A 115,343-nucleotide genomic window follows, 5' to 3' on the forward strand; every position below is an offset into this window, starting at 1 on the left:
GTAACTTCCTGTTGTAAATCTTACAGAATTCTGGAATTTTCCGGTTGGTTTTTTAGTCACAACATTATAAAAACCAGCAGGATCTCCCATTGATCCCATAAAACCGGCAGGTCCTTTTACAAATTCTATTCTGTCGATAATTGATGCATCTGGATTGATTGGTCCCCAGGTTGAAGAAACATTCATCCCGTTCATATAAGTTGCAATACTTGCACCTCTCATGAATACGTTAGAATATACGTTATCCCAATGTTCTACTTTTCTGGCACCACTTACGTTTCTTACAATACCCTCAGACATGTTTAGTGTAATCTGATCTGCCAGTACTTGTGAGCTGATCGATTGTACGTTCTGTGGCAGCTCCATAATTGGAGTTTGTAGTCTTAAAGAACCTGAAACTTCGTTCAGTTTATATTTTTGATAATATTTTCCGTTTACTACAACTTCTTCGATATTATTAGATTTAATGCTGTCTTTTTCCTGAGCAAATGTTAGCATTGTTGTAAGTAATGCGGCTCCTACTGTTATCTTTTTCATAGTTTATAAAATGAATTAAGATTAGAATTTATAAGCAATTGTTCCTAGGAAGTTTGCCAGTTTTTGTGGATTCGCCGTGGAATATCCTGTCCAATAATGTTCATTGGTGAAGTTATCCACCTTAACTCCGATTCTGAATTTCTTGGCATCGTAAAATGCATTGGCATTCAAAACGAAATATTTTGGTAAAATGAAATCTCCTGTTACATTATTGTCACTGGCATAGTTTCCGCCAAATCCGAATCCCAGGCCTTTTACTTTTCCATCGACAAATTGATATGCCAGGTTGAAGTTTGCATTCCAGAAAGAACCTGCTGTTGTTGGTCTTGTTTTAGTAGCTTCATCAACAGTATCGTTGTAAGCCAAACCTCCTACTAAAGAGAAGCCTTTTACAAGATATGCGTTAACTTCCAACTCGAAACCTTTGCTAAGGGTAGAAGCGGCTTGTTTCTGAACTGATCCTCCATTCGTGGCGAGTTCTCCGGTGTAAAGCAATTGGTTTTTCACATGGATATTGTAGTAAGAAACCGTTGCATTGAATCTGTTTTTAAATAAACTTGTTTTAAAACCTCCTTCAAACTGATTTCCTCTTTCAGGGTCTGATAAAGTAGTATTTCCGGCTACATCAGAAGTATAATATCCGTTGGACTTGAAAGAGTTTTGGTAATTTCCGAAAACCGAGAATTTATCTTTCACAATTTCATAAACAATTCCGGCTTTTGGGGAAAGCGCAGATTGGTTGAATGCTTCTTCAGGTTTTGCTCCTATTGCTGGTCCTACAAGTCCTCCCAAGTAATCATTATTTTCATAACGAAGCCCTGCCATAATATGCAAGTTGGCAATCGGAGTAAATAAGTTGGAAATATATCCAGAGTATGTATTTTGATCTCTCAAATAATCCCAAGTTGAAAATTTATTTGTATCCGCATACAGTGCAGACAAAGCAGCGGCATTCATTCCTGAATAATCTGCTCCTGAAGCTGCTACAGTATCAAAATCACCGTTCAGATATTTGTATTTCAATCTTTCTGTTGTTCTCATATAATCAAAACCGACAACTGTTTTGTTTTTCATGCCGTTGGAGAAATCATAATTGAAGTTGAAGTTTTGCTGAACCTGAAACAAAGATTTTTTACTGTCGTTTGTAGATTGGTCGGCTCTGTTAACCAAATATTGTCCTCCTGTGTAAGAAATTGAAAAATATGGATTGTAACCGTCTGAATAAGAATCAGAATTATTGATATAAGTATTTGAGGTGATGTTATTGTTGATTTTCCATTTCACGTTTCCGAAAACATTGGAATTTCTTGCCGTCATATACAAATCATTTCCGGTGTAAGATTCTTTATAATCCAGGCCTGCCGCTTTTTCCAAATCTTTCATATTGTTGATTTGGTTCAAAGATTTCGGAGTAAGATAGAAGAAATAAGGATTTGCCGCTACTCGGTTGTCGAATAATTCATAATCTACATTCAATTGTAGCTTGTCGGAAACATTCCATGTCAAACTCGGAGCGAATGTGGTATATTGATTTTTAGCATCGGTTTTTGTAAAATTTCCTTCGTTTGTGTAAGCTGTATTGATACGGAAAAGTAAGTCTTTTGTAATCGGAGCATTAATATCCGCAGTGGCTCTATACGTATTATAGCTTCCCGCAGAAGCTGAAACTGCACCAAAGAAATTTTGCTGAGGCTTTTTGGTGACTCTATTAATCAGACCTCCGTAAGATGCTACTGTACTTCCGTAAAGTGTTCCTACTGGACCTTTCAGAAATTCCAATGTTTCCACATTTATGGCATCAATGGTGGAAGTAACGGGAGCAACTACACCGTTTCTTGTAGAAGCTTGCGAAGGAAAGCCTCTCAAAACGAAGAAAGAACCACCATCTCCGGCTCTTCCTGTCGGGTTCCACATTTTCTGCAAACCGGTTACGTTTCTATAAGCATCATCAACAGTGAAAATGTTTTCATTTTCCAAAATCCCTTTATCAATAGAAGAATAGACTTGTGGATTTTCAATGAATTTCACTGGCATTTTGTTGGAGGATTCGGTATCAAGTTTTTTCACCATTCTATTGATGATAACCTCTTCTATACTTTTAGTATTTGCAGAATCTTTTTTCTCTTGCGCAAATGTTAGCATAGAACCCAACAAAGAGGCACAGATCAGTACATTTTTCATGAAAGTCAAATTTTTTGCAAATATATTGTTTTTAATTATTCTAAATAAATTACTGGATTGATATTTATCATACAAATGGTATACAATGAATAACAAAAAGCCGCTCCAATGAGTATTGAAGCGGCTTTTGTAGTATAATTAATTATTTCTTAAGCAGGAATTTCTCCTTTGTATAGGAAAGAAATAATTTCTTTGTTTAATTTGTCGATCATTTCGCTGAATAAGTGGAAAGATTCCTGTTTGTAAATTACAAGAGGGTCTTTCTGCTCGTAAACAGCTCCCTGAGAAGATCTTCTTAAGTCATCCATCTCACGAAGGTGAAGTTTCCAGTTTTCATCGATAATCGATAAAGTGATATTCTTTTCAAAATCGTTAACCAAACTTTCACATTTCGTATCAAAAGCTTCTTTTAAATCAGCTACGATTGTCATTGTTTTATGACCATCTGTGAAAGGAACCTGAATCATTTTAAACATTGAACCCTGGTTTTGATATACATTCTCAATGATTGGGAATGATTTTTCTTTCAATAGGTTCAATTTCATCTGATAATCTTCCTGAGCAGCTTTAAACAAGATGTTTGTCAATTCCGGAATTTGTTTGTTTCCAAAGTCACTTTCTGAAACCGGAGATTCCATGGTGAAAGTTTTGATAATCTCGTATTCAAAATCCTTATAACTTCCGTTTGCTTTTCCTTTCGTAACGATAGAATTGGCAACATCAAAAATCATATTGGTGATATCATATTTCAGGTGATCTCCGAATAAAGCATTCTTTCTTCTCTTGTAGATTACATCACGCTGTTTGTTCATTACGTCATCATACTCAAGAAGTCTTTTTCTTGTTCCGAAGTTGTTTTCTTCTACTTTTTTCTGTGCTCTTTCAATAGACTTGCTGATCATAGAGTGCTGAATAACTTCCCCTTCTTTATGACCCATTCTGTCCATCATCTTAGCAATTCTTTCAGAACCGAATAGACGCATCAGATTATCTTCCAAAGACACATAGAACTGAGAACTTCCCGGATCTCCCTGACGTCCTGCTCTACCTCTCAACTGTCTGTCAACACGTCTTGAATCGTGTCTTTCTGTACCGATGATGGCCAAACCTCCGGCTTCTTTTACTTCCTTAGAAAGCTTAATGTCGGTACCACGACCCGCCATGTTGGTTGCGATAGTCACAACTCCCGGCTGTCCTGCTCCGGCTACAATTTCAGCTTCCTTCTTGTGAAGTTTAGCATTCAATACCTGGTGAGGGATTTTTCTTAATTGAAGTGCTTTAGAAAGTAACTGAGAGATTTCAACAGAAGTCGTACCCACCAAAACAGGTCTTTTTGCTGCTGTTAATCTTTCGATTTCTTCAATTACAGCGTTATATTTTTCTCGGTTAGTTTTGAAAACTAAATCTTGTTTGTCGTCTCTTAAAATAACACGGTTTGTAGGAATTACCACAACATCTAATTTGTAGATTTCCCAAAGCTCACCCGCTTCCGTTTCTGCAGTACCGGTCATCCCTGCAAGCTTGTTGTACATACGGAAATAATTCTGTAGTGTAACAGTTGCAAAAGTTTGGGTTGCAGCTTCGATTTTTACGTTTTCTTTAGCTTCAATCGCCTGGTGAAGACCATCTGAGTAACGTCTTCCTTCCATAATACGACCTGTCTGCTCATCAACGATTTTTACTTCACCGTCAATTACCACATATTCATCATCTTTTTCGAATAAGGTGTAAGCTTTAAGCAATTGGCTCATCGTGTGAACACGCTCAGATTTTTCAGCAAATTCAGCGAAAAGTTTTTCTTTAGCTTCGAACTCTTCTTCTTTAGATAAGTTTTTAGCTTCAACTTCCGCGATTTCTGTTCCGATATCCGGAAGAACAAAGAAATTGTTGTCTTCATTTCCTTGAGACATGTATTCAACACCTTTGTCTGTCAGATCAACCTGATTGTTTTTCTCTTCGATAACGAAGTAAAGATCTTTATCTACAATCGGCATATCACGGTTGTTGTCCTGCATGTATTGAGCTTCAACTTTCTGAAGCAATGCGCGGTTTCCGCTTTCCGATAAGAATTTTATTAATTGTCTGTTTTTCGGAAGACCTCTGTAAGCCTGAAGCAATTTAAATCCTCCTTCTTTTGTATTTCCTGCAGCGATTAATTTTTTAGCTTCATTAAAAATTGCAGAAACAGTTTTTCTCTGTACCTCAACGATTCTGTCGATAGAAGGCTTCAGAACATCGAATTCCTGTCTGTCTCCCTGAGGAACCGGACCAGAAATAATCAAAGGTGTTCTCGCATCATCTACCAAAACAGAGTCAACCTCATCCACGATAGCAAAGTTCAATTCTCTTTGTACCAGTTCTGAAGGTGAAGTTACCATGTTATCTCTCAAATAATCGAAACCGAATTCGTTATTTGTTCCGTAAGTGATATCTGAATTGTATGCTTTTCTTCTTCCGTCTGAGTTCGGTTGGTGATTATCGATACAGTCGATACTCATTCCGTGGAATTGGTACAATGGTCCCATCCACGCCGAGTCTCTTTTTGCAAGATAGTCATTCACTGTTACCACGTGAACTCCTCTTGCCGGAAGTGCATTTAAGAAAATAGGAAGCGTACCTACCAAAGTTTTACCTTCACCGGTTGCCATTTCGGCAATTTTACCGCTGTGAAGAATAACCCCTCCGATAAACTGCACATCATAATGTACCATGTCCCAGTTTACAGGTGTTCCGGCAGCGTCCCATGAGTTTTTCCAAACAGCTTGATCTCCCTGAATTTCTACGAAATCTTTCCCGATACCAGCCAGTTGTCTGTCCCAGTCCGATGCTTTTACACGGATTTCTCCGTTTTGAGCCCATCTTCTTGCTGTTTCTTTTACGAGTGCAAAAACTTCAGGAAGAATTTGAAGAAGAACTTTTTCTTCAATTTCGTATGATTCTTTTTTTAGAGTCTCAATTTTTGAAAAAAGAGCTTCTTTTTCATCTACGTTGGTAGAGTTTTTTATCTGCTCTTTAATCTGTTCTATTTGAGCTGTGATTTTGCTGGTTGCAGATTTAATATTTTCTTTAAACTCAGCAGTTTTCTCTCTTAAACCATCATCAGACAATTGCTGAATGTTTGGTTCAACAGCTTTGATTTTTGTTACAACTTTTTTTACTTCTTTTAGGTCCTGCGCTTTCTTGTCTCCCAAAAACCCCTTAAGAACTTTGTTTAAAAAACTCATAAATTTTTTACTTTATGCCTAAAGCGATATACTTTAAGCGTTTTTAATAACACTTAACGTGCAAAATTGATATTTAAAAAGGGCAAAAAAGCTCTAAGCTATTGCTTAAAGCTTAATGCTTTAATTAATATTCGTCTTCGTTCCAAAGATAATCTTCGTCCGTAGGATAGTCACTCCAAATCTCATCAATTGCATCATAGATTTCTCCTTCATCTTCGATCGCCTGAAGATTTTCTACCACTTCCATTGGTGCACCAGTTCTGATTGCATAGTCGATAAGCTCTGCTTTTGTCATTGGCCAAGGTGCGTCACTTAGGTATGAAGCTAATTCTAATGTCCAGTACATAATTTTCTAATTTTTTGCAAAAGTATAAAAATAGCTTATATTATATGCTTTTTTATACTTGATTTTCAACTCTTTTTATTAAATTTTGTTCATTATGGGTTATAAAAAGCCTTGCGGCAGTGTTCTATAACACACTTGATGTCATTTTCTCAAAAACCATTCCACAAATTTTTTTATGCCATTTTGGAAGTTTGTGTCAGGTTTGTAGCCAATTAATGTCTTAGCTTTTGTAATATCTGCATTGGTTTTCTGGACATCTCCGGGTTGTAGTGGCAGATTTTTTCGGATGGCAGATTTTCCCAATGTGTTTTCAATGGTCGAAAGCATTTCATTTAAAGTAATGACTTGGCTTTCTCCCAAATTAATAATTTCATACACATCAGAATTATTTTCCAGATAGGTGATGGATTTTGTGATTCCGTCGATGATATCGTCAACATATGTGTAATCTCTGGCTGTCGTTCCGTCACCATAAAAAGGGATTTCCTGATCTTCGGAAATCAATTTTGTGAATTTGTGAATAGCCAGATCCGGTCTTTGTCTCGGTCCGTAGACGGTGAAGAATCTCAGCTGGATCATATCAATAGCATATAGCTGATGATAGACATGGCCTAAAATCTCACCACATTTTTTTGTTGCAGCATAAGGTGAGATAGGATTGTCAACATTGTCGGTTTCTGCAAAAGGAACTTTTTCATTGTTCCCATAAACGCTTGAGGAAGATGCACAAACGAATTTTTTAATATTGAATTGATGACAAAGCTCCCAAAGGTTCATTGTGCCCCGGATATTCACTTCTTCGTATTCCAGAGGTCTTTCGATAGAAGGGCGAACTCCGGCTAAAGCAGCCAGGTGAATCACCAAATCGATTTTATGATTTTTAAAAATTTCTTCAAGCCCTTTTTTATCACGGATATCCTGATGATAAAGAGTATAATTAATTGATTTTGATAGCAAAACAAGTTTTTGAATGTCATTCCCCTTATCAGAATACTCAAAATCCGAATTTACATCAATAGATTCTAATGTATTTTTGATTTTGATCTGATAACTGTAGAAATTATCAAAATTGTCAATGTTAATGACAGAATGTCCATTTTTTAATAATTGTTCAACTAAATGGGAACCAATAAAACCGCTTCCGCCGGTCACAAGATAATTCATCTGTATTTTTTTCTTAGTACAAAAATATAAATTTACTTTTTGAAAAATATAATCATTAAATTTACTTAAAAAAGTAATACAAAATTAATATGCAGTTTCAAGGGCAAATTTTAAAGATGATCAGTTTCGATGATCAACCTATTCAGTATTATCTTAATCTTTCCGGAGATCTGATTCATATGAACGAATTGTTTGGAAAAGAATTAACGGTAAAGCATACAGGGTTTCAGTGTGTGAATTGCGGGGAGGAAAAACCTATTTACAGAATGGGATTTTGTAAAAGCTGCTTTTTTGAAAGTCCATATGCCAGTGACACCATCATTCGCCCTGAGCTTTCCACAGCACATTTGGGAGTTGCAGAACGTAATCTGGAAGTTGAAAAAGAAATACAGCTTCAGCCGCATACGGTTTATTTGGCCTACACAGGGGAGGTAAAAGTGGGTGTGACAAGAAATACTCAGATCCCTACACGATGGATCGATCAGGGGGCGACTTTCGCTTTACCAATTGCCAGAACCGAAAACCGTTATGAAGCAGGAATGATAGAAGTTGCTTTAAAACAGCATGTTCCGGATAAAACAAACTGGAGAAAAATGCTTCAGGATGATTTTGAAAATGAAATTGATTTGATTGATTTTCAGCAAAAAATAAAAGAATATTTTCCTGAAGATTTCCAAAAATTTTACAGCGAGGGTGAAGATGTATGGAAATTTGATTTCCCTTATGAAAAACCTGAGAAGATAACGTCATTTACTTTGGATAAAAAGCCTGAATTTACAGGTAAATTAGTCGGGATAAAAGGTCAGTATCTTAGTTTCGAAGGTGGAAATTTTATGAATGTGAGAGGACATGAAGGGTACGTGATTGAGTTGCATGTGAAAAATTAATCCTATATTTAGGTGTATAATAAGAAACCAAATCACAAAAATGAAAAAATGGGTTAAAAAGCTTCTGATAAGTCTGGGGATTTTGTTTGTCATTGTATTGATGGCAAACTTTGGACTTAATATATGGCTTAAAACTCAGCTTCCTGATTATATAAAGAAAAATACAGATTATAAGGTTTCTTACAAATTGTTGGAGGTAGATCTGATGTCCGGAAATATTCTTTCAACCGGAATTACAGTAAATAGTAAAAATCCTCAAAATACTAACGTAATTGGACTTCAGGGAACTATTGATGCCTTGAAGATCAGTCGTTTTGGGATTTATGATGCTGTTTTTAATAAACAGATCAGCTCGTCTGATCTATTACTGTCAAAACCCAATCTGAATGTTGTTCTTGCCAAACCGATTGATCAGAAGACAGGAAAAAAAAGAAATCCTGTTTTGTTTGAAAATATCAGGATTAGTAAAGGTTCAATCAGCATTTTCAGGCATACCAAGCAAAAATTACTGTCGGTTCAGGAACTCGATTTATTTGTTGAGAATTTACAGATGACAGAAGAGTCTGTAGAAAATAAATTGCCCGTTGTTTTTGATAAATATGATATTAAAGGACAGAATTTCTTCTTTCGTCCGGATCCTGTTTATGCCTTAACCATCAATAAAATATCAACGAAAAATGGTCAGATGCTTGTTGAGGATTTCAAACTGATTCCTCTGCTGAATATCGATCAGCTTAAAAGATTTTATCCAAAGAAAACAAAGCTTTTTCAGTTTGATATACCAAGAATGGAATTTAAAGATATTGTTCTGAATAAAAATAAGGTTTCTCTTGCCAATGTTAATTTTCAACGTCCTAATCTTTTAATTTACAATACCAATGCTGTTCCCGTGAAATCCGGAAAGCCCCTGGATTTTGAAGCTGATCTGGATGATATTAAATTAAATAATGCAACGGTGCAGATTGTAAAACCTGATGGAAATAAGCTTCTGTATGCAAAGAGTCTTACATTAAATATTAATCAGCTAAAGTTTGATAAGCAAACAAGAGATCAGGTTATTCCGGTTGGATATAAAAGTTTTCAGTTTTCAGGAAAAGATATTTTATACTCCAATCATCAGAATTTTACGATTGGAAGTATTGCATTGAATCAGAAAAGTGGAGAGCTGAGAAATATATCTGTAGTTCCCAACACGGCTGATCCCGGAAAAAGATCAATGGATTTAAAAACAAATCTCGTTGCATTTAATATCAATAAAATAGAGCTTATTGATAAAAAACTGAATCTTGATATCAAGGATGTTTTAGTTGATAACGTGCATGGGATTGTAAAAGCAATAGAGCGTAAAGGAAAAAAAGTACCCAGGGAGAATAAAATAAATTCTATTCTGGTGAGAAAAATATCGGTTAAAAACTCAAATATTATTTATGATAAAGAGAATGAGCCTCTTGTTTTTAATGATTTGAATGCGACGGTTAATGACCTTCAGTTTACAGCCAGGCCTAACAACCATGGGCATACGGTTAAAGTCAGAGACTATTCGTTAACGACCCGAAATTTTGCTTACAAAACGCAGTTTTATAATATGAGCGTAGGACTTCTTGCATTAAGTAAAAATAAAGTTCAGATTACTGATTTTGCTATGAAGCCTCTTGTTTCGAGAGCTCAGTTTATAAAAATGATTCCTGTAGAACGGGATTTGTACGATATAAAAGCCCATCAGATCACCGCAGAAGGAAACTGGGACTTATTTTCGGCAAATAAATCCATCAGTGCTACTCATGTGACCGTGCAGGGAGCAGATGCTAATATTTTCAGAAGTAAAATTCCTAATGACGACCCGAAAGAAAAACCATTGTATTCCAGAATGCTGCGTTCAATAAAAATTCCGATGTTTATTAATAATCTGGATCTGAAAAATTCTATTCTGGTGTATGAAGAAGATACTCCTGAGAGTGCAGGCCCTGGGAAACTGACATTCGGTAACTTCAATATGAATGTTAAAAATCTGAACTCAGCAAAAATGAAGGGAAAACCTACACGTGTGGATATTAAGATCAATTGTTCTTTTATGAATCTGGCACCGTTGTCGGTCAACTGGAGTTTTGATGTTGCAGACCAGCGCGATTTATTTGCTATCTCCGGACGGGCTTCCAATCTTCCGGCGCAGGGAATCAACCCATTTATTCGTCCTTATCTTCATGTAACAGCTACCGGAACGATCAATGAAATGCTCTTTAATTTTAAAGGAAACCCTGCCGGTTTAAACGGGACATTTAATCTTAAGCATAGGGATCTTAAAATAACAATTCTTGATAAAAATAACCGTGAAAAGAAAGGCTTTCTGACGGCTATTGCTAATTTAGTCGTGAAATCGGATTCCGGGAGTCTACCGGAATCGGTAATGGTGGAAGGAGTTGAGCGCGATCCTACGAAATCTTTTTTCAATTTATTCTGGAAGGGAATTCAGGATGGATTAAAGAAAACATTAATCGGGATCAATGTTAAAAAAACGGAGAAGGCGGTGAAAAATACCGTTTCTGCAGTGAAAGATATGAAACAGTCTGTAAAGGAACTGAAACAGGAAATAAAAGGTCCGGATACCAAAAAAGAACAGCCACAACCTAAAGAAGAAAAGAAGGGATTCTTAAAAGGTATTTTCAAGAAAAAAGAAAAGTCCGAAACTGAATAATTTCGAACTGAATATATATATGTTTTTCACTTTAAAAATTGAATTCTTCACTTTCCTGAACCGGAATGTCTCTTAAAAATTTATCAAATTCTTCGCCGGGATAATTACTGTCTGCCCCGTAAGAGTCGATAATCATTCCTATATTTCCTGAAGTATCTTTTAAAACGTACAATACAGCGTTGTCATCAGGGTTGCTGTCACCTTCAAAACGATATGTTTTTAAGATGGTCAATTCATCAGGATGATAGTTTTTTTCAGAATTTTCAAACTTCATTTCGCAATGCTCATTCATTCTGAATTCCCTGTGTATGCCTCTTTCTGCTAGTTTTGACATGACTTGGCTTAAGGTGGTCATTCTGTCAAGATTATCTGTATTTTCCATAATAATATTTTTCTTAGTTACAACAATAATTAAACCATTACCATTAAAAACAGGGCATTTTGATTAATAATATTGACCCTAAAAAGATTTTCAATGTTAACAAAAATTATAATGTTAAAAAATAAATTGGGTATACTTTTTGCAATAGACAAATTATTAAATCGGACAAAATATGAAAAAAGAAGTTGGCGTTTTACTGGCAGGAGGAGTTGGTCTTTTGGCAGTATTAAGTATCATCGGAATCAAGAAAATATTACACAAAAAGGATAAAAAATATAGTGATGCCTATTCGGATTATCACAGACACTTTGATGATAAAAATCACGACGATGAATATCACGGAGTAGAATTTTACGCACTGAAGTAGTAAAAAAATATATTCAATTATGTTTGAATCCGGCACTATCACAGTGTTGGATTTTTTTGTGGAAAACTTTAATGTTAAAACTCATTATTTTATAAAAAATCCGTTCTAATTTTACATTATTATGCAGAACGAAAATATCATAAAAGGTCAGGGTGCTCAGCGAAATGTTATCAACCGTTTCGATAAGTATGCGTACGAGCCTGAAGATGAGGATTTCGAAACTGTAAAAACGACTTTCACTGAAGTTTTTCCGAAAACAATTGTCAATCAGGTGAAAAGTGAGGATTTGCCTATGGAATATTCAATGAATCCGTATCAGGGTTGTGAGCATGGATGTTCTTATTGTTTTGCAAGACCCACTCATGAATATTGGGGATACAGTGCCGGAATTGATTTCGAAAGAAAAATTATGGTGAAAAAAAATGCCCCTGAGCTTTTAGAGAAATTTTTTCAGAAAAGAGGCTATCAGCCGGCTTCTATTTTGCTTTCCGGAAATACAGATTGTTATCAGCCGGCAGAACGGCAATTTGAAATTACAAGAAAACTGCTGCAGGTTTGTCTTGATTACAGACATCCTGTCAATATTCTCACGAAAAATGCAATGGTTCTAAGAGATGTCGATATTCTTAAACCCATGGCGGAGCAGAATCTGGTTTCTGTATCATTAAGTATTCCCACTATTAATGAAGATTTGAGACGAAAAATGGAGCCTCGGACAAGCTCTGCAAAAAACAAGTTAAAAGCTATAGAAATACTCTCTGAAAATAAAATTCCCGTACACGTAATGGTAGCACCGATCATTCCGGGATTAAATAGTGATGAGCCATTATCTATTTTGAAAGAGATTTCAGATGCGGGGGCAAAAAGTTTTGGGTATACGCTGGTAAGGTTAAACGATACGGTAGAACCTGTTTTTGTAAAATGGATTGAAAACAGCTTTCCGGACAGGGCACAGAAAGTCTTAAACCTGATCCGGTCAATGAGAGGCGGGAAGTTAGGTGAAAAAAGGTATTTTGACAGGCAAAAAGGGGAAGGGAATATCGCGGAAATGATTCATAATACATTCAAAATAGGAAGAAAGAAATTTTTTGAAGGAAAAGAGTTTCCGAAATTGTCTACCGCTAATTTTACAGGGGCCAAAGATCAGCAATTGAGATTGTTTGATTGATTCTACTCTGCTGAGTTGCCTGGTTTTCAAAGGTGTTAGTGAAAAATATTTTACAGTTTGAAAATTTTAATTAAATAAAAAACCGTCTTTTCAGGACGGTTTTTTATATAGGTATTTTTAATTTTCAATTACATTGAATCATCCGGACATTTGAAATCGTCACTGCAGGCTGCACAGATTACAACTCCGTTACATGCGTACATGCAAAATTCCGGCTCCGGAAGTTTTACACCTCCTGCTCCTTTAATGCTTTTTAACTGGCCTTTGTTTAGTTTTTTTAGATTTTTCATATTGTTTTAATTAAAATTTTGATAGTATGGTAAATATAATTAAAATTTTATTCACTCAATTGATTGTGGTATTTATTTGTGAAAATTATTTTTTAAAGGTTGAAATTTTGTTTTAATGTCAAATTTAAAATCGTTTTATTAAGGATAAAATTATATAAAAGTTTGATTGTTAATTGAAAATGAATTATTTTTAAATACTAAAAAATACCAAAAAAACAAAAAACTATGAAAAACATCAGAAAATTATCAAGAGAAGAAAAGAAGGGAATTGCTGCTGGAGATTTGTCTCCTGCTTTCTGTATTGAGGGTGGAGGTCCCGGAACAGGAGGGTGCTCAGTCAATCATATTTGTTCCGGAGGAAGATGTATTCCATATGTTGATCCGGGAAATGGAGGGGGTGGAAGTGGAGGCGGAGGAGATACATATACCTGTATCTGCCCTTGGGGAACATTTACCCAATCTACTCCGTGTCCGGAATTTTATTGTATTACAGGATAAAAGAAGAGAATATTATTTAGCTTAAAACAAATAATGACATTATTCAGACATTACAAAAATGTAAAACAAAACGGGAGGGTATTGATTGTTCTCCTGTTTTCATGTTTTTATCCGGGCCAAAATATTACAGTTGATAATGAAAATGATTATCCGGTTATTGTTAAATATTCTCAGAAGAAAGCAGAAATTGGGGCTGGTCAAAAGAAAGAAATTAAGGAAAACGGATTGAAAAGTATTTCAGTACTTAATAAAAAAGATGAAAAACTGATAAAAGATATTCCCGTGTTTTTGAACCTTAGAGAATCCCTGGCAATAAGTATAGATAATAATACAATTAAATTTAAAGGAGATAAAGATCTGCTTCATCATTATGTCTATCAAGAGGTTGGGTCTTATCTTAGGCTTAAGATTGGAGAGTATCAAAAATATGATCAAAAAAATGATCCTCAGGGCTTTATTCGCACATCGGAAATGTATTTGGGTGATGTTCTCACAAAGGTTGAAAAATTGAATAATTCTCCGCAGGCAAGACAGGATATTCACTATAAAGAAATTGAAAAGCTTGTAAAAGAAGACTGGCTTTTTACCGTTTTCTCCAGTTTTGGAAGTGTAAAGTTGGGGAATACCGAAAAAAGCTTAATGCTTTATTATTTTGAAAAGTATTTTAAAAAAGATATTGATAACTATTCATGTAGTTCATGGGTTGACTATGATATTATTCGGAGATATGCGCTACACCAAAAAGTTTTAGGACTCAGTCTTCCAAAATATGAAATTGTAGAGCATTCTGACGATGACGATGTCAACCAATACTTGCCTTCAAAATGTCAGGAGCAATATTTCAGAAACTCGTATAAATTTTTGATTGGAAAAAAAGACCCGGTGAGAGCGGAAAAGTATAAAAAGATTTTAACAGAAAAGTTTCACGTGAAACTATGATACTAAATAAAAAACCGGGCAATGTACCCGGTTTTCACTTATTTTATTTCTTGATTAATCCTAATTCAATCAATCTTTCATGTAAAAATTCTCCTGCTGTTGTGTCGTCATACAATTTAGGATTGTTTTCATCTACACAATTTTCAAGAGCGTTTAAAGACATTCCGCTTACCGGGTGCATAAAGAAAGGAATTGAATACCTTGAAGTTCCCCATAATTCTCTTGGAGGGTTTACCACTCGGTGAATTGTAGATTTCAGTTTGTTATTGGTATGTCTCGAAAGCATATCTCCAACATTAATCATTAATTCATCCGGTTCTGCAATGGCATCAATCCAGTCTCCATTGTGATTCTGTACCTGGAGACCTTTTCCCTGAGAGCCCATTAAAAGGGTAATCAGGTTAATGTCGCCATGAGCTGCTGCTCTTACTGCATCATTCGGTTCTTCTGTGATTGGCGGATAATGAATAGGTCTTAAAATAGAATTTCCTTCTGCAATTTTATCATCAAAATAAAATTCATCAAGACCTAAATAAATAGCTAATGCTCTTAAAACATACTGTCCTGTTTTTTCAAGCATCTGGTAAGCTTCCTTACCTACTTCGTTGAATTTTGGAAGTTCATCAACGATTACGTTGTCCGGATACTCACTTTTGTATTGGGAATCATCAGACACATACTGTCCGAAATGCCAAAACTCTTTCAAGTCTCCTTTTTTGAAACCTTTTGCAGTCTCTTTACCGAATCCTACATACCCTCTTTGGCCTCCAATTCCGGGAATCTCATACTTCTGTTTCGTTTCCGTTGGAAGTTCAAAAAAGTTTTTTACCTCTCCATACAATTCACTCACCAGCTTATCATCAAGGAAATGGCCTTTTAAGGCTACAAATCCGATTTCTTCGTAAGCTTTTCCGATTTCATTTACAAATTTCTGTTTGCGTTCCGGGTCACCCGAAAGGAAATCACGCAGGTCTACACTAGGTATTTTATCCATTTTTAGAAATTTAACGTGGCTGCAAAATTACATTTTTTTTAAATTAAATGTTTTTAGAATTAAGGATTTATAAACTAAATTTGTCATATGAAAAAATATTCTTCTAAGAGAAGTATTCAAATACTTGCACATCTTCTCCAGCAGTACGGGATTTCAGATATTATTATTTCACCGGGATCCAGAAATGCTCCTTTGGCAATCCATTTTTCAGAAATGGCAGGTGTTTTTAATTCTTTTAGTATTGTAGACGAGAGAAGTGCGGCTTTTGTAGGAATGGGAATGGCGCTTAGTGAGAAAAAACCGGTTGCGATTACTTGTACCAGTGGCTCTGCAGCGGCGAATTATTATCCTGCTGTTACAGAAGCATTTTATCAGAATATTCCTCTTTTGATTTTGACGGCAGACCGACCTATGGACTATGTAGATCTTTTTGACGGACAAACGATCAGACAGAATAATATTTTTCATCAGCATTCTTACGGAGATTTCCAACTTTTGGAAGATAGCAAAGAAAATGCGGAAGACATTAATTTTGAGACGATAAAAAAAGCAATAGAACTTTGTTTTGAAAAGCAGGGTCCTGTGCATATTAATATTCCTTTGGAAGAGCCTCTTTATGAGCTGGTTTCAGAACTTCCCACTTTTCCGACCGTTGAAAAAACGATCAAGCATAAAGAATATGAAATTCCGTCCAACCTTGTGGCTGACTGGAATACATCTCAGAGAATTATGATTCTTGTCGGAACAAAAGACTACAGCCCTGAGCTTGAAAATCAATTGACGCAATTGGTTAAAAATCATTCTGTAGTTGTTTTAAGTGAAGCGAACTCAAATCTGTATCACGAGAAGTTTTTTAAACATATTGACCGTTATATTTATAATTTCACAGAAGAAGATTATAAAACCTATGCTCCGGATTTATTAATTACCGTTGGGCAGAATGTCGTTTCAAAAAAAGTAAAACAGTTTTTAAGAAAGGCACATCCAAAGCAGCATTGGCACCTTGATGAAGTTTGGCAGCCTGATACTTATTTTGCATTAACAGAGAAAATCGAGATCAAGCCGGAGGTTTTCTTTTCTAAGCTTCTGAAATTTGTAACTCTTGAGCCAAAGCCTTATTTTAATCTGTGGGATGTTTTACGAGACAAAAAAGATGCAAAACACGAGCTGTTTTTGAATACAATAGAGTTTTCTGACTTTTATTTTTTCAATAAAGCGGCACAGACAATACCGGAAAATTATAATATCCATTTCAGTAATAGCTCAGCGATTCGATATGCTCAGCTTTTTGACTTTGGAAAAAATAGAATCTACTGCAACAGAGGGACGAGCGGAATTGACGGTGCAACCTCCACAGCAATGGGGTTCGCAATTAAAAATGCGCATCCTACCTTGTTGATTACCGGGGATTTAAGCTTCCTTTATGATATCAACGGACTTTGGAATCAATATATTCCTCCATTTGTAAGAATTATCATTTTTAATAATGGAGAAGGGAATATTTTTAAAATTATTCCGGGACCCGGAAATGCCAATCCAAATACACTGGATGAATTTATCGCGACAAAACACCGCAAAAATGCAGAGCATTTAGCGAAACATTTTGGATTCTCTTATATAAAAGTAGAAGATGAACCTACTCTTGACAGGGTTATGGAAAACTTCTATAAACCGGATGTTCAGCCTAAAATATTAGAGGTGAATACTTACGGGAAAAATAGTGCTGACGTATTGAAAGCCTATTTTGAATTTATGAAAGAGAACTAAAGGTCTAAATATTCATCACTTCCCGGCAAATTAATAATTTTGGCAATAGGATAAATAAAGTTTTCATCAAAGTCATTTAAAGAGTTAATGAGTTGAAAATGAGAAAATTGCTTTATGTTTTGTAAAGTGATTTCAGTTTCTTTAATCTCTTTTTCCTTTAAAAGGCTTTGTCTTTGAACTCCATTCAGAAGATAGGTAGATGGGGTATACCATTCTTTCCCTTTTAAAAATAAAAGATTGGAGAAAGAGGTATCCGTAATGTGATTGTTTTTTACAATGATGATTTCTTCCGACTTGGACTTCATCTTCATTTTTTCAAGCTCTTTGCGGTCTTCAAACTTAAAAGAGTAATCAAAACTGTTGTTTTCAACCAACTGGAAGTCCACAATTTCAGGAATAGCATACGGAATCATCTGCGTGCGGAATTTTTTGTCCAGATCATAGACAATTCTTAATTTGAAAAGACCATCTTCGTCATGTTCTAAGTTTTTATAGATTTTGGCCAGATCTATAGAGCCTTCTTTTCCAAAATGGGCAAAAGTCTGATTAACTCGTTTTTGATGATATTCTATCAAGAAAACTTCCTGATCTTCTACTTTAATACTTTCAATGAATTGGGACATAAATTTTATTTTTCATTTCCTGATATTCGTCTTCTAACTTACTCATGTGTGTGATTCCGCCACCGCTTTTGAAATAAAGCTCATCGCCCTCTTTTTCAATAAAACGGATCATAACGCAGCTGTCTAGATTTTCACCGTCAAACCAACCGCAGACTCCGGTGTAATATCCTCGGTCGTACCCTTCTGCTTCAAGAATAATCTCTAGGGTCTTGGGTTTGGGAGCCCCTAAAATAGATCCGGCAGGAAGCAGTTTTTTCATGATGCTTCCCACTTTTCCATCAAATTCAGGTTTTAAAATCCCTGATATTTCGGAACTCATGGCATACAAATCCTTTTGCTGTGTTTTGATGAAATCAATATGCTGAAATTTATCAACTTTCACATCGTCTGCAACCATGCTAAGATCATTTCGGAGTAAATCTACCACCGTGTAATGTTCGGCTTTTTCTTTCTTATCATTTTTCAGGATTTCCGCGGCATTATCTAGCGATGCATCAATCGTTCCTTTCATCGGATAGGTCAAAATTTTACCGTCGATGATCTTTACAAAAGTTTCAGGAGAAAAAAATACGAAAAAATCTTTATAAAAAACTTTATATTTTGCAGTAGAATGATAAAAAATTTCTTCAAGGGAGAGATTGGTCTCTATTTTCGTTTTTCGGGTATAATTGACCAGATAAGAGTTTCCAAGGTGAATGTTTTTCTGAACTTTATCGAAGCCTGTTTTAAAATTTTCTAATGTTTCAGGAAATGATTTCCATTCTGTTTTTTTTGTGAGTTCTTGTGTGTGTGTGTTCGTTGAAAAGTTTTGAAAATCAATATGTAAACCTGATTTTTCAATCTCGTTTTGTCTGAAGATTTCAACATTTTCTGTAAGGAAGTCGATAATAAAGAAAAAGGGAACCTTCTGAAGAGAAAGTTCGTCCATTTCCATAAATTTTTGATGATTCATTGAAAACATTCGACAAAAGTAATTATTGATGTTTACTTTTGCACAAAATATTTTTTCAAAATGCAGAATAATTATCCACAGAAGCCGGGAATAAATTTAATGCTGAAGCAGGCGTTTTTCTATTGGAATAAAACATTGCTCTTCCAATTGATGTTTTCCATCGTCTATTTCGGAGTTTTTTTTACATCGATCTTTTTCTTCGCTTCAAAATACGGAATCTGGGATCAGCAGCAGGAATTGATGGAGGCCCTTAAGGTAAGTACGGAAGCCTATGTTCAGAAAGCCACGGAGCTGGGACAGACAGAGAATTCCCGTTATTTCAGTTATGCATTTTTGGGAACTATGGTTTTTTTATACCCATTGAATCTGGGATTTTTTCAAATTTTCAGAAAGGTAGATCTAAATGAAAAAATTGAACTCGGAGATCTTTTTGTAGGGTATAACGGATTCAATTTTTTTAAATATATCGGGTATGCATTGTTTTGGTTCTTGGTATATATGATGATTTTCAGAACGGTGCTATTGCCTGTTGTCTGGGTTATGGTAACCGTTTTTGTTGCTCCGTTGATGTTTTTCATGGATAAAAGAATCTTCGAAGCTATTTCATTAAACTTTAAAGCTTTGAGGATGTTTTTTATTGAAATATTTGTCTGTGTAATGGTGGCTTTCTTATTTAAATATTTGGGATTTGCTCTTTTTTTAATCGGAGGGCTGTTTACTTTCCCTTTTTGGAATGCGATTATTTATTCTATGTACAAAACTATTTTTTCTGAGAAAAATTAAATTTATGGATGTTTTAATGCTTTTTCTGCCAAAAAAAGTTAATTTTGGTAGTAACATTAAAAAATAAACACCATGTCAGAATTTAATGAATTTGACCAACAAGGGTCAGTCCCGAGTAAAGATACGGGATCTATCATTTCTCATGCCTTTGAAATGTATAAAGGAGTTTTCCTTTACGCGATCGTAGCTATGATCGTTTACCTTGTAGGAGGTTTCGTAATCCAGTCTCTAAGTGGCTTTAATTCTGCGGAGATGGCAGAAGAAATGCGAGGAGGTAACTATGATTATAATATTTGGGGAGCTCCCGGATTTACAGCGTATATGTCTTTATCGTGGCTTTTCGGGCTTTTGCTTGCACCTTTATATGTAGGATTAATCTACATTGTCAATAAATACAACACGAAAAACACTGTTGAGTTTTCAGATTTGTTTATTGGGTACCGACAGAATTTTGTAAATATTTTGATTTACAGTATTCTTTCCGGGATTATTTCTACTGTTGCGGCAGCACTTTGTTTCTTCCCTTTCTTCTTCGTATATCCATTGTTAATGTTGGGGTATCCTATCTTGCTTTTCGAAAATGCTTCTGCAACGGAGGCTTTAGGAAAGTCTTTTAATGTAGCTAAAGAGAATTATGGTACATTTTTAGGTGTAACGTTGCTAGGATTTATAATTTCTGTTGCAGGAGTTATCCTTTGCGGTATTGGGATTATCCTTACGGCTCCATTTATCATGATTGTAATGTACTCTTTGTATTGCGCTTTTTTAGGAAAACCAAGACAAATACTATTGAATAAATAATGAATAAAGATAAGCAGATAAGCAGTGTGGCAATAAAGCAGGTTTCTTTACTTGCGATTATTTTGGTGTTGACGGGATTGATCTGTTTTAACCTGGCGCTGTTTATACCTTCAGTATTAGGAGCGATTACCATTTATGTCGTGTGTAGAAGGTATAACTTTTACCTTCAGGAAGAAAAAAAATGGAAACCCTGGTTGTCATCACTGGTGCTGATGCTTGCGAGTCTTATTATTCTTATTCTACCTATTTATTTCATTGGAGATCTTTTAATTGCGAAGCTCGGAAATGCACAGGCCTATATGGCTAAGTTTAATGTATTTCTGGAAAAGATTCATACCTATATTTATTCAAAAACCGGATTTGATATCTTGAGTAAAGAAAATATGGACAAGCTTAAGAGTTCTGTGGGGCAGTTTTCGACGAAAGCGCTTAGCAGTACATTCAATACGCTTACTGTGATTATGTCCATGTATTTTATTCTTTACTTCATGCTGAATCAGCCAAGACTTTTTGAAAGAATTCTTGCTTCTTCAGCTCCATTAAAAAGATCGAATGTTTCTTTAATTGGAGAGAAGATGCGAAAGCTGATCATGGCCAATGCGATAGGAATCCCTGTTGTAGCTTTAGGTCAGGGGTTGGTAGGCTTGGTCGGATATTTTATTTTCGGAGCTCCGAGTCCTGTTTTGCTGTTTGCTCTTACAGCAGCGGCTTCTATGATTCCAGTGGTGGGTGCAGCGATTGTTTATATTCCGGTTTGTGTTTTTATGATTGCAGAAGGAGATACTGGTCACGGGCTTGGTCTGGCGGCTTATTGCTTGGTTGTAGTCGGATTAACGGATAATTTGCTTCGTTTTACACTTTTAAAAAAGCTGGAAGATATTCATCCTCTGAATACGGTCTTCGGAATTATTATGGGAATGAATTTATTTGGTTTTATGGGGTTGATCTTCGGGCCGATTTTGATTTCTCTTACCCTTCTGTTAATTCAGGTGTACAGAAATGAATTTTCAGATGAAGATACTCCGGAACTGATGCTGCCGGATAATAAAGATGATGCAGAAAGTAAAACTGATTTAATTGTATAAAATGGAAGGGATAAATCCGGAAATATTAAAAGAAATTTGTGTAGTAAAGATGCCGTTCGGTAAATATAAAGATACCATTCTGGCTGATTTACCAATAAGTTACCTGGAGTGGTTTCATAGAAAAGGAATGCCTCCCGGAAAACTGGGTATGCAACTCTCAACAATCTATGAAATCAAACTGAACGGTTTAATGGACCTTTTAGCTCCGATTCGGTCAGGGGTAGTAAGTTATGAAAAGCCTAAAACAAAAATATATAAGTTTTAATAAAAAGTTTCGGCGATCTCGTATTAACGAGATCGCCGAAACTTTTTTATCTGATAAGGTTAAAGAATTATTTAGGTTCCCAAAGCTCAACTTTGTTTCCTTCAAGATCAAGAATATGAATGAACTTTCCGAAATCATAGACTGCTATTTCATCCAGAATTTCAACATTTTCTTTTTTTAATTCTTCAACCAGTGCTTCCAGATTATCTACTGTATAGTTAATCATGAATTCTCTGGCAGAGGGTTCAAAATATTTTGTTGTTTCAGGAGAAGGGCTCCATGTTAAAGATCCTTTCGCATTGGATTCAGCGACTGCTTTCCATTCGAATGTTGCTCCATATTCATTAACATCGATGCCCAGATGTGTTTTATACCATTCTTTCAATGCTTTAGGGTCTTTGCATTTAAAGAAAATTCCTCCGATGCCGGTTACTTTTTTCATTTGTCGTTCCGTTTTTATTTGTTGATGTTTTAAAAAATAATTATTCTTTTAAAGCCGCAATTTCATCTCTCAGTTTGGCTGCTTTAATAAAGTCAAGGTTCTTTGCAGCAGCTTCCATTTCTTTTTGTTTTTGAGCGACGACTTTTTCTATGTCTTCATTGCTGTAGCTTGCTTTTGTTTCTGCCACTTTCTGCAGAATCTCTTTCTGGGTGTATCTTTCATCCGGAAAGTCCTTGCTTCTTCCAACCAGGTTTTCAGATATTTTTTTATTTAATGCTTGAGGCACCTGTCCGTGTTCTTCATTATATTGCATCTGTTTGGCACGACGGTACTCAGTCTCGTCTAAAGTTGCCTGCATGGATTTTGTAATCTTATCGGCATACATGATTGCTTTTCCGTTAATGTTTCTTGCGGCACGGCCGACCGTTTGAATCATAGATCGTCGGCTTCTAAGCATTCCTTCTTTATCAGCGTCAAGGATGGCAACCAGCGAAACTTCAGGTAAATCCAGACCCTCTCTTAAAAGGTTTACCCCGATTAAAACATCAAAAAGGCCAAGACGCAAATCCTGCATGATCTGAATACGTTCCAGGGTTTCAACATCAGAGTGAATATATCTCGTTCTGATGCCGAATTTGGTGAAATATTTGGTTAGCTCTTCTGCCATCTTTTTCGTCAGGGTTGTTACCAGAACTCTTTCATCGACATCGGATCTTTTCTGAATTTCCTCCATTAAATCATCGATCTGATTTAAAGACGGTCTTACCTCAATAATAGGATCCAGAAGTCCGGTCGGACGGATAATCTGTTCAATATAGGCACCGCCTGTTTTTTCCAGTTCATAGTCAGCTGGAGTTGCAGAGACATAAATTACCTGATTCTGAATGCTTTCAAACTCCTCAAACTTCAAAGGTCTGTTGTCCATAGCTGCAGGAAGTCTGAATCCATATTCTACCAAAGATTCTTTTCTGCTTCGGTCACCTCCGTACATCGCATGAACCTGAGGTACTGTAACGTGACTTTCATCAATAACCATTAAAAAATCTTTTGGAAAATAATCCAGCAGACAGAAAGGTCTTGAGCCCGGAAGTCTGCCGTCGAGATATCTTGAATAGTTTTCAATTCCGGAGCAGTAACCGAGCTCTTTGATCATTTCAAGGTCAAGTTCGGTTCTTTCCTGTAGTCTTTTCGCTTCTAAAGGTTTTCCGACTTCGCTGAAGAAATCCACCTGTTTTACCATGTCATCCTGAATGTTTTTAATGGCTCCGTTCAGGGTTTCTTTAGATGTAACAAAAAGATTGGCTGGATAGATCTGAATCTGTTCAAAGCTCGATGTAACGTTTCCGCTTACAGGATCAAAACTTTGGATTTTTTCAATTTCATCACCAAAAAACTGAATTCGGACAGCATTATCGGCATAAGCAGGAAATACATCAATAACATCTCCTTTTACACGAAACGTTCCTCTTTGAAATTCACTCAGTGTTCTTGAATAAAGAGCATTAACTAATGAATGGAGAAGTGCCGTTCGCGTAACTTTTTCGCCAATGGCAATTGAAATTAATGATTTATGAAACTCTGTAGGGTTTCCAATACCATAGATACAGGAAACAGATGCCACGATCAGCACATCCCTCCTTCCGGAAAGTAAGCTTGCTGTGGCAGAAAGACGGAGTTTTTCTACTTCCTCGTTGATACTCAGGTCTTTTTCAATATATGTTCCGGTAGTGGCAATATAAGCTTCCGGCTGATAGTAATCATAGTAACTTACAAAATATTCTACGGCATTTTCAGGAAAAAATTCCTTAAATTCCATAAAAAGCTGAGCCGCCAATGTTTTATTATGAGCTAAAACTAAGGTCGGTTTCTGAACATTCTGAACAACATTGGCTACCGTAAATGTTTTACCGGAACCTGTTACCCCCAATAAAGTCTGATACTTTTCGCCGATTTCCACTCCTTCGGTGAGTTTTTCGATGGCTTTTGGCTGGTCACCGGTAGGTTTATATTCTGATTGAAGTTTGAATTGCATAAGAAAATGATGTTGTATAACAAAAGTACAAAAGAAATGACAGACATCAGAAGTATTTGATGTCGCAAAACGGAGATTAAATATTTTATCTGTTAATCAATGAACTGCAGAGTGTTTTTCTTTTATTGTTTGAATTTGATAAAATAGATTGTTAAATTTTTCTTATTTTGTTTATTTTGTAATAATAGTGGTTTTTTAAAGGTTTATTTATAATGTATTATTCTTAATTTTGGATTATATTTGTTTTTAAATCAATAAAATTAATAATGAAACAAAATTTACTCTATCTTTTTCTAGTGTGCTTTTTTGGAACTTTTTATGGTAAGGATTCAGAATTGCCATTGCCTCCAAGCACAATTTTAATGTATGATGAAGCTGTTTTTTATGATATGTATGCCACTACGGTTAATCAGCCGTTACCAGCAGGAGCTACCCGACTTAGCAACAGCACATATACAAAAAAAATGACAGATGCTCAATTGGATTCTTTTGGAAATCAGGTTACTATGAACATTACGATTGGCGCTTTGTGTGATAATTATGACCGACTTGCCCATGTTTTTCTGGCATTTGCACCTAAAGGAGCAACAGCATATGACACAAATACGGTTACAAAAATAGAATTAGGGAGGTTTATTACTCCTTTTATGAACAAAAATATTTCCCCGACAAGCGTACCCTATATTTTTCAGATTGATAATGCGGGGGCGATTTTTAAAGATGCTTCATTGAGAAGCCAATATGATTTTTGGATAGAATTTACCGTATTAGGAGTTCCTTATGCTGCGCAGACCCAGGTTTCGGGGTGTGCCTCAAGAATTGATACATTTAAAGGTTCTTTAAGTTTTGTGACGGATAACAACACTTCTATTCCTGCTGTAAACAATTTGTTGATTCCTATGGCGGCGATTAAAAGTCTGAATAATTATGCCGCAACAGATGAGCCTGGGCAGACCATCAGAATTTTATCTTTTGCTTTAAATAGTACACTTAATAACGCAACGTTTAATTTGATAACTTCTAACCACGGAGCCAATTCCGGAGGGGAAGAATATGTTAGGAGACAGCATTATATTTATCTTAATGATCAGCAGATTTTCACCTATAAACCTGGAGGGGTTTCGTGTGAACCTTACAGACAGTATAATACTCAGGGAAACGGAATTTATGGAGCAAGTCCTCAGTCGGCTGCATGGTGGGCGTCCTGGAATAATTGGTGTCCCGGTAGCGCTATTCCGATCAGAAAAATAAGCGTGGGAACACTGCTTCCCGGAAACCATGCTTTTATGATCAGTGTTCCGGATGCTCAGTTTGTAGGGCAGCAGGGGGATTTTCCTTTGTCGGTTTATTTACAGGGTGATGCCGTAAATGTTTTAGGGGTAAAAGATGTTTCCGTAGCAGAAGTAAAAGTGTACCCAAATCCTGTGGTAAATGTTGTTAAGATATCAAGTTCTAAGAAAATCCGGGAAACTGAAATATATTCTATAGACGGAAGGTTTATAAAGAAATTTAATGGGAACGAAGCTGATGTGAGTGATCTTTTATCTGGAACCTATATTTTAAAAGTATCATTTGAAGATGGGGTTTCATTTAAACATAAGATTATTAAAAAATAATATACAAAGCACTATAATATCTATGGTGCTTTTTTTATGGCATTATTTTTCCATTCATATTTTTAACCTCAAATCCTATTTACTATGAAATTTAATCACTACTATGTTCCGTTTCTAAGCTTATTTTTAGTTTTAACATCTTGTAAAAAGAACAATGCGCAGGCTCAGCAGGTGGGCAAAGATGGAAGTGTCGAAACAGAAAAGCCCAATTCTCCGGAGTATAAACCAGCTTTTGCAGGGCAGACAAGGATTAAAGCTGCAAAAACAACGACGCCTTATAATGTTGAAATTCTAAGTAAAGATCTGGGAAAACCATGGGGAATTATCAATCTACCGGATGGCCAATTTTTAATTACAGATAAAAGAGGTCATATGAATGTAGTCTCTGCAGACGGAAAGCAGATTTCCAAAATTGAAGGTTTTCCAAAAGTTGATGCAAAAGGACAGGGAGGAATGCTCGATGTAGCGCTGGATCCTGATTTTAAAGCCAATAATATTATTTATTTCAGTTTTTCAGAGCCTTTTGGTAAAGGAAACCTTACTTCTGTTGCCAAGGGAAAACTTTCGGCAGATTTAAAAAATATTTCAGAGGTTAAAGTTATTTTCCGTGCAGAGCCTTCTTACGATGGTGATAAGCATTACGGAAGCAGATTGTCCTTTGATAAAGACGGAAATCTCTTTGTAAGTACGGGGGAAAGATCTGATAAAGAAACCAGGGTATACGCCCAGAGAACAGATAATTTTCTGGGGAAAATATTAAAAATCACAAAAGAAGGGAAACCTGCTCCGGGAAATCCATTCATTGGAAAAGCTGGATTTAAGCCGGAGATTTATGCCTATGGAATCAGAAATCCTCAAGGAATGGCCATTGATCCGAACGGCACACTCTGGGATGTTGAAATGGGCCCGCGTGGAGGGGATGAAATCAATTTAATTCAGCCCGGAAAAAATTACGGATGGGGTGATGTAACCTATGGAATTGAATATTCCGGAGATAAAATTAATAACGGAACGACCCAGAAAGCAGGAACAGAACAACCTGTTTACTATTGGGATCCTGTGATCTCTCCGAGTGGAGTGACATTCTACACTGGAAGTATAGAAGAATGGAAAGGAAATTTGATGATCGGATGTCTGAGTGGTGAGCACATTAACCGAATTGTGATGAAAGATAACAAAGTGATAGGGGAGGAGCGTCTTTTGGCTGATCAGAAAGAAAGATTCAGGGATGTTCTTAATGGTTCGGATGGAAATCTTTACGCTGTCACAGATAGTGGAAAATTGTATAAAGTCTCAAAAAAATAAGTCTTTTTTATATATCAAGGCTCGGGCTCAAAACAACGTTTTGAGCCCGAGCCGCTTTTAAATGTTGTTCAAGTAATTTTTTTTAAAATCGAAAATTAAACCTTGCAAAAGCCTGCCTTCCTGCAAAACCCATCTGAACGGGATCAAAAATACCTCCACTTTCTGTATTACCGTCAGATACAGCGCTCTTTTGTAAGGTAGGATATCTGTTAAACAAATTTTTGCTTCCGAGTGTCAGGCTGATGTTTTTGGTGAATTCATATCCGAATGACAGGTCGGTCGTCACTTTAGGATTATACGTCTGATAGTCGTCAGGTCCGTTATAGCCAATCAAAGTGATTTTGTCAAATCTTACAAGCTGTATATTGGCATTGAACTTATTGATTTTATAATTTAAGTTTAAATTAATCTTGGTTTTCGGAGCTGATGCCAAAATAAAAGCTCTCTCTCGTGGGCTTAAATAAACATCTTCTTTTCCTTTTAATTTTTCGGACGTATTCACTTTTGTGATTTCCATTTCGTTGTAGTTTCCTGCCAATGTTGCTGTAAGCTTTCCTTTTCCGATGTTTTCATTATAACTTAAGATCACATCAATGCCTTTCGTTCTGGTATCCATAGCATTAGTGAAAAACTGTGCCTGATCAATATGATTATCTATTAAAATCTGTCCGATAGCATCGTCATCCTGTGAAAAATTTCCGGTTAACACAATCCGGTCTTTCACTTTGATGTAGTACCCGTCAACAGTGGCTGTGAATTTTCCGGTATTAAAGGTAAATCCCGCGCTTCCATTGACAGAAGTTTCCTGCTTTAGCTGAGGGATTCCCACTTCTTTTGCGAGATCACTGTCGTTAGAAGCGAGTTGTATGGTAACTAAATTTCCGCCCTGAAAATTGGTAAACTGTAAACTGTAATATTTCTGAGCCAGGGAAGGAGCTCTGAAGCCCGTTGATACCGACCCTCTGAAAGCTAATTGTGGCGTTATTTTATACCTTGTTGAGAATTTCCCGTTGATGGTACTTCCAAAATCATTATAATTTTCAAATCTTCCGGCAATGCTGATCATCCAGTTTTTGGTGATGTCCAGCTCTGTATCGATATAAGCTGCAAAATTATTCCTGCTTTTATTGACTTCTTGCGAATATCCTGGAAAACCCTGAGATCCGCCCGGTCTTATTTCTCCGCTTAACGGGTTGGTAACCAGTAAGCTTTGATCTGTATTCGCGGTTACGATATTTCCATTGATATCATACATGGCATAAGAAGCTTCCTCTCCTTTGATGATGTTGAATTTCTCATATCTGAATTCTGATCCGAATGCAACATTTAAGCCTTCCAGAATATTAAACTGTTTGGCGGCATTGAAACCTGTTGTATTTTGTAATAGAGAATGGCCTCCTGCGCTAAAACTTGTCGGAGAATTCATTCCTAAAGTTGCATTGATGGTATTGTCGATCTGGTAATTAAATCTGTTGCTTCCAAAAGCATTATAGAAATCGACATCCCAATCTGCAATTTTAAATTTTAAGCCATTGTCAAAGGTAAAATCTGTAATATTTGTATTTTGAACGGGATTGAATCCATTGGGATAAACTTCAGGAATGTTCCCGTCTGCATCTGCACTTCTTGTCCATGCGTAAGCGTCTGTTTTCCGCTGTGAAAACCCTTGTCTTGAATAAAATTTCAAATTATCTGTCAAAGGAACTTCAATATTTCCGAAGAAATAAAAATTCTGTGATTTTGCATCACCAAATCTTTGTCTCGGTGCATCATATTTTTCAGGATTGGCATTTCTGATAGCATATTCTTTGTTAATGAATTCTGCTGTAAAGTTTCCGAAGCCTCCTTTTGAGCCAATTTTTGTTCCGAAATTTCCGCTGAAATCAAATGTGTTTCCGTCTATTTTACGATCTGAAACCACATCTTTATTTCCCGGACTTTTAAAAAGATTCATCCCATAAAAGGCATTTCCTTCAAAACCTTTGTCGCGGTCATTCAGAATAACATTGATGACGCCTGCAATAGCATCTGAACCATATTGTGCAGCAGCTCCGTCCCGGAGAACTTCGACTCTTTTTATGGCTCCAATCGGAATGGTATTCATGTCGGAACCGGTGTTTCCTCTTCCTTTGGTTCCAAAAAGATTGATTAATGAAGATTGGTGATATCTTTTTCCGTTAAGTAAAAGTAAAGTCTGATCCGGCCCTAATCCTCTTAGTGTTGCTGGGTCCACGGCATCGGCACCATCTGATCCCGATTGCTTGTTTGAGTTGAACGAAGGGGCTGAAAACTGTAAAAGCTGATTAACATCTATCTGCCCCGTGGCCTGACTTACCTGTTTTATATCAATGACATCAATAGGTACGGGAGTATCGATGACTGTTCTTTTCTTGTTTCGGCTTCCGGTAATGGTGACTTCATCAATTTTTTTTTCTTTTGAAATCGTATCATTTATTTCCTGCGAATACAACATAGAGGTTGCGCCAAGAAAAGCAGCACTTAAATACTTTATTTTCATATCTATTGAATTTTGATTTGGGATTTAAATCAAAAATATTAAAATTTGATTTCAAATCAGTATAAAAATACTTGAATGTTTGAAAAGTATTATGCGGTATCCTTAAATATTTAAAGATTAGTAAATTTTGTATTGGTTATCTTGTATTTGTTAATTATTTTTTTGATAAGGATATGAATAAAAAAAACCGAGAACAAATCTCGGTTTAAGTTTTATGCTTCTTCCAGCTGAACAGTGAAGTGTCTCAACAAATCCGGTTCCCATGTAATTTTATAGCCTTTTGCAATTTCATCACGTCTTTCATATACGTTTTTGATCGCTGCAGCAATATAATCCATGTGGTTGTTTGTATACGTTCTTCTAGGAATCGCCAAACGTACCAATTCCAGTTTAGGATAACGGTTTTCTCTTGTCTCAGGATCTCTGTCTGCTAATAATGTCCCGATTTCAACGGTTCTTATTCCTGCTTCTTTATAAATCTCAAGACCTAAAGTCTGTGCAGGGTATTCTGAACGGTCAACTTTTGGCAAGAAATTCAAAGAATCAATGAAAACAGCGTGTCCTCCGATTGGCTTCTGAACAGGAATTCCATATTCAATTAATTTATGACCCAGATATTCAACCTGAGAAATTCTGCTTTCCAGATAAGCAAATTCAGTCGCTTCATCAAGACCTACTGCCAAAGCAGCCATATCTCTTCCCGCCATACCTCCGTAAGTAATGAAACCTTCGTAGATAATCGTAAAATTAGATGCCTTTCTGAACACTTCTTCACTGTTTAAAGCAATGAAACCTCCGATGTTTACCAGACCGTCTTTTTTAGAACTCATTGTCATTCCGTCTCCGTAAGAGAAAATTTCTTTACAGATATCTTTAATGGTTCTGTTTTCCTGTCCGGCTTCTCTTTTCTTAATGAAATATGCATTTTCAGCGAATCTTGCAGAATCGAAAAATACAGGAACTCCATATTTATCAGAAAGCTCTTTTACGGCTTTCATGTTTTCCAAAGAAACAGGCTGTCCTCCTGAAGAGTTACAAGTGATTGTAATTAAACAAAAAGGAATATTCTCTTTAGGATGGCTTTTATAAACTTCTTCCAGTTTTTCAAGGTTGATGTTTCCTTTGAATGGGTGAAGGTCATTAATGTCAAAAGCTTCATCGATAGTACAGTCGATTGCGTGCGCTTTTCTGAATTCGATGTGCCCTTTTGTAGTGTCGAAGTGAGAGTTCCCCGGAACTACATCACCCTCTTTTACTAAAACTGAAAATAATACGTTTTCAGCGGCTCTGCCCTGGTGTGTTGGCAGAAGATATTTGAATCCTGTAATATTCTGTACGGTTTGGTGCAGCTGCTCGAATGAACGGGAACCTGCATAGCTTTCGTCACCTGTCATTAAAGCGCCCCACTGTCTGTCAGACATTGCTCCGGTTCCGGAATCTGTTAACAGATCGATAAAAACCTGTGAAGATTTTAAGTTGAATAAGTTATAGTTTGCGTCTTTTAGCCACTGTTCTCTTTCTTCTCTTGTTGATTGACGGATCTCTTCAATCATTTTAATACGGAAAGGTTCCGCGTACGGTAAATTCATGATATTTATATTAGATTGTTTATAAAGAAAATTTTATTTGAAATAAATTCAAATTCATCAAGTATATTTAAAGGAGTAAGATGGTATTACTCAGGAGCTTTAAATATATTATCATCTGAATGGAAGCCTGCTACACCGCCGCTTACTGCAAATTTCATTGCCGAAGCTGCCGTCATTCCCACTACAGGTTTGATGTTTTTTTCTTCAGTAACAATTACCCAACCTGAAATAGCATAAGAATGAGGAAGGTAAACCGCAACATAATTGTGTTTATCCACATCCGCCATTTCTTTTTGAGTTAAAAAACCGATTCTCCAGATTTCCGGATTTGAGTTTGTTTTTACCCAAACAGGATCGTTGAATTTTTTCTTATCTCCAACAAATGATGACATAACGTCTTTGGTGGGAGTATAGATATGTTTTACGCCGGGTGTTTTTTCCAGTAAGCTGTCCATAGTATCGAAAAAGAATTTCCCGACCACGAACTTATTTCCCAGAAACCCTAAAAGTGCTGTAATTAAAATGGTAGAAATAAAAACCAACCCCGGAATTTCTTTTGCAACAGAAGGAATGATGTTATCAATGGATGTTACAACATACCAGATGACAAAAATAGTAAGCCCAATAGGCCCAATAATTACCAATCCCTGAAAGAAATTTTTCAGAAAGAAATTTGCAATATTTTCGAAAGTCAGTTTTTTCACTGTGTTTTTAAAGGTATTTTTTAACCGTGTATTGATTCTTTGTTTCCGTACGACTGAATGATTTTAGCTTCATATTCAAGCCATTCTTCCCAACGTTTGTTTACTTTTTCTTCGTCTCCCAATTGTCTTGCAAAACCGATGAATGTGGTGTAATGATTAGCTTCTGAAATCATTAATTCTCTATAGAAAATCTTAAGTTCTTCATCTTTAATGTTTTCGGTAAGAACTTTAAATCTTTCACAGCTTCTTGCTTCAATCATAGCAGCGAAAAGCATTTTGTCAACAATCAGATCGTCTCTGTTGCCTCCTTTTTGGATGAAATTCACAAGCTCATTCACGTAATCATCTTTTCTGGTACGTCCAAAAGTGTAGCCTCTTTTTTTAATAATCTCATGAACCTGATTGAAGTGATCAAGCTCCTCCTGCGCAATAGCAAGAAGCTCGGTCACGATTTCCGGATATTCAGGAAGCATGGTAATCAGTCCAATCGCATTGGTAGCTGCTTTCTGCTCGCACCACGCGTGATCCGTTAAAATTTCTCCAATGTTTTCCTCTGCAATATTTGCCCACCTTGGATCGGTAGGAAGTTTCAACTTAAACATAGTTTAAAAATTTTCTGTAAAATTAAAATAATTTGTGAGAAGATAGGTTATTTTGTTTTAAATTGATAATTATAAACTTAAGATGCTGTTTTTCTTCTCAAAAATTCTAAAATATTCCATCCCAGGGCATCTGTTTTTTTCAATCCGGCGGAGATCACAAATGCCAGTAAAATATTGACAGGATAAATGATGATCATTAAAACCCACCAAGGCATACTCTGTTTTAAAGGATCTACAAGAAAATAAACTAAAGAAGAGCTTATTCCCTGCCCGAAATAAAAAAATATGGCGTTCTTTCCAATGTAAGTGACGGCATTTTCTTTTGTAATTTTTAACCTGTTATAAAAAACAAATAACGTAACCAGTGAAAATAAAGTCCAAATGATATAAGGAATTTTAGGAGGGAATTTATTTTTATTGATTTTAAAGAAAATTTCACTGCCATAGTACCAAAACATCCAGCATAAAGCCACGGCAACAATTCCGTAAAGTACAGGAATCATTTTTGCAGGAATGGTTTTGCCGCGCATTCTGTTGGCAACTAAGAAAACAGCCATGTAAAAAGCAACGTACCCAACCTGACCTGAAGGATAAATTTCAGGAAAAATATTGAACAGAAGGGTGAGTGCAATGCATATCCCGATGAACCAATTGATATGTCTTGGGAAAAATCTTAAAATTAAAACACCGAAAACGGTTAATATAAAATATACTTTAAGATACCAGAAACTTCCCATTACAACAGGAAAAGTATCTGCATTCGTGTATTGATGCAGATACCAGTTTCCGAGGTTTTGCCATTCGGGAACTGTTGAAATACTTGTAGCCGCATATTTTGATCCGAATGTTAAATAAAAATTCTGAAGCCATTCTAATGAAAAGAAGGTGAGTCCAAAAACTTTAAAAAAGTAATCCAGGAAAAAAAGCAATGTTACAAAGATCATATAAGTGATCTGCAGTTTTAAAAGCCGGTAGAATGTTTTTTCAATGTTAGTGCCAGAAGTTATTCCGCTCAATGCATAAAATAAGGCCACATCAAATACAAGAGAAAAAACTCTTATTTCTGCCGGAATGTATAGCTGTCCCGACCAGAAAGCCGTGTGTATAAATATAATGGAAAGAGTGGCCAGCCCTTTTGCAAAGTCAATGTAGAGATCTCTGTTCATATATGATGCAATAAAGATCAAAAGTAAATAAACTTTGTGAATTTTGAACAAATGAAAAAAAGAGGTAAAACGTATCGCTTACCTCCTTTTTTTAAATATGCTAAAAATGAATGTTTATTTAAGCTGCTTAAATTCTTCTGCAGAAATTTCTCCAGTCTGAATTTGTCTTAATTCTTCCAGATATTGACTCATGTAAGCATCAATTTCAGGATATTTTGAATTTTTGTTCATTTTATAAGTTCCGTTCAGAACACCTTGATAATAATAGAAGAAATTATAATCAAAGTCTGCAGCGGAAAGACTATACTGACCCAAAAGGAAACCTAAACGAACGGCAGATCTTCTTTGTGGCGGGGTTCCGTGGTGTCCCGGGCTTGTTGTCTGATAGTCGCCAATGCTTTGTGCAAATTCATAAGCTGCTGCAATTTGTGCAAACGTTGTCTGATTGTAGCCGTTGGGTCTCCTCAGATAATATCCTGCGAAACCATCAGCTTCCAATTCATTTGGTCTTGCAGTAGACTCATTTACAGAAGGTAAATTGAAAATGTACTGTAGCTGGTGACCATATTCATGGGCAAGAATCATCGCATTTACAATATCTCCCCCTTTTGCTTTGGCATCATAATAAATTGCAAATCCGTAATAAATTTTTCCGGTGGAATACGAAATAGCATTGTAGGTTGAGTTGTAGTTTGAGGGATCGTTGACAAATCGCAGGGTAGGATTGCTTCTTCCCCACATACTCGCAATTTTTGTCATTTGAGTATTCATGAAATTGGTGTCGGTGGTGTTTTGAAGAGAAGTGGTGAGAACTGCTGTTGAGCTCCAGTACTGATCTACATACGCACAGATTTTTTCAATTTCACCCGGCTGTTCGATTTTTGCATTTTCGGTTTGCGGGTCTTGGGAAGTTGTTTCGAAGTTGTCGTCATTACAGGCTGTTAGGGAAAGCACAGCCATTGCTCCTGCTAGTAAGCAGAAATTAAAGTTTCTTTTCATATAAAATATTTTAGGTGTAAACGAAGGTATAAAATAAAATGTTACGTGTTATCACTTTTGTGTGAAAAATTATTCAAAACATAGTTAATTTTTTTATTGTAAAAAAAGATGGGTTTGATTGTAAGCTATTTAGAAATTTATTCTTATATTTGCACCTCGAAATAACTAAAAATTTATAAACAATGTTTGCAATTGTAGAAATAGCAGGGCTTCAATATAAAGTTGAGCAAGACCAGAAGTTGTTTGTAAACCGTTTAAAAGGAGATAAAGGAGGAAAAGTATCTTTTGATAAAGTACTTCTTACTGTAAACGGAGCAATCACTGTAGGCGCCCCAGCTGTAAACGGAATCACTGTAGAAGCAGAGATCCTAGACCACGTAAAAGCTGATAAAGTAATCGTTTTCAAAAAGAAAAGAAGAAAAGGTTACAAAGTAAAAAATGGTCACAGACAATCTTTAACTCAAATTCAGATCACTGGTATCACAGGTTTTGAAGGAGCACCAAAGAAAGCTGCTAAAAAAGAAACTGCTAAAGCAGAAGTTCTTTCTGACAACGCAACTGTTAACTTCAGCGAAGATCACGAGTTGAACTATCACTTGAAGAAAAACGGATTGTCTCAGTCTAAAGAAAACAGAGATGCTTTAATTCTTTTAGGAAAAGCAGTTAAAGTTGAACTAGAAAAAACTGTTCTTACTCACGAAGAAGTAGATGCTGCTATCGTTAAGAACATTGACACTTTCAAAGCATTAAACAAATAATAATAATCCACTAATAAAATGGCACACAAGAAAGGGGTTGGTAGCTCCAAGAACGGTAGAGAATCTCACTCTAAAAGATTAGGTGTGAAGATTTTCGGAGGACAAGACGCTATTGCCGGAAATATTATTGTTAGACAAAGAGGTACTCAACACCACCCAGGTGCAAACGTGGGAATCGGTAAAGACCACACTTTGTTTGCTCTAGTAGACGGTAAAGTAGTTTTTAGAAAAAAAGCAAATAACAGATCTTTCGTATCTGTAGAAGCAAACGCATAATTAAGCGTTTTATAAAAATTAAATCCTCGGCCCTGGCTGGGGATTTTTTTTGCGTTATGCTCTATTGTCGTTATGCTATTTTGTTTTTACTGGAAGCTTTTTCCTGCTTTCGATACTCACTATTTTTTATATTTCAGGCTGCGACATCGTCGCAGCCTGAAATATAAAATACACTTAAATATTCACCTTAATCGGGAATAGGGTTGTTGTTTTATTTCAATATTTGTAGACACCGATGGGGTTGTATTTTTATAAGAGTTTGATTATTAATTAATCTATATTGCTTTTCAATATTTTTTGCCGCTTATGTAAAGAATAATTTTCTTAAATTTCCAATGCTTAATCAAACATCAAACTAAAACTTAATCATTATGAAAAATTTAAAGAAAATCAATCGTGAAGAATTGAAAAACGTAATGGGAGGAGCACTTCCTCCGAAAGAATGTCTGCCTTGCGAAATCTACTGTAGTATCCCTGAAGGAGAAAGGCCTTCTTGCTTTCAAATCAATATTGTGGCTCACTGTAATAGCTGCAAAGATTATCCGTCAGAATCATAGTAAAATAAAAATCTCCTTTATCATAACAATAAAGGAGATTTGTTTTTTAAAACCCAACCTGGAATCCTGCTTTGACTCCGAAGGTTGAAATGTCGGGCCTGTCAAGATAATTTCCTCGCCAGTTGAAATCTACCCTGAAGATTCTAAGGTTTCCGAAGCCTATATTTTCGATTCCTACACCATATTCGTAATAAACATGTTCGCTGGGAGCAGAATATTTGAATCCTTCTACATTAATTGCTTTTGAAGCGTCGCTTAATGTTCCGTAAGCGGCTCTTAGGAATGCTATTTCTCTTAATTTTAGTTTTTTAATCAAAGGGATGTATGATAATATTTTCCCGTTAAAATGATGTTCTAAATGAAGTGTTGTATAGGTGTCTGCCACAAATTCATAATAATTAAGCTGGGCAAAGGTATTTTGCGCTAAACTGTAAGACTGGTTACCCGGAATCACATTCTGTAAAGCCAAAGGAACGGTGTCGAAGTTTTTTCCTGCTTCAAAATTGATAAGGGTTTTTCCCCAGCTTCCGATCAGCACGGGCTTATAAAACATGAACTGTAGTTTATTATAATTAAAATCTGATCCAAATATACCTTCAATACCTCTCGTATACTTTAAAACAATCGTTGGGGCTAATGTTCCGTGTTCGTATCTGTCGATACCGGTTTGTGAGAATTTCGCCCCGGGTCTAGCGATTAAACTCAATGTAAAATGAGAGTCATTGGTTGTTTTTCTTAAATCTCCGTTTTTATAATACATTAAATTAAATCCGTCAGGATTCGCAGATTTAATACTTTGCATTGTGCCGTCTAATCTGATCTGGAAGTTTTTCCATGGTTCAATGGATGTGAAAACATTGGTTTGATTAACAGAGCTTAATGATGCATTTTCTCCTCTTGCAAAAAGTGTTGAAGAAGCAAATGTACGGGCCATAATTCCGTCATCATTGGTCAGCTGAACTCCCAATTGCAAAACATCTCTTCTTGTTCCGGCACCTACAGTAAATCTGTTGACTCTGTTAAACATGAATCGTGCTTCAGCACCATATTTTAATTGTTGATCTTTAAATCCATAAGCAGTATAAAACTGAACTCTCCAGGGGTCGTTTCTTGTGAAATAAGTTCGTGCACCCAATCGTATTCTGTCACCTTCCACTTCATTCTTTCCGTAAATAGAGAATATCGGACCCAGATCAATGCCTTTTACAACATTGTAATATCCGGAACCCAGCGTTTCGTATAATTTTACCAATCGGTTGAACTTAGGGGTCTGCTGTAGCTTATCAAGCATATCATAGACTCCCTGTTCGGTTTTTGATAGAGAGTCGGGCCTTGCTTTTACCCAGAATGTGTCGTCTTTATCCACAAATTTATCATCATATTCTTCTTCCTGTCTTTTGAAAATTTTGTCTTCTAAAGGTTTATTGAATTGATAGTCAGAATAGTCAACGGATCTTCGTGCGATGATGCTTTTTGCTGTTTTCTTTTTCGAAAACGGCGTCATTTCAATCTCAGTGGCAAATTTTCTCGGAAGAAATGTGCTCTCATCAGGATTGTCGTATTCTAATTCGGTTGAAATTCCATTGATGAAATTAACATTAATTTTCTGTGTGGATTTTAGAGTAGCTCCAAGAACCGCATAAGTATCCGTGTCGATGTAAAGGTAGCCCTGAAATGCTAATACTTCTGTTCTTTTAGGCTGATAGCGAATTTTATAGGCGTTTTCTCCTCTTACCGAAACGGTGTCAATTAGATTATAATCATAGGTGCTGAACCCGGTATTGCCTACGGGACTTGGAAAACCAATATCAAAATAATTTAATGTGTTATCATAAATGTTAATATCACGATAAAGGTTTTTTGCCGTTAACGTAATAATCTGATTATCCTGAAATCCGGAGGTTTTTTGAGCTGTTAAAAGTCTTTTTGTTTTTTTATTCGGTCTGTTTTCTCCGTAGTTTTCGTAAATGGCTTCATTTAAAAAAATAGGCAGTGCCATTTTTCCGTTGGCTGTGGAGTCGGCGTAATCAAATATAAAGTCGAGCTTGTTGAATATCTTTTTTTTCATGAATGTGCTGTCAAGATTATTGGCATCAAACTGAATTTTTTCGTATTCTTTGTAAGTGTAGGTATCGAACTTGTCTAGACCATTGTTTCTTTTTCTCTTCCAGACCTCCTGCATAATGGCATAGGCGGGATTTTCTTTTTTGTTCTTATATTTTGGCTTTTCGTTATGGATGACTACCTCTTTGATTTCGTTTGTTTTCTCCTGGGTAAGATCTACCATAAGGTTACCTGTATTTTCAGGGGTAATATCAATGGTTTCGGAAGTATATGTTTTTTTTACAAATTTTAGTTTTGTAATAATACTGTCAGACTGAACAGAAAAAGTTCCTGTAGTAGTTGTTAAAACAGGCTTTTCGTTATCATTTACAAATATTGCGACCCCACTGATCTCTTTGTTTGTTTTTGCGTCAGTAATTTTACCGTTTACTGTATTTTGGGCGTAAATAATATTTGTAAAAAATAATAGAAAAAATAGAGGGTAATATTTAGAGTTGTTAATTAACATTTGTAGTTTCTTCAAGCTATTAGCATAAACAAAAAGTATGCACTTTTATTGTCAAAATTTAAATTTATTTAAACTTAAGTACAAAACTGCAAATGTAATGAAATAACACCATCAAAATGACGGTGTTATATATAAATATTTCATAAAATAATGATATTTTCTAAATAATTATTTCTGAAGTTCTGCAAAAATGTATCCTTGTGCTCCTGCTCCGGGTAAGCTGTCTCCGTCTGCAACATGAATATTGATTCGGTAAAACGTTTTATCCGTATAAGAAAAGTAATTAAACTGAGCGTGACCGTCCTGTACGCAGTTGACAGGAATGTTGGCAATATCAGCGAAGGCGGTCGTGATTGTGAGTGGGGCTGTAGGTATTAAAACATTGCTGGCCGCAGCTTGGGACGAAGTGCTTGTAGCATGCATGATCCCGATATTGTTTGCTCCTGTTGTTGATCTTATTTGTACAAATGTATTGGTGCTTGTGCAGGTTGTTGTATTGTATCTTAGCTGAATTCCGCCTATTGTTACCAAGGAATTTGTACCGGAATTTGTGTCTACATTAAAAGATTTAAAACTTGTAGTGAGAGAACTCTGTACTACCACATTTCCGCTGGCATCGATTCCTAAAGGAGATGTATTGGAGGTTGGGGGAGTTGTGCTGTTGATGTTGGTGAATTTTAAACCTGAAGCATTAGCGGTACCGGATGCTATTTCTAGCCTGGCTCCCGGTGCCGAAGTTCCGATGCCGACGTATCCGGTATCTGGTTTTATTCTTAAACGTTCAAACAGACTTCCTCCTGTAGAGTTGCCGACATAAAAATCTTCTTCAGACCCGTTAGTCGCTGTGGCGCCGGTTCTGATTGATCCTATTTGCCAGTTTGCGCCACCTGAAGTAGGTCCACTGTTTGTGAAACCTAAGAGAGAGTAGTTTCCTGTGGCTAGTGCTGAAGTATTTCTTAGAGCTATAATTGCGTATTGATTTGTTCCTGCGGTGGCATCAAAAAGATTATAGCGATTGGAGTTATTGGCATTGGCGACTACGTGTAGTCTTGTAGTGGGTGTAGCGGTTCCGATGCCGATATTTGCGGTAAGATTACCGATATCACTGCTTAAATTACTACCAAAAATAGCATTTCCGATATTCATCTGATTGTTGGCTGTAGAAGTCAAAAAAGCAGAATTAGATCCAATTAAAATATTTCTGCTTCCTGAGATAAGTGCGGTACCTCCTGTTCCAGATCCTGGGTTTCCTGTATTGTCCCCAATGGCGGTGTTAGCTGTACCTGTGGTAAGGGTTCCCAATGCGTCCGTACCCACTGCTACATTAAAGCCGGCTGTTCCTGTGAGAGCATCAAGAGAATTGTATCCAATAGCTACGTTATCGCTTCCATTGCTGGCTTTCAGAGTTCCGCTTCCAATAGCGGTTGTTCTTCCTCCTGTCGTATTGTTCTGTAATGATTGATAACCAAATGCAGCGTTTTGTGTACCGGTTGTGTTTGCTGTAAGTGATTGGTATCCAAATGCGGAATTGGCAATACTTCCTGCAGTGGAAGCTGCTAAGGCACCAGAGCCAAAAGCAGAGCTTAGTGCTGTTGCTGATGTGGATGGTAAAGAACCGGATCCAAAAGAAGTATTTATTGGACCTAGAACCCCGGAATCAACGTTATTTCTTTTGAAAACAAGATTTTGATTGTCTGTTGTTCCTATAAAATTGACAGCGGCATTGGTTCCTGTATTACCTTCAGTTCGCCAGTCGTTATTGTTGGGTGTAGTAACGATAGCGGTCCATTTTGAGCCGTCAAAATAATAAAAACCTGTTGATGTTACATTTTCTGTTGTTCCCGCAGCTGTTCCTGTGGATATATCATTTATATACACTAGTGTGGAAATCGGTGTTCCGGTCATAATTTGAGCTCTTGCCCGGTCGACTCTTGGGATGGTGATTCCGTCTACGGTAGTTTCTGTGCCGGTGGAATGCTTTGCGGTGATGTCTAAAGTAGAGGTGGGTGTTGGTGTGTTAATTCCTGTTTGAGCAGATAATGCTAAGGGAAGTAAACCAGAAAGTAAAAAAATCTTTTTCATATTAAAAATTTAAGAATAATTCCTAAATTTATGAAATAATTATGCAGAGTCAATGTTATTTTGTTGTAAAATAGATTGAATATGAATTAAATACGAAAAATTTTACGAAAAATTAAAAAGAATTACTTTGTAACAAGACCGCATAAAAAAAGACCTACATTTCTGTAAGTCTTTTTTGGCTCCTCCTGCTGGGCTCGAACCAGCGACCCTCTGATTAACAGTCAGATGCTCTAACCAACTGAGCTAAGGAGGAATGTCCTTCTTTTAAGGTGATGCAAATATAATATGAATATTAATAACAAGCAAGTTTTGTGAGTGATTATCGGCATTTTTTGATTAAAAAGATTGAATTTCAGCGAGAAAATTTTTGTTTTTTTTCTGAGTTTAATTTAGAAACTCAAATTTTAAAAAAAATTAGAGCCTAAAATCTTGAATTTATTCTCCTTTTTTTAAGCTGATTATTTAAATTTTCCTGAATTTCTTTTTATGTATATTTGATATGGGTAAAAAAAGGATGATATCATGATGTTTTAGTTAATTATTATTTAAGCCCACTTGTTTTTCAGATGGGTTTTTAAAATTAAAAAATAATAACCTAATTATAAATAAAATGAAAAGCAAATTACTTATGTGCGCGGTTTTCGCGATCAATCTTTCAATGAATGCTCAGCTTGGAATTAGTACAAGCAATCCTAAGGCAGTTCTTCATATAGATGGAGGTAAGAATAATGAAATAACAGGAAATGTGAGTGCTGCCAATCAGGTAGATGACGTGGTTGTGGATTCAAACGGCTTTGTAGGTATAGGAAACAATACTCCTGCTGTAAGTTTGGATATTAAAACTCAGGGAACTCAAGTTGCTCCTATTTCTGGAATTAAAGTTCAGGATGGTGCACAAAATGAAAATTACGTAATGACTTCTGATGCTAGTGGAAATGGCTTATGGAAACCAGTGGCATTAACATTGACAAGAGGAGTGAACGGAGCAGGTATAAATTTTCCTTGGGTACAGACCGGATTATTTACTTATACCGGGACGTATATAGATTTGACCCCCGGAAAATGGCTTGTGACTATTATTCAGCTTATTGCTCCGATTGGAACTGCTCTTACGGCTAATGACTGGATGTGGTTGAGAAGTTCATTTTCTGATGATGTGGGTCTTGCTGTTGGAGGGAATGGTACTATATCAACGGATATTTCTTCAGGACCTGGTCCTAGACTAATGAGTGCTTTGATTCAGGGGCCAACAAGTATGGTAGGAGCGAATTCCAGATATAGCATGACGACAGGCTATATTTATCTTAATAATACGTCTGGATCGACCAGGAGGTATAAATATATTGTAGGAAATACTTTGGTTGCGGGAACAACAACCGGAACAACAATTAATTCATATGGAGGAGGTTGGTCAGAAAATCTCATTTATGCTGTACCAACTAATTAAAAATAAAAAAGACTTACAAAATGTAAGTCTTTTTTTGGCTCCTCCTGCTGGGCTCGAACCAGCGACCCTCTGATTAACAGTCAGATGCTCTAACCAACTGAGCTAAGGAGGAATGTCCTTTGTTTTAAGTGGTGCAAATATAGGACGAATATTTATACCCTACAAATATTTTTATTAAAAAATTTAAAAAAAATTATAAACTCCCCGTGATTGCTTTAAAGATGTCGCTTCCGAAGATTAATAACATCAAGCCTAACAGGAAGATAACTCCCACCATCTGAGCATTCTCAAGAACTTTTTGAGGAACAGGTTTTCCGACAATCATCTCATATAATGTAAAAATTACGTGTCCGCCATCCAATCCCGGGATAGGAATTAGGTTCAAAAATGCTAACCAAACCGAGAACATTGCTGTGAAACTCCAGAAAGCAGTCCAGTTTATGGAAACGCTTCCGTCTTTTGCCTGATCTACCGGCATGTTTTTAATAATAGCAATCGGTCCGCCTACTTTTTTATAACCCTGAACTTTTTTATTGAAAATTAATTTAAATTGCTTAATCTGATATGTTAAACTCTCAATACTTCTCGTAAATCCTCTTCCGATAGATTCTCCAAAAGTGAAATGCTGAGTTTGTGCATATTTCTGTAACTGTTTGTATGAAGCGATACCAATAGTTCCTTCCTTAGAAACAGGAATACTTAAAGTTTGCAGGTTTCCGTTTCTCATTACTTCAAGAGCAAGAGGTTTTCCTGCGCTTTTTCCGACAGCTGTCTGAAATTCGTCATAATAATTGATCTTCTGACCATCTGCAGAAACTACCTGGTCTCCGATTTTCAAACCTGCTTCTGCTGTTTTAGGATTAATGATCGTATCGATTACAGCTGCATATCTCGGGGTAAGAAATGCTTTAGGGTTTTCATCTTTAAAAGCCAGTGCTTTACCGTCATCATTGGTATTGAAAGTAACTTCTTTTCCGTTTCTTAAAACAGTAATCTGATCACTTAAAAGGATGTCTAAAGATAACTTATCTAAATTATTCTGAACTTTTCCGTCTACTTTAAGGATTTTATCTCCATCTTCAAAACCCATCGCTTTTGCAATGTGAGTATAATGCATCGGAGCATTTACCTTTGTGGAATCAAAAGAAGTTTCACCATTAAAAAATGAAAGACATCCATAGATGATCCAGGCTAAGAAAAAGTTTACAGTAACACCTCCCAACATGATGATTAGTCGCTGCCAAGCCGGCTTAGCTCTGAATTCCCAAGGCTGGGCAGGTTGTTTCAGCTGCTCGGTATCCATACTTTCGTCTACCATACCGGCAATTTTCACATAACCTCCGAAAGGAAGCCACCCAATACCATATTCTGTCTCACCAATTTTCTTTTTGGCCAAAGAAAACCACGGATCAAAAAACAGATAGAATTTTTCTACTTTGGTTTTAAACCATTTTGCAGGTAAAAAGTGCCCAAGTTCATGAAGAACTACTAAAATAGAGATGCTTAATATAAACTGGAAAATCTTGATTGCTAATTCCATTAATAAAATTTAGATTTAATTTGCAAAGGTAACAATTATCAAAACTATGCCAAATAAAAAAGCCCCTCAAAATGAGAAGCTTTGTCATATATTATAGCATTGTTTACAAATTGAAAGACACACCAAGACTGCCATTGTTTCCAACTTCTGCAAAAACGCCGATTTTCTCTGTGAAAAAATATCTTGCCCCAATGTGAGCCCCAATTCCAAAGTCTTTTCCGATAACTCCTACATCAACCCCGGGATAAATATCTAATTTCTCCGGCAATTCTAAAGCATCTTTTAAATGAAAATTGAGCCTTCCGAAAACGAAAACCCTGTTGTCTTTATCATGATCTTTATATCCTCCGAAATAGGCATTCAAACCTGCTCCTACAGATATCAGTTTATTTAAACCATAGTCATAAGTTCCTGTCACTCCCGTTCCATATCCCCAAGCGCTTAATCCAAGCTGGATTTTCTGATCTCCTTTTCCGGTCCAGGCCTGAGCATTGGCTGCGGTTCCTATAAAAATCAACATGAACATAAAAACCAATTTCTTCATAAATTTTACATTTTTAGGGTTAATAATAGAAAATATCCGCATCAAAAATGAAACCGAAATCAATTAAAAATCTTATTTTTATGGAAGTTTTTGAATATAGAGTATGAAAATCGCAGGACTTAATTTAGATATTATCTGGAAAAATAAAAATGAAAATTTTCAATTAATTGAAAGTCATTTTAAGAATGTTGAAGCCGATATTTTTCTTTTGCCTGAAATGTTTTCAACGGGGTTTTGTATGGATGCAGCTGAAGTTTCGGATAGAAATGAAGAGTCTTTAATTTTTTTAAAAAAGCTCTCAAAAGAAAAAAATGCGGCAGTCTGCGGGAGTGCTCCTGTAGAGCAAGGAGGTCATTTTTATAATAGAATGTACTTTGTACAACCCGATTCCAACGTAAGTTTTTATGACAAAAGGCATTTATTTTCTTTCTCAGGAGAAGATAAAGTATATACTCCGGGAAAAGAAAGAGTGATTGTCAATTATAAGGGAATGAGAATTTTGCTGCAGGTTTGTTACGATCTTCGTTTTCCGGTTTTTGCAAGAAATAATGACGATTATGATGCAATCTTATATGTTGCCAACTGGCCTGAAAAAAGAGTAGGTGCCTGGGAACATCTGTTGAAAGCCAGAGCCATTGAAAATCTATCTTTTGTTTTTGGATTAAACAGAATCGGGACGGATGGGAATAATCTGTTTTATCAGGAAAGTTCACACTGCTTTTTTGCAGACGGAACCGAAATCTCTGAAAAGAAAGGAAATATTGTTTCTGCGGAGTTGAATTTAGAAGAATTAAAAGACTTCAGACATCATTTTCAGTTTTTAAATGATCGTGATTCTTATTCAATTCACCTTTAAAAGGTTGAGGTTAAGATTAAGGTTGAAAAACTTAGCCTTCATCTTAACCTTAAATTTTAAACATATTCTTTTAAAAGTTGGGTCAGTGTATTTACATCATGAACACCACTTTCTTTCCAAAGCATTTCTCCCTGTTTGAAAATGGCCAGTGTAGGAACGCCTCGAACGCCGTACTGGGCTGCCAAAGCAGGATACTGGTCAACGTCCACTTTTATAATTCTGGCCCCTTCACCTATATTTTCTTTTACAGTTGTTAAAACTGAGGACTGTACTTTGCAGGGTTGACACCATGTAGCAAAGAAATCAATTAAAACAGGTCGTTCGGATTCAATAATTTCCTGAAATTTTTGTGACATAGTTTTGTTTTTTTATGAAAAACACTTTAGTTTAAAAAGCTTATAACTTATTTAAAATCACTGAAAAGAAAAATCGAAATAGATCGAAACTTTGTGTTTTTTAAATAAGTCTATGAATGTTAAACTGAATAAACTAAAGTGTAATATTTTTAATTAATCGCTCTATCCTGAATGGCTTTTACATTTTGTAAACTGGTACCGTCATAAACATCAACACCTTTTTTCTTCAAAATCTTAAAAGCTTCATCTGCCTGTATACCTTTGTTACAGAAAACAACTACTTTTTTGCCTTTTAAAGACTCAGCTTTAGCCTGAATATCAGCTAAAGGAATGTTGATCGCATTATCTGCAGTTCCTTGTGAATACTGTTCCGGAGTTCTTACATCTACTAAAACCACATCTGAGCTGCTGATCGCTTTTTTGACATTAGTGTAAGACGTATCCGCAGTCGTTGATGTTTTGCATGCACTCAATACGAAAGTTGCAGCAAGAATAATTCCAAAAATTTTAGTTCTCATTATTTCTATCTTACAATGTTTTAGACTGGCATACAAAATCGGAAGTAGGGAATTTTTCTGTTTTTTTAATTCCGTTAAATCCGCCTTCTATTTCTGTAAAGTTTCTGATTCCGTGTGAATTAAGGATGCTTGCTGCGATCATACTTCTGTAACCGCCTGCACAGTGTAAGAAGAAATGTTCCGAATCATCAATTGTTTTTACCCAGTCGCTGATTAAATCCAATGGCTTATTGTAAGCGTTGTCTATATGTTCAGCAGAATACTCTGAAATTTTACGTACGTCAATTACTTTTGAAGATTCATTAAACTGCTCTGCAAACTCAGCAGGAGAAATTCTTTCAATTTCGTCGATTTCCTTACCTGAATTTTTCCAGGCTTCAAAACCTCCTTTCAGATATCCTAAAACATTATCAAACCCAACTCTGCTTAATCTTGTAATGGCTTCTTCTTCTGTTCCCTCATCAACGATTAAAAGCAGAGGGTGCTTTACATCAACGATCAAAGTTCCCACCCAAGGGGCAAAGTCTCCTTTGAGCCCGATATTGATAGAATTTGGGATAAATCCTTTATGAAACTCTACAGGACTTCTTGTGTCCAAAATTAAAGCTCCCGTATCTTCTGCATAAGCTTCAAAATCTTCTGCAGAAACCTTATTCAGACCCTTGTTCATTACAATATCTAAACTTTCATAACCTCCTTTGTTTAAAGCTACGTTCATTCCAAAATATTTTGGAGGAGCTGTAAGGCCATCCAGTACTTCTCTGATAAAAGATTCTTTATCCGGTTGATTCAGTGCGTAGTTAGTTCTCTTTTGATTCCCTAAAAGATCTACAGTTTCTTTCTGCATGTTTTTTCCACAGGCAGAACCAGCTCCATGGGCCGGATAAACCGTAATACTGTCATCTAGAGGTAAAATTTTAGCATGAAGACTTTCATATAAGATTCCGGCTAGATCTTCCTGAGTAAGATTCGTTGCTTTCTGAGCAAGATCAGGTCTTCCTACATCTCCTAAAAATAAGGTGTCTCCTGTAAAAATAGCTGTTTCAACTCCGTTTTCATCAATCAGAAGGTATGTTGTACTTTCCATGGTGTGCCCCGGAGTGTGAAGCGCTTTTATTTTAACTTTTCCAATTTCAAATATTTGGTTGTCTTCTGCAATAATTGCCTCAAAGTCAGGTTGTGCAGTTGGTCCGTATACAATCGGAGCCCCAGTTTTTTTGCTTAAATCCAAGTGTCCCGAGACAAAGTCTGCATGAAAATGCGTTTCAAAAATATATTTTAAAGTTACATTATCTTTCTCCAAACGATCCAGATAAGGCTTCACTTCCCTTAGCGGATCTATAATTACTGCTTCATTTTCTGATACGATGTAATAGGCGCCCTGTGCAAGACAGCCTGTATATATTTGTTCAACTTTCATTTCTTCTGTAACAGTTTGTTGTTATTTTAATATACAAAAATCGTGTTTATTTTTTTAAAACCGGCTAAAATATAAAATCTATACTAATAGAATAAATCAATAAAGTGTTTATTTATTCTAATTTATTAAAAATAATTTCAAAAATGTTAAAGACTATTATTGACGTTATTTTCAAACACTAATGTAAGGATATTTATAAAAATCTGATGGCTGAAATTAATCATGGCTTTTTTGATGGCCGAATATTTTATAAAAACTTTTATATTTATAAGTTAAAAAATATAGATGGCAGATAAAACACAATTTATTGAAGAGCTGAATACAAAGTATACTCCAAAAGGAGAACATATTATATTGGGGAAAGGAATGTTTAATGGAGAGGTGGTACCTGAAGTGAATGTTACGATTCCGTTAAAAACAATCAACCGTCACGGTCTTATTGCAGGAGCTACAGGAACAGGGAAAACAAAGACTCTGCAGGTTTTTGCAGAACAGCTTTCTCATAAGGGAATTCCTTCTTTGGTGCTGGATATCAAAGGAGATTTTTCAGGAATTGCAGAAGCGGGTGTGCAAAATGCTGTTATTGATGAAAGATATGCAAAAACACAGTTGCCTTATAATCCACAGCCATTTCCAGTTGAGTTAATGACTATTTCCGGTGAGAAAGGTGTGAAATTAAGAGCTACGGTCACTGAATTTGGCCCTGTGTTATTAAGCAAAATTCTTGAACTGAATGATACTCAGCAGAGTATTATGTCAATTGTTTTTAAATATTGTGATGATAAAGGACTTCCTTTGATTGATTTAAATGATCTGAAGAAGGTTTTACAATATGTCACCGAAAACGCACAGGGGAAAGCCGAGCTGTCAGCAAATTATGGATCTATAGCTTCTGCTTCTTTAGGGGCAATATTAAGATCTATTGTAGCTTTGGAGCAACAGGGAGCAGGAAGTTTTTTTGGTGAACTGAGTTTTGATGTTCAGGATTTACTTGAAACGAGAGACGGAAAAGGAGTGGTAAATATTTTAAGAGTAGCTGATATTCAAAATAAACCACAATTATTTTCAACATTTATGCTTTCTCTTTTTGCAGAAATCTATATGACCTTTCCTGAAGAAGGGGATAGTGGCAGACCAAAATTGGTTCTTTTCATTGATGAGGCCCATTTAATTTTCGACGAATCTTCGAAGGCATTGCTCTCCCAGATCGAAACCATGGTGAAATTAATTCGTTCAAAAGGGGTAGGAATTTATTTTATTACACAGATTCCTGGTGACGTTCCTGAAGCAGTTTTGTCTCAACTGGGGCTCAAAATTCAGCATGCATTGAGAGGGTTTACGGCAAAAGATAAAAAAGAGATCACCAAAGCGGTTGAGAATTATCCGACAACGGAGTATTACAATGCTTCAAGTTTAATTCAGAACTTAGGAATAGGAGAAGCTTTTGTGACGGCTTTGGACGAAAAAGGGATTCCGACACCGCTGGTTCATACCTATCTTATATCTCCGGAATCGAGAATGGATGTTCTAAATGATGCGGAAATTTCGGATTTGACAAGTAAATCAGCCTTAGTCGCTAAATATGAGAAGGTTGTGGATAACGAATCTGCCTACGAAATATTAGTCAAAAGAATGGAGCAGGCTGCGCAAAATCCGGTATCGAATCAAAAATCCAAGCCAGTTAAGGAAGAGCCTGGAATGTTCGAACAGGTGCTGCAAAGCAAGGCAGGAAGAACATTTACAAGCACTTTGATGCGGGAAGGAGCAAAAGCAATTCTGGGCATGCTGGGATTAGGAGGCAGAAAAAGATAAAATTTATATATTTTTTGCTATTTTAGCAGGATTACCTTTGTAAATTAACAAAATAGTAGTTAATCCTGTTGCTTTATGGCATAAGTTATGTAGTTGACTGATTGACACGATATTCAACTTTACGAAGAGTATCCAAAAATTAATTTAAAGCTAGTTGTAGAAATTTAAATGTATTCAATAATTGATATAGAAAGCAATGGTGCAGGTTACAGGAAAGAATGCATTATAGATATTGCCATTTACAGATATGATGGGCAAAAAATTGTCGATCAGTTTATTTCATTGGTCAATCCTGAAAGTGATATCACACCTTTCGTACAGAAACTGACCAATATTACCCCGAAAATGGTCAAAACAGCTCCGAAATTTCATGAAATAGCCAAAAGAGTGGTGGAAATTACTCAAAATACAACATTGGTAGGTCATAATATTGATTTTGATTACAGGATGCTTCGTCAGTCTTTTAATCGGCTTGGTTATGAGTTTACAATCAATACGTTAGATACCATTCCATTAGCAAAAAAATTGATTCCTGAAGAAGTAAGTTATTCGCTTGGGAAGTTGGTGAAATCGCTCGGAATTCCATTGACTAATCATCACAGGGCTGAAGGGGATGCCCGCGCAACATTAGAATTGTTTAAACTTTTAGTGTCGAAAGATACTGAAAATGAGATTATTCAAAAGCAGCATGATGAGACAAATGCTAAAACTTATATCAATAAAATAAAACAGTTAACACAGGATCTGCCTAACGAAAAAGGTTTTGTGTATTTTCAAAATGAGGCCGGAAAAATTATTTTTTCTGATTATGTTCAGGATATTAATAAGTTTTCTAAAAAAGTTTTTAACTCCAAATCCAAAAAATGGGAAGGAATTCAGAAAGCGGTGGAGCAAATCAATTTTGAGCTTACCGGAACTGATATTATTGCGAAACTTATTTTAAATTCTAAAAATGTAAAGAAAAGAGAAATTTTGCCTTTCGGTCTTTATTTTAGAAATGGTAAATATATTGTTGAAAAAAATACATTGAACAAAGTAGAAAAACCTATTCTGAAGTTCAGGTCTTTCACGCAAGGGTCAAAAGCAGTTCAGTTTATTGGAAATATTGAAGAATATAATGACCTCAATGCTTTCAAAAGTAAAATAGATTTCAGAAAAAGAAATGAGCTCTGGCTGGGACAGGGAAGAAAATTAGGTGAAAAATTATTTTTAATTATCGAAAACGGGAAGGTGGTTTCCTATGGCTTTTATGAGCTTTTTACGCAGATACAAACGATCAGTAAAATTTCAAAGTTAAAAATAGATCTTCTTTTTCAGTCAACGGATTTAAATAATGATTTACAGCTGGCACTTCTTCGAGGTGATTTCGAAACTTTGCCATTGCCAAAATGATTTAATATTCAATAGATTATGGGTTACTCAGATGGAAATTCAGCCCACTGGAAACTAGGGCTTTTTTATTTTAATAAGGAAGATAAAAGACTGTTTCCGCCAAAAAGATTTGGATTGGGATGGACCATAAATTTTGCCAATCCATGGTCTGTCTCTGCATTTTTACTGATATTAATTGCTTTTGGACTTATTTCGATGTGTTTTTGAGACTGAAATAAGAAAATGTTTTTACAAATTATCTTAATTATTAAGAAAACACTTTGTAAATCAATTTTCTCGAAATAAAAAAGAATTAGTATTTTTGCAAAAAATAAAACGAAGCAATGCAAAATTTTAAACAAAATAAAACTGGAAAAAAGGGAACTGTAAAGTTCTCTAAGGTTTGGAATATTTAAAAGAGCTGCCTTGCATAAAAATAATTATTGTGGCAGACTCTTTTCGAAGAATCTGCCCTTTTTATGCCAAAATAAAATTATGAATTCAAAAGAATTATTAAAGATTGCCAACGAATTTGGCACCCCGGTGTATGTTTACGATGCTGAATCTATTAAAACTCAATACGAAAAACTTACATCTTCTTTTTTAAAACACACAAGATTCTTCTATGCTGCTAAGGCATTGACAAACATTAATATCCTTAAGTATGTCAAGAACTTGGGTGCTTCTTTGGATTGTGTATCAATTAATGAGGTAAAACTTGGTCTGAAGGCCGGGTTTCCGAAAGAAAAAATATTATTTACTCCAAACTGTGTTGACTTGGCTGAAATCGAGGAAGCAATGACATTCGGAGTGCACATTAATATCGATAATATCTCTATTCTTGAGCAGTTCGGAAACAAATACGGAAATACTTATCCTATTTTAGTAAGGATTAATCCACACATTTTTGCAGGAGGAAACTATAAAATTTCAACAGGACATATCGACAGCAAATTCGGTATTTCTATTCACCAGGTTCGTCATATCGAAAGGGTGATGAAGTCTACAAATTTGAATGTGGAAGGTCTTCACATGCATACGGGAAGTGAGATCAAAGATCCGGACGTTTTCTTACAGGCTTTGGATATTATGCTGGAGCTTTCTGAGCATTTTCCAAACCTGAAATATCTTGATATGGGAAGTGGTTTCAAAATTCCTTATCAGGACAGCGAAGAGGAAACTGATGTAAAGACTTTGGGTAAGAAAGTAGAAAAAGTAATTGCAGAATTTACAAAATCAACAGGAAAAAAATTCGAACTTTGGTTTGAACCAGGGAAATTTCTGGTTGGAAAAAGTGGATATTTATTAGTGAAAGCTAACGTGATTAAACAGACGACAGCAACGGTTTTCGTAGGGGTGAATTCAGGATTTAACCATCTGATTCGTCCGATGTTCTATGATTCTTACCACACGATTGAAAACTTATCCAATCCAAAAGGAGCAGAGAGAATTTATACAGTCGTTGGAAATATTTGCGAAACAGATACTTTCGCTTGGGACAGAAAGCTTAATGAAGTACGTGAAGGTGATATTTTGGCTTTCCATAACGCTGGAGCTTATGGTTTTGAGATGAGTTCAAACTTTAATTCAAGACTGAAGCCGGCTGAGGTTCTTTTATTAGACGGAAAAGCTCACCTAATCAGAAAAAGAGATGAATTTGAAGATTTATTGAGAAATCAAATCGAAGTAATCAACTAAAATACAAGAACTCCGCAGAAAATAGCGGAGTTTTTTTATGGACTTAAGCTAATTTTAATACTAAAGAATCTTTGAAATATTTATTATTCCCTAAATTTGATAGAGGCTTAATCTTAATAAGAAGTCTTGTTAATCCATATTCACATCCGTTTTTTTCGAATACATATAACCACCAAAAATATTAATTATGGCTAAAAACATAGCTGAGCAAATTGTTGAAATGCTCGAAAACGCAAATGTGAAAAGAATTTATGCAGTAACCGGCGACAGTCTTAATCATTTAAATATTGCCGTAAAAAAAAGCAGTATCGAATGGATTCATGTAAGGCATGAAGAGGTAGGAGCTTATGCGGCGGCGGCAGAAGCAGAGCTTGATGGCTTTGCGGTTTGTGCAGGAAGCTGCGGACCGGGACACGTTCATTTGATTAACGGGGTATATGAGGCACATCGTTCTCATGTTCCAATGTTGGTAATTGCTTCTACAATTCCAAGCGAAGAAATGGGGATGGACTATTTCCAGGAAACAAATACCATCAAGTTATTTGACGACTGCAGTCATTATAACCAGATGATTACAAGACCGGAGCAGGTTCAAAGGACTTTGCAGACTGCGATTCAGCATGCTTTTTCTAAAAAGGGAGTTGCGGTAATCGGTCTTCCGGGAGATGTTTCTGAACTGGATGCTGAAGAAGCTACGACTTCGAATAAAATATTTAAAACAAATCCGGTTATTCGCCCTTCTGATGATGAATTGAATCAATTGGCGAATTTAATTAACGAAAGCGAAAAAGTAACCATCTACTGCGGAATTGGAGCGGAACATTCCAATGCTGAGGTGGTGGCGTTATCAAAATATTTAAAAGCTCCTATTGGATATTCTTTCCGTGGAAAAATGGCTATTCAGCCAAATAATCCTAATGAGGTGGGGTTAACGGGGCTTTTGGGACTTCCTTCAGCCTATCACGCAATGCATGAAGCCGATTTGCTGATTCTTCTGGGAACAGATTTTCCGTATCAGAAATTCATGCCTGTTAAAAATAAAATCGTTCAGATTGATGAAAGTCCTGAAAGATTAGGCAGAAGAGCTAAGCTCGAGTTGGGATTGACAGGTGATGTGAAAGAAACGATCAAAGCTTTATTGCCATTACTAAAAGAGAAAACAGAAATTCATTTCCTGAATCAACAATTGGAATTTTATGAAAAAGTAAAAGAAACCCAATTGACGTATGTGAAAGATTTCGGAAAAGAAAATGCTATCCAGCCGGAATTTGTGGCTCATACTTTAGATCAGTTGGCTAAGAAAGATGCGATTTTTACAGTAGATACAGGAATGTGCTGTGTATGGGGAGCAAGATATATTACAGGAACAGGAGAACGTAAAATGCTGGGTTCATTCAATCATGGATCCATGGCGAACGCAATGCCAATGGCAATTGGTGCTTCTCTGGCTCATCCGGACAAACAGGTAATTGCAATGTGTGGGGACGGTGGTTTATCAATGTTGCTGGGAGATATGGCGACGATTTTCCAATATAAACTGCCTATAAAGCTCATTGTTTTTAATAACAGAGCGTTGGGGATGGTAAAACTGGAAATGGAAGTCGGCGGGATGCCTGACAATGAAACGGATATGATCAACCCGGACTTTGGAATGATTGCTCAGGCAATGGGATACCCGGGCAAAAATGTTCATAAGCCTGAAGAAGTTGAAGCAGCGATCAAAGAGTGTCTGAATTATAACGGACCTTATTTATTAAACATTTTTACCAATCCGAATGCATTGGCCCTGCCTCCTAAAATTGAATTCGATCAGGTTGTCGGAATGACAAAATCTATGGCACAGCTGATGCTTGGAGGGAAAATGGAAGAAGCATTAGATACTGTAAAAACAAACTATAAACATATTAAAGGATTGCTATAATGAGTGCATCTTTGAAGAAATTCTATATCATAGCCTGGGTATTCGGGCTTGTTTTTTACTTTTTGGATTACGTCATCAGATCTGCTCCGGCAGTGATGATTCCTGAACTGGTAAGTAATTTTAACACGACTGAACTGAAGCTGATCAGCATGGTCGGAACCTATTATTATACCTATTCGACCTGCAGTCTGATTGCGGGAATTGCTCTGGACAAATTCGGAGGTAAAAAATCTCTTTTTGTAGGAACATTGATTTTAGGAATCGGATGTTTGTTATTTTTAATTTCAAGTCAGGTTGCTGGAGTTTCCGGAAGATTGTTACAAGGGGCGGGTTGCGCTTTTGCATTTCCCGGCTGTGTCTATCTGGCGAGTAAAGGTTTTTCTTCAAAGTCTTTGGCTACGGCAATCGGTTTTACGCAGTGTATCGGAATGTTGGGTGGAACTGCAGGTCAGTTTATTGTAGGTCCATGGGTGGAGCAAGGAGTAAATATTGATACTTTTTGGCTTTGGTCAGGAATAATAACGATTATTACGGCTTTTGCTTTATTTTTAGTTATTCCGAAAGAAAATAAATCTGAAGATTCAAAAGAAAATAAAACACATCATTTAGGATACTTAGAACCTTATAAGATTGTTTTTAAAAATCCTCAGTCATGGCTTTGCGGAATTATTTCCGGATTGTTATTTGCGCCTACCACAATATTTGCGATGACATGGGCGGTTGCATTTTTTCAGAAAGATAAGCAGTTTGTTTTTCATGAAGCGGCAATTACCAGTGCGATGGTTGCTTTTGGATGGGTTTTTGGATGTCCGCTGTTGGGATTTATTACCGATAAAATAGGACGGAGAAAGCCTGTTTTAGTTGCCGGCGCAGTATTAATGATCATCAGTTTGCTTCAGCTAATCTATCTTCCGGATTTATATCCTGCAAAAATAAGTATGTTTATTCTTGGATTGGGTTCAGGAGCAGCTATGATTCCTTATTCTGTTATTAAAGAGGCAAACCCTGATTTTGTGAAAGGAAGCGCAACAGGAGCAATTAATTTCATCACTTTTGGAGTGACAACTTTATTGAGTCCGGTTTTCAGCAGATGGTTTGGAAAAAGCCTGGATGTTTCAGCAGGAGCACTTCATTTTCAACATTCAATTTTATTTTGGATCGTAGGAATCGTTTTGGCAATTTTGGTTTCATTAATGTTGAAAGAAACAGGTAGTAAAGCTCAGCCGAGCCTTTAAACAGGACAATTATTAAATAAAATATTTCAATGAAACTTCACTTTTTAGTGGAGTTTTTTTTGTTTTTTGGCGTAATTTTGGATTTTGTAAACTTGAACAAAAAAATATACTATGAAAGCAATAGCATTATTTATAGGGCTTTTTGTGGCAAATTTTATATTTGCCCAAACAGATTTAGAAGACAGGGATGATTCTTTTATCATAGAGAACAATAAAAATCTTTTAAAAATAGATATTAAAGAGCCGTTTTTACAGGTTGCTGTAAAGGGGTGTAATGATTTTAAACCTGCGGCTTTTGAAGGTGGAGCAGCTGCCTATAAAGAACTGTTAAGAAAGTATATGTACACTTATCTTAATTCAGATTTTTATACGCTGACAGGAGATTTTACCTTTACCTTAACTATTGATGCTACAGGAAAAGTGATCGATATTGCGGGAGATCCAAAAGTTTTAAACAGTGATGTTTTTTTTGATGACATGCAATATGTGGTCAGAAGAATTAAGAAAAACTGGTCTCCGGCATCCTGCAATGGTCATCCTGTAAAATCTGAAATGAAAATGAAAATGAGTTTCTCTTCAATGTCTGCTGATATGTAATTTATGATAAAAACTATTTTAACCTTATGTATGTTCTTTATTGGTTTTAAAGGATATTCTCAAGAAAATCAAACTCAAAACGAACAGGTTTCCACATCTCAAAACGCGGAATTCCCTGGAGGAGATGATGCTTTTGCAAAAGAGTTCTTAAAAATGATTCATGCCTATATTGATATGAATAAATATGCTGCGAACGGACAGTTCGTTTTTGTGTTTGATATAGGTCCGAATGGTAAAATCGGAAATCTTGATGTGCTTCCAAAAGTAAAAAACAGTGAAATGTTCATCGAAGATATGGAGTTTGCCATTAAAAGAGTAAAGAAAAAATGGAAACCAGCTACCCAAAACGGGAAACCTGTCGTTTCTAAAAAAGTGATTAAAATTAATTTTACGTCAGACCATTTTGATCATGATTAAAAGGTTGTTGCTACTGTTTGGTTTTTTATTTGCTGGCTTTTTTAATGCACAGTTTTTAGATGCATATCCAGAAAAGCAGGATTTTTATGAAGGAGGTTTAGCTAATTTTTATCAAGAGGCGCATGATTATTTGACTAAAAATAATAGCAAAGAATGTGATGCTAAAGAAATTTACCAACCGAGATTTGTAATTGCAAAAGACTCATCTGTAAAATTGATTAAAGATTCTGATACAGCAAACATTTCAAAAAATAAATGTGCATATAATTTATCCATCGAAATTATCAAAAATCTTAAAAAATGGAAACCTGCAGAGGTGAAAGGTCTTAAAATTGGTGCTTTAACAGAGTTTATCTTTTACCCTAAAGATGTGATGGGCAATTATAAAATGGGATATAATGCAGAGAATTTTGTGACTTCTGCTCAGTATCCGAAGGGATATGATATATTTAGAAAGGATTTTTACAATGAATTTATGACTCTTTTTGATGATTATAGTATAAATGGAGATATAAATTTAGAATTTTATATTAATAAAGAAGGGCAAATTTCTAATCCAAGAATTTATCCTGAAATTAGCGACCAAAGGTTTAATATAGAATTTTTAAGAACCTTATCAAGGCTTAAAAAAGTTTGGAAGCCCGCATTATATAATAATATTCCAATTAAACAAAAAATTCTTTATCCTATGAATTTTTCAACAAGATACTATGAAAGATAATCTGCCATTCTGTCATAAGATTTTGTATCTTTGCAAATTCAACAAGTTCAAAGTTTAAAAAATTCAAAGTCGGAAAACCTTGAGCTTTAAATATTGAATTTTAAACAGACACTACAGTGCAAGAAAAATATATAGACGAAACAAAACAAGGAGAGGCATTTGCAATCGCTGAGAAAGACGGAAACTCTAAGAAATTATTCTTGGAGAGCTACGGTTGTCAGATGAACTTTTCTGATTCTGAAATCGTTGCATCAATCCTTAACGAACAAGGATACAATACCACTCTTAAAGTTGAAGAAGCAGATCTTATTCTTTTAAATACATGTTCAATCCGTGAAAAAGCTGAACAAACCGTAAGAATGCGACTTTCTCAGTTTAAAAATCTGAAAAAAGAAAGACCGAATATGACGGTGGGAGTTTTGGGCTGTATGGCTGAAAGGCTGAAAACCAAATTTCTAGAAGAAGAACAGTTGGTCGACCTAGTGGTTGGTCCTGATGCATATAGAGATTTGCCGAATCTTTTGAAAGAAACGGAAGACGGAAGAGATGCAATCAATGTAATCCTTTCAAAAGAAGAAACGTATGCAGATATTAATCCCGTTCGTTTAGGTGGAAATGGTGTTACTGCTTTTGTAACCATTACGAGAGGATGTGATAATATGTGTACATTCTGTGTAGTTCCTTTTACGAGAGGTAGAGAAAGAAGCCGTGATCCACACTCTATTTTGGAAGAATGTAAAAGCCTTTGGGAGAGTGGATATAAAGAAATTACTTTGCTGGGACAAAATGTAGATTCCTATCTCTGGTATGGAGGAGGTCCTAAAAAAGATTTTGCAAAAGCATCAGAAATGCAGAAAGCTACCGCAGTAGATTTTGCACAATTGCTTGATTTAGTGGCTAAGGCTATTCCTGAAATGAGAATCCGTTTCTCTACATCCAATCCTCAGGATATGAGTCTTGATGTATTCAGAATGATGGCTAAACATGATAATATCTGTAAATATGTGCACCTTCCGGTTCAGAGTGGAAGCAACAAGATGTTGGAAGCGATGAACAGGCAGCATACGCGAGAAGAGTATTTGGATTTAATTAAAAAAGCTAAAGAAATTGTTCCGGACATTTCTTTTTCTCAGGATATGATTATCGGTTTCTGCAACGAAACGGAGGAAGATCATCAGGATACCTTAAGTCTGATGAGAGAGGTTGAATATGACTACGGTTATATGTTTGCGTATTCAGAAAGGCCCGGCACTCCGGCACATAAGAAAATGGAAGATAATATTCCGGCAGATGTTAAACAGAGACGTTTGGCAGAAGTAATTGCGTTACAGGGAGAATTGTCCAGAAACCGAATGAAATCTTATGTCGGAAAAAACCACCAGATTCTGATTGAAGGGATATCAAAAAAGAATAAAAATCAGTGGAAAGGAAGAAACTCTCAAAATGCTGTTTGTGTATTTGATATGCTGGAAGGACAAAAAATAGGTGACATTGTGGACGTTTTTGTATTTGATAACACACAAGGCACACTTTTAGGGGAAACAGTAAAAAGCTAATTTGCCTGTATATATCCTGCTGCAAATTAATAAGTAATAAAAATGATCAATAATAACCTGTAAAAAGACAATGGAAAAGCTTCAGAAATATTGCCTCAGTGTTTTATTGGTGATCATATGCAGTAATGTTTCGGCACAGATCGGTCACGGATGTGTTGAAAACGAGGATTATAGGAGGCTTTATGAAGTTTATACTAAATTTTTAACCTCGCAGGGCTGTCAGGAAACTCAGGAAATTTCGCCTAAGAAAAAAATCAATCATTTTGCCATACACCAAAAGCAAAATGCTATTGATCTTATTGAAAATACCTTTCCAAATCGTCAGAATGACCATGGTTTTTATAAGCTTTGGCTAAACAATTTCAGCGAAGAAAGGCATAATCAGATTTTATCTAATTTTGAAAAACTAAGCAAAGAAAATCACTTTGCTGAAATGATATACTTTAAAAGTAAAGTTTCAAAAGTCAGAAACAAAGATTATTTAGAGGTAATTAGTTAATTTTTTAAACAAATTTTTAACTAATTAAAAGATCTTCAGTTTATTATGAGGATCAAATTCAAATCAATAATCTAAAATTTACTTATGAGTATCGAATTACAAAATATAAAAAACCGTTTCGGAATTATCGGAAACTTTCCGGCATTAAACCGTGCCCTGGAAAAATCTATTCAGGTTGCCCCGACAGATATTTCCGTTCTGGTAATCGGAGAAAGTGGGGTCGGGAAAGAATTTATTCCGAAAATCATCCATTCAGAATCTAAAAGAAAACATCAGCCTTATATCGTTGTCAATTGCGGAGCTATTCCAGAAGGAACTATCGATTCAGAATTATTCGGTCATGAAAAAGGTGCTTTTACTGGTGCTACAGCAACAAGAAAGGGATATTTTGAAGTGGCAGATGGCGGAACTATTTTTCTGGACGAGGTTGGAGAGCTCCCTTTGCAGACACAGGTTCGTCTGTTGAGAGTACTAGAGAGTGGTGAATTTATGAAAGTAGGTTCTTCACAGGTTCAAAAAACAAACGTAAGAATTGTAGCGGCTACTAATGTGAATATGATGAAGGCAATTCATGACGGAAGATTCCGTGAAGACTTGTACTATCGACTAAATACCGTGCAAATTGATATGCCTCCTTTGAGAGAAAGAAAAGGTGATATTCATTTGCTGTTCAGGAAGTTTGCTATAGATTTTGCAGAAAAATACAGAATGCCTGAGCTTGAACTTGATCCGAGCGCTGTGCATTATGTTGAAAATTATACATTTCCGGGAAATGTCAGACAACTGAGAAATCTGGTTGAGCAAATGACGGTTGTGGAGCGAAACAGACATGTCACGGTAGAAAAGCTGGCTGAATATATTCCTATGGAGACCCATCTGCCAATGGTGGTTAATCAGCCTAATAATTCGAAGCAGACAGATTTTGGGAGCGAAAGAGAAATTATGTATAAAATTCTCTTCGATATGAGAAACGATATTAATGATTTAAAATCATTAACTTCGGAATTAATTAAAAATCGCGGTGCGGGGGATCTTAGTAATCATGAAAAAAGCTTGATTAACAGGATTTATACTCCTGAGCCACAGCAAAATGCTGTCCCAAGTTCTTTAGTATATTTTGAAGAGAATCATCATCCGGCAGTGCAGACTCCCACTATTATTTCAAACCCTGAAGAAAGTTATGAGGATTTTGAAGATATTGAAATTGAGGAAAACAGACCCGAATCTTTGTCTCTTCAGAATAACGAGAAGGATTTGATTATCAAGGCGTTGGAAAAGCATAAGGGACGCAGGAATAAAGCTGCTGATGAGTTGGGGATTTCGCAACGAACATTATACAGAAAAATAAAACAATATAACTTAGAAGAATAAAAAACACATGGGGAACTTTGATTTAATTACAAACAAAAGATATAATTTTAACATAGGAAAGTATATTTCCGAAGGAATTGATCTGTTCAAAAAAGATATCGGAGGTTTTGTATTGGCGACCTTTTTGGCTGTTATTATGAGTATTATCCCTTTTTGCGGAATATTGGCAATGGGAAATTTTTATAAGATCTGTAAGAAAGCTGATGAAGGTAGACCGGTACAGGCGGGTGATATTTTTGATTTTACAGATTTCTGGGTGTACTTTAAATTTTTTGTATTACTTCTGGTTGTAGTTTTTGTATTAATGATCCCGGTGCAGATCACATTAATTCCATTATTTGCTGCCGCACAGTATGGAGATGATCCCAGCGATATAGGAACAGCCTTATTTGCAGGAGGATTGGGAATCTGGTTCTGCTTATTTATATTATTGATGTTTGCATTTTCTGTATCATTTTATTTTGTGCAGCCACTTATTTCAATTTACAGAATACAGAGTGTAAGACAGGCATATTCTCTATCATGGAAAATTGCTAAGAAAAATTTCTGGATGATTCTTATTTTTATGATTCTTGCAGGAATTATTTCAGAAATTGGAATATTTGCATGTGGTATTGGTATTTTTCTGACGGCTCCTTTGGGCCTGTGCATTAAATACATGAGTTTTAAAGACGTTTTAGAAACGCAAAATCAAAAGGTAGGTTTATGAATAAAATAAAAATAATTTTCGGATTTATTATTCTTACATTGTTTCATCAGTGTTATTCCTTTACGGGATCTTCTCTTACGGATGAAAAAACCGTGCAGATTAATGAATTTCCAAACAATGCTGCGTTGGTGAATCCTGCTTTATCTCAGCAGTTTTCAACGGATATTCAAAACCGATTTTTACAAAGAACAACCTTAAAAGGAACTAAAGAAAACCCTGATATTCTGGTTGAAGGAGAGATTACAGACTACTCAATTTCGCCGACAACGATCAGCTCGACAACGACCACGACTACAACGGGAGGAGTGATCAATGAGTCTCAGAATAAATTAACAATTACAGTGAAGGTGCATTATGAAAACAAAATTCATCCGGATTCCAGTTTCGACAGAACTTATTCCGATGAGGCGGTTTTCAACAATAACTTGTCTCAGACAGATATAGAAACTTCACAGGTAAAAATTGTAACAGATAGAATTATCAATAAGATTTTTAACGATATTGTAGCAAACTGGTAAAATGAATCCTAGAGTTTTAGAATTATTAAAGAACCCAAAAAATATTCAGTCAGAAGACCTCAATCTTTTGAAAGAAGAGATTGATTCTTTTCCTTTTATTCAAAATATCAGGGCATTGCATTTGTATGGTATTCACCTTTATGATAAAGCGAATTACCAAAAAGAGCTTTCCATAACTGCCGCTTACACAACAGATAAAAAAATACTTTATCAGTTGATCAATGGTAAAATTCAACAAAAACAGAAGCCTAAAGTAGAAATTGCTGTTGAAGAAAAAATACCTGAATTCCCTAAAAATACATTTAATTACACCTATAAAAGAAGTAATTTTCCTCTAAAAAGAGAGGATAAAGAAACTTCTGCTGAAAATATAATGATTCCCGTTCGACAGCCTGAATCTTCCATAAATCCGGAAAAGGAAATTATAGAAGAATCTGTAACGGAAAATAAATACGCAGAAGCATCATGTCTGGTTCAAAACAATACACCAGAAATCAAACATGTTTATGTAGATGGTGAAAGAAACAGGATTTTATTTGAAGGGGAAGAAAATTTCCTTAACGAAGAAAACTCTGAAACTATTGATCTGGAATCCACCTTAGAATCAGGATCTATTGTTACCCATAAACAGGATTTGGGACAGCTTCAAAATAGTACAGAGAAAGTTTCAGAAATCCCTGCCGAGCCTGAAATTACTGAAGAGTTGAATTCTGAAGTACCTATTGAATCTGAAAATATTTCGGATGAGAAAATTGCAGAGAGTAAGGAAAATGCAGCCATCAGTGAAGTAGAACCTTTTATGGAAGAGGTAAATATTCCTGCAAATGATATTCCGGAAGAAAATACGGAAGAAAGTGCTTCGATTGAAGGTTCAGAAATCCTTCAGGAAGAAGGTGTTGAGTTTACTCCTGAAACTATTATTAATGAGGATAAAATTTCCTCAGAAAAAATGGAGGATGAAGTTAAGGATGAGTCTGACATAAGCTTTCATGAAACACAGTCTTTCATGCCGGATGTGAATATTCCATCTGAAAAATTAGAAGCAACGGAAATTGCCTCCGAAAATAAAGAGTCTGCTGAAGGAAATTCTGATGTTGAATTAAATGACGTGCAGAAAGACCAGTTGAAAGCATCTGAGGATACTCAAAATGAGGAAGTTGCTGTGGCTGGATCCAATAAGCATGAAGATGAAATGAGACGTCTGATTGAGCGGGTTGAAAAGAAAATGAAAGAAAGCAAGAAAGTTTCTGATGATCAAAAAACAGAGGAGACTGATGCTGCCAACAATGATATCAGTTTTGCTGAAACTCAAAGTTTTGAGGTCATTTCTGCTGATGAAAAAACGGCTGAAGATAAACAAGAGGTATCTGACCCCACTGAAGAAGCTCAGGAAGTTGCAGAAGAACCTGTAGAAACCAATCAGGAATCTGAAACAGAGAAAGAAATTATAAAAGAATGGAAACCGATGAGTTTTGAGGCTCATGTTCCTGATTCTCTTATTAATAAAGAACAAAACAGTCCTCAGTCTGAAGCTGTCAGTAATGAAACTGAAATTTCAGAAAAAGAAAATACCTTACCGGAGCAAGAAGATGTTCAGGAAATCAAAGAAGATCAATCTTCAGAACCTGAAATAAATGATGAAGGTTCTGGAAAGCAGGAAATAACAATGATAGAAGAACAGAAAGATGATGAAGCGCCCGTAATGAATGTTTCTTTCTTTAGTTCTGATATTTCAAGCTGGTCTGCGGAAAAATCTCAACCTGTGTCTGAGCCGGATGCCAAAGAAGAAATGAAAGAGATTCCGGAAAAAGAAGTGAAAACTCAAAGCGATATAGACAGCAATGTTCCAGGATTTATCAACACTTGGCAAAGCTGGCTGAAAATTGACAGAGAAGAGGAAGAAGAGCCTGTAGAAGAAAAGAAAGAAATTATAGAGATTAAGAATAAAGTGATTGAAACCTTTATCGAAAATAACCCGAAAATTTCTCAACTTAAAGAAGAGTCTGCTTACGTTATAAAGGAAAGAAATGATGATATTTCACACTTAATGACCGAGACGTTGGCTACTTTATACTTCGAACAGAAATTGTATACAAAAGCGATCAAGGCATTTGAAATATTAATTAAAAAGACACCTGAAAAGAAAGCTTATTTTGAAGAGAAAATTCAGAACATAAAAGATTTTAGAAGTAAAAACTAAATCTATCTGGAAGACAAGCACTTTTGTGAGGGTATATAATAATGCTTTTCCTTTTGCATATGGAGTTTTATCAGCAAATATAATCGAGCATAAAAATAGCAAAAAAGACTGAGTGATAAACTTAGTCTTTTTTTATGTGTAATGAACTGGCTTTTTCCTGTTCCTTAATTTTTTCCATGCCTTTCTTCCCAGAATGACAATGCATACAATGGTTAAAATCGCGAGAATGACAGCAATTATAGGTGCAGCCATTGCCAAAATAGACATAATCCCTGCTCCGGCGGTTTCGGTTGTTCCTACCACAGAATTTCCTAATCCTCCTGTTGTTGCGGTAGAGGCAGCACGGATTCCTGCAAAACCGGAACTTATCGTAGCCGCAGTTCCGCCCCCTGCAATTAATGCCAGTCCCCATTGTGCAAATGATCCGATATCAGCAAACTGGCTCGCAAATAATACGGAACCGGCAATCGTTGCCAGCGGAACCGATAAGGTATCCAACAGATGATCAATAAATGGAATGTAATAGGCTAGGACTTCAACAACCATTGCTATTGCAGTCGTAATAAGAGTGGGAAGCCCGGCAAGCCATTCGAACTGTTCACTCATCGGGATCCAGTTAAAATAAGACGCTAGACTGACGGCAAATAAAGGTAGGAAAACCCTGAAACCTGTTGCTGCAGCCAAACCGATACCTATAAAGGCACTTAAGATATAGGGTAAATAGGGAATATTGTCTAACATATTAATTTTCAGATTATTTGTTTCCTTTAAAGTTACAAAAAATAATATTCTTAAAAATTAATCTGTAGAACTACCGGAAAATATCCACAATTGACCAGTGAAAACTTATATAATTAAAATAAAAATTAAGACTTTTTCTGGACCTGGCAAAGCTTAATAAACTGAGCCTCCACATCCTGAAACTTTTGAGGCAATTCCGGAGAAGCCCAAAAAAGCATTGCCATTGTTTTTTCTCCGAAGGCTTCTTTAAAAAGGTCCTTGTTCAGACGGTAACATTCACGTAGAAGTCTTTTTATACGATTTCTGTGAACTGCCTTTTTAAAATATCTTTTAGAAACTGAAACCGTAAATTTTGTAGATGCCACAGGAAAACGGGGCTTGTCTTTCAGTATAATTATTCTCAAATTTCCATGAGTTCTCCATTTACCTTTTTCAAAAAGTAAGGTGATTTCAGTTTTGGCTTTTAGCTTTTCTGCTCTGGGATATTTAGAATCTGTCATTTACGGGCTGTAAATATAGTATTTGTTTTTATGTTTTTCCCACAGGTTTCAAAAATCTATGACGAAAATATTCTCCGTCATTTGTGAAAACCTGTGAAATCTGTGGGAAAATTTTTAGTCTTTATTCAATAAATGATTAATAACTTCCGAAGCGGTGTACAGACCGAAAATTGCGGGCATATAACTTATGGTCCCGTAAAAAGATCTTTTATAATTGGTTCCGTCAGTCATTTTCAGACTTTCTTCATCCTGAATGTCATTGGCAAAAACACAACGTACTCCCTTATCGATTTTTTCTTTCTTCAATCTCTTTCTTACCTGTCTTGCAAGGTGGCAGTGTTCAGTCTTGCTGATGTCTCTTACCATTACCTTGCTGGGATCGGTTTTTCCACCAGCACCCATGGAGCTTACAATTTTTATTCTTCTTCTTTTGGCAGCGATAATAAGACAAAGCTTCGGCGTTACACTGTCAATACAATCCAGAACATAATCAAATTTTGCAGAATCCAATACTTCATCCATTCTTTCAGGATTTAGAAATTCATTGATTTTAACTAAATTAAGCGTTGGATTAATGTCTAAAAGTCTCTCTGCAACAACATCTACTTTGTGCTTTCCAACGGTGGAATGTAATGCAGGTAACTGCCTGTTAATGTTTGTGATGTCAACAGTATCTCCGTCCACAATTGTCATGTTGCCGACTCCGGCTCTTGCAAGAAATTCGGCTGCAAAAGAACCGACTCCACCTAAACCAACTACCAAGACGGTCGCCTTATTAAGTTTTTCCAATCCTTCTTCTTTTATCAGAAGCTCCGTTCTTTCCAACCAGTACTTATCCATTTTGTATTGTCTCTAAATTTTCTAAAATTTGTTCGTTTAACCTTTCCAAAGAAATTCCTTTGATTTCCGCAGCTTTCTGATACAGTTCTTCAATTATAAAATCATCATTATCTGTTTCCAAAAAGACTTTATCCAAAGGAGTCATTTTCAAAGTATTTTGCAAAGATAAATTATACAAAACTGCTTTTCCAAAACTCAGATAAAAATTATTTTTAAGTAAATCCTCTGCGATGCCCTGTTTTTTATTAAAACCATGAATAATCATAGCTTGTTCAGCGTATTTTTTAAAGGAAATGACCTCGTAAAATTTTCTTACGCAATGGATGATTAAGGGTTTTTTCACGTCATTAGATATTTTTATCTGTCTTAAAAAAACGTCTTCCTGGGTTTTTTGATCTACGTTGGAAAAAGAATCCAGCCCGCATTCTCCAATGGCAAAACATCGATCATTTATATTGGATTGCAGCCAGTGGAATTGAGAGTCCAGCATATCAATATTGATTTCTTTAGGATGAATTCCTACAGAAAACGCGAAATCAGGCGGAATGTTTTCCGGGTTTACATTATAAATTCCGTACCCGATATATTTCTTATGGTGATGAAAATCAAAAAAATCCATTTGTCAAAAATAAGATTATTTAGAATTAATGTAAAATTCTTAAACGAACGTTTATAAATTTGTTAAAAATTTCTTAACTTTACCTGAAAGCAACACTTCATGAAAAAAAAATTTACGGAAAAACAAATTCATATTTTAGACATTGCAGAAGAGCTTATCGCAAAAAAAGGCTATGAGGGAACATCGGTGAGAGATATCTGTTCCAAAGCCAATATCAATGTAGCGATGATCTCCTATTATTTCGGATCTAAGGAGAAAATGATGTCTTACCTTTACCAATACAGAGTTTTAAAAACCAGAGAAAATTTTTCTGAATTTGCAGATACCATTAAAGATGGTAAGCCCGAAATGCAGATGAAGGAAATTATAAAGTACATTGTTTCTCAGTTATTTAAATATAATTATTTCCACGGATTTGTGACTCAGGAACTTCGTCATACAGAAAATCTGAAAGATGAATTGTTGGATTTCTATCAGTTATTTGTCAAAAAACTGGATGAGGTGATTAAAAAAGGGGTCACATCAGGAGTTTTTACTTTTACTCCGAAACCTGAAGATATTCTGACCACGATTATCGGGTCTACTTTATTTGTTATCCGAAACAAAAATTTTTACGAATTATATGTTCCGAGCAAAAATGAGGAAACTTACTCCAAAGAAGCCGAAAAAAAGGTAAGAATGAATCTCTTACTCAGTGTTTTTGCAATTTTGGGATACGCTGCGGACTAAAATTACGTTAAATAATCATAAAAAAAAATCTATTGGCAAAAAAGTTATATTTTTGCAAATTAGTAAATCGGTGGTATAGTCCGAAAACTGTTGAATTTTTTATATGAAAAAATATATTTTAGGTCTTTTTGCTGTAGCAGTGGTAACATCATGCGTGAGTCAGCAGGAAAAAGCAATGAAAAGTGCTGATAAAAATTTCATTTTAAAAGCAGCGAATGACAACTTTGCTAAAAAGAAGTGGAAGAACGCTTTGGCTCTTTATGACAGGCTTGCCAATCTTGTTGCCGGTACTGATGATTTTCCGAATGTAGGTTTTAATACGGCCTATGCGAATTATTACGATAAAAACTTTAAACTCGCGGGGCATCAGTTCAAAAACTTTGCGGTAAGTTTTCCAAAAGATCCGAGAGCAGAAGAGGCGGCTTATATGTCGGCTTTATGTTACTATGAAGGATCTATGGATTATAACCTGGACCAGACAAGTACTGAATTGGCGATTAATGAGCTTCAGGATTTCCTGAACAATTATCCGAATTCCGAGAGATCTAAGAATATCACGACATTAATCGATGAACTGTCTTATAAGCTTGAATTTAAAGCATATGAAAATGCAAGACAGTATTTCAATATGGGAGATTATAAAGCGGCAAACGTTGCTTTAGAAAATGTATTGGAAGATTTCCCAAGTACAAAGCTTCGTCCGAAAATTTATGATTATATGATGAAGTCTCGCTACGAACTGGCTGCGAAATCTATTTATGATCTTAAAGACGAACGTATTGAAAGCGCATTGTCATTTACAAGACAGGTAGAAAAAGATCTTCCAAATACGGAATATTCTAAAGCTGCTTTGGACTTGAGACAGAAACTGGAAAAAGAGAAGAAGGATTTTGTTATTGTAAAAAAGAATACAGAAGCTAGAATTGCTGCATTAACGGCAAGACAGAAAAAAGAAGCAGATAAGCTGGCTACGCAGAATAAAACGGAGCAGCAAATGAAGGATCAGCTAGATGCACAGAAGAAAGCAATGCAGATCCAGAGGGATAGTGCGGCACTTCAGACACCTCCTCCCGCTGCGACTTTCAAAATTCAAAGATAATTCGTAAATTTGCCATCTTAAAATAATTTAATTTTCTCAAAATGAGTGTAAAAGATACAAAAGCAGAAGTAAATACTATCACTTACGATAAGGATAAGATTGAAGATAAAGTAGGTTCAATCTATGAAGCTATTGTTATCATGGGAAAGAGAGCAGAGCAGATCAATGCTGAAATTCGTACTGAGTTACACAACAAGTTAGACGAGTTTGCTGTTCACAATTCTACATTAGAAGAAGTTTTCGAAAACAGAGAACAGATTGAGATCTCTAAACATTACGAAAAACTTCCGAAACCAACTTCTATCGCTGTTGAAGAATGGCTGAATGAAGATATCTATTTCAGAAAAACAGAAGATAGAAAATAAACATTCGTGTTTTTTATATATGAAGGTCATAAGAGAATCATTTCTTTTATGACCTTTGTTGTTTAAGAAACGGGTTTGTGGGAAAAAATAAGTAATTTAGTATTTTAAAAATTTAAACTACATGAGTCTTTCCGGGAAAAAAATTCTCATTGCTGTTTCTGGAGGTATTGCAGCATACAAAATTCATTTTCTGATAAGAGATTTTGTCAAAAAAAATGCTGACGTACAGGTGATCATGACACCGGATGCAGAAAATTTTGTCACAAAATTAAGCCTGTCTACATTGTCTAAAAAACCTGTTTATTCAGATTTTTATAGTGATAACGGAACATGGAACAGTCATGTGGAATTGGGTTTATGGGCTGATGTACTTGTAGTGGCACCTTGTACGGCAAATACGCTGGCTAAAATGACTCATGGGATCTGTGATAATCTGGTTATAGCAACCTATATGTCTGCAAAGTGTCCTGTTTTTATCGCTCCTGCAATGGATCTGGACATGTATGCACATCCGTCGACAAAGAAAAATTTAGAATGGGCAGAAAGCTTCGGACATATGATCATTCCTGCAGAAAAGGGTGAACTGGCGAGCGGTCTGGTTGGTCAGGGAAGAATGGCAGAACCGGAAACCATTGCAAAGGCTGTAGAAGATTTTTTTGATAAAGAATATAAAAAAACACTGGAAGGAAAAGTCGTTTTAATTACCGCTGGACCTACTTATGAATCTATTGACCCTGTGAGATTTATAGGAAATCATTCCTCAGGGAAAATGGGGTTTTCTTTGGCTGAAGAAGCTTCAAAACGAGGGGCAAAAGTAATTCTGATTTCAGGACCTAGTGCTCAGGTTATCAATGACCAAAATGTAACCCTGCATAAAGTCACTTCTGCAAAAGAAATGCTGGCAAAAGTTTTTGAATTTTATGAAAATGTAGACATTGCTATTGCAAGTGCAGCCGTTGCTGATTATGCTCCGAAAGAAGTGGCGAAGGAAAAAATCAAAAAGAATGATGAGAATTTAACGATTGAGTTGGTTAAAAATCCGGATATTCTGAAAACGATGGGTGAGCAAAAAAATCACCAGTTTTTGGTTGGTTTTGCTTTGGAAACTCAAAATGAAGAGGAAAATGCAAAAGGAAAGCTTCAAAAGAAAAATCTTGATATGATTGTTCTGAACTCTCTCCGTGATGAAGGTGCCGGTTTTAAAAATGATACCAACAAAATAAAAATATTCACAAAAACGGAAAAGAAAGAATTTGATCTGAAATCAAAAGATGAAGTCGCAACAGATATTCTCAATTTCGTTGAGGATCAACTTTTAAAATAATTTTAATAAATTTCCGTTCTCAATTTTTAATCAATAATGAAAAAGATCATAAGTTTATTTTTACTGCTTTTCATATATACGACAAGTTTTTCTCAGGAATTACTGGCTACCGTGCAGGTAAATTCTCAACTGTTGGGTGGTAGTAACCAATCCGCTTATAAAGCATTGGAGAAAAGTCTGAGAGATTTTATTAACAATACAAGCTGGACCGGAAAGAAGCTTCAGAATTTTGAGAAGATAAAATGTGGTTTTGCCCTTGTTATTAAAGAAAGAGAAGGTAACCGATTCAGAGGTGAGATGGTGATTCAGGCGGTAAGACCTGTCTATAATTCATCATACGAATCTCCGTTGCTTAACGTTCAGGATAATAAAATTTCTTTTGATTATGTTGAAAATGAAAACCTTATTTTCAATGAAAGACAGTTTTCAGGTAAAAATTTAGTTGATATAGTAGGCTTTTATGTATATACCATTTTAGGATATGATGCAGATAGTTTTCAATCAATGGGAGGAACACAATGGTTTCAGAAAGCTCAGCAAATTGCTCAAAACGGAGAGTCTCAGAATACCTACGACGGCTGGAAACAGATTAATGAACCCAGAAGCCGTTCTATTTTAATTAAAGAAATTATGAGCCCGAACTGGAGCCAGACCCGCGCTACTGCTTACACCTATTATAGAGCCGGATTGGATAATTTATTTAATCAGGATCAGACACAGGCCAAAAGAGCGATTTATGATGCGCTTACCCAGTTGAAAAACTACGAAAATACTTTCCAGCAAAGCTATTTCTTCAATACATTTATGGATAATAAGAGTGATGAAATTTTTAATATTTTCAATTCAGGAAATAATGGAAATATTCCTATGACTGATCTTAAGCAGCTCATGAATACGATTTCACCGAAATATTCTGAAAAATGGAATAAGTGGAAATAAATTCATTCTTGAATTCTGACATCTAAAGTTCTATATTTGCCATAGCCAAATAATTTGCTATTATCCATGCTTTCGAGAATTTACATTAAAAATTTTGCCCTTATTGATACGCTTGAAGTATCGTTAAACAATGGTCTACAGGTGATCACTGGTGAAACCGGTGCCGGAAAATCTATCATCTTGGGTGCTCTTAGGTTGATCTTGGGAGAAAGAGCAGATGTAAAGTCAATTTCAAAAGCAGAAGAAAAAAGTGTTGTAGAAACTGAATTTGCATTAAATAACCAGTTCAAAAAATTCTTTATAGAAAATGATCTGGATTATGAGCACCAGACGATCATCAGACGGGAAATTTTGCCTTCCGGTAAATCGAGAGCCTTCATCAATGATGTTCCGGTAACATTGGATATTCTAAGAGAACTGTCTTCCAAACTTATTGATATTCATTCCCAGTTTGAAACTTCGAATTTATTTACATCAGAATATCAGTTTAAAATTATAGACGGACTTTCGGAAAATAAAAAACTGGTTGAAGACTATCAAAATGAGTTTTCAGATTTTCAAAGTTTAAAAACCCAGCTTAAAAAATATCAGACTCAGCTTTTAGAAAATAATAAAGAAAGTGATTACAAGCAGTTCCTGCTTAATGAGCTGGAAGAACTGCAGTTGGATGATGTAGATTATGAAGAGCTCCAAAATCAGCTCTCTATTCAGGAAAATGCCGAAATGATTTCTGAGAATCTTGCACAGGTGCTGTCGAGATTTCATCAGGAAGAAGTAGGGATTTTATCTTTCTTTAATGAGGCTAAAAATAAACTGTCCAAAATTGCAGAAGTTTCAACCAGTTTTGCAGAACTTGATGAAAGACTGGAAACATCTTTTGTGGATTTGAAAGATATTATCTCCGAACTTGAGAACGAATCTGAAAAAATTGAGATCAACCCGGCCAATCTGGCTTTACTCTCTGAGTTAAATAATAAAATTAACAGCTTACTGATTAAGCATAACGTTTCTGATGTTAATGAGCTAAAAGAAATCAGAGATCAGTTATCGGGAGATCAAAAAGAAGCTTCGGAATTGGAAGAGACAATTGCTGAAATTGAAGAAAACATTTCCGCGAAAGAAAAAATACTTCAGTCTCTTGCCGAAAAACTTTCAAAAAACAGAAAGAAAAGTATTCCCATTTTTATTAAAAAAGCCGAAAACTTACTAAAACAGTTAGGTCTGGAAAAAGCAAAAGTAGATATTGAGTTACAGGATTCATCAGAATTCAATCCTTTCGGAAAAGAAAATATTCAGCTTTTATTTCAGGCTAATTCAGGTTTTCCTTTAAAACCTATTCAGACCGCAATTTCAGGAGGTGAAAGGTCAAGAGTAATGTTGGCTGTTAAAAAGATTATTGCTGAAAGTGATGATCTTCCAACGCTTATTTTAGACGAAATTGATACCGGAGTTTCAGGAAAAGTAGCCGAAGAAATAGGAAATCTGATGCGCGAAATGTCAAAAGATATGCAGTTAATCGTTATTTCTCACCTGGCACAGGTCGCAGCAAAAGGAAACGACAATTATAAAGTGGTAAAACAGGATATCGCGGGCAAGACCCAATCTACTATTATTCCTTTAAGTGATCAGGAAAAGCTGAACGAAATTGCCCAATTACTTTCCGGAAGTAAAATTACGGAGGCGGCTTTGGCACAGGCTAAGGAGCTGATTGGCTAGAAAATTTCTCAATGGAATACGCGAAATTTTTGAAATCTATCGAAAGACTTCGAGAGCTTCAGTCTGGCAGGCTTAAATGATCCATCCGATCTCATTTAGTTTGATGAATATAATATTGTTATGAAATTAATTAGAATTTTTAATTAATGTTTTAAGTCTGTTCCTACATGATGTCATCAAAAGCTTGTTGAGGATTGATAAAACAAAAATTATCTTTTTTAGCTGGATTTTAATTAAAAATGTGTAACATACTTTGCTATATCCTTACTAATGTAAAAAAGATAACTATGTTTTTAAAATTCCTCAGATTAGAATTCAAAAGTTTTTTTCGGGGCAGCTCTTTAGGAATCAATCTGGCAATGAAGATTTTTCGGTTTATCGGGATTCTTTATTTCATGGGATGTTTGATTGCGGGTGCATTTATTGCATTTTTTTATATTCAGGAAGAGATGCACGAAAATCCTTTAAAAATTGTTTCTAAATTTTTAATTGCAGCCTGGGCAGTTGATCTGATTTTAAAATATATGTGGCAGGAAATGCCAACGCAGAATATTAAGCCATTTCTTACTTTAAACATACCTAAGAAAACATTGGTGAATTACATGCTGAGCAAGACTTTTCTGTCTGCTTTCAGCTGGCTGAATTCTCTGTTTTTTATTACTTTTTCGGGGATTGCGCTCTTTAACGGTTATGATCCTGTGGGGGTTATAACCTGGCTTATTGGTGTGTCTTTATTGTTTTATCTCAATAATTTTATCAATATACTTTTTAATGATAAAGAAACAGTAGCCATTGTTATTGGCTGTATTTTCGCTGTTGTTGCAGCACTTAACTATTACGAAATAGTGCCGGTACTGGAATATTCAGAAAGATTCTTCTTTAATTTTTATGAAAGACCTTACTTCGCAGTTATTTCGATCGTAGTGTTCGCGGGCTTGTGGAAGATTTGTTTTAACCATGTACGGAAGGTATTTTATCTTGATCAGGGTCTGGAAGCTAAGAAAACAGTTGGTAAAACAGAAAATATTGCTTTCCTGAATAAATATGGAGCAATAGGAACGTTCATCAATAACGATATCAAAATGTTGAAACGAAATAAAGTTACAAAAGGGATTTTATTGGGAAGTGTGTTGTTTTTGTTCTATGGGATGCTGATGTTTTCTTCTCCGATATATAAAACTCCTGCAATGACCATGTTTATGGGATTATTTGTGACGGGAGGATTTCAGTTTCTGTTTGGGCAGAGAGTTCCAGCATTCGACAGCTCGTATTATCCTTTGATGATGACGCTGAATGTTCCTTACAAAGAATATTTAAAAGCAAAATGGTGGCTGATGAATATTGTAACGGCAGCATCTATGGTTTTGGCGGTTTGTTATGCTTATTTTGGCTGGGAAATGTATGTGACTTTCTTTGCAGCGGGAATTTATAATATTGGAGTTAATTCTCAGTTTACATTGTGGTCCGGAGCTTTTAATAAAATGCAGATCGATTTAAATTCCAAGGAAAAAAGATTCGGGCAGAAAAATAGCTTTAACATAAAATCTTTATTGCTCCTGATCCCTAAAATGTTTTTACCAATGGGTGTTTTCGGGATTGTACAACATTTTTTTGGAATTACTGCCGGAGTTATAAGTGTCGCAATCATGGGATTGGTCGGGTTTTTATTAAGAGAAAGAATCTTCGATATCATCGTAAAGCATTATAAAGTAGAGAAATACAGTACACTGGAAGCATTCAAAAACAAAGACTAATATGATCACTATAAACAATTTATCAAAAACATACGGAACAGCGACTGTTCTCAATATCGAAAATCTTGAAATTCCGAACGGAGAAACTTTTGGACTGGTAGGAAACAATGGTGCCGGAAAAACAACGCTTTTTAGCTTGATGCTTGATCTTATTCAGCCAACAACAGGTTCGGTAAGTATTGAAGGAATAAAAGTAAATGAATCCGAAGACTGGAAAAAGAAAGTTTCGGCCTTTGTAGACGATACTTTTTTAATAGGATATCTTACTCCGGAAGAATATTTTTATTTCATCGGAGAGTTGAGAGGTCAGAATAAAGCTTCTGTGGATGAATTTTTAAAGCAGTTTCATGATCTTTTTAATGGAGAAATTTTAAATTCGGGAAAATATGTTAGAGATCTTTCAAAAGGAAATCAGAAAAAAGTAGGCATCGTTGGAGCAATTATCGGAAATCCTGAAATTATTATTCTGGATGAACCTTTTGCTAATCTGGACCCTTCTACTCAGATTAAACTGAAGAATTTAATTAAAGAACTGTCAAAACATGATGGCGTGACTTTTTTGATCTCCAGCCATGATCTTTCGCATACAACAGAAGTTTGCAACAGAATTGTAGTCGTGAATAAAGGCCTGCTCGTAAAAGATATCCAAACCAATCCGGAAACATTGAAAGATCTGGAACAATATTTTGCGGATCAGGTTTCTAAGCCAGCAGAAACTGCAGATATGGGTGAATTGAAATAATTGATTAAAAAAAATTAAACCTGTAAGGTTTGGATATTACACTTTAATTTAAAAACGAATAATGATGAATATAGAATCCCAAAATGTCACCGATTATCCTAACAGCAATACCATTTTTATGGTTTGGAGACTGATGGATGATCTGAAGTTGAAGGAGACCTTTCAACAATTGTGCGCTTTGGTATTGAATCTCAATAACTCAGCTTTTAATAGATTTCCAGACAGCAGATCAAGCTGTGTAATGGGAATCGGATATGAAGCCTGGAAAAAACTGGAACTTCCCGAGCCTCTTCCCAAAGAGCTGGTTAATTTTGAGGAGATTAAGGGTGAGAAACATACTGCCGTGTCTACGCCAGGAGATCTGCATTTTCATCTGAGAGCCGATGATAAAAGTATTATTTTCGACATGGCTGTTGAAATTTCAAAATTATTAGCTCCTGTTGCAGAAAGCGTTCTGGAAATTCATGGCTTTAAATATTGGGATGACCGTTCAATTCTCGGGTTTGTAGACGGAACGGAGAATCCGCACAATGAAGACCGTGATTTTTTCGCTAAAATTGGTGATGAAGATGAGGTTTATAAAGGAGGAAGTTATCTTTTTACTCAAAAATACCTTCACAATATGAATGCGTGGCGAAGTCTGTCCACGGAGGATCAGGAAAAAGTAATCGGAAGATCAAAAGAAAATGATATTGAAATGTCTGATGATGTAAAACCATCAAATTCTCATATCGCATTAGCCAATATCGAAGGTGAAAATGGCGAAGAATTAAAAATTGTAAGAGATAATATGCCTTTTGGAAGTCCTTCAGCAGGAGAATTTGGAACCTATTTTATTTCTTACGCAAATACATTTTCCACAACAAAAAAGATGCTGACGAATATGTTCATTGGTAATCCTGTCGGAAATTATGATCGGATTTTAGATTTCAGTACAGCAGTTACAGGAAGTCTTTTCTTTGTCCCGACCAGAAATATGCTGGATGATTTTTCAGGATAAAATATAAAGACAGAAATTTTTCTGTCTTTTTTAATGTAAATGAAAAGTTTTTAACATCATGTTTGTTATACTATAGGGATTGAAATTTATTTTATTTAAAATGAGTGTGTTATATTTCTATTAGACGACAACAGGAATGTTGAATTTTAAACAGATAAGCAATATAAATTGCTTTTTTTTCTAAAAAATATTTTTTTGTGTAACCTTTTTCAATTTTTGTTGTCTTTACAATAGAAACAGTTTTAAGAATGAAAATTTTGTTCGGAAATAAAAAAGAAGATTTGATAAGCCGTCTTAAGAAACAGGACCCGGCCGCTCAGAAAATTTTTTATGAGCAGAACGTTAAGAAATTTCTGAGTGTAGGGAAGAGCTACATCAGTGATCTGTATCAGGCTGAAGACTGCGTTATCAAAGCTTTCTGTAAAATTTTCAAGCATGTCGAAAGTTTTCGTGGTGAAGGTAATTTTGAAGGCTGGGCAAGAAGAATCGTAGTGAATGAATGTCTGAATTTTATAAAGACGCATAAGACTGTTTTTTATATCGATGACATCAATCCGTCTTTTATGGTGGAGGTTCAGGAGGAAGAAATTGTCTATGATTTTAATGCTCAGGAACTTTTGGATCAGCTTCCGGATGCTTACAGAATGGTTTTTAACCTTTATGTTTTGGAAGGCTATTCACACCAGGAAATTTCCGATACGCTGCAAATTTCGACGGCGGTAAGCAAAACGCAGCTGTTTCGTGCAAAAGAGAAGTTAAGAGTGCTTTATCTTCAACAACAAAAAACAATGAAAAATGAACACGCTCAAAGATAATTTAGAAGACAAGATCAGACAGCAGATTGAAGAAAGAGAGATTGCTCCTTCACGAGATCTTTGGTCTGAAATAGAATTGCAGAAAGAGACTGCAAATTCCAAGTCAAATAGAAGCTGGCTTTTGGCTGCAGCGTGTGTTGTTCTGGCTTTCGGATTGTGGGTTATCCTTTTTTCAAATTCTTCGGAAAAGAATACGACTCAGAATGTAGAGATTGCTGAAGTTAAAGAACAGCCTTTTCAGGAAAAAGTTTCAGAAAAATCTACGGAGAATAGAACTTCTGAACCTGTTTACGCAGAAAAAAATGTAATTCAGAAAAATAAAACAGTTTCAGCTAAGGTTACCAGTGAAATTCCTCAAACGCCTGAAGTTTTAGCAGAACAGACAAAAGAACTTCCCAAAAAAGAAGAAGCTCAGGTGATTGTTCCTGAAACGCCTAAAGTATTGGCTCCCGCCGAAAAAATTATGGCTCAGTCAAAAGATACGTCCAAGATTCCGGCTAAAAGAAAAAAATATGTAGATCCTGCTACTTTGCTTTTCTCAGTAGAGCATAAGGATGTGATTGAAAAAACCAAAGAAAGCAATGTTGCTACCGTTGATCTTAACGGAAGATAAATAATCTGTTTAACAAATAAAAAATTAATAATATGATTAAGAAAATTATCATGATGGGATTCGTATGCCTAGTTTCCACATCAGTGTATGCACAAAGAAAACCATTACTCAATCTGCAGTCTAAAGAAGATACAGAGGTAAGCCCGATTGTAAAGGAAAAAGTGGATGAGTACGCAAAAAAAATAGACGCAATCATTCAGGAGGAAAAGAAAATGATGGAAGCTGAACTGCTTACCCTTCAGGCAAAAAATCTTGATAAAGCAGAATTTGATAAGCAAAAATCAATGATTGCGGATCGTTTTTCTGAAAAAATAGATCAGAGAATTGAAGATCTGGGATTTGATCTGGATACGGTGATTCAAAAGCAGGTAAGATATTCATTGTTGAACTCTGATGTAACTTCCAATGAGGAACTGAAAGCAAACTTGTTGAAAAAATTCAGACCGACAAAAGATTTAAGTGGATATATTTCTTACGGAATTATGACACTTACCAACAATAAAACGGATAACACTTTAGATAAAAATTTAAAGTATGCAGGAAATTTTGAATTTGGCTTAAAGTTTAACTATCAGTTTAGCAGAACAAGTCCGTTAGGATTGATTACCGGTATTGGTTTCTCTTGGAGAACATTAAGTATTGATAATAATATGTATTTTTCAAAAGATGCCAACTCAGATGTTGTCTTAGCTAATTATGAAAAAGGTTTAGAGAAAAGTAAATTGAGAACAGGATATATCGTTGTTCCTTTAGGACTGCAGTATAATTTTTCAAGATTGAAGAATGCTGGAATGGACATTCAATACAGAGACTATCAAAAAGGATTTAAAGTAGGCGCAAATGTTTACGGAGGTGTAAAAATGTCTACCAACAATATTGTAAAAGGTGAAGGAATAAGTGATAGGGAAAGAAGTAATTATGAGGTGAGCCCTTTTATTTATGGTGGTCAGTTCACTGTTTCTTACAATGATTTTAGTATTTTCGTGAAAAAGGATTTTGGAAATTTCTTTAAAAGCGGAAATTTTGAAAATGATAAAGCATTGATTTTTGGGGCATCGCTTTGGTGGTAGACCTTTCAATATTTTATCCGAAAGCCATGAACTTAATATTGATATTGAAATGATTTTGAGAAACAAAGGTAAAAGCATACTCATTCTGTTTTCTATTCTGGGAATGTCGGTTCATCTGAATGCACAAAAGGCGAAAACATCACAAGACAGCATTAATGTGTTCTATAATCAATTGTTTTTCAATTTAAAAAAAGCCTATCTTCTTAGGAAATCGGTTGACTGGAAATCTGTTGAATCTGATACTAAAGAGAATTTAAAAAAGTATAATAGTTTTAAAAATTCTTTAGACGAGATAAAAGTTTTATTTGGCAAAATCGATGCAACTCATTGTACTGTATTTAAAGGTAATAAAAGATATTCATTGGCTGCAAATATCCCTTTAGGTGATCAGTTTAGCGAACAATGGAAGAGAAAAAATAGTACTAAGCCAGGTTTTGAAGTCAAAGTAATCGACGGAAAATATGGATATATTCTGATGCCAAAAATAGCTTATATTGATCAGACCCCAGAAAATACTCATAAAATAGCACAACCTTTATATGACCAGATAACAGAATTAAAAGCTAAGAATAAACTGGAAGGCTGGATTGTAGATTTGCGTTTTAATACCGGTGGAAATTCTGAGCCGATGCTTCTGGCCTTGTATGATTTTCTGGGTAATAATGTCGTCTGGGGATCTCTAGATGTGAACAAAAAGCCGACAGATAAAATGAAGCTGTCAAATGGGACATATATTTATAATTCTAAAAAATTATCTTATATAAATCCCAAAGGAGAATTGCTGGATAATGCAAAAGTGTCTGTGATTACCGGATTGATGACTGCAAGTTCCGGAGAAATAACAGCTCTAGCATTCAGAGGCAGACCGAATACTTTATTAATCGGAGAAACGACACTGGGCTATACCACAGGAAATATGCAGGTAAAATTACCTTTTGATTTTGATATGGCTTTAACGAGTTCTTATAACAGTGACAGAAATGGAATATATTACGAGAGAATCGTTCCGGACATTAGTGTTTCAAAAGGAGATAATTTCGATGATTTGCTATTAGACAAAAATATTCAGAAAGCCATAAAATTCTTTCAGAAGCCAAATTAGATACAATTTAACATTCATAGATCAATTGATGAAAGGCCGGAAAATTTATGTTCCGGCCTTTTCCTGTTTTTGAATTTTATTGATCTGTTAATTAGTTAAGACCTCCGTCACACATATCAACAGGAATCAGACATGATGTTCCGTTGCAAGGGTTTCCACCTGGAGGAGGCGTGATACAGCAGGCATGATACCCATTCCATGTAAGGTGGATTAAGTTTCCGGGACAGGTATGGCCTCCTAAAACCTGCTTCAGATTTTGTCTTGTGATTTTCTTTAGATTTTTCATAATGTTTTGTAATTAATCACTAAAGTATGAAAAATTTTAACTCTAAAAAAATGTTATCATAAAAATCATAAGGAGATCGTTATGAAAATAGAAAACCTCAGAATTTCTCTGAGGCTTTCTAACATTTAATCTATAATTTATTTTAAATCATTATTTCAGACTTCCGACCATGTCTTCAGGTTTTACCCACTCATCAAACTGTTCGGCAGTTAAAAGTCCAAGATTTACAGCTTCTTGTTTTAAAGTTGTTCCGTTTTTATGAGCAGTTTTTGCAATTTTCGCCGCATTTTCATAGCCGATATGTGTATTCAAGGCTGTTACCAGCATCAGAGATTTATCAACAAGTTCTTGGATTCTCTCATGGTTCGGCTCGATTCCCACAGCACAGTGATCATTAAATGAGATGCATGCATCAGCAATCAGCTGGGCAGATTGCAGGAAGTTGTAAGCCATCACGGGCTTGAAAACATTAAGTTCATAATTTCCCTGAGTTCCTGCAAATGAAATAGTAGTGTCATTTCCTAAAACCTGGGCACACACCATTGTCATTGCTTCGTTTTGTGTAGGATTCACTTTTCCGGGCATAATGGATGATCCCGGTTCATTTTCCGGAATATGAATTTCTCCGATTCCGGAGCGAGGTCCTGAAGCCATTAACCTTATATCCTGAGCGATTTTATATAAAGAGACTGCCAGTTGTTTTAAAGCTCCGTGAGTTTCTACAATAGCATCATGCGCAGCCAATGCTTCGAATTTATTTTCTGCGGTTACAAAAGGAAGATTGGTGAATTTTGAAATATATTCCGCCACTTTTACATCATATCCCTGGGGTGTATTTAATCCTGTGCCAACTGCCGTTCCTCCCAATGCCAATTCAGAAAGATGAGGTAATGTATTTTTTAATGCTCTAATTCCGTAATTCAGTTGAGCCACATATCCTGAAAATTCCTGACCTAGAGTCAAAGGTGTTGCATCCATTAAATGGGTTCTTCCGATTTTAACGATATCTTTAAACGCAGCTGATTTTTCAGCTAAAGTATCTCTTAGTTTTTCAACTGCAGGAATTGTAGTTTCCACTACTTTTTTGTAAGCAGCGATATGCATTGCCGTAGGATAGGTATCGTTGGAAGATTGAGATTTATTGACATCGTCATTTGGATGAATTTCCGATTTATCGCCCAAAGTCCCGCCATTGTTTACGTGAGCCCTGTTGGAAACCACTTCATTTACATTCATATTAGACTGTGTTCCCGAACCGGTTTGCCAGATCACCAAAGGAAATTGATCATTCAGCTTTCCTTCAAGAATTTCTTCACATACTTTTGCGATCATATCTCTTTTTTCGGCAGGAAGAACTCCCAAATCGGTATTGGTGAAGGCTGCTGCTTTTTTTAAATAAGCAAAAGCTTCGATAATTTCGTGCGGCATCGAACCTTCAGGTCCGATTTTGAAATTGTTTCTTGAACGTTCTGTCTGCGCGCCCCAAAACTTATCAGCAGGAACCTGCACTTCACCCATGGTGTCTTTTTCTATTCTGTAATTCATTGTGATTGAAATTTTTATTTAGTATTTAAGGTTAAGATGGAGGCTTAGTTTAAGATAAAATTTTTAACCTAAATCTTAACCTCAATCTTAGATTATAAAATTACTCAATAATCAAAAACCTCACAATTTATAATCATTATAAATATCAATCTAAATCACTGATTTTGCTCATGTTTTTTTGTGTAAGCCGTATTTTTGCACCAAGAAAAAATTGAAATGGAATTTAGATATCAGGATCCGTATCCGATTCAGAAAGATGATACGGTGTATAAGAAGCTTACATCAGATTATGTAAAAATTGAACAATTAGGAGACAGAGAAATCTTAACGGTAGATCCGAAGGGGCTTGAGCTATTGGCTGAAGAAGCGATGGCAGATGTTTCTTTCATGCTTCGTTCTTCGCACCTGGAAAGTCTTAGAAAAATCATTGATGATCCTGAAGCTACAGATAACGACAGATTCGTTGCTTATAACTTGTTACAGAATGCTGCGGTGGCTGCGGAAGGAGCTTTACCTTCTTGTCAGGATACAGGAACAGCGATTGTAATGGGTAAAAAAGGGGAAAATGTTTACACTGGAGTAGATGATGGTGAATATTTAAGTAAAGGAATATACAATACCTACCAAAAAAGAAACTTAAGATATTCTCAGGTGGTTCCTTTGACGATGTTTGATGAAAAAAACTCGGGTTCAAATCTTCCTGCACAGATTGATATTTATGCTAAAAAAGGAGATTATTACGAATTTTTATTTTTAACAAAAGGAGGCGGTTCTGCCAACAAAACTTTTCTTTATCAGAAAACAAAATCTTTACTGAACGAAAAATCTTTGGAAGCTTTCGTAAAAGAAAGAATTTCAGATTTGGGAACAGCTGCCTGCCCGCCTTATCACTTGGCTTTGGTTATCGGTGGAACTTCCGCTGAAGCGAATCTGGCAGCGGTAAAAAAAGCATCAGCAAAATATTACGATAACCTTCCGACAGAAGGAAACGAAGCAGGTCAAGCTTTCAGAGACCTTGAATGGGAGGCAAAAGTTCAGAAAATCTGTCAGGAAAGTTCTATTGGGGCTCAGTTTGGAGGAAAATATTTGACACACGATGTTCGGGTAATCAGACTTCCTCGTCACGCGGCTTCTTGTCCTGTGGGAATGGGAGTTTCCTGTTCGGCAGACAGAAATATTAAAGGAAAAATTACAAAAGAAGGAATTTTCCTGGAGCAGCTGGAGCAGAACCCTAAAAGATTTTTACCTGCTACACCGCCACATTTGGAAGAAGCAGTTGAGATTAATTTAAATCAGCCGATGTCTGAAATTCAGGCAGAACTTTCTAAATATCCGATCAAAACAAGATTAAAATTAAACGGAACGTTGATCGTTGCAAGAGATATTGCTCACGCAAAAATCAAAGAACTGTTGGATGCAGGACAGCCAATGCCGGAATATTTCAAAAACCACCCGATTTATTATGCGGGACCTGCGAAAACTCCGGAAGGAATGGCTTCAGGAAGTTTCGGACCTACAACGGCAGGAAGAATGGACGTTTATGTGGATGAATTCCAGAGTCACGGCGGAAGTATGGTGATGCTGGCAAAAGGAAATAGAACAGCAGATGTAACCAATGCTTGTGGAAAATATGGAGGCTTTTATCTTGGTTCAATCGGCGGACCCGCTGCCATCCTGGCAAAAGACAATATTTTGTCTGTTGAGGTGGTGGACTTTCCGGAATTAGGAATGGAAGCAGTAAGAAAAATTGAAGTAAAAGATTTCCCTGCATTCATCATTACAGATGATAAAGGGAACGATTTCTTCGCAAATCTTGCGCATTAAGAAAGATAGAAAATAGACAAAAAGAGTAAGCCATCTATTATCTATCCGTCTATCATCTTTTTGTCTTTTTAATTAAAATCAAAATAAATTACAAAATAGGACTTGTATCTTTTGTGTAAAAAAATAAAAAGTCCTATTTTTGCCTAAAATCTTTAAGAAAATGATAACGATTTTATCAGCATTTTGGCCGTTTTACCAGTTCCTATGGACGATCTTCTTTGTAACGATGTTCCTAGTGGGATTCTGGTGTATCTTTATGTTCTTCGGGTTGGTAATCCCAATGTGGTTGACAGAAGGTTTAAAAGAATATTTCGGAAAAGTAAAACCTTTTGATCCTGAGCAGATTAGAAGCAAAATGATCTATGAGCAGGAAGGTGTGGAAGTTATCTACAACGAGCCTAAAGGTCACGGTCCTTTTATTCATGACCACGGTCACGATAGTCACGGACATCATTAATTGATTGTCATTGCTTTTTCACCTGAATTCTGAAAAAGTAATATCAAAGCAAAACAACATATACGAAACCACTTAATTTATTAGGTGGTTTTTTTTATTTATTCAGTTCTTAATTTTTCTGGAGATACGCCGAATTTTTTCTTAAATGCCCGGGTAAAATTTTGTACATATTCGTATCCGCATTCGATGGCTATTTCTTTGATCATCATATTTTTATCGATGATCAGTTTTTTTGCCTTCAGCATTCTCAGCTCAAAAATATAATCGGTTACTGTAATGTGATAATGGGCTTTGAATTCTTTCCGGATTTTATTTTGATTGATACCGATTAATTTCCCGATTTCTTCAGCTTTAATATTCTTATGGTAATTTTCGTCAATGAATTTTTTAATGATGGATGGTGCTTTTGGGGTGGCATCTATCATATTTTTTTCGTTAAACTGCTCAAAAATAAGAATGAGAAGTTTAATCACTTTAGCTTCTATAAATAACTTCTGCATGACCCCCTTTTTAGAATAACTGATGATTTCTCTGAGAATCATATGCATTTCTACGGTCATATCCGGAGGGGTTTCTTTGTGAAGAAAAATATAATTGTTTTTAATCATACCTTCCAGAATATCAGCATTTTCTTTATTAGATTCTGGATTGATCAGGTTAAAAATATACTGGTAATTGATTTGAACCTGAAGATATTTTAAAACTTCCTGATTTTCCGCCCAAAGTTCTGCGGTACTTTCTTCGGGGGAGTAATGAAGTATATACTGATTTTTTTTAAATGAAAATTTAGTTCCGCAGTCATGAGCTTCCAGATTTATATTCGGACTCAGCAAAAAAAGCAGATTAAAGCTCGACTTGCCTTCAATCATATTTGATTTCGATATATTTTCAGGGCATGAGTCTTCCTGCATTAAGATTTTGATATCTTCAGACCTGAACAATAATCCTTTTTTAGATTGATTCTTCATACGAAACGTTTTACGGGCATGGTACAAATTGAAATAAAAGCTTCGCATAGGATAACAAAAAGTTTGAAAATGATAACTTGAGGTTAATAATGTGAAGTATTTTTGCGCAAAATTAAATATAATTTAGAATAAATAAAAATAATATTAGTTATGTTCGAACATTTACATTTTGCGATGCGAAAAATTGGTGCAGGATTAGGATTGCTGACCATCGCGGGGAGTTTTGCATATGCCCAGCAATGGGAAGATGTTGGAGGCGTGCAAACGGTTTCAGCGGGAGGCAGCAGCTACAATAATCTTGTAGTAAATACAGCGGGAAAATATTATCTTTCTTATTATGATACATCGGTAGCTAAAGGTTCTGTTCAGACTTTTGACGGAGCTGCATGGTCTTATGTAGGCGGTTCGGCAGGAATCACAACGGGTACGGCTACTTTCAATTCTCTGTCTATTGACGGCTTGGGAAATATTTATTATACTAATCAGTTGGGATATCCGGGATCCGGAATGGAGGTTCGACAGTTCAACGGGACGGCTTGGAATCAGTTGCCCAATGCAACCAATACTTCGATAAATTATCATGCTTCGGCAGTTTCACCTTCCAATGTGTTGTTTACATTTGGTGGTCAGGACTCCGGAACGGTGATGCGTTATGTAAACGGAGTCTGGGAGCAGGTTGGAAATAAAGGATTTTCAAGTGGTGCATCGTATGCAGAAATGGCAATAGGAACAAATGGTAAAGTATATACATGTAATATTTCAAGCGGATTAAGAGTTTACGAAAACCTAACAACGGCAGGTTCTTCAGATAACTGGACTTTAGTAGGGGGAAGCATCGTGGATGCCGCTTCTAATTCGGAGCAGTATAATTGTGACATTGCTCTTGACGCTAATAATAATATTTATGTTGCCTATGTTTCCAATTCTGCAGGCGGACAAAAATTAAATGTTAAAAAGTTTGACGGAACATCTTGGGTGCAGTTAGGGGCGGCTAATTTTTCAGACGGAAAAGTGCAGCATGTATCTATTGCTGTTACCCCATCTGGTCAGCCTTATGTAGCGGCAAGCCGTTGGGAAAATGACAACCTGTTGAAAAATATGGTTTATAAATTTGATACGGCAACTCAGAACTGGGCAACTTTCGGAGGAGCTTTCGTGTCAGACGGACAGGCAACTTATAATGATATTGCTATTGATAATGCCAATAATTATCTGGTGCTGGCTTATTCACAGTCAGGAACAAAAGTAAAGAGAATTGCGATTACAAATTCATCTCAAAATACATGTAATAATAACGATCCGGGAAGCAATCCGGGGGATTTAGGATGTGTTACATTTACATACAGAGGGCAGTCGGTTTCTTATACTACGGTAAGAGGTGGTGATGGGAAAATCTGGTTACAGCAGAACTTAGGAAGCTCAAAAGTAGCAACAGCTATGACGGATGCAGATTCTTATGGAGACTTATTCCAGTGGGGAAGATGGGACGATGGTCACCAGTTGAGAAACTCGGCGACATCATCAGCGCCATCTCCAAACTCACCAGATGGTCTGGCAGGCAGCAGCTCTTTTGTTATCGGAACAGGTTCGAGCTCTTGGTGGGCAACTAATGCAACAAGTGATGCGTGGACTGCAAAAGATAATACAGCGGTAACAACAGCAATCGGAGCAGATCCTTGTAAAGCAGTCGGACAGGATTGGAAGATGCCATCTCAGGCAGACTGGACATTGTTGGTAGGCTCTGAAACAATCATGAATCCTGCATCAGCATATGCCAGTACATTAAAAATGCCGGCTTCAGGATATAGAAGCAATACAACGGGAGGATTTACTTTTGTTGACCAGAGAGGCTATTACTGGAGTGCAGATACGGCCAGTACAGGAGGAAAATATTTATACATCGGAAGCACGCTTGCCAATCCTTCTTCCGGAGCACCGAGAGGACAGGGGGCAGCAATAAGATGTATTAAGGAAACGACCTCATTAAGTACATCAGATATTAAATTAAATACCATCGGAATTTATCCAAATCCAACAAATGGTATTCTGAACATTAAAGCAGATTCTAAAGTAGAAAATGTAAATGTTACCAATATTGTAGGTCAAAAAATAAACGTTAGAATTTCTGATAACCAGATTGATATGCAGGGACTTCCAAAAGGAATTTACATTGTAGAATTAAAATTAAAGAACGGGCAGACATTCTCTAAGAAAATTATTAAAAACTAATGTCCATAAACATTTGATTGATGAACAAAAAGGCTTTATTAGTGTAAAGCCTTTTGTTTTTCCCTGATTTAGATAAAATATATTATGAAAAAGTTTTTACTAACAATTTTAGTTGTTTTATTATGTGTCTGTGGCAATTTCAATGCTCAAACTTACCAGTTATCCGGAAACCCGGTGAATACGACGGGATGGAGTTTAGTTCCTTCTGCTACCGTAAATACTGATTTTATCCAGCTTACGGGAGATCAGATCAGTCAGGTAGGAGGAATTAAGCTTGATGATCCTATCAATCTGAAATACTGTGATAAATGGAAAGTGGAGTTTGATTTCAGAATAGACGGAAACGGAACAACAAGCTATGGAAGAGGGGATGGTTTTGCATTTTGGTATTTGGCTAACCCTCCGGCTGCGTATGTTCAGGGTGGCGGATTGGGAATTCCTGGTAATGCAAGCGGTCTGATGGTTGCTTTTGATATTTTTAATAACAGCACAGAAGGTCAGATGAGTAAAGTTCATGTATTGTACGGAACCAATCCTACCGGAGGAAATATTGAGTTTAACAATACTGCCGGAAGTACCTATCATACGCCGGATCTTATTTCTACGATTCCTTTTGTAGGAGCCAGCTACAGACATGTCGAGGTGAATGGAGAAATAGATCCGAATAACACGGCAATCTGGAACATTACTATAAAAATTGATAATACAACGGTTGTTGTGCAATCGTTTACCTCGACAGGTGGAGCTGTAAATATGACGCAGGGATATTTTGGATTTTCAGCTTCTACAGGAGCTGCAAGTGCAAGGCATTCCATTAAAAATGTAAAGATTTATGTAGATAAAGTTCCTTTGCTCCAGGCTACGGTAACGCCTGCTGAAACCTGTCCAAATGCATTGACTGGTATTGTTTCTACTGACCTTACTTCATATAATGCTCAGTTTGTAAATAACCCGGGCAATTATACTTTTACTTATGCTGTAAACGGGACTGTGATTTCCAATCCTGCCAATTTTCAGTTCACGGCAAATACAACAGTGAATGTTACGGTGAGAGATAACAGCGGAACTTTTTGTGATAATCCTGATGCCAGAATTATTTTAGTGCCGAAAGCAGTTCAGAAAACAGATGCCGCTTTATTTGGTTGCCCCATCAATGGTCTGGCTTTGTTTAATCTGACGCAGGCTAATGTGACCACGCTGACCAATGTTACCAAGCAGTATTATCCCACATTGGCAGCTCTGAATGCAGGAACAAGTGAAATTACCAATCCTGCGGCTTATTCATCGGTTCAGGGAGATGTTTTTGTTAAAATTAATACTTCAACCGGTTGTGTAGGAATCGCGAAAATAACACTGACTTTTTATCCGGTTCCTGCTGTGACAGACGCGGCTTTGAGAATTTGTTTTAATGCCGGTGATATTTCTACCGGAACGTTCAACTTAACAACGGCTTCGGTTACATCAGCAACGGGAATTTCTAAAAAGTATTTTACTAATTACAATGATGCTCTTGCGGAAACGAATGAAATACCCAATCCTGCGGCTTATATTTCTACAACAGGGTTTGCTTATGTCAAAGTTTTAAATGCACAGGGCTGCGGAAGTATTGCTAAAGTAACATTGACTGTGATTCCTCCAGTGTATTCAACAATATTAAAAGATAAAACAATCTGTATCGAAGACCGTACAACACTGGATGCCGGAGCGGGTTTTACGAGTTATCTCTGGAGTACGGGAGCGACAACGCAGACTGTCAGTAATGCAGGAGTTGGCTCCTATTGGGTTGATCTTACCAGTGGAGGATGTACATTGAGACAGGAAGTGACAGTTTATGCGGCAGAATCTCCTGTGGTTAAAGAAATTCATATTGACAGTAAAACGGCTACAGTTGAGGTTAAAGGAGGACAACCGGCTTATCAATATTCTTTGGATGGTATTCAGTGGCAGGATTCAAATGTATTTTCCGGATTGACAAGAGGCGAAAATACTTTTTATGTAAGAGATGCTTACAGCTGCGAGCCAGTTCGGATAACGGTAACGGTTCCCGGTTTGGTTAATGTCATTACTCCTAATGGAGACGGCTATAATGACGTGATTGATTATTCTGCTCTAGGATATAAAAAGAATCTTCGGTTTACTGTTTCAGACCGATATGGAAACCAAATTTTTGATGGCACCAAATTCAATAATTATAAATGGGACGGAACAATTCAGGGAAGAAAAGTTCCTACGCAAACCTATTGGTATGAACTGAGGTGGGACGAAGATTCAAAATACAAAACTGAAGTGAAATTCAACGGCTGGATTCTGGTGAAGAATAGAGATTGATTCATTTTTTTATTATATAAGTCCCCGCAGTGTATTGTAAACAATTTTCGTCCAGAATTTGTTTTGTCTACACTGCGGGTTTTTTATTGAGAAAATATAAGCTGAATTTTAAAGGATACTAATTTTTACATTGATATTTCCGCGAGTGGCTTTAGAATAAGGACATGTGCGGTGTGCCTCTTCTGTTAAAAGTCTTACAGTCTTTTTGTCAATATTCGGAATACTTACATTAAGACGGGCTTGTAAAAAATAAGCATCATCTTCTATGCAGAGATCTACTTCGGCGTCAACAAAAGTTTCTGCAGGCAGCTTAATTCTTAATTTTCTGGCAGCGATTCCCAATGCCCCTATGTAACAGGCTGACCATCCTGCCGCAAAAAGCTGCTCCGGATTGGTTCCTGGTTCAGTTCCTCCAGGTGTTGAAAGTTTGATGTTGAGATTTCCGTCAGAGCTTTCTGATGCTCCTTCACGACCTCCTGTTGTGCGGGTTTTTCCGGTATATAACACTTTTTCTGCTTCTGAAATGTTTGTATCTTCCATGATGTAAATATTTTAAATTGTTGATAGTATTTTCCTTGCTTTATTTAATGAGATTGATAGTATTTCCGGCTTCCTGTACCTACTTTTTTGAATAGCCGTCGACTTCGATAATTGCGTCTGCGAATGCTTTAGGATCTTCCTGAGGAACATTATGTCCGATTCCTTTTAAAATTTTATGTGAATATTTTCCTGTAAATTTATCTGCATATGCCTTCCCGTCGATAGCAGCTCCGTCAAAATCACTGCTTATGGTTATGGTAGGAACTTTGATGGCAGGTCTCGCCGATAAAAGCTTTTCCATTTGATCGTATTTTGCTTCCCCACTGGCCAGTGATAGTCTCCAGCGATAATTGTGAATAACAATAGCTACATGATCAGGATTTTTGAAAGATTCTGCTGTTCTGTTATAAGTTTCTGTATCAAAATTCCATGTGGGGGACGCTGTTTTCCAAATAAGTTTATTGAAATCGTACGTATTGTCAGCATACCCTTTCAAGCCGCGTTCGGTTGAAAAATAGTATTGGTACCACCATCCCAGTTCTGCTGAGGGAAGAAGAGGTTTTTTATTGGCTTCTAGGTTGGTAATTAAATATCCGCTTACTGAAACTAAACCTTGTACGCGTTCAGGCCAGAGAGCAGCCATCACATCTGCCGTTCTTGCTCCCCAGTCAAAACCGCCGATAATGGCTTTTTTAATTTTAAGAGCATCCATCAGAGCGATAATATCACTTGCTACTGCTGCCTGCTGACCGTTTCTCATTGTTTTTTCAGAAAGAAAACGGGTTGTCCCGGATCCTCTTAAATAAGGAGTGATTACTCTGTATCCTTTTGCGGTTAATAAAGGAACTACTTCTTCATAACTGTGAATATCATAAGGCCATCCGTGAAGCAGAATTACTGGAGTTCCGGTTGAAGGACCTGCCTCGGTGTATCCGATATTGAGAACGCCTGCGTCAATCTGTTTTAGTTTTCCTAATGAATTTTCTGTGTTTTGAGCCTTCACAGATCCGATGCTGAGAAGTATAAGCACGATAGTGCTGATTACATATTTTTTGAGAGAAAAATAATGCTGAGGTAAGATATTCTGGATCATAATTATTAAGATTTTATATTGTTTTTTTAATTGATGATCCAAAGGTAGTGTGGCTATTTACTGTATGAAATGATAGAATAGGTGAAGAGGGCAAAATACACGGTGAAATAGACATGGCTTCATGCGAAAAGTGATCGTTGTCGCATAATATATAGATGTTTACATAATGGTTTTTGGCTAAAAAAATTAATATTTTTCAAAAAATAAACTACATTCGTATAGATACTAACTGAAAAAGCAAAATTTTATGAAGAAATTTTATTTCGGTGTTTTATTGTTTATCATGACTCTGGCCTTTGGGCAGATTAGTTATACAATTACACCCAATCCGTTCAATGAGACGGATCAGATTACTCTTTCTGTGCCAGGCAGTCAAATTGATGAGTCGGCATGGGGAGTTTCGAATAATGCGATTTACTTTTGGTCGTGGTCGTTGGATGCTAATTATCAGAACAGTCAGGATTGTCCTACCAATGGGAGTTGGAACAGTTCCAGTGAGGTTAATAAGCTAGCCTATAATTCTGTCACGGACACTTATTCATTAACATTTACACCTGCTGCTTTCTATGCAAGAACCGGAATCGGGAGGTTTGGATTTTTATTAAAAGATAAAACAGGGGCTCATCAGACCTCTCCGGATATTTTTGTGAATGTAGGAGTGCTAACTTTAAATATGACCAATCCTGCGGCCAACAGTCTGACTTCAGTTCCTGCGGGAAGCTCAATTGCAGTCACTGCTACGACGAATGTGAATGCTACTTTCCAGCTTAAAGCTAACGGAACGGTTGTTAATTCAACAACCACACCGTCTGCTTCTTATTCTTATAATTATACCGTCACGGAAGATGCTAATATGGAGTTGATTGCTACCCAGGGGTCAACTTCCAAAAATTCGACATTTATCCTGCAGGTTCCACGAAGTGTTGTTTCTGAAGCAGTTCCGGCTTGGATTAAACAAGGAATAAATTACCATCCTACAGATAATACAAAAGTTGGACTGGCATTATATGCTCCATCTAAAAATTTCGTTCATATAATCGGAAGTTTTAATAACTGGGCGGTGAATGATGCTTATCTGATGAAAAAAGACACTGCAAATCCAGATTTGTACTGGTTGGAACTGTCGGGGCTGACTCCTCAACAGCTGTATACATTTCAATACAGAACAAATGATCTGAAAAAAGTTGCAGATCCTTATTCACCACAGATCTTATCTTCTTATGATGATCAGTGGATTTCACAGGCTACTTATCCGAATCTGCCCCAGTTTCCGGCAGGGCAGGAATTTGAAGTTTCAATGTTCAAAACGGGCCAGACTCCTTATAACTGGCAGATAACCAGCTTCCAGAGACCTCCGAAGGATAATCTGGTAGTGTATGAGTTGTTATTAAGAGATTTTACCCAGGAAAAAAACTGGCAGTCGCTGATTAATAAAATCACTTATTTAAAAGGATTAAATATCAATGCCATTGAGCTTCTTCCTATTATGGAGTTTGAGGGAAATCTTTCATGGGGTTACAATACATCTTTCCATTATGCATTGGATAAGGCGTACGGAACACCGGAAAAATTTAAAGAGTTTGTTGATCTTTGCCATCAGAATGGTATTGCTGTGATTCTTGATGTGGCTTTTAATCATGCTACAGGCCGTTCTCCTCTGGTGAGGCTTTGGAATGTAGACCCTGATGGAGATGGCTATGGAGATGTGGCTTCAGATAATCCTTATTTTAATACGGTTCCGAAGCATTCATACAATGTTTTCAATGATTTTAACCATACCAGTTATTCAACTAAGTATTACGTTGAAAGATGCCTGAAACAGTGGTTGACGGAATATAAGATTGATGGTTTCCGTTGGGATCTGACTAAAGGCTTTACGCAAAACTGCTCTGAAAGCGATGAGGCTTGTACGAATGCTTATCAGCAGGACAGGGTAGAGATCTTAAAATATTATGCAGACAGACAATGGGCTATTGATCCTAATTCTTATATGATTTTTGAACATTTGGGAACGGATCAGGAAGAGCAGGAGTGGGCGAATTACAGAATTGCAGAAGGAAAAGGGGTGATGCTTTGGAATAAACAGACGGAACCTTATAATCAAAATACCATGGGATATAAGGAGAATAGCAATTATGACAGAATGAGTCATGCATTGCACGGCTTTACAAATATGCATGCTGTAGGCTATGGAGAAAGTCATGATGAGGAAAGGTTGATGTTTAAAAACCTTGAATATGGTGCTGTAAACGGACCTTATAGTGTAAAAGATCTTAATACGGCGCTTTCCAGAATGAAAACCTTTGGAGCAACTTTCTTTACGATTCCCGGACCTAAAATGATTTGGCAGTTTGGGGAGCTTGGATATGAATTCAGCATCAACAGGTGTGCGGACGGATCTGTAAATAACGGTTGCAGAACTGATGAAAAGCCGGTTGCTTTCACATTAGGATATGATACCAATGTCAATAGAAAGTCGGTGTACGATACCTGGGCACAAATTATTAACCTTAGAAACACGTATCCCGTATTTAAATCTAAAACCTATACTGTAGAGTCTAATAATCTGGCGAACGATCCGAACGGTCTGATTACCAGGATTTATGTATATGATAACATGATTAATGGTGTGAAAAACGTTGTGGTACTGGCGAATTACAATACCTCATCGCAAAATGTAGTTCCTTATTTTCCGTATGCAGGCCAATGGAAAAATTTAATGGATAATACGGTTTCTGACATTACTTCAACTACGGCTCCGATTACACTTCAGCCAGGCGAATTCAGAATTTTTGGGAATAATTCTTCTACTTTATCCACAATAGATGAAAATGTGGGCAATAAGTTATCGATTCAGATTGTGGATAACCCGGTGAAAAATGGTTCAGCAAAATTAATCTACCATAAAGTAAAGAATGGAGAGATTGTAATTTATGATATAAGCGGAAAAAAAATGGACTCGTTTAAGCTTACCCATGAAAACGGGACTTATGAAATGAAGATAAATTATCCTACTGGAATCTATTTGGTTCATTTAAAATCAGATACAGGGGTTTCGATTCAGAAAATGATTGTAAAATAAACTGTGGATAAGTCTGCGGATTAAAGATGAAAGAGGTCATGCGAGTGATCTCTTTTTTGTTTGTCCATATTTTATCCGCAGCGGAAGATAGGCTTATCCACGCGTTATTAATATTTTTTCAATACTTTATTCACAGATTTATCCGCATGTAAATGATGGTTTATCCATGTCTTATTAATAGCTTATTAAGAAGTTTTCCATAGGTTATCCACGATTTTAAAGTTGAAAATTTTTAATGATTTATACTTATTAATAAGCAATTCACAAGCTGCTAATAGGCAACTAACAGCTTATCCACAAGTTATTCACAATCAGAAAAACGATGAATATATCCGGAAAATTGATATTTTTTGCTATATAAAATTATTAGTCTACCTTTGCAGTAGATTTATCAAGAAAGGTGGAGGGATTTGGCCCTGTGAAACCTTAGCAACCGACACCATTCATAGATGTAAAGGTGCTAATTCCAACCCGTTTGGGGGAAGATAAGTGAAGTCAATATTCTTATATTTATTCCATTTCTTGAACAATCTTTGTTGGCGGGTTTTGTCCGTTCGGGTATATTATTAATTTTGCAAAAAACAAAAGATGAAAAAACTAAGCATATCTGTATTATTGCTTGGAGCGGTTTTCGTATCGGCTCAGGAACAGGAAAAAGAAAAACAAATTGAAGATGTAGTCATTGTCGGTAACCGAAATGTTAAAAGAACAAAACTGGAAACTCCTGTTCCGGTAGATGTCATCAATATTGAAAAAATTCAGCAGTCTGCACCACAGACAACGGTTCAGGATCTCTTAAATTATGTCATTCCATCCTTTAATTCTGTCAGACAATCGGCTTCTGACGGCACCGAACATATTGATCCGGTGACGCTGCGAGGGATGGGTCCCGATCAGGTTTTAGTTCTGGTCAATGGTAAAAGACGCCATACGACTTCATTAGTCAATTATCAGAATACTGTAGGAAATGGATCTGTAGGAACGGATTTAAGCACTATTCCTGTGATTGCGATCGACAGGATAGAGGTTTTGAGAGACGGAGCTGCAGCTCAATATGGTTCTGATGCTATTGCCGGAGTTATTAACATTATTCTTAAAAAAAATATAGGCGCTTCTGCCAGCCTCAATTATGGAATTACAGGGAGAAATGATGGTGAAACTTATCAGGGAGGTGTTAACTACGGAGCTTCATTAGGAAAAGATAAAAGTTATATCAACCTTTCTCTTCAGCTGAACTACCGTGGAAAAACAACAAGAACCCAGAACCATAACCTGGATATTTACGGAGATAATTTTGCATATGATTTTGCGGATAATCCGGATAAAGCACGAGCTGATGATGATGCTTTGATTGCTCAAAACGGGTTAACGCGGGATGATTTTAATTTCCAGATCGGAGATGCCCAGATAAAGCAGGCTCAGTTATTTTTTAATTCAGAATATCCTGTCAATGATCAGTTCAAAATCTACTCTTTCGGAGGTTTCAGTATAAAAGAAGGACAGGGTTTCGGATTCAGAAGGCTTCCTAATGAAAAATCAAATATTGTAGAATCCATTTATCCAAATGGGTTTCAACCTACTTTAGGCTCTAAGGTGTATGATTTTTCTTATGCTGTAGGAGCGAAATATGATGTTAATAACTGGCTGTTTGATTTAAGCAATACTTTTGGAAGCAATACCTTCAATTATGATGTAAGTAATACCGTGAATGCTTCATTAGGTTCAAAGTCTCCGACAAGTTTCTATGCCGGTGCCCATAATTTCCTTCAGAATACAATTAATCTTGATGTGTCTAAGAACCTTAATAAGTTTAATATTGCTTTTGGTGGTGAATTCAGATTTGAACAATATGAAATCAAAGCAGGAGAAGAAGCTTCCTATGCGAGATATGATGTGAACGGTAATATAGCGGTGCCGGGAGCTACAGTAGAAGGCAATGGTGGTGCTCAGTCTTTCATTGGTTTTTCGCCAGAGAATGCTTTGAGAAAATCCAGAAATTCGACAGCGGTGTATGCAGATGTTTCTTATGATTTAGATAAAAAGTTGAATATCGATGCCGCCGCAAGATTTGAAAATTATTCAGATTTTGGAAGTACACTGAACGGAAAGCTGGCTATCAGATATGAATTTCTGAAAAATTATGCTATTCGTGGTTCTGTGGGAACTGGTTTCAGGGCACCTTCCTTGCAACAGCAATATTTTAATAATTCTTATGCTGACATTGCTACAGACGGAAATGGGATTGTTACAAAAGGGATTTTTACCAATGATAGTAAAGCCGCTCAGGTTCTTGGTTTTGATAAATTAAAACAGGAGACGTCTGTCAACGGAAGTGTAGGATTTACTTTAAAACCTGCAAAAGGATTATTTATAACTTTAGATGGATATTTGATTAAAGTGAAAGATCGAATTGTCATCACAAGTAATATTACTGATGACCGATTAAAAAATCCGGATATTGTAGGTGTTGGAAATGAAGTTGAAAGCGCAAGGTTTTTTGCCAATGCTATTGATACAGAGACAAAAGGAGTAGATCTTGTAGTTTCTTACGACTGGAAATTAGGAAAAGGAAACTTAAATGTGAACCTTGCCGGAAATTATACGGAAACAAAAATTACGGATTTCCATTTTCCCGCAAACTTACAGACGCCTCAGGAAGAGTTTTTCGGACCGGACCAGGTCAATATAATCGAAACATTATCTCCGAAAACAAAAGCGACATTAGGTCTGAATTATGGAATCGGGAAATTTAATTTTCTGGTAAGAAATACATATTTTGGAAAAGTGACGAGGGATGGATATCCGTTTGGCGGAGTTCAGGAATTTGCTCCCAAAGTGGTAACGGATGTAAGTGTAGGGTATAATCTTACAAAAAATGTTAACTTGACCGTCGGAGCAAATAATGTGTTCGATGTATTTCCGGATTTACAGATTTATGAAAATTCATATTATGGAGTATTTAAATATGCGCCAGTTCAGATGGGAACATTGGGAAGTTATTTCTTCGGAAGACTTAATTTTAATTTTTAGTAAAGCTGAATGATGATCAATAAAATTTTTGAAAACATAATGATCCGAATGCGCGTTTCGATGCCTCATTTTTTATTTTTAAAATCTGAATAATGAGTGCGCCTTCACATCAGATCGGCTGGAAAACTGCCGTTGCTATTGTTGTTTCGAGTATGATTGGTACCGGAATTTTTACGACCTTAGGATTTCAGCTGGTAGATATTACAAACACCTACAGTATATTTTTACTCTGGATTATTGGTGGGATGTTGGCCTTATTTGGTGCTTTTTGTTATGCCGAATTGGGCTCTCATTTTAAAGGTAACGGAGGCGATTATCTTTATTTAAAAGAAACATACCATCCTATTCTGGGCTATCTGGTCAGTTGGGTTTCTCTGATTATCGGCTTTTCGTCTCCAGTAGCTTTGGCTGCGCTGGCAATGTCGAAATATCTTTCTGTTTTTGATTATACTTTCGGAACAGGCTTTTCGATAGCGATTATTATTTTGGTATCGATGTCTTTGTCGTTTAGCTTAAAATCATCGAGTAAATTTCATAATTTTTTCACCTTTATCAAAGTCGCTTTTGTTATCGTCCTGATTATTTTGGGAGTTGTGCTTTCAGGTCCTGAAACGGGAAACAGTCTTAGTTTTGGAGAAGGCTGGCAGAAAGAAATGATGCTGCCGGCGTTTGCTACTTCATTGGTTTTTGTGACCTATTCTTATACGGGATGGAACTCAGCTTCTTATATTGCAGGGGAAATTAAAGACGTTCAGAAAAACTTGCCGAAATCTTTAATTATAGGAACTGTTTTTGTGACGGTTTGCTATGTTTTAATTAACTATATTATGCTAAAACATGCGTCTCTGGATCAGCTGGTCGGCAAAGAAGACGTGATGGACAAAGCAGCTAATAATATGCTTGGACTAAGCTTTGGAAAGGTGGTGAATATTTTTATTGCATTGCAGCTGGTGGCAACGATCAGCGGATATTTATGGGTAGGTTCGAGACTTACTCAGGCTTTTGCAAAAGAAAATCATCTGTGGAAAACGTTGTCTGTTAATAACAAAAAAGGAATTCCGGTACGTGCTATTTTTGCCCATACCGTCATTGCTATCTTAATTATTCTTACCGGGACTTTTAAAGAAATTTTTGTATATACTGCTTTTTTATTACAGCTGTTTGCGAGTCTTTCAGTATCTACGGTTTTCTTTCTGAAAAAGAAAGACCGGAAGATTTTTAAGTCGGATCTGTTTTATATTTTCCCTACGGTTTTCTTATTGTTCAGTATTTACATATTGTATTTTACATTTATTCATAATCCCAGAGAAAGTGTTATCGGGCTCGGAATTGTAGCGTTTGGAATTGTTCTGTACCTGATTGATAAAAGACTTTCTAAGCCTGAATCTTAATCTTCTTTAATATTCATTGTGCTCAGAGTATCTCTAAACAAATACTTTTACGAAAGAAAACCAACACCGATAGTTTAAAAAAATTAGCCTGAAAATATTCTTTATTATGCTTTAGAATCCGGATTATCGACCTGTGATCTGTATTCGGAATAATAAACTGCGAAATTTGTAACTAAAGAATAATGTAATGAGATGGGTTATTGAGTTTTGAATTAATTATTCTTATCTTTGCAGCCACAAAAATTCCATAATGTCTAAATCATTAATTCCAAAACTAGAAGCTATAAAACAAAGATATAATGAGGTGGCAGACCTTATTATTCAGCCTGATATCATTTCAGATCAGAAAAGATATTCTTCTCTGAACAAAGAATATAGCGATTTGGGAAAAATTGTAAGAGTATACGATCAATATAAAGGAGCTTTGGATACGATCGAAGAATCTGATGAAATCATTGCTGATGGTTCAGATAAAGATTTTGTTGAATTGGCAAAAATCGAAAAAAACGAAGCTTTAGATAAAATTCCGGGACTGGAAGATGAGCTAAAAGTGTTATTAATTCCGAAAGATCCTGCTGATGATAAAAACGTCATCGTAGAATTACGTGCCGGAACTGGTGGTGATGAGGCTGCTATTTTCGTAGAAGATGTTTACAGAATGTACACCATGTATTTCAAAACGAAAGGCTGGAGACATGAAGTGACAGATTCCAACGAAGCAGCTAAAGGCTACAAAGAATTAATCATGAAGGTGGAAGGTGAAGGCGTATACGGAATCATGAAATTCGAATCCGGAGTTCACCGTGTACAGCGTGTTCCTGAAACAGAGTCTCAAGGTAGAGTTCACACTTCTGCCATTACAATTGCCGTTTTACCGGAAGCTGAGGAAGTAGATTTTGAACTGAATCCTGCAGATATTGAAATGCAGACTTCGCGTTCAGGTGGAGCCGGAGGTCAGAACGTTAACAAGGTTGAAACGAAAGTACAGCTTACCCACAAGCCTTCAGGAATGGTAGTGGTTTGTCAGCAGGCACGTTCCCAGCTGGCTAACCGTGAACTGGCAATGGAAATGCTGAGAACAAAATTGTATGATATAGAACTGCAAAAAGTTCAGGGCGATATTGCCGCACAGCGTAAATCTATGGTATCTACCGGTGACCGTTCTGCAAAGATTAAAACCTACAATTATCCTCAGGGAAGGGTAACCGATCACAGGATCAATAAATCAATGTACAACCTCGATGCCTATATGAATGGTGATATCTCCGAAATGATCGATGCCGTGATCATGGCTGAGAATGCCGAGAAGATGAAAGGTGAGGAAGATAACTACTAATACGAATCTAAAATAAATCAAGCTCTTGTGAATCAAGGGCTTTTTTTGGCGATAAAAACTATGGAAATGTAACAATTTTTTTAAACTATGGGACGAATTAAAAGTATGCTGTTTTTGATGCTAATTTTTTGTGTTGAAAACCTAAATGCACAATCAACTGTTTTAAAACCTGAAAAAGTATTCGGTTTATACTTTAATACTTTCGTGAAGCATGATGAAACTTCTCTTGGAGAGCTTAATGGCTATCTGAAAAACTTTGTTGAGGCTGACGCTGTTTACAATAATAACATAAAAGCAACTTATGAGCAGGAAATAACAAGCTTAACGAATCTTTTCCTTTCCGGATTTTCTGAAAATATCGGGAAAGAATGCAGCGAGGATGTTAAAAATTATTTTACGGCTTTATTCGACCGTTTTAAAACAGCCAGCTATACCATAAAAAATATTGAGACCATGAGAAATGATTATTCTCAGAGTCAGGATGTGTCGGAAGTATTTTATGATGTTGTGATTAAAATTCCGGGTAAAGTTTCTGTCATAGATTTTAAAAACGGAAAAAAAATTAATGCCAAAGAATTAAAAAGTTATTTAAAAAATTTGACGAAAGAGCTTTTGAACGCCAATAAAGAAGTATCTTTTGGAGAAAAGTTTAATTTATACCAGATTTACAAAGGAAATAATGTTTTTTACTGGAATGGAGGCCCTCAGGAGCTTTTGTGGAAATTGAATAATTTTTATTTTAAAAATATTAACTCGGGTAATTAATTATTTTATAAAAAACTATGAAGCAGCCAATATTGGCTTCTTTTTTTGATCTAAATTCGAATCTATGTTTCGGTTATATCCTTTCTGAAAATAATGTTTTGTTTTAAGCTTTATATTTTTGAATGAAAAGCCTTTTTTTTATTTAACACAGATTACGTATTTTTGATAAAATCGAATTTGATATGAACTTTAAACCGATCTTGTTAACAGCCGGGGTTTTATTCTCGGCATCATTTTACTCTCAAAAGATGAATTATCCTAAACCTTTAAAAGGAAATCAGACAGATACTTATTTCGGAACTGCGGTGGCGGACCCGTTCAGAGATCTGGAAAACGATTCTGAAGCTACCAAAAAGTGGGTGGATGAAGAAGTAGCGTTTACGCAGAACTATCTTTCAAAAATACCTTTCAGAGATCAGATCAAAAAACAATTGACAGATATCTGGAATTATGAAAAAATTTCAGCTCCTTTCAAAGAAGGGGATTATACGTATTATTATAAGAACAACGGTCTTCAGGCTCAGTCTGTTTTATACAGAACCCATAACAAAACAAAAGCAACAGAAGTTTTCCTGGATCCCAATAAGTTTTCGGAAAAAGGAACGACTTCTTTAGCCAACCTGTCTTTCAATAAAAAAGGAAATCTGGCAGCTTATTCTATCTCAGAAGGAGGTAGCGACTGGAATAAGATTATCATCATCGACGCAGTTTCAAAAAAACAGATCGACGAAACTATAATTGATGTAAAATTCAGCGGAATTTCCTGGCAGGGAGATGACGGTTTCTACTATTCAAGCTACGACAAGCCAAAAGAAGGAACTGTACTTTCCGGAATGACAGATAAGCACAAAGTGTATTACCACAAACTGGGAACGAAGCAGTCTGAAGATAAATTAATTTTCGGAGGTGAAAAAACACCGAGAAGATATTTAGGGGCTGGTGTTACAGAAGATCAGAGATATTTAATTATTTCTGCAGCAAATGCTACCAACGGAAATGAATTGTACATTAAAGATTTAAAAAACGGAGGTGACTTTGTTCAGATCAACAAAGGTTTTGATATCAACGCCCATATTGTAGATACAGAAGGTGATGATATCTTCATCTACACAGATAAAGACGCTCCAAACGGACGTCTGGTAAAAACAACGATTAAAAACCCGGCTCCGGAAACCTGGAAAAATGTAATTCCTGAAACTGCAAACGTATTGTCTGTTTCTTCAGGAGGCGGATCTTTCTTTGCGACCTATATGGTTGACGCTATCGATCAGGTTAAACAATATGATAAATCCGGAAAACTGATCAGAGATATTGCTCTTCCCGGAAAAGGAAATGTCGGTGGTTTCGGTGGTAAAGAAGAAGAAAAAGATCTTTATTTCTCTTTCAGTAATTATATCATGCCGGGAACGACTTATAAATTTAATGTAGACTCGGGAAAATCAGAAGTATACCAAAAACCAAAAGTAAAATTCAATCCTGAAGATTATGTTTCAGAACAGGTATTTTACACTTCAAAAGACGGAACAAAAGTTCCTATGATGATCAATTATAAGAAAGGAACAAAACTTGACGGGAAGAACCCTACGATTCTTTATGCCTATGGAGGTTTTAATGTAAGTTTACAGCCAGGTTTCTCTGTTACCAATGCCATCTGGATGGAAAATGGCGGTATATATGCCGTTCCAAACATTCGTGGAGGTGGAGAATATGGTAAAAAATGGTATGATGCAGGAACGAAGCTTCAGAAGAAAAATGTGTTTAATGATTTCATTGCTGCAGGAGAATATCTACAGAGCAAAGGATACACTTCTAAAGATTATATGGCTATTTCGGGAGGTTCAAACGGGGGTCTTCTGGTAGGAGCAACCATGACGATGCGTCCTGATTTGGCAAGAGTGGCATTCCCGGCAGTGGGTGTATTGGATATGTTGAGATACAATAAGTTTACTGCAGGTGCAGGATGGGCATATGATTACGGAACAGCTGAAGACAGCAAAGAAATGTTTGAATACTTAAAATCTTACTCACCTTTGCACAATGTAAAAAAAGGAACTTGCTATCCTTCAACTATGGTGACGACAAGTGATCATGATGACAGAGTAGTTCCTGCGCATTCATTCAAATTCGGTGCAGAATTGCAGGAAAAACAAAGCTGTGATAAACCTGTATTGCTGAGAATTGAAAAAAATGCAGGACATGGAGCAGGAAGATCAACCGAACAGGTTATTGGTGAAAGTGCCGATAAATTATCTTTCGCTTTATACGAAATGGGAATTAAGAAATTAGGTAAATAATATTTAAATATCTTTTAAATACAAAGAGGCAGCTTTTTTTGGCTGCCTCTTTTTTTATTTTTAAATGTGAATTAATTCTTTGTAAACTTCGAACTCAATTCTCCTATTTTGTAAATATAAATTCCTTTTGGAAGACTTTCAACGTCAATAGAGATTTTAGAATCTGATACCGAAAAAGACTGAGCCGAAACCAGTTTTCCGGTGATGTCATAAACCTGTACCTTATTGGCTCCGTTTCCGGGATTCATAATGTGTAATATTTTGCTGGTGGGAACAGGAAATGCCGACAACTTACTTGCTGCCTGGATTTCTTTTGCGGCTAATACAGAGGTTGGCAATACATACACATCAGACTGCAAAACAGGATTAAGACCAAGGGTATTGCTATAAACGATTATTTTATTAATATTGGTTACCGAATCATGGAAAATTTCAAAATTTAGTCCATAAGGTAAAGTCGAATTTTGATGGAAATCTTTTAATAAATTTCCGTCTTCATCTATTAATAGTAGCTTTCTGTCCGGGTTTTGTGTGGGGCCATAAGCTTCTACCAGAAATTCGAACTTATTATCCGTATTGAAAACATGTTTTGAAATCGTCAGCAAATTATTCTCAGGATAAAAGATCATATTGTAATTGGCCGGAACGGGAACATTTACTGTTTTATAAAGGGAATAATCAGAATTATAAATTTTTAAGTTATTGTTATTTGATTTGGCAATATAGTAAGTTTCAGTTGATGTTATGTAAGGATATGCTTTTTCATTCGTAAATGTATGCTCCAGTGTAATTTGTCCAAAAACAAGATTGGCGGAAACTAATGCTGCAGAAAATAATAATTTTTTCATGGTTTTTATTAATTAAGAATTAAATAAATCGAATTCGCAAAAGTACTGAAATTTATATTGGGAAAAGAGCTGAAATGACTATTGGTAAATGCTTAATAATCGTTTTAAAAGAAATTTGATGAGCATTGATTATGATTTAAAATGCACTTATTCATTAAATTATAAAGATGAATCTGTTATTTCAAAAATGCTTAATTTTAGCCATCTAATAAATCTGAAAGTATGAGACGGGAAGTTCAAAATAAAACTCCTCAATTTAACATCACTGAAAAACAGACTGAAGTTTATCCATTTGAAAAAGACGGACTACAGCTGAAATCTTCTTACAAAAAAGAAGATGTGAAAAATGAAACGTTAACACAAACTTCTCCGGGGATTGCTCCTTATTTAAGAGGCCCGTATTCTACCATGTATGTTCAGAAGCCTTGGACAGTCCGTCAGTATGCCGGATTTTCAACGGCAGAAGAATCCAATGCTTTTTACAGAAGAAATCTGGCAGCAGGACAGAAAGGTCTTTCAGTGGCATTCGATCTGGCAACGCACAGGGGTTATGATTCAGATCACGGAAGAGTGGTAGGAGATGTTGGGAAAGCTGGAGTTGCTATCGATTCTGTGGAGGATATGAAGATTCTGTTTAATGAGATTCCATTAGATCAGATTTCGGTGTCAATGACTATGAATGGGGCCGTTTTACCGATTTTATCTTTCTACATTGTTGCTGCAGAAGAGCAGGGTGTTTCTCAGGAATTGCTTTCAGGAACGATTCAGAATGACATTCTGAAAGAATTCATGGTGAGAAATACCTATATCTATCCACCGGCACCTTCCATGAAGATTATTGCTGATATTTTTGAATATACTTCTAAGAATATCCCGAAGTTCAATTCAATTTCGATTTCAGGATACCACATGCAGGAAGCAGGAGCGACTCCGGTCCTGGAAATGGCATATACGCTGGCAGACGGTCTTGAATATGTGAGAACAGGGATAAAAGCAGGGATGAATGTTGATGATTTTGCCCCTAGATTATCGTTTTTCTGGGCCATTGGAATGAATCATTTCATGGAAATTGCAAAAATGAGAGCGGCAAGATATATCTGGGCTGAGCTTTTAAAGCAATTCAATCCTCAGAATCCAAAATCTTTAGCATTAAGAACGCATTCTCAAACATCAGGATGGTCTTTAACGGAGCAGGAACCATTTAATAATATTACCAGAACGGCTATTGAGGCTTTATCTTCTGCTTTAGGAGGAACTCAGTCTCTTCATACGAATGCTTTGGATGAAGCGATTGCCTTGCCTACAGATTATTCAGCGAAAATTGCCAGAAATACTCAGATTATCCTTCAGCAGGAAAGTGGTATTTGTGATGTTGTAGATCCGATGGGCGGAAGCAATCTTGTGGAAAGTCTTACGCAGCAGATGATCGAAGAAGCGATGAAATACATCGATGAGGTAGAGCAGGAAGGCGGAATGACAAAAGCTATTGAAGCCGGAATTCCAAAAATGAGAATTGAGGAAGCAGCAGCAAGAAAGCAGGCTAAAATTGATAGTGGTGAAGAGTTTATTATCGGAGTCAATTCTTTTAAATCAGATTTAAAACAGGATCAGATTGAGATTCTGGATATTGATAATACAGAAGTTCGAAGAAAACAAATCGAAAGATTAGACTCTATAAAATTAAATAGAAATACCGAAGCGGTAAACCAAATTCTGGATGAAATCCGTGAAAGTGCAAAGTCTGGAAAAGGAAATCTTCTGGCATTGTGTATCGAAGCAGCCCGCAGAAGAGTCACGCTGGGAGAAATGAGTGATGCCATGGAAGAAAGTTTCGGCAGGTATAAAGCTAATATCAGAACAATTTCTGGAGTATATGCGATGAATGCAGGAAAAAATGAATATTTCGAAAAAGCCCTGAATCTGACTCAGAAATTTGAGGAAGAAGAAGGCCGCCGTCCAAGATTGATGGTTGCAAAAATGGGACAGGACGGGCATGACAGAGGGGCCAAAGTAGTAGCAACGGCATTTGCCGATATGGGATTTGATGTAGATGTTGCCCCATTATTCCAGACTCCGGAAGAAGTGGCAAAACAGGCGGTGGAAAATGATATTCATATTTTAGGGGTTTCTTCTTTAGCGGCCGGTCATAAAACACTGGTTCCGCAAGTGGTTGAAGAATTGAAGAAACTAGGTGCCGACGATATTACCATCGTTGTCGGTGGAGTAATTCCTCAGCAGGATTATGAGTTTTTATATGCCAACGGAGCTGATTTTATTTTCGGCCCCGGAACAAACCTTCCTAAGTGTGCTGTAGATATTTTAGAGAAATTTTTAAACTAAATTAATCTTTTTAACGAATAAATTGCATGGCATTTGTACTGTAGACCATAACCAAAACAAAATATTATGGCTTATACAGTAGTTTCAGTATTTCCACAAACTGTAGACACAGAGGAAATAAAAAAAGATTTAAGAGAAAAAGGTTTTAGTGAAGCAAATATTATTGTTTCAAAATCAAATGTTGAAGCAGGGCTCAACCATTATCAGGAAGACGAAAAAACAAGAGGATTCTTTGATTATGTCTTTGCCCACGATGCAGAAATGTTGGATGCTTACAGAACACACAGCGTAGGAAAAAATAATGTTGTTGTATATACTGATGATCTTGATAAGGCCAGATTGGCAAAATCTGTTCTTAATGAAAAAGGTGCTCTTGAAGTATACAGAAAACCATCAGATCAGCAGAAAGATATTCCTGAGGGGATGACTGAGCAGGAATATGACGGTATTATCGCAAAGGCGAAACACAATATTTATTTTCTTGATCCGGAAAGAACCTATAGCCCAAACAGCAGAGGAATGGGAGATACAATGGATGATTTGGGATCCAAGGATTAAAAATAATTTCCAGTTGAAATAAAAACGACCATCAATCTGATGGTCGTTTTGTTATATTAGATTTTCCATGACCTTATCAGCCATCGGTAGATCAGTTCTTTTACAAAGAAATAAACCAATATCGGAATGACAACAATAGCCAGCCAAAGCAACGGATTGATATAAGCAGATAATAATCCGTTGGAAACACTTGATTTTGCTACAAAATATTGCCCGGCAGCAATTAAGCCCAAACTTAACGTCAAAACAATCATTAAATTGATGCTGAAACGTCTGCTGATATCGCTTACCATCTTTTTAGGAGAATAACCCAGACTGTTTTTAATAGAAACTTCTTCCTGTGTTTCCAGAAACTGGATTTTAATGAAGCTTACAATAATATAAAGGCAAAGAGCAAAAATGAAAATCCCCAGAACTGCAATTACTTTTAAAACAAGAAACAGTTTAGATTTGATCTTCGCAGAGCGCAGACTTTCCTGATTGGATTCATAATTGTTTTCTTTCATTTTAGCGATCAAACCTTCATCACCGGAATCTTTGACCTGTACCAAAACTCTGTTGTAGATTTTTGGCTGGTTGGCCAATTCAGGTTTTGCAGCTAAATTCAGAGAATCAAGAAATTTTTTCGGAATCAGAACAGAATGAATTCTATCCGAAAGCCCTACCATTCGTCCTTTATAGCTTTTATTCTCTTTGTTGACAACAATATTGATGTTTACATCAATTTTTTTTGCAAAATCTTCCGAAATCTGCGGCAGACCTTGGTTTAAAGCAAATCCGTAATTATAAAGATTCAGATATTCTCTTGAAATAATAATCGGAATTTCATCACCTCTTACCTGGAAATCTTCCTCAGTTAAAGGAACGTCAATGGCTTTGATATCAACACCTTCAAAATAAAGATCCGTGTAAAAAGGAATAAAATCTCCCCCATTGGCAGATGCTTTAAATTCGTTGGCTGAGAAAGGATAAATGCTCTTTACTTCTTCCCATTGTTTCAGCTTTGCAATATCATTTTCATTAAACCCGAGAAGCTCTTTTCTTCCAATATTATCAGGCGTAATTTTCTTGCTGAAAGTCAGCCAGTAATTACTGTCACTGCTTTTACTTCCAAAAAGCCTGTTGGCATTTTCATACAACTGCAGACAGGAAAGCACTAAAATAAATGCTATAAATAATCCTGCATACAATATCATTGAATTAAAAATTTTCTTCATACGCTTTATAAATGAAGAATTTGGTATTCATGCTCAAAAGGGAATTCATTCAGTTCAAAAAATATCACTGAGCTTCCGCTTTCCTGAGACACTTCGTTAATGAGTGAAAACGCAATTTTTTTGTTGTTTAAATCCAGATGACTGAAACATTCATCATAGATCAGAAAATGAGTAGGATTTACTAAACTTCTTACAATAGCGCTTCTCTGTCTTTCACCATACGAACAGTTTTCCGCTTTTTTATGAAGCAGATTTTCTATTCCTAATCTTGTTGCATACTCTTCCATTTTAGGAATGAATTTTTTTCGGTCTTTATTAAAAACCCGAAGCAGTATATTCTCAGAAATTGTAAGATTTTTAATCAGTCTTACATCCTGAAAAAGTAAGCTCACGCCGTCTTTTCTATTCTCTACAATTTTTTCGAGATGAAGTTTTTTTACAACCTGTTGGTCATATTTTATATCTCCGTCATATTGAAAGTGGGTACCGAGAATAGCGGTAGCCAGTGTAGATTTTCCACTCCCGGAAGGGGCGACAATCAGGAATTTATTCCCTTTCCGGAAAGAGATATTCTTTTTCCAGATCTCAGATTGCTCGATATTTCTGGGAGTGAAATATTTAGGTGAAATATTTTCTAAAACAATATTATCCATTCATTATTAAATAATACAGTGCGTTTTCATCTTTTTTATCTAAAGTGAATACGGTTTTTGAAACCAGATTTCCTCCTTCCTCTTTAGATTCATTAACCATATCTACAACTTTTACACTCGCTTTTTCTCTCTGATTATAGTCATTTCCATCAGACCATGAATAAGCTGTGATTCCGGATTTTTTATCAAGCTTGGCATTTTTTCCGGCTTTCTTGTTCTGAAACTGATAAATCACATTGTTGTCATCAGAGAAAATTACCTGATTGTCACCAATCATATATTTTTTGCTGGCACCTAGCGGTCCTTGTAATAATGAAGTAATATTATCTTTTTTCTTTGGATTAAATCCTAAAACAACAGCATTGTTAGCTCTGTAATATTCCAAAGAATCAGCAGGATTAGCCTTAAAGTCTACAAAAGCATAATCACCTGTGAAAGTAGATGTAATGTCTTCCAGTGTTTTGTTGGTAGAAGCTAAATAATGGTTAACCGTAGCTTCAAAACCTGCTTCTTTTACCAGATATCTCATGAAATCTAAGCTGAAGAATCCGATCGTGAAAGATTTGGCATTATCCAATTCTACATTTTTTACAAGATCATAATCTACCTTGTTTTTGTCGTAATATTTTTCAACCACTTTCTTCATATCTGCATTAAAGAAAGTTTTCGTATCCATTTCAGCTTTTCCTTTATCAAAATTGAAATCAAAACCTACTCCGGAATCTTTAATTAGTTTATTCACAGCAAGAGTTTCGATATATCCTTTGGATGCATAACTCGCTACGGCAGCAAGATTTATCCATCCACTGATGTCTTTATTGTCTACCAAAGATTGATTGACCTGGTCTTTAATTGCTGCATTAGTTGTTCCTTTTCTTCCCCAGAAATCTGTGAAATATTTTTCATTAAGCTTTGCGGATGGCTCAGGAGTATTGTAAGAATTGTATCCTGCATAAGGGTTGTATGACTTTTCGCTGGAAACAATAGCCATGTCTCCTTTGATGCTTCCTGTTAATTTTCCGTCAGCATAGATGTAATCTTTTTTGTCAACGGTAATTTTACTTTTTGTAAGATCAGACATACTTTTCTGGAACTTCGCTTTGTCGCTGATCCAGAAAAAAGCTTTTGCATCAGGATCTGAAGTAGATTTTCCCTGATCAATAATAAAATAAAGAGGCTTATCTGTATCGATACCCGATTCTTGTGGTTTGTTTACCAGTTGCAGAAAAAATTTTTCATCCTCTTTCAGATCTTTTTTTTCCTTTAAAATTTTGTCGACAGGAATTTTGCCGGAAATTGTTTTCAGATTCACTCTTGACAACCCTAAGGTAGCATCTGTAGTGTACGTTAAAACTTCGTCATTATTCTTGTTGGAATTACAGGAAAAAAGAATGGCCAATGTAAATACGTAAAATAACGATTTCATTAAAGTGTTTTTCATAATTATTTAGTATAAGAAAGCAAATATAGCATTTTGTCTTGAATGACAACCAATTGGAAAAAAATAGAAATCAATAAAAAAGTTTTCATTTTAAGAAAAATTTATATATTTGCACCAGAAAATAAAGTTTAACCATTTAAAAAAACAACGAAGCAATGTTCAAATTCAATCTACATTCAACAGTAGGATTGCCTTTTGCAAAGGCGAGGCTTCGTGGTATGGTACATTCTTAGAATAATAGTATAATGATATATCAAAACCCGAAGTCGTAGAGATTTCGGGTTTTTTATTGCGCAATATTTCAAAACTCAAATCAAGTTTTCCCGAAATCTTTTTTTATAAAATTTAGGAGCTTATCCGAAGAGTAGTTTTTAGGAGCTGTTTCCCGCTATCCACTGTATCTTTTTTATTACGGCCGCAACAAAAAAGGATGCCGTTTCTATCGGGGCTAGGAGAAGGTTACCGCTAAACGAAACCTCATAGGTTTCAAAAATCTATGAGGTTTAAATAGAAAGTCAACTAAAAGTTAAGTTGATAAAGATTTAATACAAAAATACAGTTTCAGAAAATCTGAAATCTGATGTCTTGTATCTAAGATCTAATTAATAAATGGAAAAAGATAACCTTCTGTTTTCAAGATTGAGAAATCTGAGAAGCAGAAAAAGAGCAATTAAAAAAGATGTAGAAAAACAGATCAGGAAAAAGTATAAGCGTAGTAGCAGGCTTTGGAAATTAAGAAGGGAAATTCCGTTGCTTCCTTTAGAAAAGCCTTATCAGAAGGGATTTGTAAGATCCTTTGTGGTAAGAGATGAAGTGATGAGAACAAAAGACGGAGAATTTTTCAACAGCATTTTGAATAAAATCAACACGAAAATGTATTCTGAAACCCGAAAGTTCTTAAAAAAGAAAAGAAAATCCGGACGAAGAATTTATGTTGAGAGAGAACAAAAAATGGCCAGCCTTTCAACCTATCAGTGGAATGATCCAAAATTGGGATTGACGGCTAGAGACAGACAGTATTTTCTGAAAAGAGAAGAGTATTGCCCCATCAGAAAAGCAACAAATATCTACTACGAATTTATTGAACCATGGAGGTTTGTATTGAGGGTAAAGCCTTATATGATCACTCATTATAAACCTTTAGACTCAGATTTGGAAAAAGAAATTGATGAACTCGATTATTTTTTAAGTCAGTATAAAGTGGCGGGAATTATTCATAAAACGATTTATGGAAAACGCAATCCATGGAAAGAAAAATACAAGCGTGATCAGAAGAAAAGCAGAAAATGCTTTCACTACAATGGGTCTGCAACAGAGATTGCAGAAAATTCAGAGGACGAAAATGTCCTGAAATTTTAAAACAGAAACAATGGGAAATTTAAAACTTAAAGGTAAAGATATATTAAAAATAGGCTATCCAAATAATCAGAGTGTCAATATTGCTTTGGAAGTCATGAAAAGAAATTTTGCAACGAAAAATATTCATCATGTAAAATCTCTTTTAAAAGAAATTCTGACTAATCCGCAACAATTCGAAAATGATTTAACGTTCGGACAAATTGCAGAAGCTTTGCTTTCATCAAAGAAAACAGAAAAAAGATTGCTCAATACAAACAGAGCGACGTTCAATATTTTTGGGAATAATATTTCAGAGGAAGCAAAAAACCAGTTGTACACGGCTTTAAAACTTCCAATTTCGACGCAGGGCGCTTTAATGCCCGATGCGCATAGCGGTTACGGGCTTCCGATCGGTGGAGTTCTGGCGGTAGAAAATGCCGTGATTCCTTATGGGGTCGGTATGGATATAGGCTGTAGAATGTCACTCAGTATTTTGGATACTCCGGTTTCATATCTTGACGGAGCGAGAGATAAATATGAAAAAGCTCTTGCTGAGCATACCAAATTCGGAATGTACGAAACGCATAAATCTCATGTCGAACACGAAATTTTCGACAGGGATACTTTTGATCTGATTCCGATTTTGAGAAGATTAAAAGGAAAAGCGATCAAACAAATGGGTAGTTCCGGAGGTGGAAATCACTTCGTAGAATTCGGAGAGGTTGAAATTACAGAAGAAGATGTACAGATCGGACTTCCAAAAGGAAAATATCTCGGAATATTATCACACAGCGGTTCGCGTGGTTTGGGTGCAGAAATCGCACAATATTATTCAAGAGTGGCAACAGAGCAGTGTCCGTTGCCAAAAGAGGCGCAGCAATTTGCGTGGCTGGATTTGAGTACACATCTCGGTTTAGAATATTGGACCGCCATGAATTTAGCCGGAGATTATGCTTCAGCCTGTCATGATGATATTCACCGAAGATTGGTAAAAGCGGTTGGAGGACGAGTAAAAGCCAGAATCGAAAACCATCACAATTTTGCATGGAAGGAAATTCACAATGGAAAAGAAGTGATTGTCCACAGAAAAGGAGCCACTCCTGCCAATGAAAATGAATTGGGAATGATTCCCGGTTCAATGACGGCAAAAGGATTCATTGTTCGTGGAAAAGGAAATCCGGATTCTTTGAATTCGGCTTCACACGGAGCCGGAAGAGCTCATTCGAGAGGAGAATGCAGAAATCTTTTCACTCAAAATGATATTAAAAAGGAATTAAAACTCAAGAATGTCACGTTGATGGGTGGAAATACCGAAGAAGCACCCATGGCGTACAAAGATATCAACGAGGTGATGAATGCCCAAAGTGAATTGGTCGATATCCTTGGAACTTTTCAGCCTAGAATTGTAAGAATGGATAGGTAAATGAGTTGAAAGGCTGGAGTTGTTGGTTGATAGATTTTGATTAACAACTACCAGCCATCAACAATCAACAAAAATTAACAAAAATGGGAGCACCACACAATATAAAAAGATACGGTGAAGTCTGGCCGGAATTTAGAATTGAACACGGACTGGAAATTTTAGAAAAATTAAAAGATAAAGTTATTTTATCAGGAGGATGGGCGTGGCATTTTATGTCTGAAATCGGGCATACAGAATATAAGCATGCTCATGACCACAAGGATATTGATGTTTTTGTAAGGAAAGAAAATGTGGCTGAAGTGGTTATGATTCTTCAGCAGGAAGGGTTTCAGAAAGTTTGGACACGCTATGATCATTTACCAAGTAAAGAGAACTTTCGCAGATATGAGAAGACAATCGAATTGGGAAGCGGAAAATTTCACAGAATTACAATTGATTTTTTTGAAAGAAATGATTTAGAAACTGTTGAAACAAACGGATTTACTGTTGTAAAACCTGATGTTTTACTTTCGTTTTACAGAAATATTCATTCCAGCGATAAATGTTGGGCGGTGATGGCTGCAAAAAATTTATTACAAAAGGGAATTGATCCTGTAGGTCATCCGCGATTAAGTGAAATGCCAAAATAGAAATGAAAAAAATATACAAACAAGAATATTTCAATTATCATGAAAGCATTCTCGTTGTCTGTCAGGATTGCGAGAACGATGCAACTGTGAAAAATGAATATTGTCATAAACAGACAACTTTAGAATGCAGGCATTGTGATTTGAAGAAAACGGGATTGGATTTAATTGCTTATAAAGCTTTTATCAATCTTTATTGTCCGGTTTGTGCACATCAAATTCGTTATGAGCAAGGAAATTTTAAAGAAAAGCCTAAGAATATTAATGTAAAGTGTGATGAGTGTGATTCTTCATTTCAAATTCAGCCAAAAACAGAGAAATATTTGAACTCTTATCCGAAAGAAGAGGGCTTGATCCATGATCCTGTTTTCGGATGCCCGTATTATTTTCAGACAGATTTTAAAGGAAAATTATTCTGGGCAAAAAATATGGAACATCTGTTGGAAATGGAAAATTATGTTTCGTCGGATCTTAGGATAAGGCTGCCTTACAAAATGCGGATGGTAGAAAAATTACCAACATTTATTAAAGATGCTAAAAACAGAGAAGCCATCTTAAAAATTTTACAAAAATGGAAAAACTTATACAAATAACTTCAGGAAGAGGACCTTTAGAGTGCCAGTGGGTAGTCGCTAAAGTTCTGAAGGTCTTTCTTGAGGAAGCAAAAGATAACAATATAGACTACGAAATTATTCATCGTGAAAATGGTGATGAAAACCTGACCTTAAAATCTGTGACTCTGCTTTTAAAAGGAAAAAAAGTAAGCGAATTTTTAAAAACCTGGCTGGGAAGTATTTCCTGGACAGGGAAAAGCACATTCCGAAAGCTGCATAAAAGAAGTAATTGGTTTATCGGAATTTTTGAACTGGAAGGTTTGGAGAAAGTTGGTTTTAATGAAAAAGATATTCAGTTTCAAACAACAAGAAGTCAGGGAAGTGGCGGACAGAATGTGAATAAAGTGAATACGGCTGTTCGTGCGACGCATATTCCCACAGGACACAGTGTTTTCGTACAGGATTCCCGTTCACAATTGGAAAATAAGAAACTGTCGGTCACAAGATTGAAAGAAAGGGTTTTGGAACAGAATATTATCCGGCTTCAGAAAAGAATGCAGGAAACCTGGAACAACCATCTCCAGGTACAAAGAGGAAACCCGATCCGTACATTTTCGGGAACAGATTTTAAAAAGAATTATCAGGAAAAATCTTTTAAAAAACAGAGAAATATCCTGAAAAACGAATTAAAAAACTACAAAAATGACCTTAACTAAAAGTAAATATTACTTCGAGGCTTT

102 protein-coding genes, 2 tRNA genes and 1 riboswitch (2 of these 105 only partly in view) are annotated in these 115,343 nt (G+C 36.1%); of the genes, 64 read left to right on the forward strand and 40 right to left on the reverse strand.

Annotation, left to right across the window (positions count from 1 at the left end):
• The 5 genes from M2373_RS08490 to M2373_RS08510 all read right to left on the reverse strand — a co-directional run.
• Window positions 1-537, reverse strand: partial view of a TonB-dependent siderophore receptor gene (locus M2373_RS08490; RefSeq protein WP_259109526.1) — the 5' portion only. 1,620 nt of this gene lie to the left of the window's left edge; only the first 537 of its 2,157 coding nucleotides appear in the window; it begins with the start codon at window positions 535-537; its stop codon lies off the left edge, out of view.
• A gap of 21 nt (window positions 538-558) precedes the next feature.
• Entirely contained in the window at window positions 559-2,718 is a 2,160-nt protein-coding gene (locus tag M2373_RS08495; protein WP_259109528.1) for a TonB-dependent siderophore receptor, read from the reverse strand.
• Window positions 2,719-2,867: 149 nt separating this feature from the next.
• Window positions 2,868-5,942, reverse strand: a complete 3,075-nt coding sequence (secA, locus tag M2373_RS08500; RefSeq protein WP_259109530.1) for a preprotein translocase subunit SecA — start codon at window positions 5,940-5,942, stop codon at window positions 2,868-2,870.
• Between the two features lie 124 nt (window positions 5,943-6,066).
• On the reverse strand, window positions 6,067-6,288 hold the full coding sequence (locus M2373_RS08505) for a DUF2795 domain-containing protein (RefSeq protein WP_027382805.1): 222 nt from the start codon (window positions 6,286-6,288) through the stop codon (window positions 6,067-6,069).
• A 141-nt stretch (window positions 6,289-6,429) separates the two neighbouring features.
• Window positions 6,430-7,452, reverse strand: a complete 1,023-nt coding sequence (locus M2373_RS08510) for a GDP-mannose 4,6-dehydratase (RefSeq protein WP_259109545.1) — start codon at window positions 7,450-7,452, stop codon at window positions 6,430-6,432.
• An 89-nt stretch (window positions 7,453-7,541) separates the two neighbouring features.
• Here M2373_RS08510 and M2373_RS08515 point away from each other — a divergent pair, with 89 nt between their 5' ends.
• On the forward strand, window positions 7,542-8,339 hold the full coding sequence (locus M2373_RS08515; RefSeq protein WP_259109547.1) for a DUF2797 domain-containing protein: 798 nt from the start codon (window positions 7,542-7,544) through the stop codon (window positions 8,337-8,339).
• Window positions 8,340-8,379: 40 nt separating this feature from the next.
• The gene (locus M2373_RS08520; protein ID WP_259109549.1) at window positions 8,380-11,031 is read left to right on the forward strand and encodes a hypothetical protein; all 2,652 of its coding nucleotides are present in this window, start codon (window positions 8,380-8,382) and stop codon (window positions 11,029-11,031) included.
• Between the two features lie 31 nt (window positions 11,032-11,062).
• Here the strand turns inward: M2373_RS08520 and M2373_RS08525 are convergent, their stop codons facing one another.
• Window positions 11,063-11,413, reverse strand: coding sequence for a hypothetical protein (locus M2373_RS08525; RefSeq protein WP_259109551.1), 351 nt, complete (start codon window positions 11,411-11,413; stop codon window positions 11,063-11,065).
• A gap of 172 nt (window positions 11,414-11,585) precedes the next feature.
• Here M2373_RS08525 and M2373_RS08530 point away from each other — a divergent pair, with 172 nt between their 5' ends.
• Both M2373_RS08530 and M2373_RS08535 read left to right on the forward strand, forming a co-directional pair.
• The gene (locus M2373_RS08530) at window positions 11,586-11,780 is read left to right on the forward strand and encodes a hypothetical protein (RefSeq protein ID WP_259109553.1); all 195 of its coding nucleotides are present in this window, start codon (window positions 11,586-11,588) and stop codon (window positions 11,778-11,780) included.
• A gap of 121 nt (window positions 11,781-11,901) precedes the next feature.
• Window positions 11,902-12,948: a PA0069 family radical SAM protein gene (locus M2373_RS08535; protein WP_259109555.1), complete on the forward strand. Its 1,047-nt coding sequence runs from the start codon at window positions 11,902-11,904 to the stop codon at window positions 12,946-12,948.
• A gap of 128 nt (window positions 12,949-13,076) precedes the next feature.
• Here M2373_RS08535 and M2373_RS08540 read toward each other — a convergent pair whose 3' ends face one another.
• Window positions 13,077-13,238 (reverse strand): bacteriocin-like protein, encoded by a 162-nt coding sequence (locus M2373_RS08540; protein WP_259109557.1) that lies wholly within the window; start codon window positions 13,236-13,238, stop codon window positions 13,077-13,079.
• Between the two features lie 225 nt (window positions 13,239-13,463).
• On the opposite strand from M2373_RS08540, the gene M2373_RS08545 reads away from it, so the two are divergent.
• Both M2373_RS08545 and M2373_RS08550 read left to right on the forward strand, forming a co-directional pair.
• Window positions 13,464-13,736, forward strand: a complete 273-nt coding sequence (locus M2373_RS08545) for a hypothetical protein (RefSeq protein ID WP_259109560.1) — start codon at window positions 13,464-13,466, stop codon at window positions 13,734-13,736.
• 33 nt (window positions 13,737-13,769) lie between these two features.
• Entirely contained in the window at window positions 13,770-14,675 is a 906-nt protein-coding gene (locus M2373_RS08550) for a hypothetical protein (RefSeq protein ID WP_259109562.1), read from the forward strand.
• A gap of 43 nt (window positions 14,676-14,718) precedes the next feature.
• Here the strand turns inward: M2373_RS08550 and M2373_RS08555 are convergent, their stop codons facing one another.
• Window positions 14,719-15,669, reverse strand: coding sequence for an isopenicillin N synthase family oxygenase (locus tag M2373_RS08555; protein WP_259109565.1), 951 nt, complete (start codon window positions 15,667-15,669; stop codon window positions 14,719-14,721).
• 87 nt (window positions 15,670-15,756) lie between these two features.
• Here M2373_RS08555 and menD point away from each other — a divergent pair, with 87 nt between their 5' ends.
• Window positions 15,757-17,436, forward strand: coding sequence for a 2-succinyl-5-enolpyruvyl-6-hydroxy-3-cyclohexene-1-carboxylic-acid synthase (gene menD, locus M2373_RS08560; protein WP_259109568.1), 1,680 nt, complete (start codon window positions 15,757-15,759; stop codon window positions 17,434-17,436).
• Here the strand turns inward: menD and M2373_RS08565 are convergent.
• The gene (locus M2373_RS08565) at window positions 17,433-18,059 is read right to left on the reverse strand and encodes an aminotransferase class IV (RefSeq protein ID WP_259109569.1); all 627 of its coding nucleotides are present in this window, start codon (window positions 18,057-18,059) and stop codon (window positions 17,433-17,435) included. The genes menD and M2373_RS08565 overlap by 4 nt on opposite strands.
• Window positions 18,043-19,020 carry an aminodeoxychorismate synthase component I gene (locus M2373_RS08570; protein ID WP_259109571.1) on the reverse strand — a complete coding sequence of 326 codons (978 nt, stop codon included), beginning with the start codon at window positions 19,018-19,020 and terminating at the stop codon, window positions 18,043-18,045. Before M2373_RS08570 ends, M2373_RS08565 begins: the two co-directional genes overlap by 17 nt.
• A 51-nt stretch (window positions 19,021-19,071) precedes the next feature.
• Between M2373_RS08570 and M2373_RS08575 the strand changes: the two genes are divergently transcribed.
• From M2373_RS08575 to M2373_RS08590, 4 genes are all read left to right on the forward strand, one after another.
• Entirely contained in the window at window positions 19,072-19,794 is a 723-nt protein-coding gene (locus tag M2373_RS08575) for a hypothetical protein (RefSeq protein ID WP_259109574.1), read from the forward strand.
• Window positions 19,795-19,866: 72 nt separating this feature from the next.
• Entirely contained in the window at window positions 19,867-20,595 is a 729-nt protein-coding gene (locus tag M2373_RS08580; RefSeq protein ID WP_259109576.1) for a beta-carotene 15,15'-monooxygenase, read from the forward strand.
• The gene (locus tag M2373_RS08585) at window positions 20,595-21,680 is read left to right on the forward strand and encodes an AI-2E family transporter (protein WP_259109579.1); all 1,086 of its coding nucleotides are present in this window, start codon (window positions 20,595-20,597) and stop codon (window positions 21,678-21,680) included. The genes M2373_RS08580 and M2373_RS08585 overlap by 1 nt, the downstream gene beginning before the upstream one ends.
• Window positions 21,681-21,690: 10 nt before the next feature.
• On the forward strand, window positions 21,691-21,945 hold the full coding sequence (locus tag M2373_RS08590) for a DUF3820 family protein (RefSeq protein ID WP_259109778.1): 255 nt from the start codon (window positions 21,691-21,693) through the stop codon (window positions 21,943-21,945).
• A 67-nt stretch (window positions 21,946-22,012) separates the two neighbouring features.
• Here M2373_RS08590 and M2373_RS08595 read toward each other — a convergent pair whose 3' ends face one another.
• Window positions 22,013-22,387: a VOC family protein gene (locus M2373_RS08595; protein WP_259109581.1), complete on the reverse strand. Its 375-nt coding sequence runs from the start codon at window positions 22,385-22,387 to the stop codon at window positions 22,013-22,015.
• A gap of 40 nt (window positions 22,388-22,427) precedes the next feature.
• Complete coding sequence (uvrB, locus tag M2373_RS08600; RefSeq protein WP_259109583.1) at window positions 22,428-24,419, reverse strand: excinuclease ABC subunit UvrB; 1,992 nt, start codon at window positions 24,417-24,419, stop codon at window positions 22,428-22,430.
• A gap of 266 nt (window positions 24,420-24,685) precedes the next feature.
• Here uvrB and M2373_RS08605 point away from each other — a divergent pair, with 266 nt between their 5' ends.
• Both M2373_RS08605 and M2373_RS08610 read left to right on the forward strand, forming a co-directional pair.
• Window positions 24,686-26,035, forward strand: coding sequence for a peptide-N-glycosidase F-related protein (locus M2373_RS08605; protein ID WP_259109586.1), 1,350 nt, complete (start codon window positions 24,686-24,688; stop codon window positions 26,033-26,035).
• 84 nt (window positions 26,036-26,119) lie between these two features.
• Entirely contained in the window at window positions 26,120-27,340 is a 1,221-nt protein-coding gene (locus M2373_RS08610; protein ID WP_259109589.1) for a PQQ-dependent sugar dehydrogenase, read from the forward strand.
• A gap of 82 nt (window positions 27,341-27,422) precedes the next feature.
• On the opposite strand, the gene M2373_RS08615 is transcribed toward M2373_RS08610, so the two are convergent.
• The 6 genes from M2373_RS08615 to M2373_RS08640 form a co-directional block, all read right to left on the reverse strand.
• Complete coding sequence (locus M2373_RS08615) at window positions 27,423-29,858, reverse strand: TonB-dependent siderophore receptor (protein ID WP_259109591.1); 2,436 nt, start codon at window positions 29,856-29,858, stop codon at window positions 27,423-27,425.
• 212 nt (window positions 29,859-30,070) lie between these two features.
• The gene (locus M2373_RS08620) at window positions 30,071-31,447 is read right to left on the reverse strand and encodes a tryptophanase (protein WP_259109594.1); all 1,377 of its coding nucleotides are present in this window, start codon (window positions 31,445-31,447) and stop codon (window positions 30,071-30,073) included.
• 86 nt (window positions 31,448-31,533) lie between these two features.
• A complete protein-coding gene (locus M2373_RS08625) occupies window positions 31,534-32,151 on the reverse strand; it encodes a DUF502 domain-containing protein (protein ID WP_259109596.1) in 618 nt (205 codons plus the stop codon).
• 20 nt (window positions 32,152-32,171) lie between these two features.
• Entirely contained in the window at window positions 32,172-32,753 is a 582-nt protein-coding gene (locus M2373_RS08630; RefSeq protein ID WP_259109599.1) for a tRNA-(ms[2]io[6]A)-hydroxylase, read from the reverse strand.
• Window positions 32,754-32,830: 77 nt separating this feature from the next.
• A complete protein-coding gene (locus M2373_RS08635) occupies window positions 32,831-33,919 on the reverse strand; it encodes an acyltransferase family protein (protein ID WP_259109601.1) in 1,089 nt (362 codons plus the stop codon).
• Between the two features lie 114 nt (window positions 33,920-34,033).
• Window positions 34,034-34,918 (reverse strand): metalloprotease, encoded by an 885-nt coding sequence (locus tag M2373_RS08640; RefSeq protein ID WP_259109603.1) that lies wholly within the window; start codon window positions 34,916-34,918, stop codon window positions 34,034-34,036.
• Between the two features lie 182 nt (window positions 34,919-35,100).
• Here M2373_RS08640 and rplU point away from each other — a divergent pair, with 182 nt between their 5' ends.
• From rplU to M2373_RS08655, 3 genes are all read left to right on the forward strand, one after another.
• Window positions 35,101-35,676, forward strand: a complete 576-nt coding sequence (rplU, locus tag M2373_RS08645; protein WP_259109605.1) for a 50S ribosomal protein L21 — start codon at window positions 35,101-35,103, stop codon at window positions 35,674-35,676.
• A gap of 18 nt (window positions 35,677-35,694) precedes the next feature.
• Window positions 35,695-35,952, forward strand: coding sequence for a 50S ribosomal protein L27 (rpmA, locus tag M2373_RS08650; protein ID WP_047399085.1), 258 nt, complete (start codon window positions 35,695-35,697; stop codon window positions 35,950-35,952).
• A 371-nt stretch (window positions 35,953-36,323) separates the two neighbouring features.
• A complete protein-coding gene (locus M2373_RS08655; RefSeq protein WP_259109610.1) occupies window positions 36,324-36,509 on the forward strand; it encodes a bacteriocin-like protein in 186 nt (61 codons plus the stop codon).
• Between the two features lie 46 nt (window positions 36,510-36,555).
• On the opposite strand, the gene M2373_RS08660 is transcribed toward M2373_RS08655, so the two are convergent.
• The 3 genes from M2373_RS08660 to M2373_RS08670 form a co-directional block, all read right to left on the reverse strand.
• Window positions 36,556-39,081 (reverse strand): DUF5686 and carboxypeptidase regulatory-like domain-containing protein, encoded by a 2,526-nt coding sequence (locus M2373_RS08660; RefSeq protein ID WP_259109612.1) that lies wholly within the window; start codon window positions 39,079-39,081, stop codon window positions 36,556-36,558.
• A 168-nt stretch (window positions 39,082-39,249) separates the two neighbouring features.
• Window positions 39,250-41,163, reverse strand: coding sequence for a hypothetical protein (locus M2373_RS08665; RefSeq protein ID WP_259109615.1), 1,914 nt, complete (start codon window positions 41,161-41,163; stop codon window positions 39,250-39,252).
• A 176-nt stretch (window positions 41,164-41,339) separates the two neighbouring features.
• Window positions 41,340-41,416 (reverse strand) — tRNA-Asn (locus M2373_RS08670).
• Between the two features lie 357 nt (window positions 41,417-41,773).
• Here M2373_RS08670 and M2373_RS08675 point away from each other — a divergent pair.
• Window positions 41,774-42,610: a hypothetical protein gene (locus tag M2373_RS08675; protein WP_259109616.1), complete on the forward strand. Its 837-nt coding sequence runs from the start codon at window positions 41,774-41,776 to the stop codon at window positions 42,608-42,610.
• A gap of 35 nt (window positions 42,611-42,645) precedes the next feature.
• On the opposite strand, the gene M2373_RS08680 is transcribed toward M2373_RS08675, so the two are convergent.
• The 3 genes from M2373_RS08680 to M2373_RS08690 all read right to left on the reverse strand — a co-directional run bounded on the left by M2373_RS08680 (window position 42,646) and on the right by M2373_RS08690 (window position 44,694).
• A tRNA-Asn gene (locus M2373_RS08680) sits at window positions 42,646-42,722 on the reverse strand.
• 81 nt (window positions 42,723-42,803) lie between these two features.
• Window positions 42,804-44,150 carry an RIP metalloprotease RseP gene (gene rseP / locus M2373_RS08685; RefSeq protein ID WP_259109618.1) on the reverse strand — a complete coding sequence of 449 codons (1,347 nt, stop codon included), beginning with the start codon at window positions 44,148-44,150 and terminating at the stop codon, window positions 42,804-42,806.
• A gap of 103 nt (window positions 44,151-44,253) precedes the next feature.
• Entirely contained in the window at window positions 44,254-44,694 is a 441-nt protein-coding gene (locus M2373_RS08690; protein ID WP_259109621.1) for a DUF6646 family protein, read from the reverse strand.
• Window positions 44,695-44,797: 103 nt separating this feature from the next.
• Here M2373_RS08690 and M2373_RS08695 point away from each other — a divergent pair, with 103 nt between their 5' ends.
• Window positions 44,798-45,550 carry a nitrilase-related carbon-nitrogen hydrolase gene (locus M2373_RS08695; RefSeq protein ID WP_259109623.1) on the forward strand — a complete coding sequence of 251 codons (753 nt, stop codon included), beginning with the start codon at window positions 44,798-44,800 and terminating at the stop codon, window positions 45,548-45,550.
• 56 nt (window positions 45,551-45,606) lie between these two features.
• Here the strand turns inward: M2373_RS08695 and M2373_RS08700 are convergent, their stop codons facing one another.
• From M2373_RS08700 to M2373_RS08710, 3 genes are all read right to left on the reverse strand, one after another.
• On the reverse strand, window positions 45,607-45,906 hold the full coding sequence (locus M2373_RS08700; RefSeq protein ID WP_259109625.1) for a co-chaperone YbbN: 300 nt from the start codon (window positions 45,904-45,906) through the stop codon (window positions 45,607-45,609).
• 149 nt (window positions 45,907-46,055) lie between these two features.
• Window positions 46,056-46,424 (reverse strand): rhodanese-like domain-containing protein, encoded by a 369-nt coding sequence (locus M2373_RS08705; RefSeq protein WP_259109628.1) that lies wholly within the window; start codon window positions 46,422-46,424, stop codon window positions 46,056-46,058.
• A gap of 10 nt (window positions 46,425-46,434) precedes the next feature.
• Entirely contained in the window at window positions 46,435-47,844 is a 1,410-nt protein-coding gene (locus tag M2373_RS08710; RefSeq protein ID WP_259109630.1) for a rhodanese-like domain-containing protein, read from the reverse strand.
• Window positions 47,845-48,129: 285 nt separating this feature from the next.
• Here M2373_RS08710 and M2373_RS08715 point away from each other — a divergent pair, with 285 nt between their 5' ends.
• The 15 genes from M2373_RS08715 (at window position 48,130) to M2373_RS08785 (ending at window position 64,469) form a co-directional block, all read left to right on the forward strand.
• Window positions 48,130-49,656, forward strand: coding sequence for a DUF853 domain-containing protein (locus M2373_RS08715; protein WP_259109634.1), 1,527 nt, complete (start codon window positions 48,130-48,132; stop codon window positions 49,654-49,656).
• Window positions 49,657-49,824: 168 nt separating this feature from the next.
• Window positions 49,825-51,048 (forward strand): PolC-type DNA polymerase III, encoded by a 1,224-nt coding sequence (locus tag M2373_RS08720; protein ID WP_259109636.1) that lies wholly within the window; start codon window positions 49,825-49,827, stop codon window positions 51,046-51,048.
• A gap of 18 nt (window positions 51,049-51,066) precedes the next feature.
• Window positions 51,067-51,255 carry a DUF5808 domain-containing protein gene (locus tag M2373_RS08725; protein ID WP_259109639.1) on the forward strand — a complete coding sequence of 63 codons (189 nt, stop codon included), beginning with the start codon at window positions 51,067-51,069 and terminating at the stop codon, window positions 51,253-51,255.
• Between the two features lie 267 nt (window positions 51,256-51,522).
• Window positions 51,523-52,725: a diaminopimelate decarboxylase gene (gene lysA, locus M2373_RS08730; RefSeq protein ID WP_259109640.1), complete on the forward strand. Its 1,203-nt coding sequence runs from the start codon at window positions 51,523-51,525 to the stop codon at window positions 52,723-52,725.
• A 187-nt stretch (window positions 52,726-52,912) separates the two neighbouring features.
• Window positions 52,913-54,646, forward strand: a complete 1,734-nt coding sequence (locus tag M2373_RS08735) for a thiamine pyrophosphate-dependent enzyme (RefSeq protein WP_259109641.1) — start codon at window positions 52,913-52,915, stop codon at window positions 54,644-54,646.
• The gene (locus M2373_RS08740; RefSeq protein ID WP_259109644.1) at window positions 54,646-55,881 is read left to right on the forward strand and encodes an MFS transporter; all 1,236 of its coding nucleotides are present in this window, start codon (window positions 54,646-54,648) and stop codon (window positions 55,879-55,881) included. The genes M2373_RS08735 and M2373_RS08740 overlap by 1 nt, the downstream gene beginning before the upstream one ends.
• 111 nt (window positions 55,882-55,992) lie before the next feature.
• Window positions 55,993-56,478 carry an energy transducer TonB gene (locus tag M2373_RS08745; RefSeq protein ID WP_259109647.1) on the forward strand — a complete coding sequence of 162 codons (486 nt, stop codon included), beginning with the start codon at window positions 55,993-55,995 and terminating at the stop codon, window positions 56,476-56,478.
• Between the two features lie 3 nt (window positions 56,479-56,481).
• Window positions 56,482-56,895 (forward strand): energy transducer TonB, encoded by a 414-nt coding sequence (locus tag M2373_RS08750; protein ID WP_259109649.1) that lies wholly within the window; start codon window positions 56,482-56,484, stop codon window positions 56,893-56,895.
• Window positions 56,888-57,616, forward strand: coding sequence for an energy transducer TonB (locus tag M2373_RS08755; protein ID WP_259109652.1), 729 nt, complete (start codon window positions 56,888-56,890; stop codon window positions 57,614-57,616). Before M2373_RS08750 ends, M2373_RS08755 begins: the two co-directional genes overlap by 8 nt.
• Before the next feature lie 116 nt (window positions 57,617-57,732).
• Window positions 57,733-59,172, forward strand: a complete 1,440-nt coding sequence (gene miaB / locus M2373_RS08760; RefSeq protein WP_259109654.1) for a tRNA (N6-isopentenyl adenosine(37)-C2)-methylthiotransferase MiaB — start codon at window positions 57,733-57,735, stop codon at window positions 59,170-59,172.
• 70 nt (window positions 59,173-59,242) lie between these two features.
• Window positions 59,243-59,671 (forward strand): hypothetical protein, encoded by a 429-nt coding sequence (locus tag M2373_RS08765; RefSeq protein WP_259109656.1) that lies wholly within the window; start codon window positions 59,243-59,245, stop codon window positions 59,669-59,671.
• Window positions 59,672-59,755: 84 nt separating this feature from the next.
• The gene (locus M2373_RS08770) at window positions 59,756-61,042 is read left to right on the forward strand and encodes a sigma-54-dependent Fis family transcriptional regulator (protein WP_259109658.1); all 1,287 of its coding nucleotides are present in this window, start codon (window positions 59,756-59,758) and stop codon (window positions 61,040-61,042) included.
• A 7-nt stretch (window positions 61,043-61,049) separates the two neighbouring features.
• A complete protein-coding gene (locus M2373_RS08775; protein WP_259109660.1) occupies window positions 61,050-61,751 on the forward strand; it encodes a hypothetical protein in 702 nt (233 codons plus the stop codon).
• Window positions 61,748-62,269, forward strand: a complete 522-nt coding sequence (gene lptE, locus M2373_RS08780; RefSeq protein ID WP_259109663.1) for an LPS assembly lipoprotein LptE — start codon at window positions 61,748-61,750, stop codon at window positions 62,267-62,269. Before M2373_RS08775 ends, lptE begins: the two co-directional genes overlap by 4 nt.
• A 1-nt stretch (window position 62,270) precedes the next feature.
• Entirely contained in the window at window positions 62,271-64,469 is a 2,199-nt protein-coding gene (locus M2373_RS08785; RefSeq protein ID WP_259109665.1) for a hypothetical protein, read from the forward strand.
• Window positions 64,470-64,601: 132 nt separating this feature from the next.
• Here M2373_RS08785 and M2373_RS08790 read toward each other — a convergent pair whose 3' ends face one another.
• The 4 genes from M2373_RS08790 to M2373_RS08805 all read right to left on the reverse strand — a co-directional run bounded on the left by M2373_RS08790 (window position 64,602) and on the right by M2373_RS08805 (window position 67,169).
• Window positions 64,602-65,210: a DUF4126 domain-containing protein gene (locus tag M2373_RS08790; RefSeq protein WP_259109668.1), complete on the reverse strand. Its 609-nt coding sequence runs from the start codon at window positions 65,208-65,210 to the stop codon at window positions 64,602-64,604.
• 125 nt (window positions 65,211-65,335) lie between these two features.
• Window positions 65,336-65,710, reverse strand: coding sequence for a ribonuclease P protein component (gene rnpA, locus M2373_RS08795; RefSeq protein WP_259109670.1), 375 nt, complete (start codon window positions 65,708-65,710; stop codon window positions 65,336-65,338).
• A gap of 114 nt (window positions 65,711-65,824) precedes the next feature.
• Window positions 65,825-66,550 carry a tRNA threonylcarbamoyladenosine dehydratase gene (locus M2373_RS08800; RefSeq protein WP_259109672.1) on the reverse strand — a complete coding sequence of 242 codons (726 nt, stop codon included), beginning with the start codon at window positions 66,548-66,550 and terminating at the stop codon, window positions 65,825-65,827.
• The gene (locus M2373_RS08805) at window positions 66,543-67,169 is read right to left on the reverse strand and encodes a TatD family hydrolase (RefSeq protein WP_259109675.1); all 627 of its coding nucleotides are present in this window, start codon (window positions 67,167-67,169) and stop codon (window positions 66,543-66,545) included. Before M2373_RS08805 ends, M2373_RS08800 begins: the two co-directional genes overlap by 8 nt.
• A 99-nt stretch (window positions 67,170-67,268) precedes the next feature.
• On the opposite strand from M2373_RS08805, the gene M2373_RS08810 reads away from it, so the two are divergent.
• The 13 genes from M2373_RS08810 (at window position 67,269) to M2373_RS08870 (ending at window position 80,437) form a co-directional block, all read left to right on the forward strand.
• A complete protein-coding gene (locus M2373_RS08810; protein ID WP_259109676.1) occupies window positions 67,269-67,898 on the forward strand; it encodes a TetR/AcrR family transcriptional regulator in 630 nt (209 codons plus the stop codon).
• Between the two features lie 103 nt (window positions 67,899-68,001).
• On the forward strand, window positions 68,002-68,997 hold the full coding sequence (locus M2373_RS08815; protein ID WP_259109679.1) for an outer membrane protein assembly factor BamD: 996 nt from the start codon (window positions 68,002-68,004) through the stop codon (window positions 68,995-68,997).
• 41 nt (window positions 68,998-69,038) lie between these two features.
• Window positions 69,039-69,362, forward strand: coding sequence for a DNA-directed RNA polymerase subunit omega (locus M2373_RS08820; protein WP_259109681.1), 324 nt, complete (start codon window positions 69,039-69,041; stop codon window positions 69,360-69,362).
• Between the two features lie 121 nt (window positions 69,363-69,483).
• A complete protein-coding gene (coaBC, locus tag M2373_RS08825; protein ID WP_259109683.1) occupies window positions 69,484-70,686 on the forward strand; it encodes a bifunctional phosphopantothenoylcysteine decarboxylase/phosphopantothenate--cysteine ligase CoaBC in 1,203 nt (400 codons plus the stop codon).
• 36 nt (window positions 70,687-70,722) lie between these two features.
• On the forward strand, window positions 70,723-71,625 hold the full coding sequence (locus tag M2373_RS08830) for a DUF4835 family protein (RefSeq protein ID WP_259109685.1): 903 nt from the start codon (window positions 70,723-70,725) through the stop codon (window positions 71,623-71,625).
• A gap of 66 nt (window positions 71,626-71,691) precedes the next feature.
• Complete coding sequence (locus M2373_RS08835; RefSeq protein ID WP_259109687.1) at window positions 71,692-73,341, forward strand: DNA repair protein RecN; 1,650 nt, start codon at window positions 71,692-71,694, stop codon at window positions 73,339-73,341.
• A 287-nt stretch (window positions 73,342-73,628) separates the two neighbouring features.
• A complete protein-coding gene (locus M2373_RS08840) occupies window positions 73,629-75,095 on the forward strand; it encodes a DUF5687 family protein (RefSeq protein ID WP_259109689.1) in 1,467 nt (488 codons plus the stop codon).
• A 1-nt stretch (window position 75,096) separates the two neighbouring features.
• The gene (locus M2373_RS08845) at window positions 75,097-75,837 is read left to right on the forward strand and encodes an ABC transporter ATP-binding protein (RefSeq protein WP_259109691.1); all 741 of its coding nucleotides are present in this window, start codon (window positions 75,097-75,099) and stop codon (window positions 75,835-75,837) included.
• 64 nt (window positions 75,838-75,901) lie between these two features.
• Window positions 75,902-76,837 (forward strand): Dyp-type peroxidase, encoded by a 936-nt coding sequence (locus tag M2373_RS08850; RefSeq protein WP_259109780.1) that lies wholly within the window; start codon window positions 75,902-75,904, stop codon window positions 76,835-76,837.
• Window positions 76,838-77,085: 248 nt separating this feature from the next.
• A complete protein-coding gene (locus M2373_RS08855; RefSeq protein WP_259109693.1) occupies window positions 77,086-77,652 on the forward strand; it encodes an RNA polymerase sigma factor in 567 nt (188 codons plus the stop codon).
• Window positions 77,633-78,265 (forward strand): hypothetical protein, encoded by a 633-nt coding sequence (locus tag M2373_RS08860; protein ID WP_259109696.1) that lies wholly within the window; start codon window positions 77,633-77,635, stop codon window positions 78,263-78,265. Before M2373_RS08855 ends, M2373_RS08860 begins: the two co-directional genes overlap by 20 nt.
• A gap of 32 nt (window positions 78,266-78,297) precedes the next feature.
• The gene (locus M2373_RS08865) at window positions 78,298-79,335 is read left to right on the forward strand and encodes a PorT family protein (protein ID WP_259109699.1); all 1,038 of its coding nucleotides are present in this window, start codon (window positions 78,298-78,300) and stop codon (window positions 79,333-79,335) included.
• Entirely contained in the window at window positions 79,313-80,437 is a 1,125-nt protein-coding gene (locus M2373_RS08870; protein ID WP_259109701.1) for a S41 family peptidase, read from the forward strand. The genes M2373_RS08865 and M2373_RS08870 overlap by 23 nt, the downstream gene beginning before the upstream one ends.
• Before the next feature lie 91 nt (window positions 80,438-80,528).
• On the opposite strand, the gene M2373_RS08875 is transcribed toward M2373_RS08870, so the two are convergent.
• Both M2373_RS08875 and fumC read right to left on the reverse strand, forming a co-directional pair.
• A complete protein-coding gene (locus M2373_RS08875; RefSeq protein WP_259109704.1) occupies window positions 80,529-80,723 on the reverse strand; it encodes a bacteriocin-like protein in 195 nt (64 codons plus the stop codon).
• A 150-nt stretch (window positions 80,724-80,873) separates the two neighbouring features.
• A complete protein-coding gene (gene fumC / locus M2373_RS08880) occupies window positions 80,874-82,268 on the reverse strand; it encodes a class II fumarate hydratase (protein WP_259109705.1) in 1,395 nt (464 codons plus the stop codon).
• A 216-nt stretch (window positions 82,269-82,484) separates the two neighbouring features.
• Here fumC and M2373_RS08885 point away from each other — a divergent pair, with 216 nt between their 5' ends.
• Both M2373_RS08885 and M2373_RS08890 read left to right on the forward strand, forming a co-directional pair.
• Complete coding sequence (locus tag M2373_RS08885) at window positions 82,485-84,092, forward strand: fumarate hydratase (RefSeq protein ID WP_259109708.1); 1,608 nt, start codon at window positions 82,485-82,487, stop codon at window positions 84,090-84,092.
• Between the two features lie 160 nt (window positions 84,093-84,252).
• Entirely contained in the window at window positions 84,253-84,549 is a 297-nt protein-coding gene (locus M2373_RS08890) for a hypothetical protein (RefSeq protein ID WP_259109710.1), read from the forward strand.
• 98 nt (window positions 84,550-84,647) lie between these two features.
• Here M2373_RS08890 and M2373_RS08895 read toward each other — a convergent pair whose 3' ends face one another.
• Entirely contained in the window at window positions 84,648-85,517 is an 870-nt protein-coding gene (locus M2373_RS08895) for a helix-turn-helix transcriptional regulator (RefSeq protein ID WP_259109713.1), read from the reverse strand.
• 150 nt (window positions 85,518-85,667) lie between these two features.
• Between M2373_RS08895 and M2373_RS08900 the strand changes: the two genes are divergently transcribed.
• Both M2373_RS08900 and M2373_RS08905 read left to right on the forward strand, forming a co-directional pair.
• Entirely contained in the window at window positions 85,668-87,746 is a 2,079-nt protein-coding gene (locus tag M2373_RS08900) for a T9SS type A sorting domain-containing protein (protein ID WP_259109715.1), read from the forward strand.
• A gap of 84 nt (window positions 87,747-87,830) precedes the next feature.
• Complete coding sequence (locus M2373_RS08905; RefSeq protein WP_259109718.1) at window positions 87,831-90,074, forward strand: T9SS type B sorting domain-containing protein; 2,244 nt, start codon at window positions 87,831-87,833, stop codon at window positions 90,072-90,074.
• Window positions 90,075-90,182: 108 nt separating this feature from the next.
• On the opposite strand, the gene M2373_RS08910 is transcribed toward M2373_RS08905, so the two are convergent.
• The gene (locus M2373_RS08910; protein ID WP_259109720.1) at window positions 90,183-90,614 is read right to left on the reverse strand and encodes an organic hydroperoxide resistance protein; all 432 of its coding nucleotides are present in this window, start codon (window positions 90,612-90,614) and stop codon (window positions 90,183-90,185) included.
• Between the two features lie 79 nt (window positions 90,615-90,693).
• Window positions 90,694-91,707, reverse strand: coding sequence for an alpha/beta fold hydrolase (locus M2373_RS08915; protein ID WP_259109723.1), 1,014 nt, complete (start codon window positions 91,705-91,707; stop codon window positions 90,694-90,696).
• Between the two features lie 247 nt (window positions 91,708-91,954).
• Between M2373_RS08915 and M2373_RS08920 the strand changes: the two genes are divergently transcribed.
• From M2373_RS08920 to M2373_RS08945, 6 genes are all read left to right on the forward strand, one after another.
• Complete coding sequence (locus M2373_RS08920) at window positions 91,955-94,789, forward strand: alpha-amylase family glycosyl hydrolase (RefSeq protein WP_259109726.1); 2,835 nt, start codon at window positions 91,955-91,957, stop codon at window positions 94,787-94,789.
• Window positions 94,790-95,174: 385 nt separating this feature from the next.
• Window positions 95,175-95,281, forward strand: a riboswitch (SAM riboswitch).
• A 96-nt stretch (window positions 95,282-95,377) separates the two neighbouring features.
• The gene (locus tag M2373_RS08925; protein ID WP_259109729.1) at window positions 95,378-97,819 is read left to right on the forward strand and encodes a TonB-dependent siderophore receptor; all 2,442 of its coding nucleotides are present in this window, start codon (window positions 95,378-95,380) and stop codon (window positions 97,817-97,819) included.
• Between the two features lie 92 nt (window positions 97,820-97,911).
• A complete protein-coding gene (locus M2373_RS08930) occupies window positions 97,912-99,210 on the forward strand; it encodes an APC family permease (protein ID WP_259109731.1) in 1,299 nt (432 codons plus the stop codon).
• A 250-nt stretch (window positions 99,211-99,460) separates the two neighbouring features.
• Window positions 99,461-100,546 (forward strand): peptide chain release factor 1, encoded by a 1,086-nt coding sequence (prfA, locus tag M2373_RS08935; RefSeq protein WP_259109733.1) that lies wholly within the window; start codon window positions 99,461-99,463, stop codon window positions 100,544-100,546.
• Between the two features lie 87 nt (window positions 100,547-100,633).
• Window positions 100,634-101,311, forward strand: a complete 678-nt coding sequence (locus M2373_RS08940) for a hypothetical protein (protein WP_259109735.1) — start codon at window positions 100,634-100,636, stop codon at window positions 101,309-101,311.
• Between the two features lie 182 nt (window positions 101,312-101,493).
• Entirely contained in the window at window positions 101,494-103,605 is a 2,112-nt protein-coding gene (locus M2373_RS08945) for a prolyl oligopeptidase family serine peptidase (protein WP_409013196.1), read from the forward strand.
• A 71-nt stretch (window positions 103,606-103,676) separates the two neighbouring features.
• On the opposite strand, the gene M2373_RS08950 is transcribed toward M2373_RS08945, so the two are convergent.
• Window positions 103,677-104,453, reverse strand: coding sequence for a T9SS type A sorting domain-containing protein (locus tag M2373_RS08950; protein WP_259109738.1), 777 nt, complete (start codon window positions 104,451-104,453; stop codon window positions 103,677-103,679).
• Window positions 104,454-104,675: 222 nt separating this feature from the next.
• Between M2373_RS08950 and scpA the strand changes: the two genes are divergently transcribed.
• Both scpA and M2373_RS08960 read left to right on the forward strand, forming a co-directional pair.
• Window positions 104,676-106,793: a methylmalonyl-CoA mutase gene (scpA, locus tag M2373_RS08955; protein WP_259109742.1), complete on the forward strand. Its 2,118-nt coding sequence runs from the start codon at window positions 104,676-104,678 to the stop codon at window positions 106,791-106,793.
• A gap of 66 nt (window positions 106,794-106,859) precedes the next feature.
• Window positions 106,860-107,351 carry a hypothetical protein gene (locus M2373_RS08960; protein WP_259109745.1) on the forward strand — a complete coding sequence of 164 codons (492 nt, stop codon included), beginning with the start codon at window positions 106,860-106,862 and terminating at the stop codon, window positions 107,349-107,351.
• 56 nt (window positions 107,352-107,407) lie between these two features.
• Here M2373_RS08960 and M2373_RS08965 read toward each other — a convergent pair whose 3' ends face one another.
• The 3 genes from M2373_RS08965 to M2373_RS08975 are packed head-to-tail and all read right to left on the reverse strand — an operon-like array spanning window position 107,408 to window position 110,647.
• Complete coding sequence (locus M2373_RS08965; protein ID WP_259109747.1) at window positions 107,408-108,568, reverse strand: FtsX-like permease family protein; 1,161 nt, start codon at window positions 108,566-108,568, stop codon at window positions 107,408-107,410.
• Between the two features lie 5 nt (window positions 108,569-108,573).
• The gene (locus tag M2373_RS08970) at window positions 108,574-109,221 is read right to left on the reverse strand and encodes an ATP-binding cassette domain-containing protein (protein WP_259109750.1); all 648 of its coding nucleotides are present in this window, start codon (window positions 109,219-109,221) and stop codon (window positions 108,574-108,576) included.
• Window positions 109,214-110,647, reverse strand: coding sequence for a DUF4836 family protein (locus M2373_RS08975; protein WP_259109754.1), 1,434 nt, complete (start codon window positions 110,645-110,647; stop codon window positions 109,214-109,216). The genes M2373_RS08970 and M2373_RS08975 overlap by 8 nt, the downstream gene beginning before the upstream one ends.
• A gap of 624 nt (window positions 110,648-111,271) precedes the next feature.
• On the opposite strand from M2373_RS08975, the gene M2373_RS08980 reads away from it, so the two are divergent.
• From M2373_RS08980 to M2373_RS09005, 6 genes are all read left to right on the forward strand, one after another.
• Entirely contained in the window at window positions 111,272-112,021 is a 750-nt protein-coding gene (locus M2373_RS08980; protein ID WP_259109756.1) for a hypothetical protein, read from the forward strand.
• A 10-nt stretch (window positions 112,022-112,031) separates the two neighbouring features.
• Window positions 112,032-113,423, forward strand: a complete 1,392-nt coding sequence (locus M2373_RS08985) for an RtcB family protein (protein WP_259109758.1) — start codon at window positions 112,032-112,034, stop codon at window positions 113,421-113,423.
• A gap of 83 nt (window positions 113,424-113,506) precedes the next feature.
• Window positions 113,507-114,052, forward strand: a complete 546-nt coding sequence (locus tag M2373_RS08990) for a nucleotidyltransferase domain-containing protein (RefSeq protein ID WP_259109760.1) — start codon at window positions 113,507-113,509, stop codon at window positions 114,050-114,052.
• Between the two features lie 2 nt (window positions 114,053-114,054).
• Window positions 114,055-114,642 (forward strand): hypothetical protein, encoded by a 588-nt coding sequence (locus tag M2373_RS08995; protein ID WP_259109762.1) that lies wholly within the window; start codon window positions 114,055-114,057, stop codon window positions 114,640-114,642.
• Complete coding sequence (gene prfH, locus M2373_RS09000; RefSeq protein ID WP_259109764.1) at window positions 114,621-115,319, forward strand: peptide chain release factor H; 699 nt, start codon at window positions 114,621-114,623, stop codon at window positions 115,317-115,319. Before M2373_RS08995 ends, prfH begins: the two co-directional genes overlap by 22 nt.
• Window positions 115,306-115,343, forward strand: partial view of a hypothetical protein gene (locus M2373_RS09005; RefSeq protein WP_259109766.1) — the start only. It continues 460 nt past the right edge of the window; only the first 38 of its 498 coding nucleotides appear in the window; the start codon lies at window positions 115,306-115,308; the stop codon falls past the right edge of the window. Before prfH ends, M2373_RS09005 begins: the two co-directional genes overlap by 14 nt.

Source organism: Chryseobacterium sp. JUb7 (genome assembly GCF_024806495.1).
GTDB lineage: Bacteria > Bacteroidota > Bacteroidia > Flavobacteriales > Weeksellaceae > Chryseobacterium.

Excerpts from the sequence above, each read along its gene's own strand:
- M2373_RS08495 (WP_259109528.1), bottom strand. The coding sequence starts at position 2,718 with ATGAAAAATGTACTGATCTGTGCCTCTTTGTTGGGTTCTATGCTAACA.
- secA (WP_259109530.1), bottom strand. The coding sequence starts at position 5,942 with ATGAGTTTTTTAAACAAAGTTCTTAAGGGGTTTTTGGGAGACAAGAAA.
- M2373_RS08505 (WP_027382805.1), bottom strand. The coding sequence starts at position 6,288 with ATGTACTGGACATTAGAATTAGCTTCATACCTAAGTGACGCACCTTGG.
- M2373_RS08510 (WP_259109545.1), bottom strand. The coding sequence starts at position 7,452 with ATGAATTATCTTGTGACCGGCGGAAGCGGTTTTATTGGTTCCCATTTA.
- M2373_RS08515 (WP_259109547.1), top strand. The coding sequence starts at position 7,542 with ATGCAGTTTCAAGGGCAAATTTTAAAGATGATCAGTTTCGATGATCAA.
- M2373_RS08520 (WP_259109549.1), top strand. The coding sequence starts at position 8,380 with ATGAAAAAATGGGTTAAAAAGCTTCTGATAAGTCTGGGGATTTTGTTT.
- M2373_RS08525 (WP_259109551.1), bottom strand. The coding sequence starts at position 11,413 with ATGGAAAATACAGATAATCTTGACAGAATGACCACCTTAAGCCAAGTC.
- M2373_RS08530 (WP_259109553.1), top strand. The coding sequence starts at position 11,586 with ATGAAAAAAGAAGTTGGCGTTTTACTGGCAGGAGGAGTTGGTCTTTTG.
- M2373_RS08535 (WP_259109555.1), top strand. The coding sequence starts at position 11,902 with ATGCAGAACGAAAATATCATAAAAGGTCAGGGTGCTCAGCGAAATGTT.
- M2373_RS08540 (WP_259109557.1), bottom strand. The coding sequence starts at position 13,238 with ATGAAAAATCTAAAAAAACTAAACAAAGGCCAGTTAAAAAGCATTAAA.
- M2373_RS08545 (WP_259109560.1), top strand. The coding sequence starts at position 13,464 with ATGAAAAACATCAGAAAATTATCAAGAGAAGAAAAGAAGGGAATTGCT.
- M2373_RS08550 (WP_259109562.1), top strand. The coding sequence starts at position 13,770 with ATGACATTATTCAGACATTACAAAAATGTAAAACAAAACGGGAGGGTA.
- M2373_RS08555 (WP_259109565.1), bottom strand. The coding sequence starts at position 15,669 with ATGGATAAAATACCTAGTGTAGACCTGCGTGATTTCCTTTCGGGTGAC.
- menD (WP_259109568.1), top strand. The coding sequence starts at position 15,757 with ATGAAAAAATATTCTTCTAAGAGAAGTATTCAAATACTTGCACATCTT.
- M2373_RS08565 (WP_259109569.1), bottom strand. The coding sequence starts at position 18,059 with ATGTCCCAATTCATTGAAAGTATTAAAGTAGAAGATCAGGAAGTTTTC.
- M2373_RS08570 (WP_259109571.1), bottom strand. The coding sequence starts at position 19,020 with ATGTTTTCAATGAATCATCAAAAATTTATGGAAATGGACGAACTTTCT.
- M2373_RS08575 (WP_259109574.1), top strand. The coding sequence starts at position 19,072 with ATGCAGAATAATTATCCACAGAAGCCGGGAATAAATTTAATGCTGAAG.
- M2373_RS08580 (WP_259109576.1), top strand. The coding sequence starts at position 19,867 with ATGTCAGAATTTAATGAATTTGACCAACAAGGGTCAGTCCCGAGTAAA.
- M2373_RS08585 (WP_259109579.1), top strand. The coding sequence starts at position 20,595 with ATGAATAAAGATAAGCAGATAAGCAGTGTGGCAATAAAGCAGGTTTCT.
- M2373_RS08595 (WP_259109581.1), bottom strand. The coding sequence starts at position 22,387 with ATGAAAAAAGTAACCGGCATCGGAGGAATTTTCTTTAAATGCAAAGAC.
- uvrB (WP_259109583.1), bottom strand. The coding sequence starts at position 24,419 with ATGCAATTCAAACTTCAATCAGAATATAAACCTACCGGTGACCAGCCA.
- M2373_RS08605 (WP_259109586.1), top strand. The coding sequence starts at position 24,686 with ATGAAACAAAATTTACTCTATCTTTTTCTAGTGTGCTTTTTTGGAACT.
- M2373_RS08610 (WP_259109589.1), top strand. The coding sequence starts at position 26,120 with ATGAAATTTAATCACTACTATGTTCCGTTTCTAAGCTTATTTTTAGTT.
- M2373_RS08615 (WP_259109591.1), bottom strand. The coding sequence starts at position 29,858 with ATGAAAATAAAGTATTTAAGTGCTGCTTTTCTTGGCGCAACCTCTATG.
- M2373_RS08620 (WP_259109594.1), bottom strand. The coding sequence starts at position 31,447 with ATGAATTTACCGTACGCGGAACCTTTCCGTATTAAAATGATTGAAGAG.
- M2373_RS08630 (WP_259109599.1), bottom strand. The coding sequence starts at position 32,753 with ATGTTTAAGTTGAAACTTCCTACCGATCCAAGGTGGGCAAATATTGCA.
- M2373_RS08635 (WP_259109601.1), bottom strand. The coding sequence starts at position 33,919 with ATGAACAGAGATCTCTACATTGACTTTGCAAAAGGGCTGGCCACTCTT.
- M2373_RS08640 (WP_259109603.1), bottom strand. The coding sequence starts at position 34,918 with ATGAAAAGAAACTTTAATTTCTGCTTACTAGCAGGAGCAATGGCTGTG.
- rplU (WP_259109605.1), top strand. The coding sequence starts at position 35,101 with ATGTTTGCAATTGTAGAAATAGCAGGGCTTCAATATAAAGTTGAGCAA.
- rpmA (WP_047399085.1), top strand. The coding sequence starts at position 35,695 with ATGGCACACAAGAAAGGGGTTGGTAGCTCCAAGAACGGTAGAGAATCT.
- M2373_RS08655 (WP_259109610.1), top strand. The coding sequence starts at position 36,324 with ATGAAAAATTTAAAGAAAATCAATCGTGAAGAATTGAAAAACGTAATG.
- M2373_RS08660 (WP_259109612.1), bottom strand. The coding sequence starts at position 39,081 with ATGTTAATTAACAACTCTAAATATTACCCTCTATTTTTTCTATTATTT.
- M2373_RS08665 (WP_259109615.1), bottom strand. The coding sequence starts at position 41,163 with ATGAAAAAGATTTTTTTACTTTCTGGTTTACTTCCCTTAGCATTATCT.
- M2373_RS08675 (WP_259109616.1), top strand. The coding sequence starts at position 41,774 with ATGAAAAGCAAATTACTTATGTGCGCGGTTTTCGCGATCAATCTTTCA.
- rseP (WP_259109618.1), bottom strand. The coding sequence starts at position 44,150 with ATGGAATTAGCAATCAAGATTTTCCAGTTTATATTAAGCATCTCTATT.
- M2373_RS08690 (WP_259109621.1), bottom strand. The coding sequence starts at position 44,694 with ATGAAGAAATTGGTTTTTATGTTCATGTTGATTTTTATAGGAACCGCA.
- M2373_RS08695 (WP_259109623.1), top strand. The coding sequence starts at position 44,798 with ATGAAAATCGCAGGACTTAATTTAGATATTATCTGGAAAAATAAAAAT.
- M2373_RS08700 (WP_259109625.1), bottom strand. The coding sequence starts at position 45,906 with ATGTCACAAAAATTTCAGGAAATTATTGAATCCGAACGACCTGTTTTA.
- M2373_RS08705 (WP_259109628.1), bottom strand. The coding sequence starts at position 46,424 with ATGAGAACTAAAATTTTTGGAATTATTCTTGCTGCAACTTTCGTATTG.
- M2373_RS08710 (WP_259109630.1), bottom strand. The coding sequence starts at position 47,844 with ATGAAAGTTGAACAAATATATACAGGCTGTCTTGCACAGGGCGCCTAT.
- M2373_RS08715 (WP_259109634.1), top strand. The coding sequence starts at position 48,130 with ATGGCAGATAAAACACAATTTATTGAAGAGCTGAATACAAAGTATACT.
- M2373_RS08720 (WP_259109636.1), top strand. The coding sequence starts at position 49,825 with ATGTATTCAATAATTGATATAGAAAGCAATGGTGCAGGTTACAGGAAA.
- M2373_RS08725 (WP_259109639.1), top strand. The coding sequence starts at position 51,067 with ATGGGTTACTCAGATGGAAATTCAGCCCACTGGAAACTAGGGCTTTTT.
- lysA (WP_259109640.1), top strand. The coding sequence starts at position 51,523 with ATGAATTCAAAAGAATTATTAAAGATTGCCAACGAATTTGGCACCCCG.
- M2373_RS08735 (WP_259109641.1), top strand. The coding sequence starts at position 52,913 with ATGGCTAAAAACATAGCTGAGCAAATTGTTGAAATGCTCGAAAACGCA.
- M2373_RS08740 (WP_259109644.1), top strand. The coding sequence starts at position 54,646 with ATGAGTGCATCTTTGAAGAAATTCTATATCATAGCCTGGGTATTCGGG.
- M2373_RS08745 (WP_259109647.1), top strand. The coding sequence starts at position 55,993 with ATGAAAGCAATAGCATTATTTATAGGGCTTTTTGTGGCAAATTTTATA.
- M2373_RS08750 (WP_259109649.1), top strand. The coding sequence starts at position 56,482 with ATGATAAAAACTATTTTAACCTTATGTATGTTCTTTATTGGTTTTAAA.
- M2373_RS08755 (WP_259109652.1), top strand. The coding sequence starts at position 56,888 with ATGATTAAAAGGTTGTTGCTACTGTTTGGTTTTTTATTTGCTGGCTTT.
- M2373_RS08765 (WP_259109656.1), top strand. The coding sequence starts at position 59,243 with ATGGAAAAGCTTCAGAAATATTGCCTCAGTGTTTTATTGGTGATCATA.
- M2373_RS08770 (WP_259109658.1), top strand. The coding sequence starts at position 59,756 with ATGAGTATCGAATTACAAAATATAAAAAACCGTTTCGGAATTATCGGA.
- M2373_RS08775 (WP_259109660.1), top strand. The coding sequence starts at position 61,050 with ATGGGGAACTTTGATTTAATTACAAACAAAAGATATAATTTTAACATA.
- lptE (WP_259109663.1), top strand. The coding sequence starts at position 61,748 with ATGAATAAAATAAAAATAATTTTCGGATTTATTATTCTTACATTGTTT.
- M2373_RS08785 (WP_259109665.1), top strand. The coding sequence starts at position 62,271 with ATGAATCCTAGAGTTTTAGAATTATTAAAGAACCCAAAAAATATTCAG.
- M2373_RS08790 (WP_259109668.1), bottom strand. The coding sequence starts at position 65,210 with ATGTTAGACAATATTCCCTATTTACCCTATATCTTAAGTGCCTTTATA.
- rnpA (WP_259109670.1), bottom strand. The coding sequence starts at position 65,710 with ATGACAGATTCTAAATATCCCAGAGCAGAAAAGCTAAAAGCCAAAACT.
- M2373_RS08800 (WP_259109672.1), bottom strand. The coding sequence starts at position 66,550 with ATGGATAAGTACTGGTTGGAAAGAACGGAGCTTCTGATAAAAGAAGAA.
- M2373_RS08805 (WP_259109675.1), bottom strand. The coding sequence starts at position 67,169 with ATGGATTTTTTTGATTTTCATCACCATAAGAAATATATCGGGTACGGA.
- M2373_RS08810 (WP_259109676.1), top strand. The coding sequence starts at position 67,269 with ATGAAAAAAAAATTTACGGAAAAACAAATTCATATTTTAGACATTGCA.
- M2373_RS08815 (WP_259109679.1), top strand. The coding sequence starts at position 68,002 with ATGAAAAAATATATTTTAGGTCTTTTTGCTGTAGCAGTGGTAACATCA.
- M2373_RS08820 (WP_259109681.1), top strand. The coding sequence starts at position 69,039 with ATGAGTGTAAAAGATACAAAAGCAGAAGTAAATACTATCACTTACGAT.
- coaBC (WP_259109683.1), top strand. The coding sequence starts at position 69,484 with ATGAGTCTTTCCGGGAAAAAAATTCTCATTGCTGTTTCTGGAGGTATT.
- M2373_RS08830 (WP_259109685.1), top strand. The coding sequence starts at position 70,723 with ATGAAAAAGATCATAAGTTTATTTTTACTGCTTTTCATATATACGACA.
- M2373_RS08835 (WP_259109687.1), top strand. The coding sequence starts at position 71,692 with ATGCTTTCGAGAATTTACATTAAAAATTTTGCCCTTATTGATACGCTT.
- M2373_RS08840 (WP_259109689.1), top strand. The coding sequence starts at position 73,629 with ATGTTTTTAAAATTCCTCAGATTAGAATTCAAAAGTTTTTTTCGGGGC.
- M2373_RS08845 (WP_259109691.1), top strand. The coding sequence starts at position 75,097 with ATGATCACTATAAACAATTTATCAAAAACATACGGAACAGCGACTGTT.
- M2373_RS08850 (WP_259109780.1), top strand. The coding sequence starts at position 75,902 with ATGAATATAGAATCCCAAAATGTCACCGATTATCCTAACAGCAATACC.
- M2373_RS08855 (WP_259109693.1), top strand. The coding sequence starts at position 77,086 with ATGAAAATTTTGTTCGGAAATAAAAAAGAAGATTTGATAAGCCGTCTT.
- M2373_RS08860 (WP_259109696.1), top strand. The coding sequence starts at position 77,633 with ATGAACACGCTCAAAGATAATTTAGAAGACAAGATCAGACAGCAGATT.
- M2373_RS08865 (WP_259109699.1), top strand. The coding sequence starts at position 78,298 with ATGATTAAGAAAATTATCATGATGGGATTCGTATGCCTAGTTTCCACA.
- M2373_RS08875 (WP_259109704.1), bottom strand. The coding sequence starts at position 80,723 with ATGAAAAATCTAAAGAAAATCACAAGACAAAATCTGAAGCAGGTTTTA.
- fumC (WP_259109705.1), bottom strand. The coding sequence starts at position 82,268 with ATGAATTACAGAATAGAAAAAGACACCATGGGTGAAGTGCAGGTTCCT.
- M2373_RS08885 (WP_259109708.1), top strand. The coding sequence starts at position 82,485 with ATGGAATTTAGATATCAGGATCCGTATCCGATTCAGAAAGATGATACG.
- M2373_RS08890 (WP_259109710.1), top strand. The coding sequence starts at position 84,253 with ATGATAACGATTTTATCAGCATTTTGGCCGTTTTACCAGTTCCTATGG.
- M2373_RS08895 (WP_259109713.1), bottom strand. The coding sequence starts at position 85,517 with ATGAAGAATCAATCTAAAAAAGGATTATTGTTCAGGTCTGAAGATATC.
- M2373_RS08900 (WP_259109715.1), top strand. The coding sequence starts at position 85,668 with ATGTTCGAACATTTACATTTTGCGATGCGAAAAATTGGTGCAGGATTA.
- M2373_RS08905 (WP_259109718.1), top strand. The coding sequence starts at position 87,831 with ATGAAAAAGTTTTTACTAACAATTTTAGTTGTTTTATTATGTGTCTGT.
- M2373_RS08910 (WP_259109720.1), bottom strand. The coding sequence starts at position 90,614 with ATGGAAGATACAAACATTTCAGAAGCAGAAAAAGTGTTATATACCGGA.
- M2373_RS08915 (WP_259109723.1), bottom strand. The coding sequence starts at position 91,707 with ATGATCCAGAATATCTTACCTCAGCATTATTTTTCTCTCAAAAAATAT.
- M2373_RS08920 (WP_259109726.1), top strand. The coding sequence starts at position 91,955 with ATGAAGAAATTTTATTTCGGTGTTTTATTGTTTATCATGACTCTGGCC.
- M2373_RS08925 (WP_259109729.1), top strand. The coding sequence starts at position 95,378 with ATGAAAAAACTAAGCATATCTGTATTATTGCTTGGAGCGGTTTTCGTA.
- M2373_RS08930 (WP_259109731.1), top strand. The coding sequence starts at position 97,912 with ATGAGTGCGCCTTCACATCAGATCGGCTGGAAAACTGCCGTTGCTATT.
- prfA (WP_259109733.1), top strand. The coding sequence starts at position 99,461 with ATGTCTAAATCATTAATTCCAAAACTAGAAGCTATAAAACAAAGATAT.
- M2373_RS08940 (WP_259109735.1), top strand. The coding sequence starts at position 100,634 with ATGGGACGAATTAAAAGTATGCTGTTTTTGATGCTAATTTTTTGTGTT.
- M2373_RS08945 (WP_409013196.1), top strand. The coding sequence starts at position 101,494 with ATGAACTTTAAACCGATCTTGTTAACAGCCGGGGTTTTATTCTCGGCA.
- M2373_RS08950 (WP_259109738.1), bottom strand. The coding sequence starts at position 104,453 with ATGAAAAAATTATTATTTTCTGCAGCATTAGTTTCCGCCAATCTTGTT.
- scpA (WP_259109742.1), top strand. The coding sequence starts at position 104,676 with ATGAGACGGGAAGTTCAAAATAAAACTCCTCAATTTAACATCACTGAA.
- M2373_RS08960 (WP_259109745.1), top strand. The coding sequence starts at position 106,860 with ATGGCTTATACAGTAGTTTCAGTATTTCCACAAACTGTAGACACAGAG.
- M2373_RS08965 (WP_259109747.1), bottom strand. The coding sequence starts at position 108,568 with ATGAAGAAAATTTTTAATTCAATGATATTGTATGCAGGATTATTTATA.
- M2373_RS08970 (WP_259109750.1), bottom strand. The coding sequence starts at position 109,221 with ATGGATAATATTGTTTTAGAAAATATTTCACCTAAATATTTCACTCCC.
- M2373_RS08975 (WP_259109754.1), bottom strand. The coding sequence starts at position 110,647 with ATGAAATCGTTATTTTACGTATTTACATTGGCCATTCTTTTTTCCTGT.
- M2373_RS08980 (WP_259109756.1), top strand. The coding sequence starts at position 111,272 with ATGGAAAAAGATAACCTTCTGTTTTCAAGATTGAGAAATCTGAGAAGC.
- M2373_RS08985 (WP_259109758.1), top strand. The coding sequence starts at position 112,032 with ATGGGAAATTTAAAACTTAAAGGTAAAGATATATTAAAAATAGGCTAT.
- M2373_RS08990 (WP_259109760.1), top strand. The coding sequence starts at position 113,507 with ATGGGAGCACCACACAATATAAAAAGATACGGTGAAGTCTGGCCGGAA.
- M2373_RS08995 (WP_259109762.1), top strand. The coding sequence starts at position 114,055 with ATGAAAAAAATATACAAACAAGAATATTTCAATTATCATGAAAGCATT.
- prfH (WP_259109764.1), top strand. The coding sequence starts at position 114,621 with ATGGAAAAACTTATACAAATAACTTCAGGAAGAGGACCTTTAGAGTGC.